This window comes from Pseudomonas sp. No.21 (assembly GCF_054558415.1).
Window position 1 is genome coordinate 491,286 of sequence record NZ_BAAJNO010000003.1, and the last position, 104,687, is coordinate 595,972.

Below are 104,687 nucleotides of genomic sequence, written 5' to 3' on the forward strand. Positions count from 1 at the left end.
TTCGTCGGGCGCTGTCACTCGTCCTCGGCGGACTCGAGCAATTGCCTCGGCACTTCGCTGCGCAGCATCAGCTGGCATTGCTGGCTGTCCGGGTCGAAGACGATCACCGCCTGCTTCTTCTCCAGGGCATGGCGGACGCGGGCGACGCGGGTTTCCAGCGGGGTTTCGTCGCCGTTGTCGGTGCCGTCGCGGGTGACGAAGTCCTCGATCAGGCGGGTCAGGGTGTCGGCTTCGAGCAGGTGGTGGGGAATCAGCATGGTGGACCTCGGGGGCAGGCGGCGATCCTAGCGCGATGATCGCCGCGACGCCATGCGCGGGCGTCGGCTCAGGCCGAGTGCTCCTGGCCCTGGCGCACCAGCAGGCGGTCGAGGGTGGCGAAGAGCAGGGCGCTGTCCAGCGGCTTGCCGAGGAAGTCGTCCATGCCGGCCTCGGCGCCGGCGTCGCGGTGTTTGTCGAGGATGTGCGCGGTCAGCGCGACGATGGGCACCGCCGGCAACTGGCGGCTGCGCTCGAACTGGCGGATGCGCCTGGTCGCCTCGAAACCGTCCATCTCCGGCATCTCGCAATCCATCAGGATCAGTTGCACGCCGGCCGGCTCGCGCTCGTATTCGTTCACCGCGGCCACGCCGTTGGCCACGGTGCGCACGCGGTAGCCGCGCTTGCGCAGGAAGCCCTGCACCACCAGCTGGTTCACCGGGTTGTCCTCGGCGACCAGGATGCAGGGCGCCGAGCCCGCGTCGCTGAAGGCCTCGCTGAGGATCGGGCGCGGCTCCTGGCGGCGTTCCTGGTAGAGGTCGGCAAGGGCTTCGCGCAGGGGCACCACGGCCAGCGGCTGGGCCATGGCGATCAGGCGCAGGCCGTTGCTCTGGGGCAGGTTCTGGCACTGCTCGGGCGGGCACAGCAGGAGGATGCGCTGCCCCGGCTCCAGGCGCGGGCGCAGGGAGTCGAGCCAGTGCGCGGCGCTGCCCGGCCAGGGCGCCACCAGCACCAGCAGCGGCGGCACGGCGAAGTCGTCGAGGTACTCGTGCAGGCGCTCGGGGGTCTGGCAGCGCTCGGTGCGCATGCCCCAGCGACCCAGCAGGCGGCTCAGGGCGTCGAGGCCGAGGCCGTCGAGGGAGGTGAGCAGGGCGGTCTTGCCCTTGAGCAGGCGCAGCAGTTCGTCGTCTTCCTCGGTGCCTTCCTGCAGGGGCATGTCGAAGGCGAAGCGGGTGCCCTGGCCTGCGGTGCTCTGCACTTCGATGCGCCCGCCCATCATTTCCACCAGCTCCTTGCTGATGGCCAGGCCCAGGCCGCTGCCGCCGTAGCGGCGGGTGGTGCTGGAGTCGCCCTGGGCGAAGGAGTCGAACAGCTGGGACAGCGCCTCGTTGCGGATGCCGATGCCGCTGTCGCTGATGGCGAAGATCAGGTGCGGCTCGCCGAGTGAGTTGGAGCGGCGGCAGACGTTCAGCGCCACATGGCCCTCGGCGGTGAACTTGAGGGCGTTACTCAAGAGGTTCATCAGCACCTGCTTGAGGCGCGTGGGGTCGCCCTTGATGCGCCGTGGCACGCCACTCTCCAGGCTGATGTAGAGGCGCAGGCGCTTGTCCAGGGCCTGGGCGGTGAACAGGCTGAGGGTGTCGGAGAGCAGTTGCTCCAGGTCGAACTCGATGTGTTCCAGGGTCAGCTTGCCGGACTCGATGCGGGCGTAGTCGAGGATGTCGTTGATCACCGCCATCAATGCGCTGCCGGAGCTGGAGATGGTGTCGACGTAGAAGCGCTGGCTGCGGTCCAGCGGGGTTTCCTTGAGCAGTTGCAGCATGCCCAGCACACCGTTGAGCGGGGTGCGGATCTCGTGGCTCATCTTGGCCAGGAAGCGGCTCTTGGCGCGGCTCTCGACATGCGCCTGCTCGGCGGCCTGGCGCGAGCGGAAGCCTTCTTCCTTGAGGGTGTTGATGCGGTCGGCGAGGCCGATGGAGAGGGTGATCAGCTCGATGGTCACGCCGATCTTCACCACCGTGGCGCCGAAGATGCCCAGCACCTCCACGCCCAGCGAGCCGGTGGTGGCCTGGATGAAGGCGAACAGCAGGATGCCCCAGGCCAGGGTGTAGTAGGAGCCGTAGCGCACGCCCCGGCGCCAGACGTAGATGCCGGCCAGCAGCAGCAGCAGCGAGACGGCCGAGACGGTGAGGCTGGCGAGGATGTTCCAGGCCTGCAGGCCGATCACCGGTGCCGAGACGAACACCGCCAGGGTCGCCAGCATCGCCACCCGCAGCGTCGTGTCCAGGCGCGGGAAGTACTGCTTGGCGTGGAGGAAGTGGCGGCTGAACTGCACGGCGGTGAGGCAGTGCAGGTACATGAGGATGTAGATGCTCACCGACTGGAAGGCCACGTGTTCGGGCAAAAGCTTGAACAGCATGCCGTCGAAGCAGGCGGCCAGCAGGCCGACGTTGAGGTTGTAGGCCAGGTACCAGAGGTAGGCCGACTCGCGCAGCGAGATGTAGAGGAACAGGTTGTAGAAGAACATGGCGAACAGCACGCCGTAGAAGGCGCCGTTGAACCCCATGAGGTTTTCCTGCGCCGCCGCGCTGGCGCCGTAGGTGCTGAAGAACAGCGGCACGAAGAGGGTGCTGGTGCTTTCCACCCGCAGCAGCAGGGTGTTGGTGCCCGGCTGCAGGTCGAGGGGGAACCAGAAGTTGCGCACCTGCACCGGGCGCTGGGCGAAGGCGAAGCTGTCGCCGCTCTCCTGCTCCTGCAGGTGGCCGTCGGGTTCGAAGAGGAAGACCTTGATGTGGTCGAGCAGCGGGTAGTTGGCTTCCAGGTAGCCCGACAGCGGGTGCTGGCGGCTGTTGACCAGGCGCACCTTGAACCACCAGACCGAGCTGTTCTTGCCCATGTTGGCGTGCTCGCCGTGCACCGGGGTGAAGGCTTCGTCCGGCAACTGGCGCAGGTCGGCGAGCTGCAGCTTGCCCTCGGGGTCTTCCAGGTAGCCCATGAAGGGGCTCAGCGACAGGCGCAGGTCCTCGCGGTCCAGGGGTGCGCTTTGCAGCGCCCAGACCTGGCCGGTGAGGCAGAACAGCAAGAGCGCCAGACAGAGGCGAGGCATCCTTTCACCCCATTGTTTTTATTCACCCGTGGCCTGGCACTTTGCCTTTATGTGAGGTGGCCTTCAAGCGTCGCTTTCGCCCTTGCCCACGAGACTTCCGACAGTCGGTACGCGGGTGTCGTTTTCCATCTGCGCGGTGTGTTCCAGCTGGTGGCTGAACGGCTCCAGGGAGTTCTGCGCGGCGTCGGCGTCGCTGGCGAACACCGGCGGGCTCATCATGTAGGCGCCCAGCAGGCGGGCCATGGCTTCCAGGCTGTCGATGTGGGTGCGCTCGTAGCCGTGGGTGGCGTCGCAGCCGAAGGCCAGCAGGGCGGCGCGGGTGTCGTGGCCGGCGGCGATCGCGGACTGGGCATCGCTGTGGTAGTAGCGGAACAGGTCGCGACGGACGGGGATGACGTTCTTCTCGGCGAGCTTCAGCAGGTGCCGCGAGAGGTGGTAGTCGTAGGGGCCGGCGGAATCCTGCAGGGCGACGCTGACGGCGTGCTCGCTGGACTGCTGGCCGGGGGCGACCGGGGCGATGTCGATGCCGACGAATTCGCTGACGTCCCACGGCAGCGCGCCGGCGGAACCGGAGCCGATCTCCTCGGTGATGGTGAACAGCGGGTGGCAGTCGATGGGCGGCACCAGCTTGGCTTCGGTGATGCCCTTGAGCGCGGTGAGCAGGGCGGCGACGCCCGCCTTGTCGTCCAGGTGGCGGGCGCTGATGTGGCCGCTCTCGGTGAACTCGGGCAGCGGGTCGAAGGCGACGAAGTCACCGATGCACACGCCGAGGGATTCGCAATCGGCGCGGGTCGAGCTGTAGGCGTCCAGGCGCAGTTCGATGTGGTCCCAACTGATGGGCATGCTGTCCACTTCGGTGTTGAAGGCGTGGCCGGAGGCCAGCAGCGGCAGCACGCTGCCACGGATCACCCCGGTGTCGGTGAACACGCTGACGCGGCTGCCCTCGGCGAAGCGGCTGGACCAGCAGCCCACCGGCGCCAGGGCCAGGCGGCCGTTGTCCTTGATCTGGCGGACGATGCCGCCAATGGTGTCCAGGTGCGCCGCCACCGCGCGGTCGGGGCTCTTCTGCCGGCCCAGCAGGGTGGCGCGGATGGTGCCGCGACGGGTCAGCTCGAATGGGATGCCCATCTCCTCCAGGCGCTCGGCGACGTAGCGCACGATGGTGTCGGTGAAGCCGGTGGGGCTGGGGATGGCGAGCATCTCCAGGAGCACCTGGCGCAGGTAGTTGATGTCGGGTTCGGGGAGTTTTCTGGCAGTCATGGCGTCTCCTTTGCGAGGTGCCGGGCCCATGGGCCCGGGACTCAGGACAGCGGCTGGCTGAGGGGGAACAGCAGGTCGATGAAGCGCTCGGCGGTGGGCTGCGGCTGGTGGTTGGCCAGGCCGACGCGCTCGTTGGCCTCGATGAACACGTAGTCGGGCTGGTCGGCGGCGGGCACCAGCAGGTCCAGGCCCACCACGGGGATGCCCAGGGCGCGGGCGGCACGGACGGCCGCCTCGCCCAGGCGCGGATGGAGGATGCCGGTGACGTCTTCCAGGGTGCCGCCGGTGTGCAGGTTGGCGGTGCGGCGCACGGCGAGGTGGGTGCCCTCGGGTAGCACGTCGTCGTAGCCGTAGCCGGCGTCCCTGAGGGTGCGTTCGGTCTCCTCGTCGAGGGGGATGCGGCTTTCGCCTCCTGTGGCGGCCTGGCGCCGGCGGCTCTGCGCCTCGATCAGCGAGCGGATGCTGCGCTGGCCGTCGCCGACGATCTCCGCCGGGCGGCGGATCGCCGCCGCGACCACCTCGTAGCCGATCACCACGATGCGCAGGTCATGGCCCTGGTGGAAGCTCTCCAGCAGCACGCGGCTGTCGAAGCGCCGGGCGTTGTCGATGGCCGCTTCCACCTCGGCGGCGCTGCGCAGGTTCACGGCCACGCCATTGCCCTGCTCGCCGTCCACCGGCTTGACCACCAGGGCGCCATGTTCGGCGAGGAAGGCGGCGTTCTCCTCCGGCGTGCCGGCCAGGCGCTGCGCCGGCAGGCTGAGGCCGGCGCGGGCCAGGGTGCTGTGGGTGAGGGTCTTGTCCTGGCACAGGGTCATGCTGACGGCGCTGGTCATGTCCGACAGCGATTCGCGGCAGCGCACGCTGCGCCCGCCCTGGCTGAGGCTGAAGAGCCCGGCGCGGGCGTCGTCGACGCGCACCTCGATGCCGCGGCGGTGGGCCTCGTCGACGATGATGCGCGCGTAGGGGTTGAGGTCCTCTTCCGGGCCGGGGCCGAGGAACAGGGTCTGGTTGATGCCGTTCTTGCGCTTGATGGCGAAGGTCGGCAGGTCGCGGAAGCCCAGCTTGGAGTAGAGCGCCTTGGCCTGGCGGTTGTCGTGCAGCACCGAGAGGTCGAGGTAGGCCAGGCCACGGCTCATGAAGTGCTCGATGAGGTGGCGCACCAGGGCCTCGCCGACGCCGGGGCGGTTGCATTGCGGGTCCACCGCCAGGCACCAGAGGCTGGAGCCGCCTTCCGGGTCGTGGAAGGCCTTGCGGTGGTTGAGGCCCATCACGCTGCCGACCACCTGGTTGCTCGTCGAGTCCTCGGCCAGCCAGTACACCGGGCCGCCCTGGTGGCGCGGGGTGATGGCGTCGTGGTCCACCGGCAGCATGCCGCGGCTGCGGTACAGCTGGCTGATGGCCTGCCAGTCCTCCTCGCTGTGGGCGCGCCGGATACGGAAGCCCCTGAAGGCCCGGCGCGCCGGGCGGTAGTCGGTGAACCACAGGCGCAGGGTGTCGGAGGGGTCGAGGAACAGCTGTTGCGGCGCCTGGGCCAGCACCTGCTGGGGGGCGGCCACATAGAGGGCGATGTCGCGCTCGCCGGGGCTTTCGGCCAGCAGCTCGCGGGCCAGGCTGGCCGGGTCCGGGTAGGTGTGGCCCAGCAGCAGGCGGCCCCAGCCGCAATGCAGCACCTGGACCTGCTCGGCCTGTTCGTCCTTGTGCTCTTCCGCCAGGCGTGCCTGCAGGCGCTCGTAGGAGGGCGCCTGGCCGCGCAGCAGACGCTGGCTCTGCACGTACTGCTGGCTGGTAAAGAATTTCATCGCGAATCTCTCCTTAGAGTCCCTGCTCGTTGAGCCAGAGGTTGAGCGCCGCCATCTGCCACAGCTTGGAGCCGCGCAGCGGGGTCAGGTCTTCGCCGGGGTTGGCCAGCAGGCGTTCGAGGGTGGCGGCGTTGAACAGGCCGCGATCCTGGCTCGGGTCCAGCAGCAGTTCGCGCACCCAGTCGCGGGTCTTGCCCTGCAGGTGCTTGAGGCCGGGCACGGGGAAGTAGCCCTTGGGCCGGTCGATCACCTCGTGGGGGATGACCTGGCGGGCGACTTCCTTGAGCACCTGCTTGCCGCCATCGCCCAGCTTGAAGCGCGAGGGGATGCGCGCGGAGAGCTCGACCACGCGGTAGTCGAGGAACGGCACCCGCGCTTCCAGGCCCCAGGCCATGGTCATGTTGTCGACGCGTTTGACCGGGTCGTCCACCAGCATGATGGTGCTGTCCAGGCGCAGGGCCTTGTCCACCGGGTCCTCGGCGCCGGGGCGGGCGAAGTGCTCGCGGACGAAGTCGCCGGCCACGTCCCCGGTGAGCCAGGCCGGCTGCACGGTGTCGCGGTAGTCGGCGTGGCTGCGGTCGAAGAACGCGGCGCGGTAGGTGGCGAAGGGGTCGGTCGTGTCGGCCAGTGGCGGGTACCAGTGGTAGCCGCCGAACAGTTCGTCGGCGCCCTGGCCGCTCTGCACCACCTTGCAGTGCTTGGAGACCTCGCGGGAGAGCAGGTAGAAGGCGATGCAGTCGTGGCTGACCATCGGCTCGCTCATGGCGCGGAAGGCCGCCGGCAATTGCTCGATGATCTCGTGCTCGCCCACCCGCAGCTGGTGGTGGCGGGTGCCGTAGCGGCGGGCGATGAGGTCGGAGTATTCGAACTCGTCGCCGCGCTCGCCGCCGGCGTCCTGGAAGCCGATGGAGAAGGTCAGCAGGTCCTCGACGCCGGCCTCGGCCAGCAGGCCCACCAGCAGGCTGGAGTCGACGCCGCCGGAGAGCAGCACGCCCACTTCGCGGGCCGCGCGCTGGCGCACGGAAACGGCGTCACGCAGGCTGCCCAGCAGCCGGTCGCGCCAGTCGGCCAGTTCCAGCCCGGCGTCCTCGGCGCCGTGGCCGTAGTCGAGGGTCCACCAGGTGCCCTGGTCGGTGTTGCCCTCGGCGTCGATCATCATCCAGCTGGCCGGCGGCAGCTTCTCGATGCCCTTGACCAGAGTGCGCGGGGCCGGCACCACGGCGTGGAAGCTGAGGTAGTGGTTGAGCGCCTCGGCATCCAGGGTGCCGTCGATGTCGCCGCCCTTGAGCAGCGCCGGCAGGCTGGAGGCGAAGCGCAGGCGGCTGGCCGTGCGCGACAGGTACAGCGGCTTGATGCCGAGGCGGTCGCGGGCCAGGAACAGGCGCTGGCTGCCCGGCTCCCAGATGCCCAGGGCGAACATGCCGTTGAGCTTGGGCAGCATGTCCTTGCCCCAGGCGTGCCAGGCCTTGGCCAGCACCTCGGTGTCGCCGCCGGAGCGGAAGCGATAACCGAGGGCCTGCAGCTCTTCACGCAGCTCGGGGAAGTTGTAGATGGCGCCGTTGAAGCTCATGGCCAGGCCCAGGTCGGGTTCGACCATCGGCTGCGCCGAGCCGTCGGACAGGTCCATGATCTTCAGCCGGCGGTGGCCCAGGGCGACGGGGCCCTGGCTATGGAACCCCCAGGCGTCGGGGCCGCGAGGGGCGAGGTGATGGGTGATGCGTTCGACCGCTGCCAGGTCGGCGGGTCGCTTGTCGAAACGTAACTCTCCAGAAATGCCGCACATAGTTCCTTACCGGTTCTGCCGTTGGGGATACCACCCGCTTTATGCAGGTAGTAAGAGTCCGACCGGTATCTTTGCGGATGGTTTAGATCAAATAGTTATGAGGGGAAGGGGCGCTTTCCGCCCCTGGGGCGCGCCTCAGGGGCGGCCGCAGGCGCGGTTGGCGGGCACGGCGATGTCCATCAGGCGCGGGTTGGGCAGGCGCAGGCTGGCCATCAGCGCGGCATAGGCCTCGGCGTCCGCCACCTGCAGGCGCGGATTGTGGGCACGTTCCTCGGCGATGCTCGAACGGGTCCAGCCCCGATAGTCGTGGCCGGGGCACACCTCGGTGTCGCCGGCCAGCGCCAGCAGGCGCTGCAGGCTGGCCCACTGGGCGCGGGCGTCGCCGTTCTGGAAGTCGGTGCGCCCGGTGCCGCGGATCAGCAGGGTATCGCCGGTGAACACCCGCGCCGGAGTGCCGTCGACGGGATTGGCGGGCAGCAGGAAGCAGTAGGAGTCCGCGGTGTGCCCGGGCGTGTACCAGGCGATCAGCTCGCGGGTGCCGAAGCGCAGGCGCGCGCCGTCGGCGAAGGTGAAGCTGGCGCAGGTGCTGCCGCTTTGGGCACCGAATCCGCTCTGGCAGCCGGTGGCCTCGCGCAGGTCGCCCAGGGCGGTGATGTGGTCGGCGTGGGTGTGGGTATCGAGCGCCAGCACCAGGCGCAGCCCGAGCTCATCGAGCAGGCGCAGGTAGGCGTCGAGCTGTTCCTTCACCGGGTCGATCAGCACCGCCTCGCCGGCGTCGGCGAGCAGGTAGGTGTAGGTGGAGCTTTGGGCATCGAAGAGTTGGCGCAGCAGCATGGTGCAATCTCCTCAGATCAGTTTCTGCAGGGCCACCGACAGGCTGGTGATCACCAGCAGCACCGCGAACAGGCGTTGCAGCGCCGGGCCGCCGAGGCGGTGGGCCAGGCGGTTGCCGACCAGCATGCCGAGCGCGCCGCCGACTGCCAGGGCACCGAGCAGCAGCGCCGGAGGCTGGGCCTGGCCCAGGTAGAGCAGGAAGCCACCGCCGGACACCACCACGACCACCGCCAGGGAGGTGGCGGTGGCGGCCAGTACCGAAAGCGGCGTGAACCAGAGTAGCGCCGGAACCACCAGGAAGCCGCCGCCGACGCCCATCAAACCCGACAACACGCCGACGCCCAGACCGATGGCCAGCAACGGCAGGTAACGCAAGGGGCCCGTGCCGGGGCGCGGCTGTTCGGCACCGTGCCACAGGCGCCACGCGGACCACAGCACCAGCAGGCAGAAGCCGGTGATCAACAGGCCCTCCGGCACCCGGTGGCCGAGCCACTGGCCCAGGGCGTTGCCGGGCAGGCCGGTGGCGGCGAGCAGCAGCACCGGGGGCCAGGCCACCAGGCCCTGGCGCAGGCGCAGCAGGGTGCCGACCAGGGCGGTGAGGGCCACCGCGCCGAGGCTCACGCCGACCGCGTCGCGCAGCGGCAGGTGCAGGCTGAGCAGCAAGGGCAGGGCCACCAGCGAGCCACCTGCGCCGGTCAGCCCGAGCAGCAGGCCGAGCAGGGTGCCGATGGCGAGGGCTTCGAGAAGCATCAGCGGTTCCAGGGCATGCGGGCGAGCACCAGGGCCAGGCCGCAGGTCCCGCTCAGCCCGGCGAAGGTGAGGCCGGCACCGACGAAGCCGCTCAGCAGGTACCAGCCGGGATGCAGCCAGGTACCGAGGACGACGCCCAGCAGCACCAGGCTGCCGGCGGTGATCTGCACCTGGCGCTGCAACTCCAGGCCGCCGCCGCTGCCTTCGCGGGGCATGCCGCAGGCCAGGCAGGCATCGGTGCCGCCCTCGATCACCTGCACGCCCGGCAGCAGGGCGCTCAAGCGCTCGGCCGCCTGCCGCGCACGCTGGCCTTTCTGGCAGATCAGGTAGAGCTCGTCGCCGGTGCCGAGGCCTTCGCCACGCAGGCGTTCGGCCAGGCGGGCGGGGTCCAGGTTGCCCAGCGGTTCGTTGCGGGCGCCGGCGATGTGCCCGGCGCGGTATTCCGCCGGGCTGCGCACGTCGACGAGGAAGCGGGCGCCTCCCCGCTGGTGGAGTTCGGCGAAGCGCGGAGCGTCGATCAGGCGGATGGCGTCGTTCATGTCTGGTACTCCCTGGGAGTATGGGTCAGGTGTACTTGGTGAAGATCGCGCGGACCCGCGCCAGGGTCTCGGCATCGTCGCGATCCGGGTCGAGCACGGTTTCCTCGACCAGGCAGGCGAGCATCTCCTGGTAGGCCTTGTCGAGCGCCTTGCGGGCGGCCGAGAACTGCTGCGCGATGGCCTCGCAGGGCTCGCCGCGGCGGATCATCGCCTGGATGCCACGCACTTGCCCCTCGACCCGGGCCAGGCGCTTGAGCATGGCGTCCTGGCGTTCCGGCGTGGGGCCGCTCATGGCGCCAGCGCCTTTGCCAGCGGCTGATGGGGTGCGATGGGCATGGTGGATACTCCCGTGGATTTATACGGGGGGGAGTATAGGATCGGCTCGACGGGTTGTCAGCTGCGGCAGGTTGCCGCCTGGCGGATAGCCCGGCGGCTAGCGCCCGCGTACCAGACGGCGCAGGGGGAAGCGGTTGGGGTGGCAGGCTTCGGCGACATCGCGGGGCACGGGCAGCGGCTCGCCCTCCAGCCAGGCGGCCAGCAGTTCGCCGGCCAGCGGCGCGGTGATCAGCCCGCGCGAGCCGTGGCCGCTGTTGACGTAGAGGCCATCGAGCCAGGGCGCGGGTACGTCCGGCACCTGGCGAGCGTCGCGGCCGAGCACCGCATAGGCCTCGGCGAAGGCATCGGCATCGCACAGCGGGCCCACCAGCGGCAGGTAGTCGGGTGTGGTGCAGCGGAAGGCGGCGCGGCCTTCGAGCACGGCGGGGTCGAGCCGGTCGGCCTGCAGGCGCGCGGCGAGGTCGGGGGAAATCTCCCGCAGCAGGTCGAGGTTGCCGGCGTGTTCGGCGGTGGTCGGGGCCAGGTCCTGGCTGTGGAAGTCGAAACTGGCACCCAGGGTGTGCTCGTCGTTGCGCACCGGCGCCACGTAGCCTTCGGCGCAGACCACGGTCGCCAGGGCGCGGCTGCCCTCGGTCGCCGGCAGGCGGGTGATCTGCCCACGGATGCGCTTGAGCTGCATCCCGGTGGCCTGGGGAAAGCGCAGGATTTCGGCGGCGCCGGCGAGCACCGCGACCGGTGCCTCGGCGATCACCCGCTCGCCATCCAGCGCCTGCCACCGGCCGTTCTCGCGACGCAATTGCAGGGCCTCGCTGTGGGGCAGCAGGCGGATGCCGGGCCGGGCGGCCAGCCAGCGGCATAGGGCCGGTGGGTGCACCCAGCCGGCCTCGGGGTAGAACAGCCCGCCGGCGGGCAGGGGAATGCCGGCGATGGCTTCGGCCTGCTCGCGGTCGAGGTGGCGCAGCAGGCCGGCGGGGAAGGCTTCGGCGAGGCGCGCCTGGCGCTCGGCTTCCTTGGCTTCGAAGGCCAGTTGCAGGACGCCGCAACCTTGCCAGTCCTGATCCGGCTGCAGGTGCTGGAGCAGGCGGCGGGTGTGGCCGAAGCCGCTTACGATCAGCCGCGACAGCGCGGTGCCGTGGGCGGAGAGCTTGAGGTACAGCACCCCCTGGGGATTGCCCGAGGCCTCTTCGGCGACGCCGGCATGGCGCTCCAGCAAGGTCACCTGCCAGCCCCGTGCGGCGAGGCTGGCGGCGCTGGCGCAGCCGGCGAGGCCGGCGCCTATCACCAGGGCCTGGCGCTCGCCGGCATGCGCGGCGGGCCGTGCGAACCAGGGCTTGGCGGCCGGCGCGGGCTCGCCCAGGAAGTGCCCCCGGCTCATGTGCCACTTGTTGCCGAAGCCCTGGGCGCGGCGGATCTGGAAGCCCGCCTCCTTGAGTGCGCGACGCACGAACCCGGCGCTGGTGAAGGTGGCCAGGGTGGCACCCGGCGCGCTGAGCCGTGCCAGTTGTGCGAAGAGTTCGGGGGACCACATCTGCGGGTTCTTGGCCGGGGCGAAGCCGTCGAGGAACCAGGCGTCGATGCGTGCGTCCAGTTCGGGCAGGCACTCCAGCGCATCGCCCACCAGCAGCGTCAGGGTCACGCGGCCGCCGGCGAGCGAGAGACGCTGGAAGCCGGGGTTGATGGCGCGGTACTGGTCCAGCAGTGCGTCGGCGAACGGCGCCAGTGGCGGCCACAGCGCCAGGGCGCGGGCCAGGTCGTCGCGGGCCAGGGGGAATTTCTCGACGCTGACGAAGTGCAGCCGCGCATCGGCCGGCGCGTGCGCCTCGAAGAGTTGCCAGGTGCAGAGGAAATTGAGCCCGGTGCCGAAGCCGGTCTCGCCCACCACCAGGCGTCCACCCGCGCCGAGTTCGGCGAAGCGGCGCGGCAGGTCGTTGCCGTCGAGGAACACGTGGCGGGTCTCGTCGATGCCCGAGGCGGGGGAGAAGTAGACGTCGTCGAACTCGCGCGACAGCGGCTGGCCCTGCTCATCCCAGTCGAGCAGTGCGTGATGGAAATCGGACATGGAGGACCCCGGCGGAACGAAGCGCGAATAGTAGCCGATCACGGTGCCGCGGCGCGTGCGACAGGGGGCCGCTCGGGGCGGCGGGCGAGCAGCTGGAGGCTTCGCGAGCCGCGCCTCGCAAAGCCGTGGCATCTTGGGCCATCTCTGCATTAGCCGTTGTGGGCTTGATGCGAAGCGCAAGCACAGTGCTTTCTGGGGGCATTCATGACTCCCTGTCCTGCCCACCGCGTGGGTTTCGCTTCGCTCTACGCCACCCTACGCAAGCCATCGCGCCCCCGCACACCGATGAAGCTGCTGGCGACACTTGGCGCAGACAGAGTCGAATCTTTCACCCCGCAGCGGTGCGTCTTCCGCTATTTTTTCTCCACCAACCAGGGAGAGTCGCATGTTCGAATCTGCGGAAATCGGTCATTCCATCGACAAGGAAACCTACGATAAAGCCGTGCTGGAATTGCGCGAGGCGTTGCTGGAGGCGCAGTTCGAGCTCAAGCAGCAGGCGCGTTTCCCGGTGATCATCCTGATCAACGGTGTGGAAGGAGCGGGCAAGGGCGAGACGGTGAAGCTGCTCAATGAGTGGATGGACCCGCGCCTGATCCATGTCGAGAGCTTCCTCATGCCCACCGACGAGGAGCTGTCGCGCCCGCCGCAGTGGCGCTTCTGGCGCAAGCTGCCGCCCAAGGGGCAGACCGGCATCTTCTTCGGCAACTGGTACAGCCAGATGCTCCATGCGCGGGTCGAGGGCGACATCAAGGACGCGCGCTTCGACCAGGCCATCGAATCCGCCGAGCGCTTCGAGCGCATGCTCTGCGACGAGGGCGCGCTGATCTTCAAGTTCTGGTTCCACCTGTCCAAGAAGCAGCTCAAGCAGCGCCTCAAGGACCTGGAGAAGGACCCGCAGCGCAGCTGGAAGCTCAACCCGCTGGACTGGAAGCAGAGCCAGACCTACGACCGCTTCGTGCGCTTCGGCGAGCGCATGCTGCGCCGCACCAGCCGCGACTACGCGCCCTGGTACGTGGTCGAGGGCATCGACGAGAACTACCGCAGCCTCAGCGTCGGCCGCATCATCCTCGAAGGCCTGCAGGCCGCGCTCAAGCGCAAGGACCGCCCGGTGCCGCAGCCCCACGCGGCGCCCCTGGTCTCCAGCCTGGACCACCTCAGCCTGCTCGACAGCCTCGACCTCAGCCTGAAGCTCGACAAGGACGACTACAAGGAACAGCTGGCCACCGAGCAGGCGCGCCTGGCCGGGCTGATGCGCGACAAGCGCATGCGCGGACACGCGCTGATGGCGGTGTTCGAGGGCAACGACGCGGCCGGCAAGGGCGGGGCCATCCGCCGCGTCACCGGCGCCCTGGACCCGCGCCAGTACCGCACCGTGCCCATCGCCGCGCCCACCGAGGAAGAGCGCGCCCAGCCCTACCTGTGGCGCTTTTGGCGGCACGTGCCGCCGCGCCGGCAGTTCACCATCTTCGACCGCTCCTGGTACGGCCGCGTGCTGGTGGAGCGGGTCGAGGGCTTCTGCTCGGAGGCCGACTGGCTGCGTGCCTACAGCGAGATCAACGACTTCGAGGAGCAGCTGCACGACCACGGCATAGTCGTGGTGAAGTTCTGGCTGTCGATCGACAAGGACGAGCAGATGGCGCGCTTCAAGGAGCGCGAGGAAACCTCGTTCAAGCGCTACAAGATCACCGAAGAGGACTGGCGCAACCGCGACAAGTGGGACCTCTACGTCGACGCGGTGGGCGACATGGTGGACCGCACCAGCACCGAGCTGGCGCCCTGGACCCTGGTGGAGGCCAACGACAAGCGCTACGCCCGGGTGAAGGTGCTGCGCACCATCAACGAGGCGCTGGAGCAGGCGTTCAGGAAGGGCTGAACCGGTGGGCGATGGCCGCGCATACGCAGGATGAATGATCGTCGCCCACAGACATTGGGTGGATTTATCCTCGCCCTCATCGTCAATGGACACCCGTCCTCAAACCGACAAGAAAGAGGTGCGTCATGCGTGAAGTGGTGATAGTCGACAGCGTTCGGACCGGCCTGGCCAAGTCCTTCCGTGGCAAGTTCAACATGACCCGGCCGGACGACATGGCCGCCCACTGCGTGAACGCCCTCCTGGCGCGCAACGACCTGGACCCGGCGCTGGTGGACGACTGCGTCGTCGGTGCCGGCTCCAACGAAGGCGCCCAGGGCCACAACATCGGCCGCAACGTGGCCGTGCTGTCCGGCCTGGGCATCGGTGTCGCCGGCATGACCCTGAACCGCTACTGCTCCTCGGGCCTGCAGGCCATCGCCATCGCCGCCAACCAGATCGCCTCCGGCTGCAGCGACGTGATGGTCGCCGGCGGCGTCGAGTCCATCACCCTGACGCTGAAAAGCATCAACCAGGATAACTTCGTCAACCCGCGCCTGAAGCTGGAACACCCCGGCATCTACTACCCGATGGGGCAGACCGCCGAGATCGTCGCGCGCCGCTACAACGTCAGCCGCGAGGCCCAGGACCTGTACGCCCTGCAGAGCCAGCAGCGCACCGCTCGCGCCCAGGCCGCCGGCCTGTTCGACGACGAGATCGTGCCGATGAACGTGAAGTACGGCGTCGAGGACAAGGCCACCGGCGAGAAGAAGATCCTCGAGGGCGTGGTCGACCGCGACGACTGCAACCGCGCCGATACCACCCTGGAAGGCCTGGCTTCGCTGAAGCCGGTGTTCTCCGAGGACGGTTCGGTCACCGCCGGCAACTCTTCGCAGCTCTCCGACGGCGCCTCCATGACCCTGCTGATGAGCCTGGACAAGGCCATCGAGCTGGGCCTCAAGCCGCGCGCATTCTTCCGCGGCTTCACCGTGGCCGGCTGCGAGCCGGACGAGATGGGCATCGGCCCTGTGTACTCGGTGCCCAAGCTGCTCAAGGCACGCGGCCTGTCGGTGGACGACATCGACCTGTGGGAACTGAACGAAGCCTTCGCCTCGCAGTGCCTGTATGCCCGCGACCACCTGGGCATCGACAACGAGAAGTACAACGTCAACGGCGGCTCGATCTCCATCGGCCACCCCTTCGGCATGACCGGTTCGCGCCAGGTCGGCCACCTGGTGCGCGAGCTGCAGCGCCAGGGCAAGCGCTACGGCATCGTCACCATGTGCGTGGGCGGCGGCATGGGCGCCACCGGGCTGTTCGAAGCGGTGCGCTGATCCGCTCCACGGACGCCGCAATGACAAAACCCGCAACGGCCTGGCTGCTGCGGGTTTTTATTTGGGCGCTGCGTACCCTGGGGCGGCGGCGTTTTTTGTAGGGGCGACTTCAGTCGCCAAGCGGCGCACAGCGCCGCCCTGCGGGAGCGAATTCATTGGCTCTGTCGGCGTTAGCTGTTGTGGTTTTAATGCAAGCGCTCAAGCACGGCTATTTTCGGGCACCCAAGGGTTCGTTCCCCCCCACCGCATGGGTTTCGCTTCGCTCTACACCATCCTACGAAAGCCCGTGCGCACCACATGGCGATGCGCTGGACGAAGAAAGGTGGGGCAGCCGCCAACGCCCCTCCAGGAGGCCGAACGCAGTCGTTGCGCCGGGGGACGAGCGGCATGGATGCCGCGAGAGGCGCGCCAGGCCATGGATGGCCCATCGCGCCGGCCCCCAGAGCAACGATGGAGTGAGGGAACCCCGGCGAAGCCGGGGCCGGATGATGGGGCAAGCCCTTTTGGTTTCTTTTGGGTGGTTCGGCACCCCGACGACTGCCAAAAGAGACTCGCCCGGGGGGGCGAAACCAGAAACATCACCAGAGCTCGGCAATCAGCTGGACTCAAATCCTCTAGCAACACTTAACGCAGACAGAGCCAATTCATTCGCGATGAGAAGCCGCCGGGGCTGCGCTTGCGGTCGTATGTGCGGCGCTCAGAGGCGGCTGGCGATGATGTCGTCGGCCTGCATCATGCGGCGGATGTAGAAGGCGATCTCGCGCTCGGCGTCGGCGCGGGTGAAGTAGGGGCCTTCCAGGGTGCCTTCGCGGGTGGCGAAGAAGTACTGCCCATTCACCGCGCTGACGCGGTCGCTGCGGTAATGGGTGCTGGCTGCGGCGTCCACGGTGCGTTGCCCGAACATGCTGATTACTCCGGGGTGAATGGGTCGGATGATTGTTGAGTCTAATCCGCGTCCCGGTGCCTGCGCGCTCAGGCGATAGGCGGTACGAATCGGCGCCTGATCGCGACCGTTCGCTGCATTTCCATAAAAATGGCGCTGGAAACCTGACGCTTGGCGGCGGTGCGACCGGTACAGTTAGGCGTCGCTCGCGCAGGTAATTGTCGCTGTGTGCGTCGCAGGGCAGGTTCTAGAATGAGCGGCCCGCCGCCTTGCCGGCCGGGTCCCTTCCGCTTCGAGGTCTTCATGCACATTTCTTCCGGCCGTTGGCTCTACGGCCTGTTCCTCGCTCTGGTCACCGCCGTGCTCTGGGGCATCCTGCCGATCAAGCTCAAGGAAGTACTGAAGGTGATGGACCCGGTCACCGTGACCTGGTTTCGCCTGCTGGTCTCCGGCTCGCTGCTGTTCGTCTGGCTCGCCGCGACCCGCCGGCTGCCGCGCTTCCGCCCGTTGGGGCGCAAGGGGGGCGGGCTGGTGGCGCTGGCCATCGCCGGGCTGCTGGGCAACTACGTGCTCTACCTGATCGGCCTGAAGATGCTCAGCCCCGGCACCACGCAGCTGGTGATCCAGGTGGCGCCGATCCTGTTCCTGATCGGCAGCCTGTTCATCTTCAAGGAGAGTTTCAGCCTCGGCCAGGCGCTCGGGCTGGCGGTGCTGGTGCTGGGCTTCGGGCTGTTCTTCAACCAGCGCCTGGATGAGCTGCTCACCTCCCTCGGCACCTACACCACCGGGGTGCTCATCGTGCTGGCGGCGGCCTTCGTCTGGACCTTCTACGGGCTGGCGCAGAAGCAACTGCTGACGGTGTGGAATTCCATGCAGGTGATGATGGTGATCTACCTCGGCTGCGCCGCGTTGCTGACGCCCTGGGTGGCGCCGCTGGAGGCGCTGCAACTGTCGCCGCTACAGGGCTGGCTGTTGCTGGCCTGCTGCCTGAACACCCTGGTGGCCTATGGCGCCTTCGCCGAGGCCCTGGCCCACTGGGAGGCTTCGCGGGTCAGCGCGACCCTGGCCATCACCCCGCTGGTGACCTTCGCCTCGGTGGCCCTGGCCGCCAGCCTTTGGCCCGATCACGTGGTGCCCGAGCAGCTCAATGGCATCGCCTACGGTGGCGCGCTGCTGGTGGTGCTGGGCTCCGCGCTGACCGCCCTCGCGCCCTCGCTGGTGCGCAGCTGGAGGGCGCGCCAGGTTCGCGCGCTGTAGAGGGGGCTTGCGGGGGCGCTCCGTGCCGCCGCTTTCCCGGGCTGAAGCCCGGGCTACGTTGGAATCCTTAAGACACCCCTCGCTGGGCCTCGCTGCGCTCGGTGCCAACCTACGCCGGTTGGCGCCGGGCTAGTTGCGGGTGCCCAGGGTTTCCGCCTTGCGCAGCCAGGCCTGGCGCTGTTCCTCGGAGGAGGTGCGCACCGGGGCGAATTCGGCCAGGCGGCGGGTCTTGATGCCGCAGAAGCCGAGGATGGTGCGGGTCATCTGCCGGTGCCCGGGAGCGCCGTAGATCCAGCGGAAGTACCAGGGCGGCGTGTCCAGGGTCACCAGCAGGTCGGCGGTGCGGCCTTCCAGCAACTTTTCCCAGGAGCGCGCGCCGCGGTAGCGGAAGGCGAAGCCGGGGAGGAACACCCGGTCGAAGAAACCCTTGAGCAGGGCCGGCACGCCGCCCCACCAGACCGGGTAGACGAACACCAGGTGCTCGGCCCAGTGGATCTGCCGCTGGGCCTCCAGCAGGTCGGGCTCCAGGGCCTGGCTCTGGTCGTAGCCCTGGTGCAGCACCGGGTCGAACGCCATCTCGCCGAGCTTGAGCAGGCGCACCACGTGGCCTTCGCTGCGGGCGCCCTGGGCATAGGCTTCGCCGAGGGCGTTGCACAGGCTGTTGTCCTTGGGCGAGCCGAAGATCATGAGGATGCGCTTGCCGTCGCCTTCCAGGGGCGTGGCGCCGTGCTTGGTGGCTTCAACCATGCTGGCCGGCCTCCAGCATGGTTTCCGGGCGGACCCAGGCGTCGAAGTCCTCGGCGCTGACGAAGCCCAGCGCCAGCGCCGCCTCGCGCAGGGTGGTGCCCTCGCCGTAGGCCTTCTTGGCGATCTGCGCGGCCTTGTCGTAGCCGATGTGGGGGTTGAGCGCGGTGACCAGCATCAGCCCGCGCTCCAGGTGCTCGGCCATGCGCGCCGCATCGGGTTCCATGCCGGCCACGCAGTGGCGCTGGAAGTTGCGCGAGCCGTCGGCCAGCAGGCGGATGGATTGCAGCAGGTTGTGGGCGATCACCGGCTTGAACACGTTGAGCTGCAGGTGGCCCTGGCTCGCGGCGAGGCTGATGGTGGTGTCGTTGCCGATCACCTGGCAGGCGAGCATCGACAGCGCCTCGCACTGGGTCGGGTTGACCTTGCCGGGCATGATCGAGCTGCCCGGCTCGTTGGCCGGCAGCCTCACTTCGGCCAGGCCGCCACGGGGGCCGGAGCCCAGCAGGCGCAGGTCGTTGGCGATCTTCATCAGCGCCACGGCGAGGGTCTTCAGCGCGCCGGAGAGCGCCACCAGCGGTTCGTGCCCGGCGAGGGCGGCGAACTTGTTGGGCGCGGAGACGAAGGGCAGCCCGGCCAGTGCCGCCAGCTCGGCCGCCATGGCCTCGGCGAAGCCGTGGGGCGCGTTGAGCCCGGTGCCGACGGCGGTGCCGCCCTGGGCCAGTTGGTAGACCGCCGGCAGGGCGTTGCGGATGGCGCGCTCGGCGTAGTCGAGCTGGGCGACGAAGGCGGAGAGCTCCTGGCCGAAGGTGATGGGCGTGGCGTCCATCATGTGGGTGCGCCCGGTCTTCACCAGGTGGGCATGCCGCGCGGCCTGCTCGGCGAGGCCGCCGGTGAGTTCGGCGAGGGCCGGCAGCAGCTCGTCGTTCACCGCCCGGGCCACGGCGATGTGCATGGCGGTGGGGAAGCTGTCGTTGGAACTCTGCGCATGGTTGACGTGGTCGTTCGGGTGCACCGGGCTCTTGCCGCCGCGCTGGCCGCCGGCCAGTTCGTTGGCGCGGCCGGCGATGACCTCGTTGACGTTCATGTTGCTCTGGGTGCCGCTGCCGGTCTGCCACACCACCAGGGGGAACTGGTCGTCGTGGCGGTGGGCGAGCACTTCGTCCGCCGCCTGTTCGATGAGCCGGGCGATGTCCGGGGCGACGGTGCCGTTGCGGCCGTTGACCCGTGCGGCGGCCTTCTTGATCAGGGCCAGGCCGTGCACCACCGCCAGCGGCATGCGTTCGACGCCGATGGCGAAGTTCTCCAGGGAGCGCTGGGTCTGGGCGCCCCAGTAGGCGTCTTCGGCGACTTCGACCGGCCCCAGGCTGTCTGTTTCGGTACGGCTCATTTGCACATGCTCCAGAAAGGATTTTCCGCAGTTTAGGCCGCGGATGGAGCATGGGGTTCCGCCGGGGCGTTATTACCAGCGTGCGTGGGTGGTGCCGAGCCAGCCCAGGGCGTTGTCCACCGGCACGCGTTCGCCGGTGGGGCCGCGCAGCACGCCGTCGAAGCGGCCGAACCACTGGCGGGTGTCGGCGTAGAGCGGCCCGAGGCGGGGGTTGGCCTGGTGCAGCTGGCGCGGGGTGAAGGTGAGCTGCACGCGGTTGCACTCGGTGCCCAGCTGCCAGGGCGCGAGAGGGTTGCTCGGGGCCTGCTCGATGCGTACCGGGCGGTCCAGCTTGGACAGCTCGCCGCCGAACCACAGGGCGTTCTCGGTCAGGCCGCTGGCGTCGGTCCAGCCGGCGCCGAAGTTGCCGGCGATGCCGCCGCTGGTGGCGAAGGCGGCGCGGGTCCACTGGCTGTGCAGGGGCCAGACGCCACGGCCGAAGTCGAGGGCGGCGAAGCTCTGCCCCGCCTGGCAGTCGAAGTGGCGGTTGCCCAGCTGCACGCTGCCGCTGGCGGGGAGGCCGAGCTGGCGGCTGCTGGCGTGGAAGCCGTGGCCGGGGAAGGGGGCGACGAGGTTCACCGAATCCAGGTGCAGGGGGCGCAGCACGTCGAGCGCGGCCTGCAGCGGCTGGCCGCCGATATCGGGCACGGCGACGGTGATGCGCGCCCGCCCCGGGTGCTCGTCCACTTTCAGGTGCAGGCGCGGGTGCTGGAATTCGTAGCTTTCCAGGGGCGTGTCGGGCAGGCGGCAGCCCCGGCCGAACAGGCGCAGCTGGGAGTGATTCACTGCGAGGCCGGTTTCCATGTCGAGGAAATAGGCCGCGCAATAACCGATGTAGTCGAGGTCGGCGAGGGTCAGCGACAGCACCCATTGCGGGGTGGTGATGCACCAGTGGTTCCAGCGTTTGCGCCGGCCGACGTTGCCGGGCATCGCGCAGTCCAGGCGCGGGCGGTTCGACCAGCCGATGGCGGACGGGTCCAGCCGTCCCTGGGGGTCGCACAGCGTAGCCGAACCGTGCGGCACCAGTGCGGAGATGTGGCTAGTCATCGGACACGTCCATGTAGGGATGCAGCTTTCCAGTTTCGGGGGGCGAGGGAACAATGCGCGCGACAGGTGGCCCAATGGGGCGATGTGTCGGTGGGCTGACAGCGTTTTATTGACGCGCAAGGATGCCCAGAGGCCGCTAGCATGAGCAAGTGATGGCATTTTGACAATAGATCGTTGGAGTGCACCGATCCACAGTTCGGCCGTGATCCGGCACACGTCCTCGTCGCTTGAGCTCCCCATGGGCTCGGGCGCAGAATGACCCGCCCTCGGGTAACCCCCGTAACCGCTCAGACAAAGGAATACCGATGACCAAGCTTCGCGTACTTTGCACCGCCGTCCTGATCGCCTGCGCCAGTGGCCAGGCGCTGGCCGATGCCGCCAGTCATGCCGCCAACGCTGAGCGCTTCCTCAAGCTCGCCCACGCCGACAAGCTCACCGTGCCGGTCTACGGCCAGGTGCAGCAGATGTTCGCCCAGCGCTTCGAGCAGAGCGGCGCCCCGGCGGACAAGAAAGCCGCGCTGGAGAGCTACCAGGCCAAGGCCAACACCGCCCTCGACAAGGCCGTGGGTTGGGACAAGCTCAAGCCCGAGCTGGTGAAGATCTACACCACCAACTTCACCGAGCCCGAACTGAAGGACCTGATCGCCTTCTACGAATCGCCCCTGGGCAAGAAGGTCCTGGAAAAGATGCCGACCCTGACCGCGCAGTCCGCCCAGCTGACCCAGTCGCGCCTGGAAGCGGCCGTGCCGGAAGTGAACAAGCTGCTGGCCGACATGACCAGCGAACTGGCCCCCAAGGACCAGAAGAAGAAGTAAGCGGAGCCCTGCATGAGCATGCGTGATCGAATCCTCGCCGCGTTCGCGGCCCTCGAGCCCCAGCACCTGGAGGTGCTGGACGAGAGCCACATGCACAGCCGCGGCCTGGAGACCCACTACAAGGCGGTGATCGTCAGCCCGGTGTTCGCCGGGCTCAACGCGGTCAAGCGGCACCAGAAGGCCTATGGCTCGCTGGGTGAGCTGATGGGGCAGTTCCATGCCCTGGCCCTGCACACCTACACCCCCGAGGAGTGGGCCGCGCAGGGCGCCGCGCCGGATTCGCCCACCTGCAAGGGTGGCAGCAAGCACGATCTCTGATCGGTGCTTATCCGGGCACGGCTTCGTGCCCGGTTGCCTTTCTTCAGCCCACCGCCCTCCCGGTTTGAGCCCCGCTTGAAGCTGCCTGGTTCGGTGCGTGCACCCTGCGCGGCACACCCCCTGGCATGAGCGCGTGCCTCGCTCGACTCCGCCTGGTGGAGGTAAAGAGCGACCTCCACCCTACAGGTCATGTCCAGCCGGAGGCTTGGCGGGACTCGTGCCTTCCGTGAAGTCTCTCTCCCCTGGCTGAAGACGCCGTCCCGCACCACAAGTCGCCTGAGACCTTTTCACGCAGCCGTCCGGTTGCGCTTTTTGCTAGAATCCGCCCCCAGCGCCGGCCCAGCCGGCGCTGTCGTTTCTGTCACCCGGTCCGCCCTTTGCGTGGGCGACCACTGGAGGAAGTCCCCATGTCCCGGATCGTCGTCGCGGCGCTCTACAAGTTCGTCTCCCTGAAAGATTACGTCGCCCTGCGCGAACCCCTGCTCAAGACCCTGGTCGAGAACGACATCAAGGGCACGCTGCTGCTGGCGGAGGAGGGCATCAACGGCACCGTCTCCGGCACGCGCGAGGGCATCGATGCGCTGCTGGCCTGGCTCAAGGTCGACCCGCGCTTCGCCGATCTCGACCACAAGGAGTCCTACTGCGACGAGCAGCCGTTCTACCGCACCAAGGTCAAGCTGAAGAAGGAGATCGTCACCCTGGGCGTGCCCGGCGTCGATCCCAACCAGCGCGTCGGCACCTACGTCGAGCCGCAGGACTGGAATGCCCTGATCAGCGACCCCGAGGTGCTGCTGATCGACACCCGCAACGACTATGAAGTGGCCATCGGCACCTTCGAGGGTGCGGTCGATCCGAAGACCAAGTCCTTCCGCGAGTTCCCCGACTACATCCGCGAGCACTACGACCCGGCGGTGCACAAGAAGGTCGCGATGTTCTGCACCGGCGGCATCCGTTGCGAGAAAGCCTCGGCCTACATGCTGGGCGAAGGCTTCGAGGAGGTCTTCCACCTCAAGGGCGGCATCCTCAAGTACCTGGAAGAGGTGCCCGAGGCCGAGACCCTCTGGCGCGGCGACTGCTTCGTCTTCGACAACCGCGTCACCGTGCGCCACGATCTTTCCGAGGGCGACTTCGACCAGTGCCACGCCTGCCGCAACCCGATCTCGGTCGAGGACCGCCAATCACCCCATTACGCCCCCGGCATCAGCTGCCCGCATTGCTGGGACAGCCTGAGCGAGAAGACCCGCGCCGGCGCCCGTGAGCGCCAGAAGCAGATCGAACTGGCCAGGCAGCGCAACCTGCCGCACCCGATCGGTCGCAACCCGCGCCAGCCCCTGGAGAGTTGAGAGAAACGATGGCCAGGACCCGCCTGCTCTACGTGATGGACCCGATGTGCTCCTGGTGCTGGGGGTTCGCCCCGGTCGCCGATGCCCTCGCCGAGCAGGCCCGTGCGGCCGGCGTACCCATGCACCTGGTGGCCGGTGGCCTACGGACCGGGCAGGGCGCCTCGCTCGATCCCAACACCCGGCGCTACATCCTCGAGCACTGGCACGCGGTGCATGACGCCACCGGCCAGCCCTTCCGTTTCGACGGGGCGCTGCCGGACGGCTTCGTCTACGACACCGAGCCGGTGTGCCGGGCGCTGGTGGCCGCTCGCAGCCTGCACGAGGAGGCGACCTGGCCGCTGGTCAAGCTGATCCAGCACGCCTTCTACGCCGAGGGCCGCGATGTGACCCAGGCGGCGGTGCTGGTGGCGCTGGCCGAGACGGCCGGCATCCCGCGCATCGAGTTCGCCGAGGCCTTCGATGGCGCCGCCGCGCACCAGGCCACCGCCGAGGACTTCACCTGGGTGCAGGACCTGGGCATCGCCGGCTTCCCCACGCTGCTCGCCGAGCGTGACGGCCAGCTGGCGCTGCTGACCAACGGCTACCAGGGCCTGGATGCGCTCGCGCCGCTGCTGGCCCGTTGGCTGGAGCGTGCGACCCATGCCTGACCGCCTCAGCTGGGCGGAGATCCGCCGCCTCGCCCTGCGTCACAGGAAGGCCCTGTGGCTGGCCAACCTGGTGGCCGTCTTCGCCACCCTGTGCAGCGTGCCCATCCCGCTGCTGCTGCCGCTGCTGGTGGACGAGGTGCTGCTCAAGCAGGGCGACGCCGCGCTGAAATTCATGGACCGCTTCCTGCCCGACGGCTGGCAGGTGGCCGCCGGCTACATCGGCCTGATGCTGGTCACCACCCTGCTGCTGCGCAGCCTGGCGCTGGTGTTCAACGTGTTGCAGGCGCGGCTGTTCGCGCGGTTGTCGAAGGACATCGTCTACCGCCTGCGCATCCGCCTGATCGAACGCCTCAAGCGCATCTCCCTGGGCGAGTACGAGAGCCTGGGCGGTGGCACCGTCTCCGCCCACCTGGTCACCGACCTGGACACCCTCGACAAATTCATCGGCGAGACCCTCAGCCGCTTCCTCGTGGCCATGCTCACCCTGGCCGGCACCGCCGGCATCCTGGTGTGGATGCACTGGAAGCTGGCGCTGCTGATCCTGCTGTTCAACCCGCTGGTGATCTGGTCCACGGTGCAGCTGGGCAAGCGCGTGAAGCACCTGAAGAAGCTGGAGAACGACAGCACCTCGCGCTTCACCCAGGCGCTGACCGAAACCCTGGAGGCCATCCAGGAGGTGCGTGCCGGCAACCGCCAGGGCTTCTTCCTCGGCCGCCTCGGCCTGCGCGCGAAGGAGGTGCGCGACTACGCCGTCGCCTCGCAGTGGAAGAGCGACGCCGCCGGGCGCACCAGCGGCCTGCTGTTCCAGTTCGGCATCGACGTGTTCCGCGCCGCGGCCATGCTCACCGTGCTGTTCTCGGACCTGTCCATCGGCCAGATGCTGGCGGTGTTCAGCTACCTCTGGTTCATGATCGGCCCGGTGGAGCAGTTGCTCGGCCTGCAGTATTCCTACTACGCCGCCGGTGGTGCCCTGGCGCGCATCAACGAGCTGCTGGCGCGTGCCGACGAGCCGCAGTACGCCGGGCGCATCGACCCCTTCGCCGGGCGCGACACGGTGGGCGTGCAGGTGGAAGGGCTGCGCTTCGGCTATGGCCGCGACGAGCCGGTGCTCGATGGCCTCGACCTGTCCATCGCCCCGGGCGAGAAGGTCGCCATCGTCGGCGCCAGCGGTGGCGGCAAGAGCACCCTGGTGCAGCTGCTGCTGGGCCTCTACACCGCCCAGGCCGGGACCATCCGCTTCGGCGGCGCCAGCCTGGAGGAGATCGGCCTGGAGCGCGTGCGCGAGCACGTCGCGGTGGTGCTGCAGCACCCGGCGCTGTTCAACGACAGCGTGCGCGCCAACCTCACCCTGGGCCGCGAGCGCAGCGACGAGGCCTGCTGGCATGCGCTGGAGATCGCCCAGCTGGCCGACACCATCCGCGCGCTGCCGCAGGGGCTGGACAGCGTTGTCGGCCGTTCCGGCGTGCGCCTTTCCGGCGGCCAGCGCCAGCGCCTGGCGATCGCGCGCATGGTGCTGGCCGACCCGCGCGTGGTGATCCTCGACGAAGCCACCTCGGCCCTCGACGCCGCCACCGAGTACGCCCTGCACCAGGCCCTGGCGCGCTTCCTCGAAGGGCGCACCACGCTGATCATCGCCCACCGCCTGTCTGCGGTTAAGCAGGCTGACCGGGTGCTGGTGTTCGACGGCGGGCACATCGCCGAGGATGGCGACCACCAGCGCCTGATCGCCGACGGCGGGCTCTACGCCAAGCTCTACGGCCACCTGCAGCACTGAGCCCCCGGTGCCGCCGCGTCAAGCCGGCGCACCGCGCTGTCAACAATTCATTACGCCAGCGCCCGCCGGCTCCGCGCCGGCCGTGGGGAGGCCGCAGGCGTAAGGAAAAGCTTCCGCCGCCCAGCTCGGCCCACACAGTTTCGGCACGCAACTGTGCCTTGTCTCGGGGCGCCCGGGCGGGTGTGATGGCCCCGCCACGCGTGCCGGCCATCGAGCACGCCCATGACAACAACACCCGGAGGTCCTCGATGACCCCAGCCTTGCAACCCGGCGCCCGTGCGCCCGGCCTCCCCGTATCCGCCATCGCCTGTGACCTGCCGGCCCCGGCGTGCATCCCTGTCAACGCGACGCGTCGCGCCCATCCCCCCCGTTCCCCTGGGGAGGTGCCGCCCGACGCCCGCTGAAAGGTCCACCCGCCTTGCCATTCCGTCGCGCCACAAGCGCTGCGGGTCCGATTTCCGTCACGAAAACAACAAAAGGTGACGCCATGCACGACACGCAATCCCAGGGCACGCTCCAGCGCGGCCTGAAGAATCGCCACATCCAGCTGATCGCCCTCGGGGGCGCCATCGGCACCGGGCTCTTCCTCGGCTCGGCCGGGGTGCTCAAGTCCGCCGGCCCCTCGATGATCCTCGGCTACGCCATTTGCGGCTTCATCGCCTTCCTGATCATGCGCCAGCTCGGCGAGATGATCGTCGCCGAGCCGGTCGCCGGCTCCTTCAGCCATTTCGCCCACAGGTACTGGGGCGGCTTCGCCGGCTTCCTCTCGGGCTGGAACTGCTGGGTGCTGTACATCCTGGTCGGCATGTCCGAACTCACCGCTGTGGGCAAGTACATCCACTTCTGGTGGCCCGAGGTGCCCACCTGGGCCACGGCGGCGGCCTTCTTCGTGCTGGTCAACGCCATCAACCTGGCCAACGTGAAGCTGTTCGGCGAGGCCGAGTTCTGGTTCGCCATGATCAAGGTGGTGGCCATCGTCGGGATGATCGTGCTCGGCTGCTGGCTGCTGTTCAGCGGCTCCGGTGGCGAGCAGGCGACCGTGTCCAACCTCTGGGCCCATGGCGGCTTCTTCCCCAACGGCGTCGGCGGGCTGGTGATGGCCATGGCCTTCATCATGTTCTCCTTCGGTGGGCTGGAGATGCTCGGCTTCACCGCCGCCGAGGCCGAGAAGCCCGGCCAGGTGATCCCCAAGGCGATCAACCAGGTGATCTGGCGCATCCTCATCTTCTATGTCGGTGCCCTGGTGGTGCTGCTTTCGCTGAGCCCGTGGGACGCGCTGCTGGCCAGCATCAACAGTGCCGGCGATCCCTACAGCGGCAGCCCGTTCGTGAAGATCTTCGCGCTGATCGGCAGCGACGCCGCGGCCCACCTGCTGAACTTCGTGGTGCTCACCGCCGCGCTCTCGGTCTACAACAGCGGCACCTACTGCAACGGCCGCATGCTGGTCGGCCTGGCGGAGCAGGGCGATGCGCCGAAATCCCTGGCGCGGGTCGACACGCGCGGCGTGCCGGTGCGTGCCCTGGTGGTCTCGGCGCTGGTGACCTTCCTCGCCGTGGTGGTGAACTACGTGGTGCCGCACAACGCGCTGGAGCTGTTGATGTCGCTGGTGGTGGCGGCACTGGTGATCAACTGGGCGATGATCAGCTACTCGCACCTCAAGTTCCGCCAGCACATGGACCGTGAAGGCACCCGCACCGCCTTCCGCGCCCTCTGGTCGCCCTTCGGCAACTGGCTGTGCCTGGCCTTCGTGGTCTTCATCCTCGGCGTGATGCTGCTGATCCCCGGTATCCAGGTGTCGGTCTACGCCATTCCGGTGTGGCTGCTGGTGATGGCGGGCTGCTACCGCCTGAAGCTGTCCAGCGCCGCGCGGGCCAAGCAGGCCTACGCCGCCGGCTGACCTCGCCACGCCTCACCCGGGCCCGGCCTTCGCGCCGGGCCTTTTCATGGGCGGCGTGCACCGAGCGTGGCGCGCTGCCGGGCGATCTGCGAGCATGTCGCGCCGCCTGTCCATGGAGGGTGCATCCGCAATGATCTTCGGCCCCGATCCCACCTTCATCCTGATCTTCGGCATCGCCGTGCTGCTGGCCGTGCTGTCCGTGCCCGGCCTGCTGGCCCTGTCGCTGGCGCTGGCGTTGCCGCGCTCGCGTCGTCACGTCCTGGCGCGGCCCTGGCGCTATGGCGTGCTGGGCGTGCTGCTGCTGTGTTTCGCCGCGCTGGGCGTGCTGATTCTCTGGCAGGAGCGGCAGATGGAAGCCGAGATGCAGGCCGAGCACGACGCCCTCAACCCGCGCCTGGAGCAGGACCTGCAACTGGGTGAGCTGCTGTTCCCCGCCGGCAGCCAGGTGCGCCTGGATACCTTCGAGCCCCTGGACTGGCAGGACCAGCCGCAGCCCCATGGGCTGGACAGCCTGATCGAGGCCTGGCTGCCCAGGCCGCAGCGCGTGCTGGGCCTGGAGGTGGACGCCCTGGAGCTGCCGCTGCACCACTATTTCTCGCGCATGCGCCTGGTGCACGACAGCGTCGTCGAGGGCTGGCCCTGCGCGGGCAACGACTGGGTGGAGTACCGCCGCGAGGTCGAGGAGCGCTTGCAGCCGTCGCGCTGGCGCTTCGACCGCTGCCCGCTGGTGCCCGGCAGCCGGCTGTTCGGGCTGGAGTGGCCGCTGGGCAGCCTGGTCTACGGCAACGGTTACGGCTGGACCCTGCGGGTTTCCGACAGCGCCGGGCCGCTGTCGCTGGAGGGCATGAGCCTGCTGGAGCTGAACCTGATGCTCGATGGCGAGCGCAACCTGCTGCGCTGGGATGGGCGATTGGCCGCGCCCTACTCGCTGGGCGACTGGGACTACCCCGCCGGCACCCGCGTGCGCCACCTCGACGAGCAGCGCCTGTTGCTCAGCCCGACCCGCGACGCCCCGGCCCACAACCGCGTGAATGGCGAACAGGTGGCCTTCGGACAGTCGCTGGTGCAGGCACGCGATGGGCGTGAGCTGGGGCGTGAAAGCAACGAGCGGATGGGGGTGAACGACGTCTGGGAGTGACGGCCTACGGCGATCGCCCCTGTGGATGTCGGCAATCTCCGAATCCCCGCTCGCATCCCGGGCATCCCCTGGCCTTGCCCTGACGGGGACGGACGTTATGGTTGTCCGTCGCCCCGAGGAGGAAGCCAGAAGGAGTCCCCAGATGAAGCTTGCTCTGCAATTCGACGCATCCGTCGGTATCAACGTCCTGCGCCAGGTCATCCAGGCGGCGGGCGAGAACACCACCATCGCCTTCAACGCCGCCCACGGCCTGGACATCGGTGACCTGCTCTCGGTGGTCAGCGCCGCCGGCAGCGACAAGCAGCTGGTGCTGGGCTTCGACGGTGCCCGGCTGACCCCGCGCAACCTGCAACAGGCCACCAGCTTCGCGGGCGAGCGCACCGCGATCGAGATCGGCAAGGCCCAGAACGTCAACACCAGCGCGCTGCTCGCGGTCATCAACGCCGCCGGCCACGGCAAGCAGGTGAAGGTCAGCTTCAACGGCGCGCAGGCCGACGACGAGGCGCTGCGCCAACTGGTCGACGCCGCCGGGCGCCAGGTCGGCATCGACATCAATGCGGGCCACGCGGTGCCCATCGAACGCCTGCTCGGCATCATCGATGCCGCGTCCAGGGAGGGTGGGCTGGGCCTGGAGTTCAACGGCGCGCAACTGCTGGAGGCCAATATCCTCCAGGCCGTGGAGCGAGCCGCCGGCAGCACCGCCATCGGCATCAACTCCGCCCACGCCGTCAAGCAGGAGACCCTGCAGGCGGTCATGCAGGCCGCAGGCGACGGCACCCACCTGGGGCTGTCCTTCCATGGCGGCCAGCTCGACGACAAGGGCCTGCTCGCCGCCATCGAGGCCGCGGGCACCAATACCCAGATCAAGGTCAACACCGCCCAGGCGATGGGCGCCGGGGCGTTGCTGCTGAGCATCAACGCAACCGCCAACACCAAGCGCTTCAGCGTCGAGTTCAACGGCGCCGAGCTGCCGTTCGGCAACCTGCAGCAGGCGGTGGAGGCGGCCGGTATCAACACCGCCATCAGCGTCAACACCGCCCAGGCGATGGACCCCCAGGCGCTGCACTCGGCCATCGAGGCGGCGGGTGACCTGAAGCGGCTGGATGCACAGTTCAATGCCACGCAGATGGCCGCGGAAAGCCTCGGCCAGTGGGTCGGCGCCGCCGGCAGCCGCGTGGGCCTGACCATCGCGGCCGCCCAGGCGCTGCCGCTGCCGACGTTGCTGGAGGCGGTGCAGGCCGCCGGTTGAGCCCCGGCACTGCGCGGCACCCTGAAACGACCAGGCCGCCTTCGGGCGGCCTGGTCGTTTTTCGTCTGGGGTCATGCGTCGCGGGTCGCATCGAGGATCGCGGGTTACACCCGCCCTACGGAGGCGCGCTCACACCTGGAAGCGCGCCACGGAGGTCTGCATCGCCTCGGCCACGTTGTCGAGGCGTTGCGCGGCGTCGGCCAACTCGTGCATCGCCTCGGTGTTCTGCCGCGACATGCGGGCGATGGTCTCCACCCGCTGGGCCACCTCGCTGCTGGCCCGGGATTGCTCGTCGATGGTCTGGGAGATCTCCTCGACCACCTCGGCGGCACGGTGGGCGCCGTTGCGGATCTCGCTGATGGAGGTGCCGGCCTGGGTGGCCAGGGAGACGCCGTCGTTCACCCGCGTCACCCCCGTCTGCATGCTGCTGACCGCCTGTTCGGTGCTCTCGCGGATGCGTTCGATCATGCCGGTGATCTCCTGGGTGGACTGCGCCGTGCGTGCCGCGAGGTTGCGCACTTCGTCGGCCACCACGGCGAAGCCGCGACCCGCCTCGCCGGCCCGCGCGGCTTCGATGGCAGCGTTGAGCGCCAGCAGGTTGGTCTGCTCGGCGATGCTCTTGATCACCTGGATGATCGAGTGGATTTCCTCCGAGGAGCGGCCCAGCGCGGTGATGGTGCTGGACGAGCTGTTCACCGCGTCGGCGATGCGGTTCATGCCGTCGACGACGCCGAGGATCACCTGTCCGCCGTTGCTGGCCAGGCCTTCGGAGTGCGCGGAGATGCCCTGGGCGTTGCGCGCGTGCTCGGCGATCTGGGCGATGTTGGCGATCATCTCCTCCATCGCCGCGGCCATGCTGGTGGCGCTGTCGGCCTGCTCGCTGGCGCCATCGACGATACCGCGCGAGGTGTCGCTGAGGGTGTGCGCGGTGCCCCGCAGCTCCTCACTCTCCTGGCGGATGTCGGCGATCATCTGGCGCAGGTTGTTCTGCATGTCCGCCAGCGCCTGCTGCAACTGGCCGGCCTCGTCGTTGCTGTCGACGCTGATGGTGTTGCGCAGGTTGCCCTGGGCGATCGCACGGGCAGCGGCGACGGTCTTCTCCAGCGGGCGCAGCACGGTGCGCATCAGTTGGCCGGTGGCCAGGCACAGCGCCAGGCAGACGACGAGGATGCCGCCGACCAGCCACATGGCCGCCTGGTTCACGGCGGCCTCGCTGGCGTTGCGCGCCTCGGCGGCGTGCTCCTCGATCAGGCTGCTGAGGGCTTCGTTGCGCTCCTCCAGCTCGCCGAAGGTGGTGTTGAAGGCCGGCAGCTCGGCGCGCGCTGCAGCCGGGTCGCGCAGGGCATGGTCGATGATCTTCTCGGCAGCGGTGATGTAGGACTCCAGCGCGGGCTGCGAATCGCCGATGGCGCGCTTGATGTTGGCGCTCAGGGGCAGGCTGGCGTTCTCGCTCATGGCCTTGCGGAACCAGTCGCTGTGCTCCTTGAGGTCCTGGCGCACCTGGTCGGCGGCGGCGCTGTCGCCAGGTTCGGCGACGAAGGCGGCAAGCACGTCCGCCCGCAGGGCGTCGTGCATCATGTCGCCCTCCAGGTGGTTGCGCAGGGCGCTGACGCTCAGTTCGTTCTCGGCCAGCGCGTCGGCGAGGCGGGTCTGGCCCCAGAAGCCGATGCCGCCGAGCAGGGCGGCGGCGATGACGCTGATGGCCCCTGAAGCGACCATTTTCTGGCGAATGTTCATGCCGTTCCTCCCTAGGCGCAGACTGGCTGCTAAAGCGTAGCCCAGCGGCGCGAGAAGGCATCAGGGTACGCGTTGCAGCCCGGCGCCCCAGTCTGCCAGCGGCACGCTGGCGTCCTGGTTCCAGATGCGCCGCCAGATCAGCCCCAACTGCTGCAGGTCGCCTCGCACGGCGGGCAGGCGCTCGGTCACGGCCGGCAGCACCCAGGTGTCGCCCCTGCGCGTGGCGAGGACGAAGCGGAACGGGTGGTAGCCGGTGAAGCCCAGGCGCAGGTCGGTCACCACCAGGGCGTCGCCCAGTTGGTCGAAGCGCAGTACGCCGTCGGTGAACCACGCCAGCCGTGCGTATTGCGGCGATGCCTTGAGGTGTTCGGCCAGGGCGGTGCCACGTGGCAGGGTCACCAGGGCGGGCGGTGCCGTGTCGAACCCGCTCACCAGGGCCTCGTGGTAGCGCTCGCCGTCCAGCACCGTGACCCGCCAGAGCAGGCTGTTGAAGGGCGTCGGCGAGGCGAACAACGCCTGCGCCCGGACGCCCTGGCGGGCGAGCTCGGCCTCGACCCGCTGCTCGGCCATCCATTTGCCGGCGACCGTGAAGGCCAGGTAGAGGCTGGACAGGGCCAGCGCCAGCAAGGGGCCGCGCGGTGCCTTGCCCCCTGGGCTTGCAGCCAGCCCGGCGAGCACGGCCAGCAGCAGGGGCAAGGTGTAGAGCGGGTCGATGATGAAGATGCTGGACCAGGCCGTCGGCGGCGGGGTGAAGGGCCAGAGCAGCTGCGTGCCGTAGCTGGTGAAGGCGTCGAGCAAGGGGTGGGTGATCAGCACCAGCCAGAGGGCGAGGAACAGCCGTCGCCCCGAATAGCCGGGGTTGGGTCGCCAGCGCCGCAGGAGCAGGGTCAGCACCAGCGCCAGCAGGGTGAGCACCGGCAGCGAATGGCTGAAGCCGCGATGGCGGGTCATCACGTCCACCTCATCCTGGTAGCGGATCAGCACGTCGAGGTCCGGCAAGGTCCCCAGCGCCGCGCCGTAGAGCAATGCCTTGCGTCCCTGCCAGCGGCCCAGTACCGCCGTCTGCACCGTCGCGCCCAATACCGCCTGGGTGATCGAATCCATTGCCGCGCCCCCTGGAGACAAGGCGCCTAAATTAGGGGCTCGGCGGGAGCGCGGGAAGTGGCGGGGCAGGGCGATTGGTAAGTTTGTATGAACGAGGCGAGGGTACAGGCCGCGAGATTTAAGTGGGCTGCGGCGCTATCCTGTCGCTCTTTCCGCTATCCGGCCCGTGCCATGTTGCTGATCTCCAACAGCGTCCACCTGCCCGACGATGAAATCGAGCTGACCGCCATCCGCGCCCAGGGCGCCGGCGGGCAGAACGTCAACAAGGTGTCCAGCGCGATGCACCTGCGCTTCGACATCCACGCCTCGTCGCTGCCGCCGTTCTACAAGGAGCGCCTGCTTGAGCTGCGCGACAGTCGCATCACCGGCGAGGGCGTGATCATCATCAAGGCCCAGCAATACCGCACCCAGGAGCAGAACCGCGCCGATGCCCTGGAGCGCCTGGCGGAACTGATCCGCAGCGCCGGCAAGGTGGAGAAGAAGCGCCGCCCGACGCGGCCGACCCTGGGCTCGAAGACCCGCCGCCTGGATGGCAAGTCCAAGCGCGGTGCGATCAAGGCCGGTCGCGGCAAGGTGGACTACTAGCCCGCCAGGACCCGGGTGGCGAAGCCGGGCGATTATCGGCGGGTTTCGCCACTGGGCACCGCGCCTGGCGGGGCCCGCTGACGGATACTGGCGCCACTTCACCGCGATCGCCCCGAGGCCGCCGTTGCTCGACGTCATCACCATCACCGCCCCCGTTTTCCTGATCATCGGCCTGGGCTTCGCCGCCTCCCTGGGCGGGCTGGTCAGCCGTGAGCAGGTGCGTGGCATCGGCGCGTTCGTGCTCAACTTCGCGCTGCCCGCGCTGGTGATCAAGGCACTGGCCGAGCGCCCCATCGGCGAGGTGTTCAACCCTTGGTACCTGCTGGCCTACGGGCTGGGCTCGCTGGCCGTGTTCGGCCTCGGCCTGGCGTACTTCCGCCTGGTGCGCGGGCGTGGCCTGGCCGATGCCGCCATCGCCGGGCTGGGCATGTCGGCCTCCAACAGCGGCTTCGTCGGCTACCCGGTGGTGGTGATGGTGGCGGGGCCCACGGCGGTGCTCGGCCTGGCGTTGAACATGGTGGTGGAAAACCTGCTGATGATTCCCCTGGCGCTGGCCCTGGCCGAATCGGCTCAGCAGCGCGGCGAGGGGGGCTGGCACACCCTGCGCGGGACCTTCGGGCGTCTGGCGCGCAACCCGCTGATCATCGCCATGCTGGTGGGCGTCGGCCTCTCGCTGCTGGGGCTGCGCCTGCCGGCCGTGCCCGCGCGGGTGGTGGAGATGCTGGCGTCGGCCTCGGCACCGGCCGCGCTCTTCGTCATCGGCGGCACCCTGCATGGCGTGCGCCTCGGTGGCCTGCTGCCGGACATGGCGGCCATCAGCCTCGGCAAGCTGGCCTTGCACCCGCTGGCGGTGGCGGGGCTGTTCTGGTTGCTGCCGCCGGTGGAGCCCGCGCTGATGGCAGCGGGCATTCTCTTCGCCTGCGCGCCGATGATGAGCATCTACCCGCTGGTGGGCATGCGCTTCGGCCTGGAGGCGCGCTGCGCGGCGACCCTGGTGATGGCCACGGTGCTGTCGTTCTTCGGCCTCAGCCTGGCCATCGCGCTGTTGCAGCACTGAGCCACCGGCGCCAGGCCGCGCCGCCGCCCCGTCGGGTACGAGGGGCGGGGAGGGAAGGGCGCCTCAGCACACCCGTGCGATCGCCTGCGCCAGGTCGCCCAGGCGCGAGGCGTCCACCCCGGCGATGTTGGCGCGGCCGCTGCTGACCATGTAGACGCTGGACTCGCTGCGCAGCCGGGCCACCTGTTCGGCACTCAGGCCGGTGTAGGAGAACATGCCGCGCTGGCGGGCGATGTGGGCGAAGCGCTCGGCCAGGCCGTGGGGCGCGAGGGCCTCCACCAGGCCGGCACGCAGTTCGGCGACGCGGCGGCGCATGGCGTCCAGCTCCTCCAGCCACACGGCCTTCAGCTCGGCATCGCCGAGGATGGTGGCGACCACCGCCGCGCCATGGTCCGGCGGGGTGGACCAGAGGTTGCGGGCGATGAAGGCCAGCTGGCTGCGCACGTCGATGAGCTGGTCGGGGCTGGCGGCGCAGACGACCAGGGCGCCGGTGCGCTCGCAGTAGAGGCCGAAGTTCTTCGAGCAGGAGCTGGTGATCAGCACCTCCGGCAGCGATTCGGCGAACAGGCGCACGGCCCAGGCGTCCTGCTCCAGGCCGTCGCCGAAGCCCTGGTAGGCGAAGTCCAGCAGCGGCAGCAGGCGGCGCGCGCGGACGATCTCCAGCACCCGTTGCCAGTCGTGGCGGCCCAGGTCGAAACCGGTGGGGTTGTGGCAGCAGGCGTGCAGCAGCACCACGTCGCCTTCGGGCACCTGTTCCAGGGCGGCGAGCATGGCTTCCAGGTCGAGGCGGTTGTCGGCGCCGACGTAGGGGTAGTGGTGCACGGCCAGGCCGCTGGCGGCGAACAGGGTCTCGTGGATCGGCCAGGTCGGGTCGCTGACCCAGATGCCCCGGCCCGGCAGGCAGCGGGCGATGAACTCGGCCGCCAGGCGCAGGGCACCGGTGCCGCCCGGGGCCTGGGTCACGCCGGCGCGCTGGCCGGTCAGCAGCGGCGAGCCCGCGCCCAGCACCAGCTCGCCCAGCAGGCGGCCGAAGGCGGCGTCACCGTGGCCGCCGATGTAGGTCTTGGTGCGCTGCACCTCCACCAGGCGCTGCTCGGCGAGCTTCACCGCACGGGGGATGGGGGTCAGGCCCTGGCTGTCCTTGTAGACGCCCACGCCGAGGTCGATCTTGGCCGGGTTGGGGTCCGCGCGGTGGGCCTCGATCAGGCCGAGGATGGGGTCGCCGGGCACGCGCCCGACCGGGGCGAAATGGCTCATTTGCGGCCCTCGGCGCGTTCGGCCACCTCGTCGGTGCGGGCGGCCATGATGAAGTCGTTGCGGTGCAGGCCCTTGGCCTCGTGGCTCCACCAGGTGACGGTGACCTTGCCCCACTCGGTGAGCAGGCCCGGGTGGTGGCCTTCTTCCTCGGCGATGGCGCCCACCGCATTGGTGAAGGCCAGGGCATGGCGGAAGTTCTTGAAGCGGTAGACCTTCTCCAGCTGCATGATTGCGTCGCGGACTTCGATGTTCCAGTCGGGGATCTGCTTGAGCAGCTCGGCCAGTTCGGCCTCGGAGACCTTGGGCGCGTCGGCGCGGCAGGCTTCGCAATGGGCTTGGGACAGTGCGGTCATGGGGTTCTCCAGGTAGAGGGCTGGCCGGTTGGCGCGGCTCGTGGCGCCAACCGGCGGGAAAGGGTTTCAGGCCGCCTTGGGCTTGGGCGGGAACTTCGGCGCGTGCAGGCCGAGGGCCATGGCCTGGTGCACCAGCGCCATGATGTCCTCGTGGGCCAGTTCGAACAGGCGCTTGAGCTCCGGCAACACGAAGTAGAGCGGCTGCAGGATATCGATGCGGTACGGGGTGCGCATGCATTCCAGCGGGTCGAAGGCCTGGTGCTCGGGCTCGCCGGAAAGACTGTAGACGGTCTCCTTCGGCGAGGAGAGGATGCCGCCGCCGTAGATGCGTCGGCCCTGGGCGGTTTCCACCAGGCCGAACTCGATGGTCATCCAGTACAGGCGGGCGAGGTAGACGCGCTCCTCCTTGGTGGCCTTGAGGCCGAGCTTGCCGTAGGTGTGGGTGAATTCGGCGAACCAGGGGTTGGTCAGCAGGGGGCAGTGGCCGAAGATCTCGTGGAAGATGTCCGGCTCCTGCAGGTAGTCCAGCTCTTCCGGCGTGCGGATGAAGGTGGCCACCGGGAATTGCTGGCTGGCCAGCAGCTCGAAGAAGGTCTGGAAGGGGATCAGTGCCGGGACGCGGGCGACGCGCCAGCCGGTGGCGGCCTGCAGCACCCGGTTGATCTCGCCCAGCTGGGGGATGCGGTCATGGGGGAGGGCGAGGCGCTCGATGCCGTCCAGGTACTCCTGGCAGGCGCGCCCTTCGATCACCTTGAGCTGGCGGGTGATCAGGGTGTTCCACACCTGGTGCTCGCTGTCCGGGTAGTGGATGAAGTCGTTCTCGTCCGGCTCGCGGGCCACGTATTGCGTGGTTTTCATTCGGCCTCCTGGGGCGGGGCTTCGTTGTTGTGTTGAGCCATGGATAACCCCTAACCCTGCGTCGCGCAGCCCGCTGGCGGCTACAGCGACCGGGATGAAGGCGGAATTTGCGTAAAGAAATGTTTACGTATTGGTCGGGATCAGGCGGAGTCGCCTTGCTGGTGGGGCAAGTCGTCACATATTCTTGACGGAAAAATCGGGCAGGACGCTGATTTTCAGCCCCGCGCCCCAGACAAGAACCCGTTCCGGGGTGCCGCATGCGTATCAAAGTCCATTGCCAGAACCGCGTAGGCATCCTGCGCGACATCCTCAACCTGCTCGTCGACTACGGCATCAACGTCAACCGCGGCGAAGTCGGCGGCGACCAGGGCAACGCGATCTACCTGCTCTGCCCGAACCTGATCAACCTGCAGCTGCAATCGCTGCGGCCGAAGCTCGAGGGCATCCCCGGTGTCTTCGGCGTCAAGCGCGTGGGGCTGATGCCCAGCGAGCGTCGCCACCTGGAGCTCAACGCGCTGCTCGGGGCGCTGGAGTTCCCGGTGCTGTCCATCGACATGGGCGGCTCCATCGTCGCCGCCAACCGCGCCGCCGCGCAGCTGCTGGGCGTGCGCGTGGACGAGGTGCCGGGCATCCCGCTGTCGCGCTACACCGAGGATTTCGACCTGCCGGAGCTGGTGCGGGCCAACAAGGCGCGCATCAACGGCCTGCGGGTGAAGGTCAAGGGCGATGTGTTCCTCGCCGATATCGCGCCGCTGCAATCCGAGCACGACGAGAGCGAGGCCCTGGCTGGTGCGGTGCTCACCCTGCACCGCGCGGACCGCGTGGGCGAGCGCATCTACCACGTGCGCAAGCAGGAGCTGCGCGGCTTCGACAGCATCTTCCAGAGTTCGCGGGTGATGGCCGCCGTGGTGCGCGAGGCCCGGCGCATGGCGCCCCTGGATGCGCCGCTGCTGATCGAGGGCGAGACCGGCACCGGCAAGGAGCTGCTGGCCCGCGCCTGTCACCTGGCGAGCCCGCGCGGGCAATCGCCCTTCATGGCGCTGAACTGCGCCGGCCTGCCTGAGTCCATGGCCGAGACCGAGCTGTTCGGCTACGGCCCCGGCGCCTTCGAGGGCGCGCGCCCGGAAGGCAAGCTCGGCCTGCTGGAGCTGACCGCCGGCGGCACGCTGTTCCTCGATGGCGTCGGCGAGATGAGCCCGCGCCTGCAGGCCAAGTTGCTGCGTTTCCTCCAGGACGGCTGCTTCCGCCGCGTGGGCAGCGACGAGGAGGTGTACCTGGACGTGCGGGTGATCTGCGCGACCCAGGTGGACCTCTCGGAGCTTTGCGCCCGGGGCGAGTTCCGCCAGGACCTCTATCACCGCCTCAACGTGCTGTCGCTGCACATTCCGCCGCTGCGCGAGTGCCTGGACGGGCTGGGGCCGCTGGTGGAGCACTTCCTCGACTCGGCCAGCCGGCAGATCGGCTGTGCCTTGCCCCGCCTGGCGCCCCAGGCGCTGGAGCGCCTTGGCCATTACCACTGGCCGGGCAACGTGCGGCAGTTGGAGAACGTGCTGTTCCAGGCCGTTTCCCTGTGCGAGGGGGGCACGGTGAAGGCCGAGCACATCCGCCTGCCGGACTACGGCGCACCCCAGCCGCTGGGGGACTTCTCCCTGGAGGGCGGGCTGGAGGCGATCCTCGGGCGCTTCGAGAAGGCCGTGCTGGAACGCCTGTTCGCCGACCATCCGAGCAGCCGCCAGTTGGGCAAGCGCCTGGGGGTGTCGCACACCACCATCGCTAACAAGCTGCGCCAGCACGGGCTGGGGCGCGAGGAGGCCTAGCGGGCTGTTGAAAAACCGATCGCGTTGCGGCTGCGGCATTGAAAGCGCCCGCAGGATGCCTGCGTACCCTGCGCTCCCGGCCGGTCCTGCCGTCCAGGTTTCAACGGCCTGTTAGACCTTGGTGCAATGGCCGGTGGGCAGGCGGGTGGGTAAAAAGGGCGCTGTCTGAATCTTGCGTGATGCGGACACTAGCGTTTCTACATTCCTCTCCCGGAATGATTGAGCGGGCGACCCGAGGGTCGCCCATTTTTTTGCCTGCGATCTGCCCTTCCGCACAGGGCGGGTCACGCCAGTTTCAGCAGGCCCATCCCCAGCACCAGCATGACCAGGCCGAGCCAGCCCTTCCACGCCAGGCGCTGGCCGAACAGTGCCCAGCCCATGGCGACCGTGGCGAGGATGCCGAAGCCGCCCCAGATGGCATACGCCAGTGACAGCTCGATGCCGCGCACCGCCTGGGCCAGTGCGGTGAAGGCCGCCAGGATGCAGAGGATGGAGACGGCGCCGAGCACGCGGCGACGGAAGCCGTCGGAGTACTTGAGCAGGACGTTGGCCAGCACTTCCAGGGCGATGGCCACGCCCAGCCAGGCGAAGTGGATCCAGGTCACGCCGCTCATGCCGCCACCTCCTGGCCGCGGGCCACGGGCTCGGCGCGGGTGCCGAACTTGATCAGCAGGATGCCGACGATCATCACGGCCAGGCCCAGCGCCTTGGCCAGGCCGAGGCTCTCGCCCAGCCAGGCGACGCTGACGGCGGTGATCAGGACGATGCCGATGCCTTCCCACAGCGCATAGGCGACGCCAACCGGGACGCGCTTCACCGCCAGGGCGAGGAAGAAGTAGGACAGGCCGATCAGCACGTACATCGCGAGGTAGCCGAGCAGGGGTGCGTATTCGGTGGCGAATTTCATCGAGGTGGTGCCGACGACTTCGAAGAAGATCGCCGTGAGCAGATAGAACCAGGAACGCATGGTGCCCTCCCATGGGCATGCAGGGGCGTCGTCATGGGTGACGGACGCCAGGGGGTCTCGGTGGTTGGCGAGCGCAGGGTCATTCCCGGGGAATCCCGGCGCGGCCAGGGGTGGACGAGGGGGAGGGCGCTAGAGGTCGCCGGTCCAGTGTCCTTCGCGGGACACCAGGCGGGAGAAGTGCAGGGAGTAAGGTTTTGTGTTCGACATAATGAACACAAAATTACCATTTGGAATCGAATAAAGCCAATCGATAGGTTTTGGCTAAATGTTTCGGCCTGTATTCGGGGGTTATAGAGATCTGATGGCGTGCCCAGGAAATCGCCCGTTCGTTTTTATGTTCATTTTCTTGGGGCAGGCCGCTGCCCCGTGAGGCCGGCGGTGGCGTGCCCTCGACCCTTGCGCCCGTCTGCGCAGGGCCCGCCGCGAGGGCTCTGGGGCGGCCTTAGACCATAGTCCGTATGCGGTAAGACCATGGTCGAATGGCCCCACAGGGAGGCGGGGGATACAAAAGGCGGCATACAAAAACAACTGCCCGTCGAGGTATGAACATGAGTGCTGCTTCACTGTATCCGGTGCGTCCCGAGGTGGCTGAGAAGTCGCTGACCAACGAGGCGACCTACAAGGCCATGTACCAGCAGTCGGTGATCAACCCCGACGGCTTCTGGCGCGAGCAGGCTCAGCGCATCGACTGGATCAAGCCGTTCACCAAGGTCAAGCAGACCTCCTTCGACGACCACCACGTCGACATCAAGTGGTTCGCCGACGGCACCCTCAACCTGTCCGCCAACTGCCTGGACCGTCACCTCGCCGAGCGTGGCGACCAGCTGGCGATCATCTGGGAAGGCGACGACCCGTCCGAGCACCGCAACATCACCTACCGCGAGCTGCACGAAGAAGTGTGCAAGTTCGCCAACGCCCTGCGCGGCCAGGATGTGCACCGCGGTGACGTGGTCACCCTCTACATGCCGATGATCCCCGAGGCGGTGGTGGCCATGCTGGCCTGTACCCGTATCGGCGCCATCCACTCCGTGGTCTTCGGCGGCTTCTCCCCCGAGGCCCTGGCCGGTCGCATCATCGACTGCAAGTCCAAGGTGGTGATCACCGCCGACGAAGGCCTGCGCGGCGGCAAGAAGACCCCGCTGAAAGCCAATGTCGACGACGCCCTGACCAACCCCGAGACCAGCAGCGTGCAGAAGCTGATCGTGGTCAAGCGCACCGGTTCGGACATCAAGTGGAACCCGCATCGCGACGTCTGGTACGAGGATCTGATGAAGGTCGCCTCCAGCCAGTGCCTGCCGAAGGAAATGGGCGCCGAGGACCCGCTGTTCATCCTCTACACCTCCGGCTCCACCGGTAAGCCCAAGGGCGTGCTGCACACCACCGGCGGCTACCTGGTCTACGCCTCGCTGACCCATGAGCGCGTGTTCGACTACCGTCCGGGCGAAGTCTTCTGGTGCACCGCCGACATCGGCTGGGTTACCGGCCACACCTACCTGGTGTACGGGCCGCTCTCCAATGGCGCCACCACCCTGATGTTCGAGGGCGTGCCGAACTATCCGGACGTCAGCCGTGTCGCCAAGATCATCGACAAGCACAAGGTCAACATCCTCTACACCGCCCCCACCGCCATCCGCGCGATGATGGCCGAGGGCAAGGCCGCCGTGGCCGGTGCCGATGGCTCCAGCCTGCGCCTGCTGGGTTCGGTGGGCGAGCCGATCAACCCGGAAGCCTGGCACTGGTACTACGAGAACGTCGGCCAGTCCCGCTGCCCGATCGTCGACACCTGGTGGCAGACCGAGACCGGCGCCTGCCTGATGACCCCGCTGCCGGGTGCCCACGCCCTCAAGCCGGGCTCCGCCGCGCGGCCCTTCTTCGGCGTGCAGCCTGCCCTGGTGGACAACCTGGGCAACCTGATCGAGGGCGCCGCCGAAGGCAACCTGGTGATCATCGACTCCTGGCCGGGACAGGCCCGTACCCTGTACGGCGATCACGACCGTTTCGTCGACACCTACTTCAAGACCTTCAAGGGCATGTACTTCACCGGTGACGGTGCCCGTCGCGACGAGGACGGCTACTACTGGATCACCGGTCGCGTCGACGACGTGCTCAACGTCTCCGGCCACCGCATGGGCACCGCCGAGATCGAGAGCGCGATGGTCGCCCACCCGAAAGTCGCCGAGGCGGCCGTGGTCGGCGTCCCCCACGACATCAAGGGGCAGGGCATCTACGTCTACGTCACCCTCAATGCGGGCGTGGAGTCCTCCGAGGCGCTGCGCCAGGAGCTCAAGCAATGGGTGCGCCGCGAGATCGGCCCCATCGCCACGCCGGACGTCATCCAGTGGGCACCGGGCCTGCCCAAGACCCGCTCGGGCAAGATCATGCGCCGCATCCTGCGCAAGATCGCCGTGGCCGAGTACGACAGCCTCGGCGACATCTCCACGCTGGCCGATCCTGGCGTGGTGCAGCACCTCATCGACACCCACCGCACCATGCAGGCCGCCTGACCCGGCGCCTGCGCGCAACACCCACGCCCCGCCCCGGCCACAAGCCGCGGCGGGGCGTTTTCGTTGGCGATGCCGGCCTGAGCTGTTGTGGTTCTTTAGGAAGCGCTCTGGCGCGGTATTTTTCGGGGGTATGGCTTCTTCTTCCTCCACCGCGTGGGTTTCGCTCCGCTCTACACCACCCTACGAAAAGCCCGTGCGCACCATGTGGTCATGCGCTGGGCGAGAAACGTTGGGGCAGCCGTCAAATGCCCCTCCAGGAGGTCGAGCGCAACTTGCACGCAGACAGAGCGCTTTCGTTCCTGGAAGGGCAGGTGAGGGCGCCGCGGGTTTTTGGTCGTGCCAGGGACGACGCCAAGCGACTGATTTATATCGGCGAAACGACTTTGTGCGGGAAGGGGCGGGACCGACCGGTCAGGGTAACGCCGGGGTTGTTACGCGCCGCGCCGAAACGGGGCGGGTGGAAACACTTCGCCTCGAAATGGTGCGCGGAAATGGCTGGTCAGAAAATTAGAAGTAAGATGTAAGCCTTGTACTGCAAGGGTTGGCGGATTTGTGGCGCGGTAATTGCTTTTTCCATGGGTTTACTGTCTTTCTGATCCCTGCATATTCATGAGGGGCTGTCAACCTTCCTCCCCGGGCCGTCCTGGCCTTTTGTAATTTGTTGTCGCATTGAAGAAATATCGACTTTAGGGCTGTCGCTAGAATGCCGCTCACCCGGCCACGGCCATTTTCCCTGAGATCGATCAAGGTAAACCCGGCGCCTCTTTCTACAATTCATCAGAAGGCCTGGGCATATCCTCACTCTGCCAGCAGAAGCCATACCCATTCGTAGGAGTCAAAAGATGAAGAAGATCGCACTTCTCGGCGCCATGGCGCTTTCCCTGTTGTCGCCGCTGGCTGCTGTGGCCGATGAAGCCAAACCCCTGCGCATCGGTATCGAAGCGGCCTATCCGCCCTTCGCCTACAAGACTCCGGACGGCAAGATCACCGGCTTCGACTACGACATCGGCAATGCCCTGTGCGCCGAGATGAAGGTCGAGTGCAAGTGGATCGAGCAGGAGTTCGACGGCCTGATCCCGGCCCTCAAGGTGCGCAAGTTCGACGCCATCCTGTCGTCGATGACCATCACCGATGAGCGCAAGAAGTCCGTGGACTTCACCGGCAAGTACTACCAGACCCCGATCAAGCTGGCGATGAAGGCCGGCACCGTGATCAACGATCCGCTGGTGGACCTGAAGGGCAAGAAGGTCGGTGTGCAGCGCGCCAGCACCTACGACCGCTTCGCCACCGAGGTGTATGCACCGGCCGGTATCGAAGTGGTGCGCTACAGCTCGCAGAACGAAGTGTTCCTCGACATGACCTCCGGCCGCCTCGACGCGACCCTGGCCGATGCCGTGAACATCGACGACGGTTTCCTCAAGACCGAGGCTGGCAAGGGCTTCGCCCTGGTGGGCCCGGACTACACCGATCCGAAGTACTTCGGTGAGGGTGCCGGCATCGCCGTGCGCAAGGGCGACAAGGCCCTGGCCGACAAGATCACCGCTGCCATCACCGCCATCCGCGCCAACGGCAAGTACAAGGAAGTGCAGGACAAGTACTTCCAGTTCGACGTGTACGGCAACTGATCAAGCCGCCAAAAACCGACTGCGTTGCCAGCGCAGCGTTGAAGACAGGCTCAAGATGCTCATTTACAGCTCGTAAACGCCGCTCTTTCGCCTGTTCTTGCCTCGCGCTGCCTGCCTCGCCTGCGTTTTTGGTGCTTCGATAGGTTGTCTGGCCATTCCCGGAAGTGGCACAACCAGGACGTTGAGGTCGCCAGCGAGCGGCCGCAGCGCCGCGACGCCAGGCTCCATGGTTCGCGGCTAACCTGCAGGTTGTGCCACTTTTTCGTTGCAGCGGTGCTGTCCGGTTCCATTCGGGGCGCTGCATGAGGACCTGAACATGCTCAACGGCTACGGCTCGACCATTCTCGATGGTGCCTGGCTCACCCTTCTGCTGGCCCTGTCGTCCATGTCCATGGCCATCGTCCTGGGCCTGGTCGGCGCGGCGTTCCGCCTGTCGCCGGTGCGCTGGCTGGCGCTGCTGGGCGAGACCTATGCCACGGTGATCCGCGGCATTCCCGACCTGGTGCTGATCCTGCTGATCTTCTACGGCGGCCAGCAGGTGGTGAACATGGTCGCGCCCATGGTCGGCTACGAGGACTACATCGACCTCGACCCGTTCTGGTCCGGGGTCTTCACCCTGGGCTTCATCTTCGGTGCCTACCTGTCCGAGACCTTCCGTGGCGCCTTCATGGCGATCCCCAAGGGCCAGGGCGAGGCCGGCTTCGCCTACGGCATGAGCGGTCGCCAGGTGTTCTTCCGCGTGCTGGTGCCGCAGATGATCCGCCTGGCCATCCCCGGCTTCACCAACAACTGGCTGGTACTGACCAAGGCCACCGCGCTGGTCTCGGTGGTCGGCCTGCAGGACATGATGTTCAAGGCCAAGAGCGCCGCGGACGCGACCCGCGAGCCCTTCACCTTCTACCTGGCCGTGGCTGCGCTCTACCTGGTGCTGACCAGCGTTTCCCTGCTGGCCCTGCGCTTCCTGGAAAAACGCTATTCCGCCGGCATCAAGGCCGCCGAGCTGTGATCAAGAGGGCGCACGCGTGATCTTCGACTACAACGTCATCCTGGAAAACCTGCCGCTCTACTTCGGTGGTGTGCTGGTCACCCTCAAGCTCCTGGCGATCTCCCTCGCCCTGGGCCTGCTGGCGGCCGTGCCCCTGGCGCTGATGCGGGTCTCCAAGCAGCCGGCGATCAACTTCCCGGCCTGGCTCTACACCTACGTCATCCGCGGCACCCCGATGCTGGTGCAGCTGTTCCTCATCTACTACGGGCTGGCGCAGTTCGCCTGGGTGCGCGAGAGCGCCCTGTGGCCCTACCTGTCCAACGCGACCTTCTGCGCCTGCCTGGCGTTTGCCATCAACACCAGCGCCTACACCGCCGAGATCCTCGCCGGCAGCATCCGCGCCACGCCCCACGGCGAGATCGAGGCGGCCAAGGCCATCGGCATGTCGCGGGCCAAGCTGTACCGTCGCATCCTGCTGCCCTCGGCCCTGCGCCGTGCGCTGCCGCAGTACAGCAACGAGGTGATCATGATGCTGCACACCACCAGCCTCGCCTCCATCGTCACCCTGATCGACATCACCGGCGCGGCGCGCACCGTGAACTCGCAGTACTACCTGCCGTTCGAGGCGTTCATCACCGCCGGCCTGTTCTACCTGTGCCTGACCTTCATCCTGGTGCGCCTGTTCAAGCTGGCCGAGCGCCGCTGGCTGGCCTACCTGGCCCCGCGCAAGGCCTGATCCCATGCAGCGCATCGACCACCTCCTGCCCTGGGGCATCCCCGGCACCCGCCGCGAGCTGACGGTCTTCCGTTTCGGCTCGGGCGAGCGCAAGGCCTATATCCAGGCCTCGTTGCATGCCGACGAGCTGCCGGGCATGCGCGTGGCGGTGGAGCTGAAGAAGCGCCTGGCCGAGCTGGAGGCCGAAGGGCGCCTGGCCGGTGTGATCGAGCTGGTGCCGGTGGCCAACCCCATCGGCCTCGGGCAGATGCTCCAGGCCAACCACCTGGGGCGTTTCGAGCTCGCCAGCGGCAGGAACTTCAACCGTGGCTTCGCCGACCTGGCCGAGCTTGTGGCGCCGATGCTGGAGGGCCGCCTGGGCAGTGACGTGGCGGCCAACGTGCGCTCGATCCGCAGCGCCATGCAGGTCGCCCTGGACGGCCTGGCGCCGGCCGCCTCCGAACTCGAGGGCCTGCAGCGCCTGCTGCTGCGCCACGCCTGCGACGCCGACCTGGTGCTCGACCTGCATTGCGACTTCGATGCGGTGGTGCACCTCTACATGATTCCCCAGCAGGCGGACGCCTTCCGCCCGCTGGCCGCGCGCCTGGGTGCCGGCGCCATGCTGGTGGCCGAGGATTCCGGCGGCAGCTCGTTCGACGAGGCCTGCTCCATGGCCTGGCTGCGCCTGCAGCGTCGCTTCCCCGATTGCGCCATTGCGCTGGCCTGTGTGGCGGCGACCGTGGAGCTGGGCGGCATGGCCGACACCGGGCGTGAGCGCGCCGAGGCCAGTTGCGAGGCCATCCTCGCCTTCCTCGCCGGGCAGGGACTGATCAGCGGCGACTGGCCGCCGGCCCCTGCGTCCAGTTGCGAGGTGACGCCCTTCGAGGGCGCCGAATACGCCTGTGCCCCCCATGCCGGGGTGGTGAGTTTCCTGCAGCCGGTGGGCGCGCTGGTCGAGGCGGGTGATCCGCTTTTCGAGGTGATCGACCCCTTGAGCGACCGCCACAGCGTGGTGCGTGCCTCCACCCGCGGCGTGCTGTATGTGCGCGAACGCCTGCGTTTCGCGCAGCCCGGACTGTGGCTGGCCAAGGTGGCCGGCCATGTACCCATTCGTCAGGGACGCTTGTTGAGCGACTGATCCATTCGCATCGAGACCGAGACCATGTACAAACTGGAAGTCCAAGACCTGCACAAGCGCTATGGCAGCCATGAAGTCCTCAAGGGCGTTTCCCTGGCGGCCAAGGCGGGCGATGTGATCAGCATCATCGGCTCGAGCGGCTCGGGCAAGAGCACCTTCCTGCGCTGCATCAACATGCTCGAGCAGCCCCATGGCGGCAAGATCCTGCTCAATGGCGAGGAGCTGAAGCTGGTGGCCAACCGCGATGGCGGCCTCAAGGCGGCCGAGCCCAAGCAGCTGCAGCGCATGCGCTCGCGCCTGGCGATGGTGTTCCAGCACTTCAACCTGTGGTCGCACATGAGCGCCCTGGAGAACGTCATCGAGGCGCCCGTGCACGTGCTCGGCGTGCCGAAGAAGGAAGCCATCGAGAAGGCCGAGCACTACCTGGCCAAGGTGGGCGTGGCGCACCGCAAGGACGCCTACCCGGCGCACATGTCCGGCGGCGAGCAGCAGCGCGTGGCCATCGCCCGTGCGCTGGCGGTGGAACCCGAGGTGATGCTGTTCGACGAGCCCACTTCCGCGCTCGACCCCGAGCTGGTGGGCGAGGTGCTCAAGGTGATGAAGGACCTGGCCACCGAAGGCCGCACCATGGTGGTGGTGACCCACGAGATGGGCTTCGCCCGCGAGGTCTCCAACCAGCTGATCTTCCTGCACAAGGGTGTGGTCGAGGAGACCGGTTGCCCGCGCGAAGTGTTGGCCAATCCGCAATCCGAGCGCCTCAAGCAGTTCCTCTCGGGGAGCCTGAAGTAATTAATGCCAACTGCGGCTAAGCTGCCTGCCATGACTGCCCATCGAATCGGTTTTCTCCTCTGGCCCGGCACCAAGGCCATGACCCTGGCGCTGGCCGAGGAAGCACTTCGTGTCGCCCAGCGGCTGCACCCCGAAGTGGTCTACGAGCTGCACTTCCTCCAGGCCGAGGCGCCCTCCGAGGGGGCCTGGCGCCTGCCCGGCGAGGCCTGGACCGGCCGGCTCGAAGGGCTCACCCGCCTGTTCCTGCTGGCTGACGAGCCGCCCGCGCCGATGTCCGCCGCGCTGTCGGCGGCGATCAAGCAACTGGTGCGTGCCGGCTGCGTGATCGGCGGCCTGTCGGCGGGGGTCTACCCGCTGGCCCAGCTCGGCCTGCTCGACGGTTACCGCGCGGCGGTGCACTGGCGCTGGCAGGACGACTTCACCGAGCGCTTCCCCAAGGTCATCGCCACCAGCCACCTGTTCGACTGGGACCGTGATCGCCTCAGCGCCTGTGGCGGTCTTTCGGTCCTCGACCTGCTGCTGGCGGTGCTGGCCCGCGACCACGGCGCCGAGCTGGCGGGCGCGGTTTCCGAGGAGCTGGTGGTGGAGCGCATCCGCGAGGGCGGCGAGCGCCAGCGCATTCCGCTGCAGAACCGCCTCGGCTCCAGCCACCCGAAGCTCACCCAGGCGGTGCTGCTGATGGAGGCCAACATCGAGGAGCCGCTGACCACCGACGAGATCGCCCAGCACGTGTGCGTGTCGCGTCGCCAGCTGGAGCGCATCTTCAAGCAGTACCTCAACCGCGTGCCCAGCCAGTACTACCTGGAACTGCGCCTGAACAAGGCCCGGCAGATGCTGATGCAGACCAGCAAGTCGATCATCCAGATCGGCCTGTCCTGCGGCTTCTCCTCCGGCCCGCACTTCTCCAGCGCCTACCGCAACTTCTTCGGCGTTACCCCCCGCGAAGACCGCAACCAGCGGCGCAGCGGCGGCCCCTTCGACAACCAGCCGGCACTCGCCGAGCGCGGTTGACCGCCCGCGCCGGGTGGGCGTCGAGCCTGCCCGGTGTCTGGCCTGTCCCTTTCCTTCACTTGAACCTGAGAAGTTACGTCCTCAGGGCGTGGTCATGAGTCATCGGCGCTGCCTGTGAAGGTTTGAATTGAGCGCTCAGCAGGATGAACTCGTGCCGTAGGGTGTGCCGTGCGCACCGCCGCACGGTGTTTCCGGCAGGCTCCCCAGGTGCGCGCGGCACACCCTACGTCCAAGCTCCGAAGTCTGCCTGCGCACCCCTTATGGGGACCAAAGCAAGTCTCCGTTCTATGAGCGTGGATTTACGTCCATACACCGCCCGCTGGGCCGCGCTGCGCTTGGCGCCAACCTACGGAGCCCGTCTCCTGCTGGCCGCGTCCAGGCAGCGTTCCAGCGTGGCGACCGCGCGCGTGAGCTCTTCGGGGGTGTAGGCGGCGAAGCCCATGAGAAAGCCCGGTTGCGCAGGGCGCTCGACATACAGCCCGCTCAGCCCGAGCAGCTCGATGCCCGCATTGCGCGCGGCGGCGACGGCGTTGCTTTCAGGCAGGTCTCCGGTCAGCAGGCAGGGCATCTGCAGTCCGCCGGCTGGAACGCGGGGTTCGATCACCGTGCCCAGCCTCGTCTCCAGCAGCTCCGCGAGGAGCGCCAGGCGTTCGGCATAGAGGGTGCGCATGGCGCGGACGTACGCGCCGAAGTGCCCGCCGCTGATGAAGCGCGCCAGGGTCAGCTGGGCGATGGAGGCGGTATGGCCGTCCTGCAGGGAGCGGGCGATGGTCATGGGCTCCACCAGTGCCGGCGGCAGCACCAGGTAGCCGATGCGCAGCCCCGGGAACAGCGACTTGGTGAAGGTGCCGATGTAGAGCGTCCGCTCGTGCGCGTCCAGGCCCTGGACGCAGGCGGTGGGGCGGCCCGCGTAGTGGAACTCGCTGTCGTAGTCGTCCTCGATGATCCAGGCCTGCTCCCGCTGGGCCCATTCGATCAGCGCCAGGCGTCGTTCCAGGGAAAGCGTCGCGCCGGACGGAAACTGGTGGGACGGCGTCAGGTACACGGCCCTGGCGGGGTGCGGATGGGCCAGGAGCTGGTCGACCTGCAGGCCGTCCGTGTCGACCGGGATGGCCTGGCAAACCAGGCCCGCCGCCTCGAAGGCCTTGCGCGCACCGTAGTACACCGGGTCTTCGACGAAGATCCGCTCGCCCGCATCCAGCAGCACGTTGGCGCACAGCCCCAGCGCCTGCTGCGAGCTGGTGAGCACCAGCACCTGATCCGCGGTGGTGCGGGCGCCGCGTTCCAGGTTGACGTAGTCGGCGATGGCGCGGCGCAGCGGTTCCAGGCCCTGGGGGTCGCCATGCAGCAAGGCCTTCGCGCCGTATTCCTTGAGCGTCTGGCGTTGCAGGCGCTCCCAGGTTTGCAGCGGAAAGGTGCGCGTTTCGGGCACGCCATGGGCGAAGGGGCGGGGTGCGAGGTGCTCGCGCACGCCGCCCTGGCGCAGCATGGTCTCCCCACGCTTGCTCAGGCCGACTCCGTTCGCGACCGCCTTGCGTGTACGGCGGGCGGGCCTGCCGGGTGACAGGCGGGTGGCCTCGGCGACGAAACTGCCACTGCCGACGCGGCGCTCGATGAAGCCTTCGGCATGCAGCTGGCCGTAGGCGGCCTCGATCGTGTCGCGGGAAACGCCGAGGGAGGTGGCCAGCAGGCGGGAGGCGGGCAGCGGCGTGCCCGTCGCCAGGGCGCCGTCCAGGATCAGTTGGCGGAGGGTGCGCTGGATCCGCGCGTGCAGCGGCAGGGGGCGGAGTTCCGGATGGGCCAGCCGGGCCTTGACCGATTCCAGCAGGGCGTTCTTGAACAATTGGTCTGCTCTTGATGCGCTTATTGGTGGGGATAATCCGGCCAATGGGGCGCTATAAAACCGTCCTGGTCAAGCCTGGCAAGGCCGGCGCAGAGAGCGAAGGCCCGGTGCTTGACCGGCAGTTCCGGGGGAGAGGCCCGCCGGATGCGAGACAGGAGCATTTCCATGACAGCTGTGCAGCAACTCATATCGGTGCGCCCCGTGGTGGCGGAGGACTTCGATAAATGGGCCGAGTACTGGGGCAAGTACCAGGAGTTCTACGCCGTGGACCTGAGTGCGGAGACCACCCGGGCGACCTGGGCGCGGTTCTTCGATGGCGGCGAGCCGGTCCATTGCGCCGTCGCCACGGACGGTGAGCGCATTTATGGCTTCGTCCATTTCGTCTTCCACCGCTCGACCTGGGCCTTGAACGACTTCTGCTACCTGGAGGACCTCTACGTATCGCCCAGCGTGCGTGGCCAGAAGATCGGCAAGGCGCTCATCGAGTACGTGCAGGGGCAGGCCCGGGAAAAACAGTGCGACAGGCTCTACTGGCACACCCAGGAAACCAACAGGACCGCCCAGCGGCTGTATGACTGGATCGCCGAGCGGCCGGGCGTGATCGAGTACCGGATGCCGCTTTAGCGAGGCGGGGGCCTGTCGCGGAGCCCGCTCGGGCGCTGCGACAGGGAGCTGCGCAGGCAGCCCCTGCAAGGAAGCCGGAACCGCCCGGTTCCGGCCGTTGCCGATCGCCATTCGCGTCGCCATCCAGGCCTCGCCGGTCATCCACTGACCGATGCGCTGCGCCTCGTGCGTCCCGTGGCGATCCGCGTTTAAACTGCGCCTTCCCGAAGCTTTCTGTCGCATTTCCGAAAGCCTCGGATTTTCGCGGGTTGGCGCTGTAAGAAGTTGTCGCTTGGCGGCAATGCCAACCCCGAATCTGTCCCTACAATCCTTTCATCACTAGCCGTCCATGGCAGGAGAAACTGATGTCCGTTGAGCATGCGCAGGTCGAGCGCGCCGATTTCGATCAGGTGATGGTTCCCAACTACGCCCCCGCCGCCTTCATTCCGGTACGCGGTGAGGGTTCGCGAGTCTGGGACCAGAGTGGCCGCGAACTGATCGATTTCGCCGGCGGTATCGCCGTGAACTCCCTCGGCCATGCTCACCCGGCGCTGGTCAAGGCACTGACCGACCAGGCCAACAAGATCTGGCACGTCTCCAACGTCTTCACCAACGAGCCGGCCCTGCGCCTGGCCAAGAAGCTGGTGGCCGCCACCTTCGCCGAGCGCGTGTTCCTCGCCAACTCCGGCGCCGAGGCCAACGAGGCCGCGTTCAAGCTGGCCCGCCGCTACGCCCATGACGTCTACGGCCCGCAGAAGCACGAGATCATCTCGGCCACCAACAGCTTCCATGGCCGCACCCTGTTCACCGTGACCGTCGGTGGCCAGCCCAAGTATTCCGACGGCTTCGGCCCCAAGGTGGAGGGCATCACCCATGTGCCCTTCAATGACCTGGACGCGCTGAAGGCGGCCATCTCCGACAAGACCTGCGCCGTGGTGCTCGAGCCCGTGCAGGGCGAGGGCGGCGTGCTGCCGGCCACCCAGGCCTACCTGGAAGGCGCGCGCAAGCTGTGCGACGAGCACAACGCGCTGCTGGTGTTCGACGAAGTGCAGAGCGGCATGGGCCGCAGCGGCAAGCTGTTCGCCTACCAGAACTATGGCGTCACCCCGGACATCCTCTCCAGCGCCAAGAGCCTGGGTGGCGGTTTCCCCATCGGCGCCATGCTGACCACCACCGAGATCGCCAAGCACCTGGTGGTGGGCACCCACGGCACCACCTACGGCGGCAACCCGCTGGCCAGCGCCGTGGCGGAAGCCGTGCTGGACGTGGTCAACACCCCGGACGTGCTCAGCGGCATCAACGCCAAGCACGACCGCTTCAAGACCCGCCTGCAGGCGATCGGCGAGAAGTACGGCATCTTCACCGAAGTGCGTGGCCTCGGCCTGCTGATCGGCGCCGCCCTGTCCGATGCCTGGAAGGGCAAGGCCAAGGACGTGCTCAACGCCGCCGAGAAGGAAGCGGTGATGGTGCTGCAGGCCGGCCCGGACGTGGTGCGCTTCGCGCCCAGCCTGGTGATCCCGGATGCCGACATCGACGAGGGCCTGGACCGCTTCGAGCGCGCCGTGGCCAAGCTGACCCAGGCCTGAGGCCGGGTGAAACGCGGCACAGGGCTGTGCCGCGGTTCCGATTCCAGGGATGAGCGTTTTCATGCGTGATCGGCGGCCGTTGGCCGCCGTTTTCTCCGGCCGACCGTGCATGGGTTGTCCGGAGCCTTTATTGAAGGAGTGACACCATGCTGGTGATGCGCCCCGCGCAAATGGCCGACCTTGCCGATGTTCAGCGCCTGGCTGCGGACAGCCCCGTTGGTGTCACTTCGCTGCCGGACGACGCCGAGCGCCTTGGCGAGAAGATCGCCGCCTCGGAAGCCTCGTTCGCCGCCGAAGTCAGCTTCAACGGCGAGGAGAGCTATTTCTTCGTCCTCGAGGACACCGAGACCGGTCGCCTGGTCGGGTGCTCGGCCATCGTCGCCTCGGCGGGCTTCTCCGAGCCCTTCTACAGCTTCCGCAACGAGACCTTCGTCCACGCCTCGCGCGAGTTGAAGATCCACAACAAGATCCATGTCCTCTCGCTGTGCCACGACCTCACCGGCAACAGCCTGCTGACCAGCTTCTACGTGCAGCGCGAGTTGGTGGGCACCGCCAGCGCGGAGCTCAACTCCCGGGCGCGCCTGATGTTCATGGCCAGCCACCCGGAGCGCTTCGCCGATGCGGTGGTGGTGGAGATCGTCGGCTACAGCGACGACGAGGGCGAGTCGCCGTTCTGGAACGCCGTGGGCCGTAATTTCTTCGACCTGAACTACATCGAGGCGGAGCGCCTGTCCGGCCTGAAGAGCCGCACCTTCCTCGCCGAGCTGATGCCCAACTATCCCATCTACGTGCCGCTGCTGCCCGACGAGGCCCAGGAATCCATGGGCCAGGTGCACCCGCGCGCGCAGATCACCTTCGACATCCTGATGCGCGAAGGCTTCGAGACCGACAACTACATCGACATCTTCGATGGCGGCCCGACCCTGCACGCGCGCACCTCCGGCATCCGCTCCATCGCCCAGAGCCGCGTCGTGCCGGTGCGCATCGGCGAGCAGCAGAAGGGGGGCCGCCAGTACCTGGTGAGCAACGGCCTGCTGCAGGACTTCCGCGCCCTGGTGGCCGACCTCGACTGGGTGCCCGGCAAGCCGGTGGAACTCAGCCTGGAGATCGCCGAAGCCCTCGGTGTGGGTGAAGGCGCCAGCGTGCGCCTGGTAGCGATTTAAACCCAAGCGCCAAGCGGGGGCCCTGCCGCCCGGTTTGCAGCTTGCCGCTCGAAGCTTGCAGCTCTAACGGAGTCACTATGATCGTTCGTCCCGTACGCAGCGCCGACCTGCCTGCCCTGATCGACCTGGCGCGCAGTACCGGTGCCGGCCTCACCACCCTCCCGGCCAATGAGGAGCGCCTGGCGCATCGCGTGGGCTGGGCGGAGAAGGCCTTCACCGGCCAAGCCGAACGGGGCGATGCGGACTACCTGTTCGTGCTCGAGGACGACGACGGCAAGGTGGTGGGCATCTCCGCCGTGGCCGGCGCCGTCGGCCTGCGCGAGCCCTGGTACAACTACCGCGTCGGGCTCACCGTCAGCGCCTCGCAGGAGCTGAACATCCACCGGCAGATCCCCACGCTGTTCCTGGCCAACGACCTGACCGGCAACTCCGAGCTGTGCTCGCTGTTCCTGCACGCCGGCTACCGCACCGGCCTCAACGGTCGCCTGCTGTCCAAGGCGCGCTTCCTGTTCATCGCCGAGTTCCCCGAACTGTTCGGCGACAAGGTGATCGCCGAGATGCGCGGCATGTCCGACGAGCACGGCGTCTCGCCGTTCTGGGAGAGCCTGGGCCGGCATTTCTTCAAGATGGAATTCTCCCGCGCGGACTACCTCACCGGCGTCGGCAACAAGGCCTTCATCGCCGAGCTGATGCCCAAGTTCCCGCTCTACACCTGCTTCCTCTCCGAGGCGGCGCGCGATGTCATCGGCCGCGTGCACGCCGACACCGAGCCGGCGCTGGCCATGCTCAAGGGCGAGGGCTTCAGCTTCCAGGGCTATGTCGACATCTTCGACGCCGGCCCGGCCATCGAATGCCAGACCGCGAAGATCCGCGCCGTGCAGGACAGCCAGGCGCTGGTGCTGGCCGTGGGCACGCCGGGCGACGATGCCACGCCGTACCTGATCCACAACCGCAAGCGCGAGGATTGCCGCATCACCGCCGCCCCGGCCCGCCTGGCCGCCGGCACCCTGGTGGTCGATGCCGACACCGCCAAGCGCCTGAAACTCTCGGCTGGCGCTTCGGTCCGCGCCGTGCCGCTGTCGGCCAAGGAGTCCGTCAAATGAGCACCCATTACATCGCAGGCGCCTGGCAGGCCGGGCAGGGCGAGGCCTTCGACTCGCTGAACCCCGTCACCCAGGAGTCCGTATGGAGCGGCCAGGGCGCCAGCGCCGAGCAGGTCGAGGCCGCCGTGGCCGCCGCCCGCGCCGCCTTCCCGGCCTGGGCCCGACTGAGCCTGGAGGCACGCATCGCCGTTCTCGAGCGCTTCGCCGCCACCCTCAAGACCCGCGCCGACGAACTGGCCCGCTGCATCGGCGAGGAGACCGGCAAGCCCTTGTGGGAGTCGGCCACCGAGGTGACCACCATGGTCAACAAGGTCGCCATCTCCATCCAGAGCTACCGCGAACGCACCGGCGAGAAGAGCGGCCCGCTGGCCGACGCCACGGCCGTGCTGCGCCACAAGCCCCACGGCGTGGTCGCCGTGTTCGGCCCCTACAACTTCCCCGGCCACCTGCCCAACGGCCACATCGTGCCCGCGCTGCTGGCCGGCAACGCGGTGGTGTTCAAGCCCAGCGAGCTGACCCCCAAGGTGGCCGAGCTGACGGTCAAGTGCTGGATCGAGGCGGGCCTGCCCGCCGGCGTGCTCAGCCTGGTGCAGGGCGGCCGCGAGACCGGCATCGCCCTGGCCGCGAGTGCCGGCATCGACGGCCTGTTCTTCACCGGCTCCAGCCGCACCGGCAACCTGCTGCATCAGCAGTTCGCCGGCCGCCCGGACAAGATCCTGGCGCTGGAGATGGGCGGCAACAACCCGCTGGTGGTGGACGAGGTGGCCGATGTGGATGCCGCCGTCTACACCATCATCCAGTCCGCCTTCATCTCCGCCGGCCAGCGCTGCACCTGCGCCCGCCGCCTGCTGGTGCCGGTCGGCGCCTGGGGCGACGCGCTGCTGGCGCGCCTGGTGGCGGTGGCGGCGAGCATCCAGGTCGGCGCCTTCGACGCCCAGCCGGCACCCTTCATGGGCTCGGTGATCTCCCTGGACGCCGCGCGCCACCTGCTCAAGGCCCAGGAGCACCTGATCGCCCAGGGCGCCACGCCGCTGCTGGCCATGTCCCAGCCGCTGGAGACCGCCGCGCTGCTGACCCCCGGCATCCTCGACGTCACCGCTGTGGCCGAGCGCCCGGACGAGGAGTTCTTCGGTCCGCTGCTGCAGGTGATCCGCTACGCCGATTTCGACGCCGCCATGGCCGAGGCCAACGCCACCCAGTACGGGCTGGCCGCCGGCCTGCTCTCGGATTCCCGCGAGCTGTACCAGCGCTTCTTCATCGAGAGCCGCGCCGGCATCGTCAACTGGAACAAACAACTGACCGGGGCCGCGAGCAGCGCGCCCTTCGGGGGCATCGGCGCATCGGGCAACCACCGCGCCAGCGCCTACTACGCCGCTGACTACTGCGCCTACCCGGTCGCCTCGCTGGAAAGCGAAACCCTTGCCCTGCCTGCAACCCTGACGCCTGGAGTCAGCCTATGAGCGCCCATGAAGTGAACTTCGACGGTCTGGTCGGCCCGACCCACAACTACGGCGGCCTGTCGTACGGCAACGTGGCGTCGCAGAGCAACAGCCAGGCCGTCTCCAGCCCGAAGGAGGCCGCCCTGCAGGGGCTGGCGAAGATGAAGGCGCTGATGGAGATGGGCTTCAAGCAGGGCGTGCTCGCCCCGCAGGAGCGCCCCAACGTCGCCGCGCTGCGCAGCCTCGGTTTCGCCGGGAGCGACGCCCAGGTGATCGAGAAGGCCGCCCGTGACGCCATGCCGCTGCTGGCCGCCTGCAGTTCGGCATCGAGCATGTGGACCGCCAACGCCTGCACCGTCAGCCCCAGCGCCGACACTGCCGATGGCCGCGTGCACTTCACCGCTGCCAACCTCAACTGCAAGTTCCACCGCAGCATCGAGCACCCCACCACCAGCCGCGTGCTGGGGGCGATGTTCGCCGACGAGCGCCACTTCGCCCACCACGCGGCGCTGCCGGCGGTGGCGCAGTTCGGTGACGAAGGCGCGGCCAACCACACCCGTTTCTGCAAGGGCTACGGCGAGGCCGGCGTGGAGTTCTTCGTGTTCGGCCGCAGCGCCTTCGACAGCCGCTTCCCGGCGCCCTCGCGCTACCCGGCGCGGCAGACCCTGGAGGCCAGCCAGGCCGTCGCGCGCCTGCACGGGCTGAGCGAGGCCGGTGTGGTCTACGCCCAGCAGAACCCGGCGGTGATCGACCAGGGCGTGTTCCACAACGACGTGATCGCGGTGGGCAACGGCGAGGTGCTGTTCCACCACGAGGACGCCTTCCTCGACACCGACAAGGTGCTGGCCGAGTTGCACGACAAGCTGGGCCGCGTCGGTGGCCGTTTCCAGGCCGTGTGCGTACCGCGTGTGGCGGTGACGGTGGAGGACGCCGTGCGTTCCTACCTGTTCAACAGCCAACTGCTCAGCCGCGCCGATGGCAGCATGCTGCTGATCGTCCCGGAGGAGTGCCGCAACAACGCGCGGGTGTGGAGCTACCTGCAGACCCTGACCGCCGAGGACGGCCCGATCCGCGAGGTGAAGGTCTTCGACCTCAAGCAGAGCATGCAGAACGGCGGCGGCCCGGCGTGCCTGCGCCTGCGCGTGGCGCTGAAGGACGACGAGCTGGCGGCGGTGAACCAGGGCGTGATCCTCACCCCTTCGCTCTACGACACCCTGACCGGGTGGGTGGAGAAGCACTACCGCGACCGCCTGAGCGAAACCGACCTGGCTGATCCACAATTGCTCACTGAATGCCGCACGGCATTGGATGAGCTGACGCAGATCCTTAAACTGGGCGCCGTTTATCCGTTTCAACTGAATTGAGCGGCAAGCGCCAAGCGACACGCTTCAAGTAGAAGCCGCCGCCTACACTTGCCGCTTGTCGCTTACGACTTGGAGCTCTAGTAAATGTCCGACGCCCTGCAACTCATCCTCGAAGACACCGACGGTACCCAGCTCGAAACCTCCTGCACGCGCTTTGCGGTGATGTGGCAGGGCAAGGAGGTCTGGATCCAGACCGCCGGCAACGGCCAGCTGCTGATCGGCGTGGATGTCGAGGAAGGCGATACCGAGTACGCCAACCTGTTGCTGCGCCCGCTGGCGACCAACCTGGTCAGCCTGCAGCTGGAGATGGAGCCGGCCGACGCCGGTGATGACGACGAGGACGGCCACGTGCATGGCCCGGACTGCAACCACGATCATTGAGGACGCGCGGATGTTGGCCCTTGGCAAACTGCTTGAACTGACCCTGGCCGGCCGCGAGCCGACCGAGAAGATTCAACTGACCGCCGAGGGCGCCCGCCTGCACTGGCTGGGCGAGGGGGCCCTGGAAGTCACCCCGCCCGTCCATGCCGACAATGGCATGGACCTGCTGCTCTCCGCCGGCATCCACGGCAACGAGACGGCGCCGATCGAACTGCTCGACCGCCTGCTGCAGGGTGTCGCCCGGGGCGAGCTCAAGCCCCGCTCGCGCGTTCTCTTCCTGCTCGGCAACCCCGAGGCCATGCGTCGCGGCGAACGCTATGTCGAACAGGACATCAACCGCCTGTTCAATGGCCGCCACGAGCAGACCAGCGGCTTCGAGGCGATGCGTGCCAACGAGCTGGAGCGCCTGGCCGCGGCGTTCTTCATCAAGCCGGGCCGTACCCGCCTGCATTACGACCTGCACACCGCCATCCGTGGCTCGAAGATCGAGCAGTTCGCCCTCTACCCCTACAAGGAAGGGCGCGAGCACTCCCGCCGCGAGCTGGCGCGCCTGGGGGCCGCCGGCATCGAGGCGGTGCTGCTGCAGAACAAGACCGGCATCACCTTCAGCTCCTACACCTATGCCAGCCTGGACGCCGAGGCCTTCACCCTGGAGCTGGGCAAGGCGCGCCCGTTCGGCCAGAACTGCCAGGTCAACCTCGAGCTGCTGGAGGCGCGTCTGCGCCTGCTGGTGGAAGGCGCGGAACCCGAAGACGAGGGCGAGGACCTCGGTCCATTGCAGCTGTTCTCCGTGTCCCGCGAGGTGATCAAGCACAGCGATGCCTTCCAGCTGCACCTGCCGGCGGACATCGAGAACTTCAGCGAGCTGCCCATCGGCTACCTGCTGGCCGACGACATCGCCGGCACCCGCTGGGTGATCGAGGAGGAGGGCGCGCGCATCATCTTCCCCAATCCGAAGGTGAAGAACGGCCTGCGCGCCGGCATCCTCATCGTTCCCGCCGAAGTCGACTGACGGGCGCCTGCCTCCTTCCCGGGCTGATGCCCGGGCTACCTCTTCGCCGGCTCTTCCCGGGCTTCGACATTTGCCCACTTGCTCGCCTCGCCGTGCTCCTTTAGGGTCGTTCCCTCACCCAGCCAAGGAGCCCGAGATGGCCGTCATAGACCTGCGCAGCGATACCGTCACCCAACCCACCCCCGGCATGCGCGACGCCATGCAGGCGGCCCCGCTGGGTGATGACGTCTATGGCGAAGACCCCACCGTCAACCTGCTGGAAACCACGCTCGCCGGGCGCCTGGGCTTCGAGGCCGCGCTGTTCGTGCCCACCGGCACCATGAGCAACCTGCTGGGGCTGATGGCCCATTGCGAACGCGGCGACGAATACATCGTCGGCCAGCAGGCCCACACCTATAAGTACGAGGGCGGTGGTGCGGCGGTGCTCGGTTCGATCCAGCCGCAGCCCATCGATGGCGAAGCGGATGGCTCCCTCGACCTGGCGAAGGTCGAGGCGGCGATCAAGCAGGACGATTTCCACTTCGCCCGCACCCGCCTGCTGGCGCTGGAGAACACCATGCAGGGCAAGGTCCTGCCCCTGGAATACCTGGCGGCGGCGCGCGAGCTGACCCGCCGTCGCGGCCTGGCGCTGCACCTGGACGGCGCGCGGCTGTACAACGCGGCGGTGAAGCAGGGCGTGGACGCCCGCGAGATCACCCGTCACTTCGATTCGGTTTCGGTGTGCCTGTCCAAGGGCCTGGGCGCCCCGGTGGGCTCGGTGCTGTGCGGCAGCGCGGCGCTGATCGCCAAGGCCCGGCGCTTGCGCAAGATGGTCGGCGGCGGCATGCGCCAGGCCGGCCTGCTGGCGGCCGCTGGGTTGTACGCCCTGGATCACCAGGTGCAGCGCCTGGCGGACGACCATGCCAACGCCGCGCGCCTGGGTGCCGGGCTGGCCGAACTGGGCTATGGCGTGGAGCCGGTGCAGAGCAACATGGTCTATGTTGATCTGGGCTCGCAGGCGCCGGCGCTCAAGGCGTTCATGGCCGAGCGGGGGATCGTCCTGAGTGCGGCGCCGCGCCTGCGCATGGTCACCCACCTGGACGTCGACGCCGCCGGCATCGAGCGAGTGATCGAGGCGTTCGCCGAGTTTCGTCGCAGCTGATCACCCGATAGCGTTCGATAGTCGCTTTCTATCGCATAAAGGCACTATCCCGCAGGCACAGGGCCTATATAATGCGGCCCTTTGCCGGCGATTCGTGGCCGCAGTTTCCGTGGAAGAACCTATGAAAAGCGCTCAAATCCGTGAAGCCTTCCTGAGCTTCTTCGAAGAGAAGGGGCACACCCGTGTGGCCTCCAGCTCCCTGATCCCGGGCAACGACCCGACCCTGCTGTTCACCAACGCCGGGATGAACCAGTTCAAGGACTGTTTCCTCGGCCTGGAAAAGCGCGCCTACACCCGTGCCACCACCAGCCAGAAGTGCGTACGCGCCGGCGGCAAGCACAACGACCTGGACAATGTCGGCTACACCGCGCGCCACCACACCTTCTTCGAGATGCTGGGCAACTTCAGCTTCGGCGACTATTTCAAGCGTGACGCCATCACCTACGCCTGGGAATTCCTCACCTCGGAAAAATGGCTGAACCTGCCCAAGGAGAAGCTCTGGGTCACGGTCTACGCCAGCGATGACGAGGCCTACGACATCTGGACCAAGGAAGTCGGCATCCCCGCCGAGCGCATGGTCCGCATCGGCGACAACAAGGGCGCGCCTTACGCCTCCGACAACTTCTGGGCGATGGGCGACACCGGCCCGTGCGGCCCTTGCACCGAGATCTTCTACGACCACGGCCCGGACATCTGGGGCGGCCCGCCCGGATCCCCGGAAGAGGACGGCGACCGCTACATCGAGATCTGGAACAACGTCTTCATGCAGTTCAACCGCACGGCGGACGGCGTGATGCACCCGCTGCCGGCACCGAGCGTGGACACCGGCATGGGCCTGGAGCGCGTCAGCGCCGTGCTGCAGCACGTGAACTCGAACTACGAGATCGACCTGTTCCAGAGCCTGCTGAACGCCGCGGCCAAGGCCATCGGTTGTGCCAACGAAGGCCAGGCGTCGCTGAAGGTGGTCGCCGACCACATCCGCTCCTGCTCCTTCCTGATCGCCGACGGCGTGCTGCCGTCCAACGAAGGCCGTGGCTACGTGCTGCGCCGCATCATTCGCCGCGCCTGCCGCCACGGCAACAAGCTGGGTGCCAAGGGCACCTTCTTCCACCAGATCGTCGCCGCGCTGGTCGGCGAGATGGGCGACGCCTTCCCCGAGCTCAAGCAGCAGCAGGCACACATCGAGCGCGTGCTGAAGACCGAGGAAGAGCAGTTCGCCAAGACCCTGGAGAACGGCCTGAAGATCCTCGAGCAGGACCTGGCCGGCCTTTCCGGCAGCGTCATCCCGGGCAACGTGGTGTTCAAGCTGTACGACACCTACGGCTTCCCTGCAGACCTCACCGCCGATATCGCCCGTGAGCGCGAGCTGACCATCGACGAGGAGGGCTTCGAGCGCGAGATGGAGGCCCAGCGCCAGCGCGCCCGAGAGTCCAGTTCTTTCGGCATGGATTACAACAGCCTGGTCAAGGTCGACGGTGAGACCCGCTTCCTCGGCTACCAGGGCCACTCCGGTGCCGGCCAGATCGTCGCGCTGTTCAAGGACGGCCAGGCGGTCGACAGCCTCAAGGAAGGCGAGGAGGGCGTCGTCGTCCTCGACCAGACCCCGTTCTACGCCGAATCCGGCGGCCAGGTGGGTGACTGCGGTTACCTGGAAGGCGCCGGGGTGCGTTTCGACGTGCGCGACACCACCAAGGCCGGCGGTGCCTTCCTGCACCATGGCGTGGTCGCCCAGGGCAGCCTGAGCACCGGTGCTTCGGTCAAGGCGGAAGTGGCAGGTGACGTACGCCAGGCCACCGCGCTCAACCACTCGGCCACCCACCTGCTGCACGCTGCGCTGCGCCAGGTTCTGGGCGAGCACGTACAACAGAAGGGCTCCCTGGTGGACAGCCAGCGCCTGCGTTTCGACTTCAGCCACTTCGAGGCGATCAAGCCTGAGCAACTGAAGGCGCTGGAAGACATCGTCAACGCCGAGATCCGCAAGAACAGCGCGGTCGATACCGAGGAAACCGATATCGAGACCGCCAAGGCCAAGGGCGCCATGGCGCTGTTCGGCGAGAAGTACGGTGACCAGGTGCGTGTGCTGAGCATGGGCGATGGCTTCTCCGTCGAGCTCTGCGGTGGTACCCACGTGTCCCGCACCGGCGACATCGGCCTGTTCAAGATCACCAGCGAAGGCGGCGTGGCCGCCGGCGTGCGTCGCATCGAGGCGGTGACCGGCGCAGCGGCGCTGGCCTACCTGAACGGCGCCGAGGAACAGCTCAAGGAAGCGGCCGGCCTGGTCAAGGGCAGCCGCGACAACCTGCTGGACAAGCTCTCCGCTCTGCTGGAGCGCAACCGCCAGCTGGAGAAGGAGCTGGACCAGCTCAAGGCCAAGGCGGCAAGTGCTGCCGGCAACGACCTCGCGGCTTCTGCCGTCGACGTCAAGGGTGTGAAGGTCCTGGCCGCGCGCCTGGACCTGGACGGCGATGCGCTGCTGGCGCTGGTCGACCAACTGAAGAACAAGCTCGGCCGCGCAGTGATCCTGCTCGGCGGCGCGCTGGAGGGCAAGGTGACACTGGTCGCCGGTGTCACCCAGGACCTGACCGGCCAACTCAAGGCCGGCGATCTGATGAAGCAGGCCGCGGCTGCGGTCGGCGGCAAGGGCGGTGGTCGTCCTGACATGGCCCGTGGCGGCGGTACCGACGCCGTGGCCCTGGAGCAGGCCCTGGCCCTGGCCGTACCGTTCGTCGAGCAGGGTCTGTAAGACCCCGCCGCCAACGGCCCGCCCCACGCCCGGCGGGCCTTGGCAGTGTTCTGCGTTGATTGTTTAATGGGCGCCCTTCACGGGATTAGGCGGCTTTTGAAATGGCTTTGATCGTACAGAAGTTTGGGGGGACCTCGGTCGGCACCGTCGAGCGCATCGAGCAGGTGGCCGAGAAGGTCAAGAAATTCCGCGAAGGCGGCGACGACATCGTGGTGGTGGTTTCCGCCATGAGCGGCGAAACCAACCGTCTCATCGACCTGGCCAAGCAGATCAGCGATAAGCCGGTGCCGCGCGAGCTGGACGTGATGGTTTCCACCGGCGAGCAGGTGACCATCGCCCTGCTGGCCATGGCGCTGATCAAGCGCGGCGTGCCGGCGGTTTCCTATACCGGCAACCAGGTGCGCATCCTCACCGACAGCGCGCACAACAAGGCGCGCATCCTGCAGATCGACGACCAGAAGATCCGCAGCGACCTCAAGGCGGGTCGCGTGGTGGTGGTCGCCGGCTTCCAGGGCGTGGACGAGCACGGCAACATCACCACCCTCGGCCGTGGCGGCTCCGACACCACCGGCGTGGCCCTGGCGGCGGCGCTGAAGGCCGATGAGTGCCAGATCTATACCGATGTAGATGGCGTCTACACCACCGATCCGCGCGTCGTGCCCCAGGCCAAGCGCCTGGACAAGATCACCTTCGAGGAGATGCTGGAAATGGCCAGCCTCGGCTCCAAGGTGCTGCAGATCCGCTCGGTGGAGTTCGCCGGCAAGTACAACGTCCCGCTGCGCGTGCTGCACAGCTTCCAGGAGGGTCCGGGCACCCTCATTACCCTTGATGAAGAGGAATCCATGGAACAGCCGATCATCTCCGGCATCGCCTTCAATCGCGACGAAGCCAAGCTGACCATCCGTGGCGTACCGGATACTCCCGGCGTTGCCTTCAAGATCCTCGGGCCGATCAGCGCCGCCAATATCGAAGTGGACATGATCGTGCAGAACGTCGCGCACGATAACACCACCGACTTCACCTTCACCGTGCACCGCAACGACTACCAGAACGCGCTGCAGGTGCTGGAGCAGACCGCTCGCGAGATCGGCGCCCGTGAAGTCAGCGGCGACACCAAGATCGCCAAGGTCTCCATCGTCGGTGTCGGCATGCGCTCCCACGCGGGCGTCGCCAGCCGCATGTTCGAGGCCCTGGCCAAGGAAACCATCAATATCCAGATGATCTCCACCTCCGAGATTAAGGTGTCCGTGGTGATCGAGGAGAAGTACCTCGAGCTGGCCGTGCGTGCCCTCCATACCGCCTTCGAGCTCGACGCACCCGCCCGACAGGGCGAGTGAGGCATATAACGAAAGGCGCGGCTCACCCCGCGCCTTTTGTCGTTTTTGGTCGGCACTGTTGGAACTTTCCTTTTGCCAGTGCTGGTCAATACTTGGGTGGAGGCCCCTTGATAACGCATGGGGTCGATACCATTTCTTTTTTGCAGACTGTTTTGTCCCTGAACATTAAATCCGTGAGGAGAAAGGAATGCTGATTCTGACTCGCCGGGTCGGAGAGACCCTGATGGTGGGTGACGACGTCACTGTCACCGTGTTAGGCGTGAAAGGTAATCAGGTGCGCATCGGCGTCAACGCCCCGAAGGAGGTAGCCGTGCACCGTGAAGAGATTTACCAGCGCATACAGAAAGAGAAAGACCAGGAACCAAGCCACTAATTTTTCTGCATTTTTTGCTTTGCAAACGGGGAAAACATGGATATCATGCGCCCCGTGTTGCGGAGAGGTGGCCGAGTGGCCGAAGGCGCTCCCCTGCTAAGGGAGTACACCTCAAAAGGGTGTCGGGGGTTCGAATCCCCCCTTCTCCGCCATTATTAAGCGTTATAGAGATGTCAGCGGTTAGTTCGGTAAGTTGTTGAAAATTATCGAAAAAGCAGTTGACGAAGGTTTGAGATTCTCTATAATGCGCGCCCTACACGCACTCATAGCTCAGCTGGATAGAGTACCCGGCTACGAACCGGGCGGTCGGAGGTTCGAATCCTCCTGAGTGCGCCATACAGGATGCGGCGATCAAGGTCGGCGCATCGGGCAGTAACCAGTGGTGATCTGGTCTAAAACCACCGAAACGCACTCATAGCTCAGCTGGATAGAGTACCCGGCTACGAACCGGGCGGTCGGAGGTTCGAATCCTCCTGAGTGCGCCATACAAGAGAAGGGCCTGCAGCAATGCAGGCCCTTTTTCTTTGCGTCTGAAAAGTGATACGGCAGCGGCAAGCTTCAAGCCTCAAGCTGCACGCACAAGCCATCATGTCTTCGCCTCCCTTCTGCGCTGCCACTGCTGCGTGGCGAGCTGTGGTTGGGGAGGGTGGTGAGGCGGTAATGAAAAAGCCCGGCAATGGGCCGGGCTTCGCGTGAGGCGCGTGGGCTCAGAGCAGGACGGAGTACCAGAACACCCGGCCGATGATATTGATGTGCTCGTTGGCTTCGCTGGCCTCGTAGCGTTCGTCGGGGTGTTCGTCGCTGTTGAAGCTGCGCACGCGCAGGCCGCCCCCGGGCAGGCGGTAGAGCAGCTTCACGCGCAGCTGGCCGTCATGGTCGAAGGCGTACATGTCGCCATCCTTGATGGTACGTGAGCTGGTGTCGACGCCCACGGTGCTGCCGTCGGGCAGGACGGGCTCCATGCTGTTGCCGTTCACCGTCACGCAAGCTGCGCTGGCGGCATCGATGTTCTTCTTGCGCAGCGAGTATTTGCCGAAGCGCAGCTTGCGGCCGGTGGTCTGCAGCACGACCGTGCTGCCCTTGCCGCCGGACAGCTCCACCTCCTTGTAGAAGGGCAGCTCGATCTCGTCGGCGTCCAGTGGCGTGTCGTCGTCCCAGGGCTCCACGCCGCCGAACCAGTCGGCATTGCCAGGTTGTCGATTCATCCGGCCTTCCAGCATCTCTCCACGGCCTTCCGCGAGCCAGCGTGGGCTGACGCCGCAGATGGTGGCGATCTGGGTGGCGAAGCTGGTCGCGCGCGATTTGCCGCGCTCCAGGTCGGATATAGAGGTTTGTGTCATGCCGGCTGCGCTTGCGAGCTGTACCTGGCTCAGGTTGGCGTGCTTGCGGGCGGCCTTGATGCGGTCTTTGAGTTCCATGGGCGCAGAATAAGGGCGGACCTATGTCAATGCAAGTGCATAAATATAGATACTCCTATATAATTGGCACCAGAATTCGGCTGTCCCGCTGCGCCGCATCGAGTCCCAAGGCGACTCGGGAGAGCGGCGGAGCGGGGCGGCTTTCATCGTTCAGCCGGCCAGGGGGTCGGCCCATGGGAAGGGAAAACACAATGTTCCAGACGACAGAACAGGCGCTTGCGGTTGCTTACTGGATGGCTGAGCACAAGGCCGGCCCGCGTTCGTCGACGGCGATGGCCATCGACGTGTTGCGCGAACGTTTCGATACCAGCTTCGTCAGCAAGCTGCCCAGCGGCTTGAGCCCGCACGAATGGCAGGCGCAGTCGGTGATGACCATCCGCTTCGCCCAGCGCCTGCTGGCCGATCACCCGCTGGAGCTTGCAGTGGTGCAGGCCGAGTACGCTCATGGCCGTGATTTCGTGGTGGCTATTGCAGCCCTGCGTGACTGGCTTCGCCCGCAGGCGGACTCGGCCGAACAGCGTGCGGCGCTTGCACTATTGATGCGCATGTTCCGCCGCCCGCCGCACAGCATCCGCGAGGTCGAGCGGCTCACCGGCCTGTCCAAGAGCACCCTGCATCGCTGGGACCAGGATTGGCGCACCAAGGTCGCCGGCAAGCTGCGCGATGCCGTGGCGCGCCTGGAGGCGCCCATGTCCAGCGCGGGGATCGTGGTTGCGCATTGATGAGGAAAAATTTCTTTTAAAAAATGGCTTTTCCCATATTGACGATATGGGACGATAAAGGTAAGATAGCTCCAAGATCGAAATCAAACCAACTGAAGCCCGCACATCGCGGGCTTCGGCGTTTCTGGGCCTGGTGAAAACCGCACGGCCTTCAAGAAAGGAGTCTCCCATGACCGAGCCAAGTATTGCGGTCGCCATGGCAGGCGGGGTGGCTGGCGCCGGTGTCGCGATGATCGTGCCCGGTGTCGATGGCAATGCACTGATCGGCGGCTTCGGCGGCGCGATCTTCTTCGTAGTGTTCGCCCGTGACTATCAACCGCTTACCCGTGTGGGCTACCTGCTGGTGTCCTGGGTCGGCGGTTACTACACCGCCGTCGAGGCGGTCAGTCGCGGTATTTCGCAGACCAGCGGGGCGGTCGCCTTCGTCGCCGCGACGCTCTGCGTGACGGCGGGCGTCGGCCTGCTGGAATGGATGCGTGGCGGTCAGCTGCCATCCTGGTTGCGGACGATCCTGCGGCGCGGAGCGGGAGGCAAGGATGGATGATCCATTGGCCACCGGCACCCTCGTGGTCTGCGCGGCGATCTGCCTGCGACTGCTGACCTACCGGCGGCGTGGCTCACGCTTTCGCCCCGGCGTTTCACTCTGCGCCTACCTGTTGGCGCTCTGCACGGGCTGCCAGGCGCTGACCATCGCCCTCGGGCGCTACCAGGGCGAACACCTCTCGCCCTGGATGCTCGGCGTCCTGCTGATCCTGTTGTTCCTGGTGCTCCGGGCCCGCGGCAATCTCGCGCGGATCCTGCACCTGGGCTGATCGCCCCTTAGTTTCCAACCTACCCACCGCGACCCGAGAGGCAGCGGCGCGCACTCCTGCGCGCCGCTTGCCTGGCCGCACCTATTTACCAGGAGGACTCAATGACCATCACCGCCACGCGGCTGGATGTCGCCGCCCTGCGCGAGGCATTGCGCGGCCTGCTCGAACTGCCGGTCGGCGCGCTGATCGCGGCGGACCAGGCAGCCGCGCCGCCGTCCGGACTCTACGCCAGCCTGCGTGAAACGCAGTCGGCGGAGCAGGGCAAGTCCCGCCGCGAGTTCAACGGCAACAACGAACGGGAAACCGTCGTCACCAGCTGCGAGACCACCTTCGGCCTCGTCGGCTTCGGTACCGGTGCCCTCGACCTGATCCACGACGCGCGCTCGGTGCTGCAGTCGAGCCTCGCCCAGGACCGCTTGCGGCGCCTCGGCGTCGCGCTGCTGCGCCTGGCACCGATCGAAAACCTGTCCAGCGTCGAGGCGGGCGTTGCCCGGGAGCAAGCGCGCCTCGACCTCGTCCTCGGCCACGACCACCGCGTGACCCTGGAACAGAAACACATCGCTTCCTCGGTGGTGAGCGCCCACACCGATACGGGCCTCACCGCCACCCTCACAGTGAATCCAACGGAGACCTGATATGTCCCTTCCGCTTTCGCAGATCGTAAACGTACAACTCAACGTGCAGCCGGTATCCACCCCGCGCCGCGACTTCGGCCAACTGGCCCTGTTCACCCCCGAGGCCGGCAACGTCTTCATCGACGCGTCGACCCTGTACATCAGCTGCGCCAGCCAGGCCGAAGTCGAGGCCGCCTTCGGCAGCTCCTCGCAAACCGCCATCGCCGCCAGCGCCTTCTTCGCCCAGAGCCCGCGACCCAAGCAGTTGCTGGTGGCGCGCTGGCTGAAGTCGACCCGCAACGTGCCGGCGGTCAAGGCCGCCATCAATGGCACCCCGTTGCTGGCCACCCTCGACCAGTTGAAGGCGGTGAGCGCCGGCCAGCTGTCCATCACCGTCGACGGTGTGCGCCAGGACGTCACCGGCCTGAACTTCAGCGCCGCTGCCGATTTCGCCGCCATCGCCGCGCTGATCGACGCCAAGCTGACCGCCCAGGCCGTCAGCTGCCGTTATGACGCCGTCGCCAACCGCTTCATCCTCGACGCCGATGTCGCCGGCGCCGCCAAGGCCATCGGCTTCGCCCAGGACCTGGGCGCCACCGGCACCTACCTGGGTGGCCTGCTGCGCCTGGAGAACGGCATGGCGCAGAAGGTCGCCGGTGCCGATGCCCTGGTGCTTTCCGCGCAGACCCTGCCGCAGGCCTTCGCCGCGCTGCTGGACGTCAACGCCGGCTGGTACGCCGCCACCGTCGCCGCGTCCCTGACCGACGACGAGATCGAGCAGGCCTCCGCCTGGGTGCTGGCCGCCGACAAGAAGGTGTTCGGCGTCACCACCCAGAACCCGAGCCACCTGGAGAACGTCGCCAGCAACCCCTTCAAGCGGCTGGTGGATCGCCAGAGCCATCGCACCGTGGCGGTCTTCGACAAGAACGACCCCTATGCGGTGAACAGCTGGCTGGCCCGTGCGCTGTCGGTGAACTTCGCCGCCAACAACTCCACCCTGACCATGAAGTTCAAGCAGCTGCCCGGCATCAGCGCGGACAACCTGACCCTCACCGAGGCCGACAAGTGCCGCAAGCTGGGCCTGAACTTCTACACCTACTTCGACGAGTCGGCGATGGTCGCCGAAGGCACCGTCATCGGCGGTCGCTTCTTCGATGAAGTGCACATCCTCGACTGGTACGTCGACGCCGTGCAGAAGGAAGTCTTCGCCACCCTGTACCGCTCCCCGGGCAAGGTGCCGCTGACCGACGCGGGCGTCGCCCGTCTGCTGGCATCCGTACGCAAGGTCTGCCGCGAAGGCGTGAACAACGGCGCCTTCGCTCCCGGCGTATGGAACGGCGATCCCTTCGGCAACCTCGTCAGCGGCGAGCGCCTCGACGAGGGCTTCTACGTCTGGGCCGACAGCGTCGACAACCTGTCCACCTCCGATCGTGAGCAGCGCAAGGCGCCGCCGATCCAGGTGGCCCTGAAGATGGCCGGCGCCGTGCACTCGGTGGACGTGCTGGTCAACTTCGATCGCTGATCCCATCGCCAACCCATTTTTCGGCCCCTTCGATGGGGCCTTTTCTTTTCCGGAGATTTTCCATGGCTATCTATGACCAGAACCAACTGTCCGTCCTGATCAACGGCTACGAGATCCGCGACTGGGCCAGTGGCGCCGACGCCCTCAAACTGGCCTTCAACAACGCCGCCGGCACCCTGAAGATGGGCAGCAACGGCAGCGGCGTCTTCGTCGCCAACAACGACCGTTCCGCGACCCTGACCCTGAAGCTCAAGCAGCACTCGGCGGACAACAAGTACCTCAACGGCCTGCGCGCCCTGCAGGACGGCAACCTCAAGGCCTTCGTGCCGCTGACCCTGGAAGTGCGTGACCTGCTCAACGAAGACCTGATCAGCGCCACCAAGGGCTACTTCACCACGCGCCCCGAAGTGACCCGTGGCAGCGAGGCCAACGACATCCAGTGGGTCATCGTCTTCGAACGCGCCAACGTCAGCCTGGAACAAGGGGTCGCCTGAACATGAACGCCGAACATCGCATCAACCTGGATGGCATCTCCTACGTCATGCGCCCGGCCAATGCCATGCCGGCCTGGAACGCCCTGAAGAAGGCCGCGCGCCTGCTGCAGGGCGTAAAGATCGAGCGCGGCGAGGGCAGTGAGTCCCTGGCCATCGGCGCCATCCTCGCCAACCTGGGCGATCCGGTGGTGGCGGAGATCGAGACGCTCGTGCTCCAGCACGTCAATGCGCAACCGGAGGACGGCGCGGCTTTCCGCCTGGCCGACCGTGCCGACGCGCACTTCAACCAGCATCGCGGCCACCTGCTGCCGTTGCTGATCGAGGGGGTGAAATACCAGTTCGGTGATTTTTTCGCCGCCGCCATGCCCGCCCTGTCGGCGATTCTGCCGGGGCAGGCCAAGGCGGAGTAACCGACTGGTTCCTCTTCACCCCTGTCATGCGCCAGCTCTGCACCCTGCATGAGCTGCGCGCGCTCTACACCCTGGCTGACCTGTGCGACTTCCACGACGCGATAGCGGAGTGGGACGACGCACAGCGTCAGGCCCATGAGAGGCAGGCCAATGGCAGCAATTGAAATCGACAAACTCGGTATTGGCGTCGGCCTTTCGCTCGGCCTGGCGCGGATCACCAATAGCGTGAAGCAGGAGTTGAGCATCACCGACAACTCCCTCACGCAGAACATCACCAACCTCTACAGCTATGTAGACACCCTCAACGAGGTGCAGGAAACCGCCGCCAAGGCGAGCGACTCGCTGCTTTCCGTCGCCTCCGGAATCGGCGGCTTCGTCAGCACGATCGCCGGCTATATCGGCTCTGCCCTGGAGAGCCTGGATGGGCTCAAGAGTGGGCAGGACTCCCTCGGCGTGGTCAGCGAAAGCGACGTCACCGAAGCCCAGCGCTACGAGAAGGCCATGGACGGCCTCGACAAGATGCTGGAGGCGGTGAAGGTACGTGTCGCCCTCGGCATCGCGCCGCAGCTGAGTTATCTGGCCGAGGGCTTCCTGAGCCTGCTCGATGCCAACAAGGAGCTGATCGCGGCGGGCCTCTCCCGAACCATGGAGATCGTGGGGGAGGGCCTGGACGCCCTGGTCAACTTCGGCCGCGCGGTGGACGCCGTCGTGCAGTCCACCGTCGGCTGGGAGGCGACCCTGATGATGCTCGGCGCCGCCCTGGCCTGGGTCGGCCAGGCCACCATCCTGGCCTTCGCCGCCAACCCGGTGACCTGGATAGTCGCCGCCCTGATCGGCCTCATCGTGCTGGTCGACGACTTCATGACCTACCTGGATGGTGGCGAGTCGGCGCTCGGTGAGTTCTGGGCGCCGTTCAAGACCGGTCTGGAAGGCATCAATGAAACGCTGGCCGCCTTCAAGGCGGTGTTCGCAGCGTTCTGGGCGGAAAACGGCGAGACCGTGACGGCCTTCGGCAATGATCTGTTCACCATCATCGGCGCCAGCGTCATGCAGCTGGTCGCCATCTTCCAGATGTTCTTCGCCGCGATAAACGGCGACTTCGAAGGCGTCAAGGCAGCCTTCAGCAGCTGGTTCGAAGCGCTCAAGGCGCAGTTCGAAATCATCGGGGGCTTTATATCCAAAGCCGCTTCCTACATCGGTTTGGGAGGCGAAGAGGAGGGCGAGGCTGGAGCAACACCTCAGCCTGGTCCTGGGCGCGCGATGAAGGGGCCTGGCACGGGTGGCCTGTCCGCACTGATGGCCAACGGGCCCGGCCTCGTGGACGGAGCCAGCCAGTTGTCCGCTGGTGTGCAGGGCGCTCAGAGCCAGGCTGCGGCGGGTGTCGGCGTCCTGGTGATGCCGGCTCAGCCGGTCAGTAACAGCTACAGCCAGACGGTGACCGTAAGCGTGGCGGGGGACAACCCGCGCGAGATCGGACGCGAAGTGGCCGAGCAGGTCGCACGCAACCAGCAACGCCTGACCACTCACAACAACAGCAGCGAAATTAGGCAGTGAGGTGAATCAATGGTCATGCTGATCAACCGCCGTATCGGAACCTTGAGGCTCGATGCGGTGATAAGCGAAACACACAAATCCGACCTCAAGATCACCGAGAACCCAGTGGAAAGCGGTGCCAACATCGCCGACCACGCCTACGTGCAACCGCGCTCCCTGATTATCAAGGGCACCGTGGTGGAGCACTACGACCCTCTAGCCAACCTGCCCATCGACAGCATGCCGGGAGTGCGCAGCGGGCGAGGGTTCCTCGACAACATCCTGCCTGGCCTGCTCTCACCCCGCACTTCGCAGGGCGAGAGCCGTGCCAAGCGCGAACTGAAGAGCTGGCTGGAGCCCCTGGCGGACGGCACCAAGGCCCGTCCCCTGGCGCCCTGGATGCTGGAGTCCCAGCCGCTGTCGCGCTTCGACAGCTCGCCCAGCCAGTCACGCCTGCAGCAGATCTACCAATGCCTGCTGGATACCCAGAAGGCTGGCGAATTGCTGCAGGTACAGACCGGCTTCTACCTGTACAAGAACATGCTGCTGAGCACCATTGCAGCCACACAGACACTCGACGGCTCCATCGATCTGGACCTGACCCTGCGTGAGGTCCTGGTGGTGGAAACCCGCGTCATCAATGGCGTGGTCACCCCGGCCGCCGGTACCGAACGTTCCGGTCGCAGCGATACCCAGGCGGCGGCGAAGAAGCCCCAGGGCAAGACCACGCCCAAGGCGGACAAGCGCAATGAAAGCCTGATGCATGCCGTATTGGGGGTTGTCAGATGAAACGAATCCCCATCAGCAGCGAACCGCTGCAGGAGCAGAGCTTCGATTTCGCCGGGCGGCGCCTGCGCCTGACCCTGCGCTACAACAGCATCGGCGATCACTGGGCCTTCGACCTGCTGGACGAGTCCGACAACACCTGGCTGGCCCAGGGCCTGACCCTGGTGGTCGGCGTGCCGATGCTCTGGCGCAGCACCCTGCCGTTCTTCCTCTGGCTCGACGACCTCAGTGGCGTCGGGCTCGACCCCATGGGCGGTAAGGACATGGGCAGCCGTTGCCTGCTCTACATCGGCGAGAAGTCGGAGGTGCAGCCATGAGGCAGTTCGGCCGGCAATACCGCCTGGTGCTGGGCAGCGAGGAAAACGGCCTGGTGATCGACAGCCTGCGGGTGACGTTCGAGTTCACCAAGAGCATCGACAACACCCCCAACAAGGCCGAGATCCGCATCTGGAACCTCAACCGCGAGCACCGCGAATGGCTCTACGGCAGCGATTTCCGCAAGGTCTGGCTGTGGGCCGGCTACAGCGAGCTGCGCCTGCTCTACGCCGGTGACATTACCGCCGTGGCGCTGGAGCGCAAGGAGCTGGACAACATCATCGTGCTCACCTGCAACACCGGTGACACGGACATGCGCCAGGCGCGGGTGAGTACCACCCTGGCCGCCGGCAGTACCGCGGACGATCACGTGAAGGTCGCGGTGGCCAGCATGACCGGCACCGCGCCCGGGCAGGTCGTCCTACCCAGGCAGCGCCCGCTGCCCCGGGGCAAGGTGCTGTCCGGCTTGAGCCGCGACGTGCTGAGCGAAGTGGCGGCGGAGCAGGGGGCCGACTGGTCGATCCAGGATGGCGACCTGCTGCTGCTTCCCGCCGGCTACGTGCTCGACGACCAGGCGGTGTTCCTGTCCCAGGAAACCGGGTTGATCGGTGCGCCCAAGGAGATCAAGGGCGGCGGGCTGGAACTGACCTGCCTGATCGACCCGGCCCCCCGGGTTGGCGGCACGGTGCGGCTGAAATCCATCGAGCCGCGCTACGACGGCGACTACAAGATCGTCGCCATCAACAGCAAGGGCGATGTGATGGAAAAGGACTGGTACTGCGTGCTGTCGGTGATCGGCGGCGAGTTCCAGAAAAAGGAAGGCGACAAGGGAGGCAAGGGCAATGGGTAACTACGACTGGCAGACCCCGTCGATGGACAAGGCCAACCGCTCCACCATCGACGCCCGCCTCAAGCGCCTGCACACCGCGCTGCCCGGCCGCATCGTCGCCTTCGACGCCGCGCGCCAGGTGGCCAGCGTGCAACCGATGATCGAGCAGCAGCTCATGGATGGCTCGCGCCAGGCCCTGCCGCTGCTGCCGGACGTGCCGGTGCAATTTCCCCGGGGCGGCGGCTTCGTGCTGACCTTCCCGGTCAAGCCGGGCGATGAATGCCTGCTGGTGTTCAACGAACGCTGTATCGACGGTTGGTGGCAGTCGGGCGGCTCCTCGGAGCCGCTGGACTATCGCCAGCACGACCTGTCCGACGCCGTGGCGATCATGGGCATCAGCTCGTTGCCCCAGGTCGTCCCGGCCTTCGCCACCGACGCGGTGGAACTGCGCCGGCTGGACGGCTCGGCCTACGTGCGCCTGGACGAAGGCGGCACCCTGACGCTCGACGGCGCCAAGGTGCTGATCAAGTGCCCGGTGGTGTTCGAGGCCGGCATGACCGGCAAGGGCGACGTGGTCTCCAACGGCATCAGCCTGGAGCACCACCTGCACGGCCAGGTCATGGCCGGCCCCGGCGTCACAGGCGTGCCGCAATGAGGACATGACAATGAGAGTGAGACGAATAGACAAGGACGGCGACTGGACCTTCGGCCAGGGCCGCAACAACTACGCCGACGGCAGTGAGGGCGTGGCGCAGCGCGTGTGTACGCGCTTGCGTTCCTTCAACGGCGACTGGTTCCTCGACCTGGAACACGGCCTGCCCTGGCTGCCCCGCATGGAGCGGCCGGCGGACCTGGCGCAGATCGAGGTCGACATTAAGCGCTGCATCCTGACCACCGAGGGCGTGAGCGAGATCCTGGACTTCCAGATCAGCGAAAGCCCCGACGACAGGCGCCTGAGCATCGGCGTGACCCTGCGTGACAGCCTGGGCACCAGCCTGAGCACCAGCGTGCAGCGCTGAACGGCCGCAACCGCCGTTATACCGAAGCCCCACCTCGCGTGGGGCTTTTTCTTTGGAGAACCAACATGGGACAACTGACCAACAAGGGCTATGTCGGTGAACGCCTGGACAGCATCCTTGCGGATCTGGACCAGGGTTTCCGTGCCATCTACGGCAACGACATCGACCTTGCCCCCGACAGCCCGGACGGCCAGATGCTCGGGCTCATCGCCCAGATCCGCGCCGACCTGGAGGAGCTGGGCGAGGTCACCTACCGCGCCCTGGACCCGGACCACGCCAGCGGTGCCTGGCTGGAACAGCGGGTCGCCTACGCCGGCCTGACCCGGCGCCAGGCGCGCTACAGCTACCTGCGCGGCGCCGCCCTTACCGGCCGCGCCGGCACCCTCATTCCCGCCGGCTCCGTGCTGCGGGACATCAACCGCGGCCGCTGGCTGCTGGTCGCCGACACCACCCTCGGCACCGATGGCTCGGCTCGCGCCGACCTGCGCAGTGAGCTGCTCGGTGCCTTCAACCTGCCCGCCAACAGCGTGCTCACCATCGAGACGCTGGTGCTGGGCTGGGACACCGCCACCAGCCTGGCCGCCGCCGAAGTGGGCGCGGAAGAGGAGACCGACCCGGAACTGCGGGCGCGCTTCTACCGCAGCCGCTCCCGCCCGGCGCAGAACAGCCTCGACGGCCTGGTGGCGGCGCTGCTGCAACTGGCCGACGTGCGCCAGGTGGTCGGGCTGGAAAACACCGGCTCCACCGTGGATGCCGACGGCGTGCCGGGCCACAGCCTCAACCTCATCGTCGATGGCGGCGAGGAGCAGGCCATCGCCCAGGCGATCTTCCTGCGCAAGCCCGCCGGCACCGGCCTCATGGGCCAGCAGTCGCGCACCGTGGTGGACGGGCAGGGCGTGAGCCGCCTGATCCGCTTCGACCGCCCGGCGATGGTCGACTGCAAGGCCTTCGTCCAGCTGCGCCGGGATGCCGAATTCACCGCCATCGACGTTGCCGCGATCAAGGCCCAGCTGGCTCAGCTGGACTTCCGCATCGGCCAGGACGTGCAGCTCTCCCGGCTCTACAGCCCGATCAACACGGTGCAGGGCTTCTGGGTCGAGCAGCTGAAGATCGGCCGCCGCAGCGGCGCCCTGGCGGCGGACAACATCGTCATCGGCGTCCGTGAACGGGCCCGCTTCGCCCAGGCCGACATCGAAGTGGTGGTGCTATGAGCTACGACCGCCTGCTGATCTGGCAGTACCAGGGCAAGCCCCGGGCCGCCGCCACCGCCGAACTGCTCTCGCGACAGTTCGGCGATACCTGGCAAGGGCTGGCGGCGCTCCCCGAGGCACTGGACATCGACAACGCCGAAGGCGTGAACCTCGACCTGGTCGGCAAGCATGTCGGCCAGGGCCGGGTGCTGCCCGGCCTGGCGCCGCGCAGCCTGTTCGGCTTCTTTGAAGTGGCCGGCGCCAAAGGCTTCGGCCAGGGCAAGTGGTACCGCATGGGCGACCCGCTGGGTGAGTCGGCGGTGCTCGATGACGACGACTACCGCTTTCTCATCCGCTGCCGCATCGCCCGCAACTACCAGCTCGGCACCATCGAGGACATCAGCGCGGCGCTGCGCTTCATCTTCAACAGCGAAACAGTGGTCTTCGACCAGTACGACATGAGCCTGACGGTGGTCATCCGCACCGACCAGGTCAGCGACTTCAAGCGCTATGCGCTGAACACCCTGGACATCCTGCCGCGCCCGGCCGGTGTCCGCATCCAGTTCTACGTCGCAGTGCCCCAGCGGGCATTCGGCTTCCGTGGCGCCCCCGGCGCCCTCGGCTTCAACCAAGGAAAATTCGCGAGGTTCCTATGACGCAATACACCCGTCCCGACGAACTGGTCTTCGCTTCCGGCGCCAAGCCGGGCGAGCTCCAGAGCTTCCCCGACATCCCCCGCGGCTGGGGGGTGACCTTCGACCAGACCACCGGTGTTCCGCCGATGGAATGGTTCAACGCCCTGTTCAAGCGCAGCGATGAAGCCGTGCGCTACCTGCTGCAACGCGGCATCGGCGAGTGGTCCACCAGCGAGGACTACCCGACCGGCGCCCATGTGCAGGAGGGCGGCAAGGTGTGGAAGGCGAAGGTGGCGAACGTTGGTAAACGGCCGTCGATCAACCCCACCGAGTGGGTGGAGACGGCGCTGACCCGTGATGCCCTGAAGACACTGATTCAGGAGCAGCTAGGGGGCGGGACCCTCAACTTCGGCCAATGGCTCTGGAGCGCCGCAACGTCTGGCGCGCCGGCCAACGGCTACCTCGCATTGAATAATTCAACACCGGCCAATGCCACTGCGCTGCTGATCGCCAAGTCCAGCATCGAAGGGCTGGACTACAGCCGGGGCCTCAGCATCTTGCGGGCTGGGGACACCATCTGCTTCCAAAGCCGCGATGGCGGTGCCGTGGTTCATCGTTTCCGCGTTACCGGGGACCTGGTGGACAGCGGGACCTATCGTTCGGTGCCGGTGGTGTATGTCGGTGGGGCGGGTGGCGTGCCGGCGGCGAATGCTTCGCTGCAGGTGTTGCTGACGCCGGCGGGGGCTTCGGATGCGGCCCAGCCGCTGTTCTCCGTCATGTGGTGGCCCTATCGCTCGTCCGTTCCTGCAGGTTGGGTGCCCGCTGATGGTCAAGCACTGTCCCGGGCGACCTACCCCGACGCCTGGGCAGGCATCGTGGCGGTTCAAGTTCCGATAGTTGCGGAGTCGGCTTGGCTATCGACGCCAACAGAGCGTGGTCGTTATACCGCCGGCGACAACACTGCAACTTTCCGCGTACCGGACTACAACGGCAAGTCTGCTGGGACGCTGGGCGCTTTGTTCCTGCGTGGTGACGGCGCGCTCTCGATGGGTACACATGGCACGATCCAGGCGGATGCCCTGCAGGGACATTGGCATGCAATGGACATCGGTGGCCAGGCTGGCACTACCGCAATCAGTGCCTCGTCCATTGGTGTTTCAAACGGCACGCTTCCGTCGACCGGGGCAATCCGAAATCCGACAACTGACAACGTGAACGGTGTGCCTCGTACTGCATCTGAAACGCGCCCACTGAACGTGACGGGCTGCTGGATCATCAAGCTGGCGGGCAGCGTGACTAATGCCGGCAGTGTTGATGCATTGGCTCTGGCCTCAGCTTACGCAGCGCTGGTTACGCGTGTGGAGGCTCTCGAGGCGCGCCCGCGCACTTTGGGCGATGGCCAAACTTGGCAGAACCTGACTGCCAGCCGAGTCTCGGGCACGACTTACACAAACACGACCGGGAGACCCATCTTTGTGCAGGCGAGCATTACTACGGGCAGCGTAACTGCATATTGCAACGGCATATCGATAGTTCCGAACGGAATTTATGCGGCTTTTGTTGTGCCCAATGGGGGCACCTATTCAATTGCTTGGACTAATAACTTGAACGCAGTTTGGGCGGAGCTTCGCTAATGAAATTCTTTCGAAATACTCAAAGTGGCGAAGTGTTCGCCTACGAAAAAGACGGTTCCCAGGATCACCTGATCAGCAAGGAACTGGTACCCATGACTGCCGCTGAAGTCGAGCTGCACATCAACTCGGTCAGGCAACCGACTGCAGCCGATGTAGATATCGAGCGCGACCGGCGAATGGCTGCTGGCATGGAGTTCCAGGGAACGTGGTTCCAGTCCAGACCGAGTGATCACGAGAACATTCTCGGGGCCGCCCAGTTGGCTTTCATGGCCTTGGCTGGTGGCGCCAAACCGAGCAACCTGCGCTGGCTGGATGCTGACCAGGACTTCGCCTGGATCGCGGCCGACAACAGTCTGGTGACGATGGATGCACCCACCGTCGTGGAGCTTGGCAAGGCGGTGATTGCTCGCAAGCAGTCACTTATCTACGCGGGCCGTCAGCTGAAAGATATGCAGGCGATTCCCAGCGACTATGCCGACGACAAATGGTGGTCGTGATGGAGTCATCTAGTTGAAGTAACACTTATTTGCGGCCCGCACTTTGCGGGCCGTTTCTTTTCCGACTGACTCGTTATCGGTTTGTACTGAAGACTTGGCGTTCGTTGATTCGTTTTCGGTGGGGCACCTGACCACCTTTATTTCCGGGCGGTAGACCGAACCTGCAAAAGGGGAGGCGCCGTTCAACCACCTGGTAATCGCCAGTGGTTTTCTAGCAAACGAATCGAACGAGGTTTTATCCATGACTCAATACAATCGCCCCAATGAGACGGTCTTTGCTTCGGGTGCCAAACCCGGAGAACTGGAAAGCTTCCCTGACATCACTCGAGGTTGGGGGGTGACTTTCGACCAGACCACCGGCATCCCGCCAATGGAGTGGTTCAACGCCTTGTTCAAGCGCAGTGACGAAGCTGTGCGCTATCTGTTGCAGCGGGGTATCGGCGAGTGGTCCAGCACGGAGGACTACCCGATCGACGCCCATGTGCAGGAGGGCGGCAAGATCTGGAAGGCGAAGGTGGGCAGTGTTGGAAAGCGGCCGTCCCTCAACCCGACCGAGTGGGTCGAGACGGCGCTGACTCGAGAGGCTCTGAAAACGCTGATCCAGGAGCAACTGGGTGGCGGCACCATCAACTTCGGCCAGTGGCAGTGGAGCAGTGCCACCTCGGGTGGCGTAGCCAACGGTTACCTGGCGCTGAACACCACCAACCCGGCCGACGCCACATCGTTGCTGATCGCCAAGTCCAGCGCCGAAGGCCTGGACTACAGCCGCATTGTGGCCCTCTTGCGGGCTGGCGACACCCTCTGCGTCCAGAGCCGTTCAGGCGGCACGGTCGCTCACCGCTTCCGCGTCACCGGGGATCTGGTGGACAGCGGGACCTATCGCTCGGTGCCGGTGGTTTACGTCAGTGGCGCCGGAGGTGTGCCGACGGCCAATGCGCAGCTTCAGGTACTGATGACGCCGGCTGGTGGTACTGTTCCAGCGGCCAGCACGACGGACTCGCAAACCGATTTCAACGCAGTACTTGAACCGGGTTGGTATCCCCGGCTGCTCGGGGGGGCTGCTGGCTCGAGGAACGCTAATCATCCTGATGGCCAGGTAGCCATGCAAAAGGGCAGTGGTACGACCAATTACTACTGGTTACTGGTTGTTCGCTACTCCTCAAACCTAATCCAGGTTGCACTGCCCTATGTGAGTAGTGCCGACACTACGTTGGTGACGATGAAGTTTCGTCTTCTGGGGGGCGGTACCTGGTCTCCCTGGCGTTCGATTCTGCATGCAGACAACACACAGGGAACGGGTTTTCCCGCCGCTTCGGTGATGTGGTGGTCCCTCCGCAGCTCCATTCCTGCCGGCTGGGCGCCGGCAGATGGCCAACTGCTGAGTCGGGCTCTGTATCCCGATGTCTGGGTGACGGTGAGCGAAGGAAAAGTGCCTAAAACAACCGAAGCACTCTGGAGCAGTGATCCATCGCAACGTGGCATGTTCACGGAGGGCGATGGCAGTACAACGTTCCGGATGCCGGACTACAACGGCAAGGCGGCGGGGTCGCTCGGTGCTCTGTTTATGCGCGGTGATGGGGCACTATCCAGCGGTGCGTCTGGTTCGATTCAGGGAGACGCTATTCGGAACATAACGGGGGCGGGAGCGAAAATCATCGGTTCAGCCCCGACCGGCGCTTTTGGTTTTGAGAGTATCGGTAGTTCACCAACTGGAACCTCTAGCGGGACACTCCTGAGTTTTGACGCATCCCGTGTTGTGCCTACTGCCTCTGAAAACCGCCCTCTGAACGTTACTGGCTGCTGGATCGTTAGAATGGGTGGCGGTATTGCGAATCCAGGTAGCATCGATGCGGCTGCACTTTCCACAACCTATGCAACTCTGGTTACACGCGTAGAGGCTCTTGAAGCTCGCCCGCGCACCCTCGGAGAGGGCCAGGCTTGGCAGGATCTAAAGGCATCTCGTGCCACCAACACAACTTATACGAACACCACCGGGCGTTCGATAGCAGTGAGTGTCGCCCTATACGACAACGGCTCTTACGCCTCCTCCATATACGTCAATGGTGTGGTGATCGGTTGGTGGGATCAACCTACCGCTATCACGTACACCCAGACGTTCCTTGTCCCTCCGGGAGCGACCTACATGGTGAGTGGCAATGCTGGGTCGCCGAGCGGCAATACTCTTCAATACTGGGCGGAGCTTCGCTAATGAAATATTTTCGACATATACAAAGCGGGACGGTTTTCGCTTATGAGCAAGATGGTTCCCAGGATCAACTGATCGCTCGGGAACTTGTTCATATGAGTGCCGTTGAGATCGAGGCCCACCTGAACCCGATTCGGCGACCGAGACCGGTCGATGTAGACGTCGAGCGCGATCGCCGTATTGAGGATGGCATTGAGTTCGAGGGCTATTTGTTCCAGTCCCGGTCATCCGATCACTCGAACATCATCGAGGCAGCTCAACTGGCGTTTATGGCGATGGCCAATGGTATCTCGCCTGGTGATTTGCGCTGGTCAGACCCGGAAAGGGATTTTGTCTGGATCGCGGCAGACAATAGTCGGGTTCCCATGGACGCCCCAACGGTTGTGGCGCTCGCTAAGGTGGTTGTTGAGCGTAAGCAATCCCTGATTTACGCGGGGCGCCGATTAAAGGATATGGAGGTTATCCCGAGCGATTACACCGACGATAAATGGTGGGTGTAGTGGGCATGAACACTTAGCAATTTTTCGATTAAGGTACTGCTTGTTTCCGGCCCGCACTCTGCGGGCCGTTTTCATTACTGAACTGGCCGATTCGTTGTCGGCTTGTATCGAAGGCTTGGAATTCGTCGATTCGTTTTCGGTGGGGTGACTGACCACCTTTATTTCCGGGCGGCAGACCGAACCCGCAAGAGGGGAGGCACCGCTCAACCACCTGGCCTATTGCCGGTGGTTTTCTAGCAAACGAATCGAACGAGGTTTTATCCATGACTCAATACAATCGCCCCAACGAGACGGTCTTCGCCTCGGGGGCCAAACCCGGGGAGCTTGAAAGCTTCCCTGATATCCCCCGTGGTTGGGGCATTGCTTTCGACCAGACCGACGGCATTCCGCCGATGGAGTGGTTCAACGCGCTGTTCAAACGCAATGATGAAGCTGTTCGTTATCTATTGCAGAGGGGGATTTCCGAATGGTCGGCAACAGAGGACTACTCGGTAGGAGCCCATGTGCAAGAGAGTGGCAAGGTGTGGAAAGCCAGGGTTGCAAGTTTTGGGAAGCGACCATCTCTAACGCCTTCGGAGTGGGTTGAAACTGCATTGACCAGAGACTCTTTGATTACTTTGGTCCAAGAGCAACTTGGAGGCATTGGAATCAAGGTCCGAGTACGAGCGGCCAGCACCGAAAATCTCACCTTGAGCGGCCTGCAGACTATCGATGGAGTTAGTTTGTTAGATGGCGACCGTGTTCTAGTGAAGAATCAGAATTTGGAGGCGAATAACGGGATTTATGTAGCATCTCCTACCGCCTGGGTTCGCTCCAGCGACGCTGATAGTAGCGCCAAAGTACAGCCAGGGTTGCTGGTTCATATCGAAAGTGGAAGCTCCCAACTCAACAGCTTCTGGCAATTGATAACTGATGGCCCAATTACGCTGGGTTCTACGGGGATTGTGTTCGAGATGGTAGCGGGCTACACCGGTGTTTCTCCTGGCACCTATCGATCCCTTACCGTGGATCGTTATGGCCGGATAACTGGCGGTAGCAATCCAAGCACGTTGGCTGATTACAGCATCAGCGTTGCTACTCAGGCTGAGGCGGAGTCCGGCTCTGATAACTCTAAGGCGATGACTCCTTTACGAGTCGCTCAAGCAATCTATCTTAGGCTTGTTCAGGCGACTGAATCGGTTCTTGGTGTCGCTAAGACTGCGACTCAGGCCCAGACCAATGCCGGCACCGATGACACAACCATCGTTACGCCAAAAAAACTCCGAGCGGGGTTCTCTACGAGCCTTGGCGTTAACGGTTATATCGCTTTACCTACTTGGCTTGGGGGCGTGATATTCCAGTGGGGTTACTACAGCGGCTCCCTTGACGATCTGACCGCACTCATTACATTCCCAGTTCCCTTCCCCAACTTGAATATGAGTGTTTCCGTAACCGCCGATGGTGGGCAGTCGGGCGTGGGTTATTTTGTTACTGCGGGTGCGCAAAAAGTGAGTGCTGCACAATTTCGGTTGAATGGTTATGGAACAAACATGCCCACCAATGGATATCACTGGTTTGCAATCGGCTACTGATTTCTTGGGTCGATAATTTATTGATATGGGAGTGGGTTGGGGCTTTCAAAGGCAGTTGTTAATACATGAGCAAAATCGAAAATCTTTTACTACTGATATTTCCAAACGCCCGCCCCGAAGCGGGCGTTTTCATTTCCGCCCTTACCCCAGCAATGTCCCGCTTCTCCATCACCACCCCCGCCCGCCAATCCGCCTTCCTGGCCCAGTGCGCCCATGAGTCCGCTGGCTTCTCCCGTCTCGCGGAGAACCTCAACTACAGCGCTTCGGGTTTGGCGGCTACCTGGCCAGGTCGGTTCCGTGGAGTGGATGGGCAGCCCAATGCGTTGGCGCTGGCCTACCAGCGGCGGCCGGCTGTAATCGCCAACCATGTCTATGCCAATCGCATGGGCAATGGCGATGAGGAGTCTGGTGATGGCTGGCGCTTCCGTGGGCGAGGTCTGTTGCAGATCACCGGGCGCGGGATGTATCAGCGTTGCGGTGATGCTTTGGGGCTGCCGCTGCTGGAGCAACCGGATCTGCTGCTGCAGCCGGAGCCGGCGGTGTTGTCCGCCGCCTGGTTCTGGCAATCCAATGGTTTGAATGCTCTGGCCGATGCGGGAGATTTCGAAGCCATTACCCGCCGTATCAACGGTGGGCTGAATGGCCTGGCAGAGCGCAAGGCGCTCTGGCTGAAGGCTCGGGAGGCGCTGGAATGAACCTGCTTGCTTCCTGGAAGTGGCTGGCGTTGCCGTTGATGGCGGCGCTATTGATCGGGCTGGGCGCCTGGTGTTCTGCCCGCGTTTACCGCCCGCAACTGGACGCACTGAGGCAACAGCTGGCCGAGTCTCGTCATGGCGCCGAAGTCAGTCTGCTGGCGCTGCAAAAGCAGAATGCTGTCGTGATCGATCTGGAGGCCCGTGCTGCGGAGAGAGCCCACCAGGGTGAGTTGCTCCAGGCGCGGGCCAACCAGGCGGCGCGACAGGACTACACGGCAGCGGCCCGGGTGATGCTGGAGCCGCCACCGGAGGGCGTCGATGCCTGCGAGGCGGCGCGCCAGGCGTTTGCCGAAGAGCTTCGCCGGGAGCGTGCGCCATGAGAGTCGCCTGGCTGCTGCCATTTGCGCTGTTATCCGGCTGCTCCACCGGGGTGCAGCCTGCCCCTGAACTGGTCGAGGTCAAGGTGCCGGTGCCGGTCCCCTGCAAGGCGGTCGCCCCTGCGGTACCGGCGTTTGCAGTCGACTCGCTGGCGCTGGATGCGCCGATCGACCAACAGATGAAAGTCCTGCGTGCCGAGCGCTTGCAGCGCATCGGCTATGAGCGCGAGCTAATGGCCGCGCTCGAGGCCTGTCGCTGAGTACGACGGGCCTCTTCCTTCCTTTCGGGCGCTGTTTCAGCGCCCGCCTTTTACGCAGCCATGCTCGTCGAATGTAACGAGCTGGCTGCGTCCTTTTCCCTTCTTTGCAATGTATTGGTAGCGGGTCTGGCCGTTGGTACTGCTGACCTTGTCCGGCTTGCCGAGCATGCTTTCCACATCGCTCCGGGTCATCCCCGTTCTTACCTGTTTCTGCAGCATCGCCTGGCGCCGCTCCTGGCCGACGATCCGATTGCCGCAGCCATCCTGTCTTTCCCCAACTACTTCTATTTCCCGGGGCTTCTCGGCCTGTTCCTTCCGTGTGCTTCGCGTGATCCGTTCCACCTTCGCCGGTGGCAAAAGCGCCTGGCTGTCCTGCATGGACTCGACTCGTTCCCGTACTTCCACCAGTTCGTCATCGGGGCAGCCCAACTGGGTGAAGGTGACGTGCCCGTGTGCGTCCTCGCAGCGGTAGATGGAGGCCTCCAGCGGCGGGCTTTCGAGAGCGATATAAAGCAGAAGCGGCAGTGTGCAGAGCGGGGTGCGCATGGCGATGTCCTCCGTGACGGTAGCCTCCGAAGGTATCTGCTTTAATTTCCTCCTAACGGTGTCTCCATAGCGGGCACCGGCGTCGTACGGAAGGTGAAAGCGATCTCAGCTTTGTATCGCAAGCGATTGTTCTAGCCACGATTTTGTAACGCGCAAAATGACCGTCCGGTGTTATCATTGCGCAGTCAGCCTCGCCGAGGCTTTTGGACACCCCTCATGGACTTACCCAGTAGTTACTCAACACCGCATTTGCACGATCGCGTATTGACTGATTGACCCTCCTTGGCGTGCGCCGCCACTGGGGGTGGAGCGCGCTATGACCGAAGTAGAAGTAAGAAAGTCGCAAGAAAGCCTGCAGGACCGCCTCGCTCAGGTGGTCGATCTGCTGCATCGACACAAGCTGGTCGAAGACCTGACCCATCGTCAGGAGGGCCAGCACCAGGATCTCGTCGAGAACCTGGTCCATCGCCAGAATCTCGCCGAGCTGCAACGCAAGCTCGATGAGCTGCACCCCGCCGACATCGCCCACATTCTCGAAGCCCTGCCGCTTGGCGATCGCCTGACCGTCTGGCAACTGGTGAAGGCCGAGCGCGACGGCGACATCCTCCTCGAAGTCTCCGACTCGGTTCGTGAAACCCTGATCGCCGACATGGACGATCACGAGCTGCTCGCCGCCGCCAAGGAAATGGACGCGGACGAGCTGGCCGATCTCGCGCCCGAGCTGCCCCGTGATGTGATCCACGAGCTGATGGAGACGCTCGACGCCCAGCAGCGTGAGCGCGTGCGTTCCGCCCTGTCCTACGAAGAGGACCAGGTCGGTGCGCTGATGGACTTCGAGATGGTCACCATCCGCGAGGACGTGACCCTGGAAGTGGTGCTGCGCTACCTGCGTCGCCTCAAGGAGCTGCCGGGCCATACCGACAAGCTCTTCGTGGTCGACTACGACGGCATCCTCAAGGGCGTGCTGCCGATCAAGCGCCTGCTGGTGAACGATCCGGACAAGCAGGTGGCCGAGGTGATGGCCAGCGATCCCGTGAGCTTCCATCCGGACGAGGATGCCTATGACGCCGCTCAGGCGTTCGAGCGTTACGACCTTATTTCCGCGCCGGTGGTGGACAAGAACGGCAAGCTGATCGGCCGCCTGACCATCGACGAGATCGTCGACCTGATCCGTGAGGAGAGCGAGACCGAAGTCCTCAACATGGCCGGCCTGCGCGAGGAGGAAGACATTTTCGCCTCGGTGTGGAAGTCGGTCGGCAACCGCTGGGCCTGGCTGGCCGTCAACCTGGTCACTGCCTTCATCGCCTCGCGGGTGATCGGCCTGTTCGAAGGCTCTATCGAGAAGCTGGTGGCATTGGCGGCACTGATGCCCATTGTGGCGGGCATCGGCGGCAACTCCGGCAACCAGACCATCACCATGATCGTCCGCGCCATGGCGCTGGATCAGGTCGGCACTGGCAATACCAGCCGCCTGATGCGCAAGGAACTGGGGGTGGCGCTGGTCAACGGCCTGGTGTGGGGCGGGGTGATCGGCCTGGTTGCCTATTACCTCTATGACAGTTGGTCCCTGGGCGCGGTGATGACCGGAGCGATGACGCTCAACCTGCTGCTGGCCGCCCTGATGGGCGTGCTGATTCCGATGACCCTGGTGCGCCTGGGGCGGGACCCTGCCATGGGTTCCAGCGTGATGATCACCGCCATGACCGACAGCGGCGGCTTCTTCATCTTCCTGGGGCTTGCGACCGTCTTCCTGCTCTAGAAATCGTTGTCATGCAAAAGGCCCCGCATCTGCGGGGCCTTTTGCTGTGTGGCGCGTGAAAGCCAAATCACGGGCAAGAAAAAGCCGCCTCAAGGGGCGGCTCTCAATCGACGTGCTGCGAACTCAGGCTTCTTCGGCGGCGAGTTCGGCATCGTGGGCGATCAACGCAACCAGCGCATTTTGCTGGCGGCGGGAAAGCTGGCGGAAGCGTTGCAGCAGTTCGCGCTCGTGCAAAGACAGCTCAGGGCTGTCCAAGCGCATGGACAAACCTTCGTCCAGAGCGCCTTCCTGGAGCATGCTCTGCTCGAGGCGGGCGATGATCTCGGAGTTCATGCTGCGGTGATGGTTACGCGCCACATCGGCGATGCGCTCGCGCATGCCTTCTGGCAGACGGACGACGAACTTGTCAGCTGTGCGGCTGGAGTAAATAGCCTGTTTCATAGGGCGCATACATTTAAACCGGTTAGTTCAGGGAGCGATGCTGGCAATGAGCTATGTGATTGTCACCGGTTTGACCATCTTTAGCATCAGTCGTTCAACCATTCATCGCGATTGGCGTCATTATGACCTTGCAGTCACCTAAACGGTTCCTTGACGTCAAATCTGTGTCGCATTGTGCGCTGGGTAGCGGCTTTTTGCCAGCACCAGTTGTCCGAAATGCGAGTGAATATGCAAAAGGCTCCCATATGAATGCGGTAGGAGAGAAAAATTCCCCGCTCCGTTGCAGAAGGTTGCCGATTTCGTGCGCGACGGCACATCCAGCGCTCTGGGGCGGGCTTCCTGCATGTCAGAACCCGTTGCGTAAAGCGTAGCGCGCCTCCATAAAGCCAGCACTGGCAATTAGCTACTGTGCGACGTCCGGTATGAGCTGCCGGTGCATTCGGATGCTCCAAACTGCAATGCTTTCCGGGTAATGTGGCGTCCGCCGTGTGAGACGCGGTGATCGCAGCGGATGAACTTCCAGGTAAGCAGATGAATGGCAGGCTGTTCTATCTCATCGGACCCTCAGGCTCAGGCAAGGACAGCCTGCTCGATGCCGCCCGCGGGCCGCTCTCGCGCAGTGGCTGCCATATCGTGCGGCGCGTGATTACCCGCTCGGCCGAGGCGGTGGGCGAGGCGGCCGAGGCGGTTAGCCCCGAGCGTTTCGCGGAGATGGAGCGGAGCGGTGCCTTCGCCATGAGCTGGCACGCCAACGGCCTGTCGTATGGCATCCCGGTGCAGATGGATGAATGGCTGGCGGCGGGGGAGGATGTGCTGGTCAATGGCTCCAGGGGTTACCTGGGTGAGGCCCTGAAGCGCTATCCGGACCTCAAGCCCATCCTGCTGACAGTGGAGATGGACGTCCTGCGCCGGCGCCTGCAGGCCCGTGGTCGTGAGCCCGCCGAGGAGATAGAGGCGCGCCTGGCACGCAACGCCCGCTTCACCGAGTCCCTGCGGGAGGAGGGCGGTGGCGCCCTGTCGATCCTCGACAACTCCGGCCCCCTGGAGCAGACCCTGCAACGCCTGCTACAGCTGCTCGACCGGCCTCGGTCCTGAATCAGCGCAATACCGGGTCGAACTTCACCCGCTTGCCCACCATCAGCGCCACCAGCAGCAGCATCCCGCTGGCGCCCAGTGCCACCTTCACGGCTGCAGCCGGCCATGCGGCCTGCCAGGGTTCCAGCCAAAGGGTCAGGGTGAGCAGCAGGCTGATGATCAGGAACAGCACGGCTGACTTCGACATCTCGATCTCCTTGCCGACATAGGGATGCTTAAAAGAAAGGGTCGTAGTAATTGGCGATGCGCTCATCCCGATCACGCTCGGCTTTCTGTTCTTCCGCCAGACCCTGATCGGTGATGCGATCGATCACCCAGAGCGCTCCGCAGGTCCCTGCCGCCAGCAGCAGGATCAATCCCGGAAACACCATCCCCCACGCGGTCATGTCCATGCCGGTTGCTCAGAACGACAGGCGTTGGGCGGGACGAGGTTGCCACTCGCTGCTCTGCAGCTGGCGCACCTTCGGCTTCTGATCGCCCGACTGGGTGGCGTATTCGAATTGCACTGGCGTCGGGTTGATTCGCTCGACCAGATGTTTCACGGCCTGTTGCTGCTGGTTGCTCTGCAGCGCGGCGAAGGCGCTGGCGGCCAGGAGCGTCAATACGGTTGCTGCGAGGAGCGTGATGACACTGTTCATGATCGGGGCTCGCATCCAGAATTCTCATGACTGGAATAGAGCAGGTGTCATGCCAAGCTCGAATATTTAAAAAATCCTTTAAAATCAATTGTTTGTATGTGTTCGGCAAGGTGCTTTCCGTGCACTTTGCAAGGCGCCCGATTTTTGTCCATTGCAAATTGCACGGGTGCAGGCCGGCAGGGCTACGCCGCTTCGCTTGTTCCGGCACCAAGCGCTCTGGAATGGGGGCCACGAGCGTTCAGTCCAGCGGCAGCTCGGTCGTGCGCTTCACCTCGCTCATGGCGATGTTCGAATGCGCTTCCAGTACATGTGGGCGCTGCAGCAACTGGTCACGCAGGAAGCGCTCGTAGCTGCCGATATCCCGCGCCACCACTTTCAGCAGGTAATCCGAACCGCCGGCCATCGTGTAGCACTCCAGCACCTCCGGGTAGCCGACGATGGCCTCCTCGAACTCGGTCAGGTTGTTGCGCCCGTGGGCCGAGAGCTTGATGTTGACGAACACCGTGATGGAGAAACCCAGCAACCTGGGGTTGAGCAGGGCGACCTTGCGCTCGATCAGCCCCTCTTCCTGCATGCGGTTGATGCGGCGCCAGCAGGGCGACTGGGACAGCTCCACCTTCTCGGCCACTTCGGCAGCCGACAGATCGGCATTGTGTTGCAGCAGGCGGAGGATCTTGCGATCGATAGGGCTCAGAGAGTTGTGCATGAATAAGTCCGCAATCTTGTTTTTGTTGGAAGGATCATGCGCAGTATTGGCATTCTGGCCCGAAAATAGAAAGAAAAAAGCAGAACCCTTCAGTCAGATTATTGAGCATGCGTCCCGGGCGGTGATCCTGCCGCGGGACAGGAGGATGGCGCTAACCGTAGCCATCCTGGTCGCCATAAAAATAAAAGGAGCGCCCGCATGTCTCTGGCCGAGATCCGCCTGGATGACAAATACCGGCTTGCAACCGGTCATCTGTACCTCACCGGCACCCAGGCGCTCACCCGCCTGCCGATGCTGCAGAAGCAACGCGATGCGGCCCATGGCCTGAACACCGCCTGCTTCATCTCCGGCTATCGGGGTTCGCCCCTCGGCAACCTCGACAAGAGCCTCTGGGAGGCCAAGTCCTTCCTCCAGGAAAACCACATCCACTTCCAGCCGGGTGTCAACGAAGAGCTCGCCGCCACCGCCGTATGGGGCAGCCAGCAGACCAGCCTGTTCCCCGGCGCGCGCTACGACGGCGTGTTCTCCATGTGGTACGGCAAGGGCCCGGGCGTAGACCGCTGCGGCGACGTCTTCAAGCATGGCAACTCCGCCGGCGTCGCGCCCCATGGCGGCGTGCTGTTGCTGGCCGGTGACGACCACGGCTGCAAGTCTTCCAGCATCGCCAACCAGAGCGAGCACGCCTTCATCGCCGCCTCCATCCCGGTGCTCAACCCGGCCAACGTCCAGGAGATCCTCGACTACGGCATCATCGGCTGGGAGCTCTCGCGCTACAGCGGCTGCTGGGTGGCACTCAAGACCATCGCCGAGAACGTCGACTCCTCCGCCGTGGTGGACGTCGACCCGCTGCGCATCGACGTGAAGATCCCCAGCGACTTCGTCCTCCCCGAGGACGGCGTGCACATCCGCTGGCCCGACCCGCCGCTCGCCCAGGAAAAACGCCTCAACACCTACAAGATCTACGCCGCCCGCGCCTTCGCCCTGGCCAACGACCTCAACCAGGTCAAGCTCGACTCGCCCAACCCGCGCCTGGGCATCATCACCACCGGCAAGTCCTACCTCGACGTGCGCCAGGCCCTGGTGGACCTCGGCCTGGACGACGAACTCTGCGCCAGGGTCGGCCTGCGTGTGCTGAAGATCGGCATGAGCTGGCCGCTGGAGCCGGTCTCCGTGCACCAGTTCGCCGAAGGCCTGGACGAAATCCTCGTGGTCGAGGAGAAGCGCAGCATCATTGAGGACCAGCTCACCGGCCAGCTCTACAACTGGCCGGTGGACAAGCGCCCACGCGTGGTCGGCGAGTTCGACGAGCACGGCAACTCCCTGCTGCCCAACCTCAGCGAGCTGACCCCCGCGATGATCGCCCGCGTCATCGCCAGGCGCCTGGCGCCCATCTACTCCAGCGAGCAGATCGAATCGCGCCTGGCCTTCCTCGCCGCCAAGGAAAAGGCCCTCGCCGAGCCCAAGCACACCACCGTGCGCACCCCGCATTTCTGCTCCGGCTGCCCGCACAACACCTCCACCAAGCTGCCCGAAGGCAGCCGCGCCCAGGGCGGCATCGGCTGCCACTACATGACCCAGTGGATGGACCGCAACACCGACACCTTCACCCAGATGGGCGGGGAGGGCGCCACCTGGATCGGCCAGGCCCCCTTCACCGACACGCCGCACATCTTCCAGAACCTCGGCGACGGCACCTACTTCCACTCCGGCCAGCTGGCCCTGCGCGCCGCCGTGGCCGCTGGGGTCAACATCACCTACAAGATCCTCTACAACGACGCCGTGGCCATGACCGGCGGCCAGCCCATCGACGGCGAACTGCGCGTCGACCAGCTCAGCCAGCAGGTCTTCGCCGAGGGCGTCAAACGCATCGCCCTGGTCACCGACGAACCCGAGAAGTACCCCACCCGCGCCACCTTCGCGCCCATCGTCACCTTCCACCACCGCCGCGAGCTGGACGCCGTGCAGCGCGAGCTGCGCGAGTTCAAGGGCGTCTCGGTGATCATCTACGACCAGACCTGCGCCACCGAGAAACGCCGCCGCCGCAAGCGCGGCAAGCTCGTCGACCCGGCCAAGCGTGCCTTCATCAACCCCGCCGTGTGCGAGGGTTGCGGCGACTGCAGCGTCAAGTCCAACTGCCTCTCCGTGCTGCCGCTGGAGACCGAGCTGGGGCGCAAGCGCGAGATCGACCAGAACGCCTGCAACAAGGACTTCTCCTGCCTCGAAGGCTTCTGCCCCAGCTTCGTCACCGTCCACGGCGGCGAGCTGCGCAAGCCCGAGGCGGTCGGCAGCGGCGCCCTGTTCGCCGTGCTGCCCGAGCCGCGCCAGCCGAGCCTGGAGCGCCCCTGGAACATCCTCCTGCCCGGCGTTGGTGGCAGCGGCGTGACCACCGTCGGTGCCCTGCTGGGCATGGCCGCCCACATCGAAGGCAAGGGCTGCAGCGTGCTCGACCAGGCCGGCCTGGCGCAGAAGTTCGGCCCGGTCATCACCCACATCCGCATCGCCGCCAGGCAGGACGACATCTACGCCGTGCGCATCGCCGCCGGCGAGACCGACCTGCTGCTCGGCTGCGACCTGGTGGTCGCTGCCAGCGAAGAGGCCCTGGCCAAGCTCAACGAGCGCATCGCCACCGCCGTGGTCAACAGCCACGAGGCCGCCACCGCCGAGTTCACCCGCAACCCGGATGCCCAGGTCCCCGGCCAGGCCATGCAACAGGCGCTGATCGAGGCCGTCGGCGCGGAGAAAACCCACTTCATCGACGCCACCCGCCTGGCCACCCGCCTGCTCGGCGACAGCATCGCCACCAACCTGTTCATGCTCGGCTACGCCTACCAGCGCGGGCTGGTGCCGGTCTCCGCCGAAGCCATCGAGAAGGCCATCCAGCTCAACGGCGTGGCGGTGAAGCTCAACTGCGAAGCCTTCCTCTGGGGGCGCCGCGCCGCCCACGACCTGGCGGCGGTAGAGAAGCTCGCCGCACCGGAAGTGGCCGAAGCCAAGCCCTGCGAGAGCCTCGAGGACATCATCCGCTTGCGCGTCGACTTCCTCACCGCCTACCAGGACGCCGGCTACGCCAAGCGCTACAGCGACCTGGTCGAGCGTGTGCGCCGGGTCGATGAAAGCGCCGGCAAGGAACTCACCGAAGCCGTCGCCCGCTACTACTTCAAGGTCCTCGCCTACAAGGACGAGTACGAAGTGGCGCGCCTGTACAGCGATGGTGAATTCCGCAAGCGCCTGCGCGCCCAGTTCAGCGGCGACTACCGCCTGCAGTTCCACCTGGCGCCGTCCTGGCTGGCCAAGCGCGACCCCGCCACCGGGCAACCGCGCAAGCGCAGCTTCGGCCCGTGGATGCTCAAGGCCTTCGGCCTGCTGGCCACGTTCAGGTTCCTGCGTGGCAGCGCGCTGGACCCCTTCGCCTACAGCGAGGAGCGGCGCCTGGAGCGCGAGCTGATCGTCCGCTACGAAGACAACGTCGAAGCCGTGCTCGCCCACCTGCGCGGCGACAACTACCGCGTCGCCGTGGCCATCGCCGAACTGCCGGAACAGATCCGTGGCTACGGCCACGTCAAGGAGAAGGCCCTGGCCAAGGTCCGCGAGCACGAGGCGCAATTGCGCGCCCAGCTGCTGGCTACCGAGATCAAGGTCGTGCGCCTGTTCGACTCCGCCGCCTGACGCCTTCCCATCACCGGCCTTCCCACGGGGGAAGGCCGGCGTTCACCCAGACAATCGCATGCAGAGGTAAACCATGTCCGTCTTCTCCCACGTCGAATTCGATGGCCACGAACAGGTCGTCTTCGGTCACGACAAGGCATCCGGCCTCAAGGCCATCATCGCCATCCACAACACCCAACTCGGCCCCGCCCTCGGCGGCTGCCGCATGTGGAACTACTTCAACGACGAGCAGGCCCTGCGCGACGTGCTGCGCCTGTCCCGCGGCATGACCTACAAATCCGCCCTCGCCAACCTGCCCCTGGGCGGGGGCAAGGCCGTGATCATCGGCGACCCGCACAAGGGCAAGAGCGAAGCGCTGTTCCAGGCCATGGGCGATTTCGTCGACAGCCTCGGCGGGCGCTACATCACTGCCGCCGACTCCGGCACCGGCCCGGCCGAGATGCAGATCATGGCCGAGCGCAGCCGCCACGTGGCCGGCGCCAACCAGCGCGAAGCCTTCGACGGCGGCGTGCGCAGCGGCGACCCGTCGCCGTCCACCGCCTATGGCGTGTTCATCGGCATCCAGGTGGCGGTCAAGCATCGCCTGCGCCGCGACGACCTCAAGGGCCTGCGCGTCGCCATCCAGGGCGTCGGCCAGGTCGGCTTCCACCTCGCCAGCCTGCTACGCCAGGCCGGCGCCGAACTGTGGGTGACCGACATCGTCGAAGCCAACGTGCGTCGTGCCGTCGAGCAACTGGGGGCCAAGGCCGTCGGGCAGCACGAGATCTATGGGCTGGACGTCGACGTCTTCGCGCCCTGCGCCATGGGCGGCATCATCAACCCGCAGAGCCTGGAAGCGCTGCGCGTGCCGATCATCGCCGGCGCCGCCAACAACCAGCTGGCCGACGCGCAACTGGCCGAGGAACTCAAGCGCAACGGCTGCCTCTATGCGCCGGACTACGCCATCAACGCCGGCGGCATCATCGACGTCTACTTCGAGCGCAGCGGCGGCAGCGCGGCCGAACTCAAGGCGCACATCGAAGGCATCGGCAACACCCTGCGGCAGATCTTCATCCGCGCCGACGAGGAAGGTCGTACGACCACCGAGGTCGCCGACCGCCTCGCCGAAGAGCGCTTCGGTCGCGCCTGACCAGGCGGCGGGAAGGGCGGCCGAAACACGCCGCCATTCCCGTGGGCGGTGTCAGATATCCAGGTACAGGCTGATCCCGTGGGGCTTGTAGCCCAGCGACTCATAGAAGCGATGGGCCGCCTCGCGGCTCTGCCCGCTGGACAGCACCAGCTTGTAGCACCCCCAGGCACGGCCGCGCTCGGCGGCCTTGTCCATCAGCGCCTGGCCAATGCCCAGGCCGCGCGCGTCCTTGTCCACCACCACGTCCTCGACTATCGCCGAGCGCGCGAAGTTGTGCGCCAGGTGCTCAACCAGGATCACCGTGCAGGTGCCCAGCAGTCGCCCGTCACGCTCCGCCACCACCACCTCGCGGCCACTGGGCAGCTCCGCGAGGCGCAAGGCCAGCAGCGCATGGTCGGGGCGCGACTCATCCTCGCCCAGCTGGTGCAGCAGGGCGGCCAGCGCCGGTGCATCCGCCGAGCTGGCGGCGCGCAGGGTCACGGTGGTGAAGGGAGAGTCGGGCAGGTGCTGCGGGAGTGGCTGGGGCATGGCGGCGGTCCCTCTGATTTTTGCGGAAGTATGGTGCAGTGCCGTGGCAGTGGCATGACAAAACGCGCAGGCGCCGTTAACATGCCGCCCGTTCGCACCGACAGACCGTCGTGCGTGCCGTCTCAGTAGCTCAATTGGATAGAGCATCCCCCTCCTAAGGGGAAGGTTGGTGGTTCGAGCCCACTCTGGGACACCATGAATACCCAAGCCCCGCACAGCGCAAGCTGGCGGGGCTTTTTCATGGCCGCGGGGCTCAGGCCTCGCCGCCGTCATTGGGCAGCGTCAGGTAGATCAGCACCGCCAGCAGGGTGATGAAGAAGCGAAAGGCGTCCGGCACGCCGTTCCACTGCTCCGACATCCACATGCCGAACCATTCCCCGCCCACCGACATGAACGCCACCTGCCAGGTGAGGAAGCCCAGCGTCAGCCCGGCGATGGCCCAGCGCTTGGCCGCGCGGAAGCCGGCGGCGTCGGCCTTGCGCGCCCGCAGCAGGTGCAGGCCGCCGACCCAGCAGAGCAGGGCGGTGGTGGTTTCCAGGGCGATGATGCCCAGGTAGCCGGCGTGGTGGACCCAGGGCGTCTCGATGGCGCGGTACATCAGCTGGTTGCCGGGGAAGGTGGTGTCCATGAGGAACACGTGGTGGACGAAGGCGAAGTTGGTGCCGTAGTCGGTCACGTTGTTGAAGGCCACCAGCGAGGCGAAGAAGGCCATGGCCAGCACCATGAGGGCTTTGGAAAGGCGGATCGTGATCATCATTGTGTTTCCTGCAATGGCGAACCGGATCGCGCGCGCAGCCGTCCCGCCCGGCATGCGGCGGGCAGGGCGAGGCCGGGTCGCGCGCGGCGACGGGCTCGGGTCGGGGTCGTATGCCTGGGCGGGCCAGGCGAAGGGGCGCAGGGGGCGCCAAGGTGCGGAGATCGGGACTGGAGGACCTGAGGCCGGCGCCGTACCGGGAAGCACGGCAACCCGGCTGGATGGAACGCCGCACGGGAAGGAGCGCGGATTCTCGACGCATCCGCATGCCGCGGTCAATCGCTCGGGGGCGGTTCGGCTGAACGAAAGAACCATTGCCGTGAGGGCCGGTCTTGAGGATGCTGAGCGAAACTTTCCATGGTGCCCGGATGACGCCCGTTCCCGACCCCGCCAGCCGTTCCCTGCTCCTCGACAACGGCCTCGCCGTGCAGCTGCGCCACGTGCCCGGCGCGCAGCGGGCGGCGGCGGCGCTGCGGGTGGCCGCCGGCAGCCATGACGAGCCGCGCGACTGGCCCGGGCTTGCGCATTTTCTCGAACACCTGCTGTTCCTCGGTGGCCTGCGTTACCCCGACCAGCAGCGGCTCATGCCCTTCGTCCAGGCCTGCGGCGGGCGCCTCAATGCCAGCACCCAGGCCCGCTACACCGACTTCTTCTTCGAGCTGCCGCCCGCGCGCCTGGAAGCCGGCCTGGCGCGGCTGCTGGACATGCTCGGCGCGCCGCAGCTGGTGATCGACGCGCAGCTGCGCGAGCGCGAGGTGCTGCAGGCCGAATACCTGGCGCGCGCCCGCGACACCTGGACCCAGGCCCAGTCTGCGCTCGCGGCGGCGCTGGCGCCGGGGCACCCGCTGGCCGACTTCCATGCCGGCAACCGCGACAGCCTGGCGGTGGAGGACCCGGCGTTCCAGGCCGGACTGACCGCCTTCCACCAGGCCCACTACCAGGGCGCGCGCATGCGCCTGGTGCTGCTCGGGCCGCAATCGCTGGACGAACTCGCCGGGCTCGCGCAGTACCTTGCGGGTTCGCTGCCCGGCGGTGCGCCCGCCGCCCCGCGCCCGGCGCCCGCATTGCTGCCGCTGGTCAGCCACAGCCTGCGCATGTGCCTGCCCGGCGCGGCGCGCAGCTGGCTGGCTTTCGCCCTGGAGGGCCAGCCGGCCGCCTTGCCCCAGGCGCTGGAGGTGTTGCGCGAACTGCTGCAGGACGAGGCCGAGGGCAGCCTGCAGGCCTGGCTCGCCGAGCAGGGCCTGTGCGATGGATTGCAACTGCTCGTGCCCCATCTCGACCAGGACCAGGCGCTGCTGGTGCTGGACCTGGCTCTCGCCGACGCCCGCCCCGAAAGCCGCGCGCGCCTCGAGGCGGCGCTGTTCCACTGGCTCGCCGCCCTGCGCGAGCAGGAGCCCTGGCGCGATCTCCTGGCCCGCCACCAGGCCCGCGCCGGTCATGCCCATCCGGCGCCGCTGGAGCAGGCGCGCAGCCTGCTGGAACGTGGCGGGGACCCACCAGCGCCCCTGGAGGCGCGCGATTTCGCCCGCCTGCTCGCGCAGCTCACGCCGCCCCGGCTGATCCGCCTGTTCGCCAGCGAGGCGGCGGTCGCCGGCCGCGTGCAGGTCGCCGGCTTCCCGCTGGAACTGGAAGAGGAGGGCATCCCGCCCTGGCCTGCCGTCGACGTGCGATGGCGCTTCTCCGGCGTCCCCATGTTCAGCCCCTTCGAGGTCACGGCTGCGCGGGGGGTGGACGACATGCCGCTGTTGCACCACTGGGGGGATGCCGAGCGCGCGGCGGTGTTCCTGCGCTGGCGTTTGCCGACCGAGCCTGTCGATGGCGGCTTCTTCCAGGCATTGCAGCGCGCGTTGCGGGCGACCCAGAGCCGCGCCCAGCAGCAGGGCGTCGCCATCGATTTCAGCGAACAGGGCCGCGATTGGCGGCTGAGCCTGCGGGGTGCCGCCGGATTGCTGCCGCCGGTGCTCGACGCGGTGCTCAAGACCCTGTTCGAACCGCCCCTGGCCGCCTGCGAACAGGGACGGCGCCTGCACCGCGCCTGGCTCAACCGCGAGGCCGGCGAGCTGCCGATCCGCCAGCTGTTGCGCGGGTTGCCGGGTCGCCTGGATGCCGTCGCGGCGCCCCGTCCGGATGACGAACCGGTCTCACCCGCGCGCCTGGGCCGCATTTGGGCGCGCACCGCCTGGGAGGTCATGGCCGTAGGCCTCGACGAGCGCTCGCGCAAGGGCCTGGCCGGCGTCTTGCGCGGTGTGCCCGGGTGGCACCTCGACGGCCATGCCCCGGCGGCCCCCACCGCCACGCGGCGTTGGCACCCGGTGGCGGTGCAGGGCGATGCCGCCCTGCTGCTGTTCTGCCCGCTGCCCGATCGCCAGGCAGAGACCGAAGCCACCTGGCAGTGGCTGGCGCGTTGCCTGGAGGCGGGCTTCTACCAGCGCCTGCGCAGCGAGCTGCAACTGGGCTACGCCGTGTTCTCCGGCTTCCGCCTGATCAACGGCCACGCCGGCCTGCTGTTCGGCGTGCAGTCACCCAGCGCCACGGTGGCGCAGGTCCTCGGGCACATCGAGGCCTTTCTCGCCGGCCTGGACGAGGCGCTGACGGACGGCGAGGCCCCGCGCCAGGCCCTGCTGGCGCAGCTGCGCAGCGGCGATGAGGACGCGGCCGAGCGTGCCTGGAACCTGCACCTGGCCGGTCGCGCCCCCGACTGGCCCGACCGCGTCGCCGATGCCCTCGAACAGGCCGGCCGCGATGACCTGCTCGCCGCCCTGGAGGCCCTGCAGCAGGCCCGTGGCGGCTGGCTGGCGCTCGCCAACGCTGCACGCCCCGACTCCCGCTGGCACTGATACCTCCTCCTTTCGCGCCCTCGCCAGCCGCCCAATCCCCTACCAAGGCAGCGGTACGACCCCCTTCCCAGGTCGTGCCGCCGGCCTCGTCCGTCCGTTGCGACTTGCGCCCCGCTACCGCCGAGGGGGGCGGCCCGCACCTTCCCGCCAGGGCCGTACAGGGCCCGCCAAAGCACCGGCGAAACAGCCACAAGGCCGCATATGGCGGGCGTTCCGGCGTTTCGATAATCGCCTCCGTCACGGCTCGAGCGAGTCGTCCCACCCAGCGGAGAGCGCCATGTACAACAACAAGAACGTCACCATCGGATTCCTGCCCCTCGCCCTCACCACCGGCCTGGCCCTGGCTGTCATGGAACAGGCCAAGGCCGAGATCGTCCTCTACGACAAGGACGACACCACCTTCTCCACCGACGGCTACGTCAACGCCTTCTACGTCAACAGCGACGTCGACCGCGAGGGCGAGCAGTTCGACCGTCGCCAGTCGCGGGTGAAGATGGGCTTTTTGCCCAACTGGATCGGCTTCAACATGGGCAAGCAGGTGGATGACCTCAAGCTCGGTGCCCGCGCCTCCTTCTGGGTGACCATCAACGACAGCGAAACCAACGGCACCGACACCGCCATCGACGTCCGCCAGTTCTATGGCACCGTCGCCAGCGACTGGGGCGAGGTGCTGGTGGGCAAGGACTTCGGCCTGTTCGCCCGCTCCAACATCCTCCTCGACGAGATGCTCGCCGGTTACGGCCAGGTCAGCGACACCCTGGGCCTGGTGGACGGCGGTGGCGTCTCCTTCGGCAACATCGGCAGCGGCTACCCCTATCCGTTCCCCACCTCGCAGATCACCTACCGCAGCCCCAAGAGCGACGGCCTGCGCCTGGCCGTGGGCATCATGGACCCGGTGGACACCAACGACGACAGCCCCACCGGCAAGGCCTACCAGGAAAACCCGCGCTTCGAATCCGAGCTCACCTACGAGTTCGAGCTGGGCGGCGCGCAGATCTACTCCTGGGTCAACGGCGGCTACCAGACCTCCGACAACACCGACCCGGCCGTGGACAGCGTCACCTCCAAGGGGCTGGGCTACGGCGTGCAGGCGAAGATGGGCGCCTTCTCGGTGGTGGGCTCCGGCTTCCAGGCCAAGGGCATCAACCCCTTCTTCACCAACAACGCCGGCGAGGCGACCCTGCGTGAAGTCGACAGCGACGGCTACCTGCTGCAGGGCTCCTACCGCTTCGGCAAGAACCGCCTGGCGCTCTCCTACGGCAAGACCAAGGACGACGGCAACGGTGCGGTGAACACCGGGGCCGACTACGAGACCCGCGGCATCGCCCTGTTCCATGACGTCAACGACAACCTCAAGCTGGTCGCCGAATACAACCAGTTCGAAATCGACGGCCACGCCGGCTCCGCGCAGAACGAAGACACCGACACCGTCGCCCTCGGCCTGGTGCTCAACTGGTAAGGCTCCACCCTGCAATGCTCCCTTGTGTTTTGGCGGGATGGCGCATGCCTCCCGCCTTTTTTGCGTTCTATGGGGAGTGGTTTCGCCAATGAATTCGTTCCTACCCTGGTGGGCTACAGAAAGCGTCATGCCACCGATGGACGCGACCGCTGCGTAGGGTGGAGGTCGCTTTTTACCTCCACCAGGCGGAGCCGGGCCGTGGCACATCGTGATGCCTGATGCCCCTATCGAAGGCGCCCATCCTGCGAAGAGCTCGCAGCCCCGCGTAGGTGTGCCGCGCGCACCTCGAAGATCACGCGCACACCCATCCAGGACCGAATGAGCACGGTTGGGGCGGCTCCACGAGGCCGAACGCAATCGTCAGTGCCGCCTCATCCCTTCGAACGAGCCCGCCACTACCCAAGAAGGATGGGGCGGCCCCGGGTCGCTCCGTAGAATCCACAGCAACTGCAGGCCCATTTGCGAGAGGCGCCCCATGCAACAGCACCAGGACGAGGGCGTGGTCACCGCCATGTCCAGCGCCACCGAGGCCGAGGCCGTGGCCCAGGACCTGGCGCGCCAGCTGATCCACCCGCACCTGGGCTTCGTGCTGTTCTTCTGCTCGGCGGAATACGACCTGCCGGCCCTGGGCGCAGCCCTGGAGCAGTACTTCGGCGGCATCGAGCTGGTGGGCTGCACCAGCGCCGGCGAAATCACCCCCAATGGCTACGGGCGCGGCTGCGTCAGCGCGGTGGGCTTCGACTACCGCAGCTTCTCCATCGGCTGCGCGCTGATCGACGAGATGGAGCGCTTCAGCCTGATCGACGCCCAGCAACTGGTGGAACGCCTGGTCGGTGACTGCCGCAGCAACTCCCTGGCGCCGATCAAGGACCACAGCTTCGCCCTGACCCTGCTCGACGGCCTCTCCAGCCGCGAAGAAGTGGTGCTCGCCGCCCTCAGCGCCGCCTTCGGCAGCATCCCGCATTTCGGCGGCTCGGCCGGCGACGACAACCATCTCACCCACACCCACGTCTACCACGGTGGCCAGTTCCACACCGGCGCGGCGGTGGTGGTGCTGGTCAATACCCAGCTGGATTTCGAAGTCTTCAGCACCCACCACATCCTGCCCAGCGACGAGAAGCTGGTGGTCACCCGCGCCGACAGCGCCAGCCGCCGCGTCTTCGAACTCAACGCCGAGCCCGCCGCCCAGGAATACGCCCAGTGGATCGGCGTGCCGCTGGCGGCACTGGACCACCGCCTGTTCGCCGCCCACCCGCTGGCGGTGCGGGTCAACGACCAGTACTACGTGCGCTCCATCCAGCGGGTCAACGACGACCTCAGCCTCAGCTTCTACTGCGCCGTGGAGAACGGCATCGTCCTCACCGGCATGCGCCCGGGGCCGCTGCTACCCAACCTGCAGGCCCTGTTCCAGCGCCTGGAGCAGCGCCTCGGCCCGCCACTGCTGACCATCGGCTGCGACTGCTTCCTGCGCCGCCTGGAAATCGAGAGCGACGGCGGCGTCGAGCAGACCGGCGAATTCCTCCGTCGCCAGCGCGTCATCGGCTTCAACACCTACGGGGAACAGTTCAATGGCATGCACATCAACCAGACCTTCACCGGTGTCGCCATCGGACGCCGCCCCGGCGATGCAGGCCGCTGACTACGAAGCGCGCATCGCTCGGCTGGAGGGTGAGAACCACAAGCTCAAGCGCATCAACGCCGCGCTGATCGAGCGGGTCGAATCCAGCGCCGCCCGCCGCGACGACGCCTACGCCGCCTTCCAGCACTCGGTGGTGCTGGCCGAGCAGGTGCGCGAACGCACCGACGCGCTGAACCAGGCCATGTCCGAACTCAAGGCCAGCAACCAGCTGCTCAGCGACGCCCGGCTGCGCGCCGAGACGGCCCACCAGCACCTGGTGGACGCCATCGAAAGCATCTCCGACGCCTTCGTGCTGTTCGACAAGGAGCAGCGCATCGTCCTGTTCAACAGCCGCTTCAAGTCCTTCTGGGCCAACAGCCGCGCGCGCATCATCAGCGGCACCCGGCTCTCGGAGATCAAGCGCCTGGCCGAAAGCACCGGGCTGATCGTCGAAGAGCAGCGCAGCAGCGACAACGAACACAGCCTCTACCGCCTGCAGGACGGGCGCTGGGTGCAGGTCAGCGAGCGGCCCACCCGCGAGGGCGGGCTGGTGATCCTCTACACCGACATCACCGACCTGAAGATCAGCGAAACCATGCGCCGCGAGCAGGCCCTGGCGCAGAAATCGCGCCTGCTGCAGCGCGCCGTGGACAACCTCTCCCAAGGCATGGCCATGGTCGGCGCCGAAGGCACCCTGGAGCTGTGGAACCACCGCTTCCTCGAACTCTGCGGCCTGGCGCCGATCCAGGCGCACCGGCCCTTCGCCGAGGTCATGGCCGACAGCGAGCTGGCGCTGCTCACCCCGCAGACCCGCGACGCCAACGGTCGCCCGGTGCGCGAGCTGGAGCAGCGCCTGTTCGACGGCCGCATGCTGGAGGTGCGCACCCACGCGCTGCCCACCGGCGGCTTCGTCAACACCTTCACCGACATCACCGAGCGCTACCGCCACGCCGAGGCCCTGGCCGAAAGCGAACGCTGGATCCGCCTGATCACCGACCACGTGCCGGCGCTGATCGCCTACCTCAACGCCGAGCTGGTCTACGAATTCACCAACAAGGTCTACGAGGAGTGGTACCGCTGGCCCCGTGGCGGCATGCTCGGCCAACGCCTGCGCGAGGTGCACAGCGAGGAGCACTGGCGGCGCCTGGAACCCTATGTGGAGCGGGCGCTGTCCGGCGAGAGCGTCACCTTCGAGGTGGCCGAAACCAACCTCAACGGCCAGGAGCGCTACATGCTGCGCTCCTACGTGCCCAACCGCCTGGCCAACGGCGAGGTGGTCGGCATCTTCGTGCTGATCCGCGACATCACCGAGCGCCGCCGCACGGCCGAAGCCCTGCACCTGGCCTACCAGAACCTGGAGCAGCGGGTGCGCGAACGCACCGCCGAGCTCACCCAGCTCAACGACCAGCTGCTGCGCGAGATTGGCGAGCGCAGCCAGGTGGAACTGCGCCTGCGCGAAGCCAAGCGCGAGGCCGAGCAAGCCAACCTGTCGAAGACCAAGTTCCTCGCCGCCGTCAGCCACGACCTGCTGCAACCCTTGAACGCCGCGCGATTGTTCACCAGTGCCTTGCAAGAGCAGCGCGAGCAGGCGGTGAGCACGGCGCTGGTGCGCAACATCAGCAACTCGCTGGATGACGTGGAAAGCCTGCTGGGCACCCTGGTGGACATCTCCAAGCTCGACGCCGGGGTGATCAAGCCCGACATCGCGCCCTTCGCCGTCAGCGAGCTGCTCGACAACCTCGCCGTGGAGTTCCGCCAGGCGGCCGCCAGCGAAGGGCTCAGCCTGCATTTCGTGCCCAGCTCGGCGCTGGTGCGCAGCGACATCCAGCTGCTGGCGCGCATCCTGCGCAACCTGCTCAGCAACGCCATCCGCTACACCCCCAGCGGCCGCGTGCTGCTGGGCTGCCGGCGGCACCGGCAGAGCCTGTCCATCGAAGTCTGGGACAGCGGCATCGGCATCGCCGAGGACAAGCTCAAGGAGATCTTCCAGGAGTTCAAGCGCGGCGACTCGCAGCGGCCCAAGCAGGACCGTGGCCTGGGTCTGGGCCTGGCCATCGTCGACAAGATCGCCGGCATGCTCGGCCACCGCATCCAGGTGCGCTCGCGCCTCGGCCAGGGCTCGCGCTTCTGCGTCGAGGTGCCCCTGGCCAAGCGCGCACCCCGGGCACGGGTCGAGGCGAGCACGCCGGACATGCTGGTGGAGCGCCTGCACGGCTCGCGGGTCTGGGTGCTGGACAACGACGCGGCCATCTGCGCCGGCATGCGCACCCTGCTCGAAGGCTGGGGCTGCCAGGTGGTCACCGCGCTCTCGGAAGAAGACCTCGCCCGCCAGGTGGACAACTACCACGCCGACGCCGACCTGCTGATCGCCGACTACCACCTGGACAACGGCCACAACGGCGTCGACGCCGTCGCCAGCATCAACGCCCGCCGCGGCACCGCCTTGCCCGCCCTGATGATCACCGCCAACTACAGCAACGAACTGCGCCAGCAGATGCGCGAGCTCGGCCACACCCTGATGCACAAACCCGTCCGCCCGATGAAGCTCAAGGCCGCGATGAACCACCTGATCGAACGGGGCGGGTGAAGGGCGCACGGCAAGCCCCGTGCGCCGATGTGCTCTTGCAGGCTGTGCTGCGCGCACCGGTCCCGCGCTCGGCCCGTCCGGCGCACTCCGACAGCCTCCGTGCCGCTCCCACCTTTTGAGGTGCGCACG

At 66.6% G+C, this 104,687-nt stretch carries 95 protein-coding genes, 4 tRNA genes and 1 pseudogene; 68 read left to right on the top strand and 32 right to left on the bottom strand.

What is annotated here, in order from left to right:
- Window positions 1–14 precede the first annotated feature (14 nt).
- The 10 genes from ACYJSS_RS08165 to mnmC all read right to left on the bottom strand — a co-directional run bounded on the left by ACYJSS_RS08165 (window position 15) and on the right by mnmC (window position 12,442).
- A complete protein-coding gene (locus tag ACYJSS_RS08165) occupies window positions 15–257 on the bottom strand; it encodes a YheU family protein (RefSeq protein ID WP_236204431.1) in 243 nt (80 codons plus the stop codon).
- Window positions 258–325: 68 nt separating this feature from the next.
- Window positions 326–3,082, bottom strand: coding sequence for a hybrid sensor histidine kinase/response regulator (locus ACYJSS_RS08170; RefSeq protein WP_459479598.1), 2,757 nt, complete (start codon window positions 3,080–3,082; stop codon window positions 326–328).
- Between the two features lie 63 nt (window positions 3,083–3,145).
- Window positions 3,146–4,342, bottom strand: a complete 1,197-nt coding sequence (locus tag ACYJSS_RS08175) for an osmoprotectant NAGGN system M42 family peptidase (RefSeq protein ID WP_111263355.1) — start codon at window positions 4,340–4,342, stop codon at window positions 3,146–3,148.
- A 41-nt stretch (window positions 4,343–4,383) separates the two neighbouring features.
- Window positions 4,384–6,141 carry an N-acetylglutaminylglutamine synthetase gene (gene ngg / locus ACYJSS_RS08180; RefSeq protein WP_236204429.1) on the bottom strand — a complete coding sequence of 586 codons (1,758 nt, stop codon included), beginning with the start codon at window positions 6,139–6,141 and terminating at the stop codon, window positions 4,384–4,386.
- A gap of 13 nt (window positions 6,142–6,154) precedes the next feature.
- Window positions 6,155–7,924: an N-acetylglutaminylglutamine amidotransferase gene (locus tag ACYJSS_RS08185; RefSeq protein ID WP_111263353.1), complete on the bottom strand. Its 1,770-nt coding sequence runs from the start codon at window positions 7,922–7,924 to the stop codon at window positions 6,155–6,157.
- A gap of 135 nt (window positions 7,925–8,059) precedes the next feature.
- Window positions 8,060–8,758: an MBL fold metallo-hydrolase gene (locus ACYJSS_RS08190; protein WP_236204428.1), complete on the bottom strand. Its 699-nt coding sequence runs from the start codon at window positions 8,756–8,758 to the stop codon at window positions 8,060–8,062.
- Between the two features lie 12 nt (window positions 8,759–8,770).
- Window positions 8,771–9,508 carry a sulfite exporter TauE/SafE family protein gene (locus ACYJSS_RS08195; protein ID WP_111263351.1) on the bottom strand — a complete coding sequence of 246 codons (738 nt, stop codon included), beginning with the start codon at window positions 9,506–9,508 and terminating at the stop codon, window positions 8,771–8,773.
- A complete protein-coding gene (locus tag ACYJSS_RS08200) occupies window positions 9,508–10,047 on the bottom strand; it encodes a rhodanese-like domain-containing protein (protein ID WP_236204427.1) in 540 nt (179 codons plus the stop codon). Before ACYJSS_RS08200 ends, ACYJSS_RS08195 begins: the two co-directional genes overlap by 1 nt.
- A gap of 25 nt (window positions 10,048–10,072) precedes the next feature.
- Complete coding sequence (locus ACYJSS_RS08205; RefSeq protein WP_111263349.1) at window positions 10,073–10,339, bottom strand: metal-sensing transcriptional repressor; 267 nt, start codon at window positions 10,337–10,339, stop codon at window positions 10,073–10,075.
- Between the two features lie 141 nt (window positions 10,340–10,480).
- Window positions 10,481–12,442: a bifunctional tRNA (5-methylaminomethyl-2-thiouridine)(34)-methyltransferase MnmD/FAD-dependent 5-carboxymethylaminomethyl-2-thiouridine(34) oxidoreductase MnmC gene (gene mnmC, locus ACYJSS_RS08210; RefSeq protein ID WP_236204426.1), complete on the bottom strand. Its 1,962-nt coding sequence runs from the start codon at window positions 12,440–12,442 to the stop codon at window positions 10,481–10,483.
- Between the two features lie 385 nt (window positions 12,443–12,827).
- Between mnmC and pap the strand changes: the two genes are divergently transcribed.
- Window positions 12,828–14,315, top strand: coding sequence for a polyphosphate:AMP phosphotransferase (gene pap, locus ACYJSS_RS08215; protein WP_111263348.1), 1,488 nt, complete (start codon window positions 12,828–12,830; stop codon window positions 14,313–14,315).
- Window positions 14,316–14,440: 125 nt separating this feature from the next.
- Window positions 14,441–15,625, top strand: a complete 1,185-nt coding sequence (locus ACYJSS_RS08220) for a thiolase family protein (protein ID WP_043247020.1) — start codon at window positions 14,441–14,443, stop codon at window positions 15,623–15,625.
- A gap of 697 nt (window positions 15,626–16,322) precedes the next feature.
- On the opposite strand, the gene ACYJSS_RS08225 is transcribed toward ACYJSS_RS08220, so the two are convergent.
- Entirely contained in the window at window positions 16,323–16,529 is a 207-nt protein-coding gene (locus ACYJSS_RS08225) for a DUF6316 family protein (RefSeq protein WP_021218429.1), read from the bottom strand.
- A gap of 282 nt (window positions 16,530–16,811) precedes the next feature.
- Between ACYJSS_RS08225 and ACYJSS_RS08230 the strand changes: the two genes are divergently transcribed.
- Window positions 16,812–17,765 carry a DMT family transporter gene (locus tag ACYJSS_RS08230; RefSeq protein WP_236206172.1) on the top strand — a complete coding sequence of 318 codons (954 nt, stop codon included), beginning with the start codon at window positions 16,812–16,814 and terminating at the stop codon, window positions 17,763–17,765.
- 129 nt (window positions 17,766–17,894) lie between these two features.
- Here ACYJSS_RS08230 and ACYJSS_RS08235 read toward each other — a convergent pair whose 3' ends face one another.
- The 3 genes from ACYJSS_RS08235 to ACYJSS_RS08245 all read right to left on the bottom strand — a co-directional run bounded on the left by ACYJSS_RS08235 (window position 17,895) and on the right by ACYJSS_RS08245 (window position 20,985).
- Window positions 17,895–18,512, bottom strand: coding sequence for an NAD(P)H-dependent oxidoreductase (locus tag ACYJSS_RS08235; protein WP_236206173.1), 618 nt, complete (start codon window positions 18,510–18,512; stop codon window positions 17,895–17,897).
- Entirely contained in the window at window positions 18,505–19,899 is a 1,395-nt protein-coding gene (locus tag ACYJSS_RS08240; protein ID WP_236206174.1) for a class II fumarate hydratase, read from the bottom strand. The genes ACYJSS_RS08235 and ACYJSS_RS08240 overlap by 8 nt, the downstream gene beginning before the upstream one ends.
- Window positions 19,900–19,971: 72 nt before the next feature.
- The gene (locus ACYJSS_RS08245) at window positions 19,972–20,985 is read right to left on the bottom strand and encodes a DUF2804 domain-containing protein (protein ID WP_111263344.1); all 1,014 of its coding nucleotides are present in this window, start codon (window positions 20,983–20,985) and stop codon (window positions 19,972–19,974) included.
- 305 nt (window positions 20,986–21,290) lie between these two features.
- Here ACYJSS_RS08245 and ACYJSS_RS08250 point away from each other — a divergent pair, with 305 nt between their 5' ends.
- The 8 genes from ACYJSS_RS08250 (at window position 21,291) to ACYJSS_RS08285 (ending at window position 30,166) form a co-directional block, all read left to right on the top strand.
- Window positions 21,291–21,800 (top strand): DUF2059 domain-containing protein, encoded by a 510-nt coding sequence (locus ACYJSS_RS08250; protein WP_043247034.1) that lies wholly within the window; start codon window positions 21,291–21,293, stop codon window positions 21,798–21,800.
- Window positions 21,801–21,812: 12 nt separating this feature from the next.
- Complete coding sequence (locus ACYJSS_RS08255) at window positions 21,813–22,118, top strand: BolA family protein (protein WP_236206175.1); 306 nt, start codon at window positions 21,813–21,815, stop codon at window positions 22,116–22,118.
- Window positions 22,119–22,525: 407 nt separating this feature from the next.
- Window positions 22,526–23,461: an oxygen-dependent tRNA uridine(34) hydroxylase TrhO gene (gene trhO, locus ACYJSS_RS08260; RefSeq protein WP_111263342.1), complete on the top strand. Its 936-nt coding sequence runs from the start codon at window positions 22,526–22,528 to the stop codon at window positions 23,459–23,461.
- A 44-nt stretch (window positions 23,462–23,505) separates the two neighbouring features.
- Window positions 23,506–24,108, top strand: a complete 603-nt coding sequence (locus ACYJSS_RS08265; protein ID WP_178083002.1) for a DsbA family protein — start codon at window positions 23,506–23,508, stop codon at window positions 24,106–24,108.
- Window positions 24,101–25,882 carry an ABC transporter ATP-binding protein gene (locus ACYJSS_RS08270; protein ID WP_236206176.1) on the top strand — a complete coding sequence of 594 codons (1,782 nt, stop codon included), beginning with the start codon at window positions 24,101–24,103 and terminating at the stop codon, window positions 25,880–25,882. Before ACYJSS_RS08265 ends, ACYJSS_RS08270 begins: the two co-directional genes overlap by 8 nt.
- Before the next feature lie 487 nt (window positions 25,883–26,369).
- The gene (locus ACYJSS_RS08275) at window positions 26,370–27,779 is read left to right on the top strand and encodes an amino acid permease (RefSeq protein ID WP_236206177.1); all 1,410 of its coding nucleotides are present in this window, start codon (window positions 26,370–26,372) and stop codon (window positions 27,777–27,779) included.
- Window positions 27,780–27,873: 94 nt separating this feature from the next.
- A complete protein-coding gene (locus ACYJSS_RS08280; protein WP_146603052.1) occupies window positions 27,874–28,917 on the top strand; it encodes a hypothetical protein in 1,044 nt (347 codons plus the stop codon).
- A 142-nt stretch (window positions 28,918–29,059) separates the two neighbouring features.
- A complete protein-coding gene (locus ACYJSS_RS08285) occupies window positions 29,060–30,166 on the top strand; it encodes a hypothetical protein (protein WP_236206178.1) in 1,107 nt (368 codons plus the stop codon).
- A gap of 129 nt (window positions 30,167–30,295) precedes the next feature.
- Here ACYJSS_RS08285 and ACYJSS_RS08290 read toward each other — a convergent pair whose 3' ends face one another.
- From ACYJSS_RS08290 to ACYJSS_RS08300, 3 genes and pseudogenes are all read right to left on the bottom strand, one after another.
- The gene (locus ACYJSS_RS08290; RefSeq protein ID WP_371921696.1) at window positions 30,296–31,159 is read right to left on the bottom strand and encodes a methyl-accepting chemotaxis protein; all 864 of its coding nucleotides are present in this window, start codon (window positions 31,157–31,159) and stop codon (window positions 30,296–30,298) included.
- Window positions 31,151–31,903: pseudogene (locus tag ACYJSS_RS08295) on the bottom strand (HAMP domain-containing protein); the annotation flags it as partial. The pseudogene ACYJSS_RS08295 and the gene ACYJSS_RS08290, both read right to left, overlap by 9 nt.
- 60 nt (window positions 31,904–31,963) lie before the next feature.
- Complete coding sequence (locus ACYJSS_RS08300) at window positions 31,964–33,007, bottom strand: metal-dependent hydrolase (RefSeq protein WP_236206179.1); 1,044 nt, start codon at window positions 33,005–33,007, stop codon at window positions 31,964–31,966.
- A gap of 171 nt (window positions 33,008–33,178) precedes the next feature.
- Here ACYJSS_RS08300 and arfB point away from each other — a divergent pair, with 171 nt between their 5' ends.
- Both arfB and ACYJSS_RS08310 read left to right on the top strand, forming a co-directional pair.
- Entirely contained in the window at window positions 33,179–33,592 is a 414-nt protein-coding gene (gene arfB, locus ACYJSS_RS08305; RefSeq protein ID WP_111261862.1) for an alternative ribosome rescue aminoacyl-tRNA hydrolase ArfB, read from the top strand.
- A 124-nt stretch (window positions 33,593–33,716) separates the two neighbouring features.
- Complete coding sequence (locus ACYJSS_RS08310) at window positions 33,717–34,649, top strand: AEC family transporter (protein ID WP_236206180.1); 933 nt, start codon at window positions 33,717–33,719, stop codon at window positions 34,647–34,649.
- Between the two features lie 63 nt (window positions 34,650–34,712).
- Here the strand turns inward: ACYJSS_RS08310 and ACYJSS_RS08315 are convergent, their stop codons facing one another.
- From ACYJSS_RS08315 to phhA, 3 genes are all read right to left on the bottom strand, one after another.
- Entirely contained in the window at window positions 34,713–35,906 is a 1,194-nt protein-coding gene (locus tag ACYJSS_RS08315) for an amino acid aminotransferase (RefSeq protein WP_236206181.1), read from the bottom strand.
- Entirely contained in the window at window positions 35,903–36,259 is a 357-nt protein-coding gene (locus tag ACYJSS_RS08320) for a 4a-hydroxytetrahydrobiopterin dehydratase (RefSeq protein WP_111261865.1), read from the bottom strand. The genes ACYJSS_RS08315 and ACYJSS_RS08320 overlap by 4 nt, the downstream gene beginning before the upstream one ends.
- A 66-nt stretch (window positions 36,260–36,325) precedes the next feature.
- On the bottom strand, window positions 36,326–37,117 hold the full coding sequence (gene phhA / locus ACYJSS_RS08325; protein WP_111261866.1) for a phenylalanine 4-monooxygenase: 792 nt from the start codon (window positions 37,115–37,117) through the stop codon (window positions 36,326–36,328).
- Window positions 37,118–37,374: 257 nt separating this feature from the next.
- Here phhA and ACYJSS_RS08330 point away from each other — a divergent pair, with 257 nt between their 5' ends.
- Window positions 37,375–38,934, top strand: coding sequence for a sigma-54-dependent transcriptional regulator (locus ACYJSS_RS08330; RefSeq protein ID WP_111261867.1), 1,560 nt, complete (start codon window positions 37,375–37,377; stop codon window positions 38,932–38,934).
- 284 nt (window positions 38,935–39,218) lie between these two features.
- Here ACYJSS_RS08330 and mdtI read toward each other — a convergent pair whose 3' ends face one another.
- Together mdtI and ACYJSS_RS08340 are read right to left on the bottom strand one after the other, a co-directional pair.
- On the bottom strand, window positions 39,219–39,548 hold the full coding sequence (mdtI, locus tag ACYJSS_RS08335; protein WP_111261868.1) for a multidrug/spermidine efflux SMR transporter subunit MdtI: 330 nt from the start codon (window positions 39,546–39,548) through the stop codon (window positions 39,219–39,221).
- On the bottom strand, window positions 39,545–39,901 hold the full coding sequence (locus ACYJSS_RS08340; protein ID WP_111261869.1) for an SMR family transporter: 357 nt from the start codon (window positions 39,899–39,901) through the stop codon (window positions 39,545–39,547). The genes mdtI and ACYJSS_RS08340 overlap by 4 nt, the downstream gene beginning before the upstream one ends.
- A gap of 548 nt (window positions 39,902–40,449) precedes the next feature.
- Here ACYJSS_RS08340 and acs point away from each other — a divergent pair.
- From acs to argR, 7 genes are all read left to right on the top strand, one after another.
- Window positions 40,450–42,405, top strand: a complete 1,956-nt coding sequence (acs, locus tag ACYJSS_RS08345; protein ID WP_111261918.1) for an acetate--CoA ligase — start codon at window positions 40,450–40,452, stop codon at window positions 42,403–42,405.
- Window positions 42,406–43,247: 842 nt separating this feature from the next.
- Window positions 43,248–44,030, top strand: a complete 783-nt coding sequence (locus tag ACYJSS_RS08350) for an ABC transporter substrate-binding protein (protein ID WP_111261871.1) — start codon at window positions 43,248–43,250, stop codon at window positions 44,028–44,030.
- A 316-nt stretch (window positions 44,031–44,346) separates the two neighbouring features.
- Window positions 44,347–45,036, top strand: coding sequence for an ABC transporter permease (locus ACYJSS_RS08355; protein WP_111261872.1), 690 nt, complete (start codon window positions 44,347–44,349; stop codon window positions 45,034–45,036).
- A 16-nt stretch (window positions 45,037–45,052) separates the two neighbouring features.
- Entirely contained in the window at window positions 45,053–45,751 is a 699-nt protein-coding gene (locus ACYJSS_RS08360; protein WP_111261873.1) for an ABC transporter permease, read from the top strand.
- A 4-nt stretch (window positions 45,752–45,755) separates the two neighbouring features.
- Window positions 45,756–46,868, top strand: a complete 1,113-nt coding sequence (locus tag ACYJSS_RS08365; protein WP_236206182.1) for a succinylglutamate desuccinylase/aspartoacylase family protein — start codon at window positions 45,756–45,758, stop codon at window positions 46,866–46,868.
- A 24-nt stretch (window positions 46,869–46,892) separates the two neighbouring features.
- Window positions 46,893–47,657, top strand: a complete 765-nt coding sequence (locus ACYJSS_RS08370) for an ABC transporter ATP-binding protein (RefSeq protein WP_021218464.1) — start codon at window positions 46,893–46,895, stop codon at window positions 47,655–47,657.
- Between the two features lie 30 nt (window positions 47,658–47,687).
- Complete coding sequence (argR, locus tag ACYJSS_RS08375) at window positions 47,688–48,668, top strand: transcriptional regulator ArgR (RefSeq protein WP_178082961.1); 981 nt, start codon at window positions 47,688–47,690, stop codon at window positions 48,666–48,668.
- 346 nt (window positions 48,669–49,014) lie between these two features.
- On the opposite strand, the gene pdxR is transcribed toward argR, so the two are convergent.
- A complete protein-coding gene (gene pdxR / locus ACYJSS_RS08380; RefSeq protein ID WP_236206183.1) occupies window positions 49,015–50,511 on the bottom strand; it encodes a MocR-like pyridoxine biosynthesis transcription factor PdxR in 1,497 nt (498 codons plus the stop codon).
- 165 nt (window positions 50,512–50,676) lie between these two features.
- Between pdxR and ACYJSS_RS08385 the strand changes: the two genes are divergently transcribed.
- From ACYJSS_RS08385 to ACYJSS_RS08455, 15 genes are all read left to right on the top strand, one after another.
- The gene (locus tag ACYJSS_RS08385; protein ID WP_236206184.1) at window positions 50,677–51,135 is read left to right on the top strand and encodes a GNAT family N-acetyltransferase; all 459 of its coding nucleotides are present in this window, start codon (window positions 50,677–50,679) and stop codon (window positions 51,133–51,135) included.
- 344 nt (window positions 51,136–51,479) lie between these two features.
- Window positions 51,480–52,700: an aspartate aminotransferase family protein gene (locus ACYJSS_RS08390; protein WP_111261878.1), complete on the top strand. Its 1,221-nt coding sequence runs from the start codon at window positions 51,480–51,482 to the stop codon at window positions 52,698–52,700.
- Window positions 52,701–52,846: 146 nt separating this feature from the next.
- On the top strand, window positions 52,847–53,863 hold the full coding sequence (gene aruF, locus ACYJSS_RS08395) for an arginine/ornithine succinyltransferase subunit alpha (protein WP_111261879.1): 1,017 nt from the start codon (window positions 52,847–52,849) through the stop codon (window positions 53,861–53,863).
- A gap of 77 nt (window positions 53,864–53,940) precedes the next feature.
- On the top strand, window positions 53,941–54,966 hold the full coding sequence (astA, locus tag ACYJSS_RS08400; RefSeq protein ID WP_111261880.1) for an arginine N-succinyltransferase: 1,026 nt from the start codon (window positions 53,941–53,943) through the stop codon (window positions 54,964–54,966).
- Window positions 54,963–56,426, top strand: a complete 1,464-nt coding sequence (astD, locus tag ACYJSS_RS08405; RefSeq protein ID WP_111261881.1) for a succinylglutamate-semialdehyde dehydrogenase — start codon at window positions 54,963–54,965, stop codon at window positions 56,424–56,426. The genes astA and astD overlap by 4 nt, the downstream gene beginning before the upstream one ends.
- Window positions 56,423–57,769, top strand: a complete 1,347-nt coding sequence (gene astB / locus ACYJSS_RS08410) for an N-succinylarginine dihydrolase (protein WP_111261882.1) — start codon at window positions 56,423–56,425, stop codon at window positions 57,767–57,769. Before astD ends, astB begins: the two co-directional genes overlap by 4 nt.
- Before the next feature lie 84 nt (window positions 57,770–57,853).
- Window positions 57,854–58,150 carry a hypothetical protein gene (locus ACYJSS_RS08415; RefSeq protein WP_021218473.1) on the top strand — a complete coding sequence of 99 codons (297 nt, stop codon included), beginning with the start codon at window positions 57,854–57,856 and terminating at the stop codon, window positions 58,148–58,150.
- Window positions 58,151–58,160: 10 nt separating this feature from the next.
- Window positions 58,161–59,162 (top strand): succinylglutamate desuccinylase, encoded by a 1,002-nt coding sequence (gene astE / locus ACYJSS_RS08420; RefSeq protein ID WP_111261883.1) that lies wholly within the window; start codon window positions 58,161–58,163, stop codon window positions 59,160–59,162.
- A gap of 136 nt (window positions 59,163–59,298) precedes the next feature.
- On the top strand, window positions 59,299–60,303 hold the full coding sequence (gene ltaE / locus ACYJSS_RS08425) for a low-specificity L-threonine aldolase (protein WP_111261884.1): 1,005 nt from the start codon (window positions 59,299–59,301) through the stop codon (window positions 60,301–60,303).
- Window positions 60,304–60,424: 121 nt separating this feature from the next.
- A complete protein-coding gene (gene alaS / locus ACYJSS_RS08430; RefSeq protein ID WP_111261885.1) occupies window positions 60,425–63,046 on the top strand; it encodes an alanine--tRNA ligase in 2,622 nt (873 codons plus the stop codon).
- Window positions 63,047–63,147: 101 nt separating this feature from the next.
- Window positions 63,148–64,383, top strand: a complete 1,236-nt coding sequence (locus ACYJSS_RS08435; RefSeq protein ID WP_111261886.1) for an aspartate kinase — start codon at window positions 63,148–63,150, stop codon at window positions 64,381–64,383.
- Window positions 64,384–64,570: 187 nt separating this feature from the next.
- Window positions 64,571–64,756, top strand: coding sequence for a carbon storage regulator CsrA (gene csrA, locus ACYJSS_RS08440; protein WP_003283978.1), 186 nt, complete (start codon window positions 64,571–64,573; stop codon window positions 64,754–64,756).
- Window positions 64,757–64,817: 61 nt separating this feature from the next.
- Window positions 64,818–64,908: transfer RNA gene (locus ACYJSS_RS08445), tRNA-Ser, on the top strand.
- Window positions 64,909–65,015: 107 nt separating this feature from the next.
- Window positions 65,016–65,092: transfer RNA gene (locus tag ACYJSS_RS08450), tRNA-Arg, on the top strand.
- A 72-nt stretch (window positions 65,093–65,164) separates the two neighbouring features.
- Window positions 65,165–65,241 (top strand) — tRNA-Arg (locus ACYJSS_RS08455).
- Between the two features lie 222 nt (window positions 65,242–65,463).
- Here ACYJSS_RS08455 and ACYJSS_RS08460 read toward each other — a convergent pair.
- Window positions 65,464–66,174 carry an XRE family transcriptional regulator gene (locus tag ACYJSS_RS08460; protein ID WP_111261887.1) on the bottom strand — a complete coding sequence of 237 codons (711 nt, stop codon included), beginning with the start codon at window positions 66,172–66,174 and terminating at the stop codon, window positions 65,464–65,466.
- Window positions 66,175–66,365: 191 nt separating this feature from the next.
- Here ACYJSS_RS08460 and ACYJSS_RS08465 point away from each other — a divergent pair, with 191 nt between their 5' ends.
- The 23 genes from ACYJSS_RS08465 to ACYJSS_RS08575 all read left to right on the top strand — a co-directional run bounded on the left by ACYJSS_RS08465 (window position 66,366) and on the right by ACYJSS_RS08575 (window position 84,795).
- A complete protein-coding gene (locus tag ACYJSS_RS08465; protein WP_111261888.1) occupies window positions 66,366–66,896 on the top strand; it encodes a hypothetical protein in 531 nt (176 codons plus the stop codon).
- 169 nt (window positions 66,897–67,065) lie between these two features.
- Window positions 67,066–67,440, top strand: coding sequence for a putative holin (locus ACYJSS_RS08470; protein WP_111261889.1), 375 nt, complete (start codon window positions 67,066–67,068; stop codon window positions 67,438–67,440).
- Window positions 67,433–67,708, top strand: coding sequence for a phage holin family protein (locus tag ACYJSS_RS08475; protein WP_111261890.1), 276 nt, complete (start codon window positions 67,433–67,435; stop codon window positions 67,706–67,708). Before ACYJSS_RS08470 ends, ACYJSS_RS08475 begins: the two co-directional genes overlap by 8 nt.
- Before the next feature lie 101 nt (window positions 67,709–67,809).
- Window positions 67,810–68,343 carry a phage neck terminator protein gene (locus tag ACYJSS_RS08480; protein ID WP_178082962.1) on the top strand — a complete coding sequence of 178 codons (534 nt, stop codon included), beginning with the start codon at window positions 67,810–67,812 and terminating at the stop codon, window positions 68,341–68,343.
- Window position 68,344: 1 nt separating this feature from the next.
- On the top strand, window positions 68,345–69,844 hold the full coding sequence (locus ACYJSS_RS08485) for a DUF3383 domain-containing protein (RefSeq protein WP_111261891.1): 1,500 nt from the start codon (window positions 68,345–68,347) through the stop codon (window positions 69,842–69,844).
- A gap of 62 nt (window positions 69,845–69,906) precedes the next feature.
- Window positions 69,907–70,338 carry a phage structural protein gene (locus tag ACYJSS_RS08490; protein ID WP_021218484.1) on the top strand — a complete coding sequence of 144 codons (432 nt, stop codon included), beginning with the start codon at window positions 69,907–69,909 and terminating at the stop codon, window positions 70,336–70,338.
- Window positions 70,339–70,340: 2 nt separating this feature from the next.
- Complete coding sequence (locus ACYJSS_RS08495) at window positions 70,341–70,748, top strand: phage tail assembly chaperone (protein WP_021218485.1); 408 nt, start codon at window positions 70,341–70,343, stop codon at window positions 70,746–70,748.
- Between the two features lie 150 nt (window positions 70,749–70,898).
- Window positions 70,899–72,302, top strand: a complete 1,404-nt coding sequence (locus ACYJSS_RS08500) for a hypothetical protein (protein WP_111261893.1) — start codon at window positions 70,899–70,901, stop codon at window positions 72,300–72,302.
- Window positions 72,303–72,311: 9 nt separating this feature from the next.
- Window positions 72,312–73,070, top strand: a complete 759-nt coding sequence (locus ACYJSS_RS08505) for a phage baseplate protein (RefSeq protein ID WP_111261894.1) — start codon at window positions 72,312–72,314, stop codon at window positions 73,068–73,070.
- Window positions 73,067–73,384 carry a phage baseplate plug family protein gene (locus ACYJSS_RS08510; RefSeq protein WP_111261895.1) on the top strand — a complete coding sequence of 106 codons (318 nt, stop codon included), beginning with the start codon at window positions 73,067–73,069 and terminating at the stop codon, window positions 73,382–73,384. Before ACYJSS_RS08505 ends, ACYJSS_RS08510 begins: the two co-directional genes overlap by 4 nt.
- Window positions 73,381–74,232 (top strand): phage protein, encoded by an 852-nt coding sequence (locus ACYJSS_RS08515; RefSeq protein WP_236206185.1) that lies wholly within the window; start codon window positions 73,381–73,383, stop codon window positions 74,230–74,232. The genes ACYJSS_RS08510 and ACYJSS_RS08515 overlap by 4 nt, the downstream gene beginning before the upstream one ends.
- A complete protein-coding gene (locus ACYJSS_RS08520; protein ID WP_236206186.1) occupies window positions 74,225–74,866 on the top strand; it encodes a Gp138 family membrane-puncturing spike protein in 642 nt (213 codons plus the stop codon). Before ACYJSS_RS08515 ends, ACYJSS_RS08520 begins: the two co-directional genes overlap by 8 nt.
- A 10-nt stretch (window positions 74,867–74,876) precedes the next feature.
- On the top strand, window positions 74,877–75,230 hold the full coding sequence (locus tag ACYJSS_RS08525) for a hypothetical protein (protein ID WP_236206187.1): 354 nt from the start codon (window positions 74,877–74,879) through the stop codon (window positions 75,228–75,230).
- A 65-nt stretch (window positions 75,231–75,295) separates the two neighbouring features.
- Window positions 75,296–76,441, top strand: a complete 1,146-nt coding sequence (locus ACYJSS_RS08530) for a baseplate J/gp47 family protein (protein ID WP_236206188.1) — start codon at window positions 75,296–75,298, stop codon at window positions 76,439–76,441.
- Entirely contained in the window at window positions 76,438–77,076 is a 639-nt protein-coding gene (locus ACYJSS_RS08535) for a DUF2612 domain-containing protein (RefSeq protein WP_111261899.1), read from the top strand. Before ACYJSS_RS08530 ends, ACYJSS_RS08535 begins: the two co-directional genes overlap by 4 nt.
- Window positions 77,073–78,689 carry a phage tail protein gene (locus ACYJSS_RS08540; RefSeq protein WP_021218495.1) on the top strand — a complete coding sequence of 539 codons (1,617 nt, stop codon included), beginning with the start codon at window positions 77,073–77,075 and terminating at the stop codon, window positions 78,687–78,689. The genes ACYJSS_RS08535 and ACYJSS_RS08540 overlap by 4 nt, the downstream gene beginning before the upstream one ends.
- A complete protein-coding gene (locus ACYJSS_RS08545) occupies window positions 78,689–79,186 on the top strand; it encodes a DUF4376 domain-containing protein (protein ID WP_111261900.1) in 498 nt (165 codons plus the stop codon). The genes ACYJSS_RS08540 and ACYJSS_RS08545 overlap by 1 nt, the downstream gene beginning before the upstream one ends.
- A gap of 241 nt (window positions 79,187–79,427) precedes the next feature.
- A complete protein-coding gene (locus ACYJSS_RS08550) occupies window positions 79,428–81,395 on the top strand; it encodes a tail fiber protein (protein ID WP_111261901.1) in 1,968 nt (655 codons plus the stop codon).
- Window positions 81,395–81,892: a DUF4376 domain-containing protein gene (locus ACYJSS_RS08555; RefSeq protein WP_021218498.1), complete on the top strand. Its 498-nt coding sequence runs from the start codon at window positions 81,395–81,397 to the stop codon at window positions 81,890–81,892. Before ACYJSS_RS08550 ends, ACYJSS_RS08555 begins: the two co-directional genes overlap by 1 nt.
- 263 nt (window positions 81,893–82,155) lie before the next feature.
- Window positions 82,156–83,463 (top strand): gp53-like domain-containing protein, encoded by a 1,308-nt coding sequence (locus ACYJSS_RS08560; protein WP_146603017.1) that lies wholly within the window; start codon window positions 82,156–82,158, stop codon window positions 83,461–83,463.
- Window positions 83,464–83,528: 65 nt separating this feature from the next.
- Complete coding sequence (locus ACYJSS_RS08565; RefSeq protein ID WP_111261902.1) at window positions 83,529–84,158, top strand: glycoside hydrolase family 19 protein; 630 nt, start codon at window positions 83,529–83,531, stop codon at window positions 84,156–84,158.
- Complete coding sequence (locus ACYJSS_RS08570; protein ID WP_111261903.1) at window positions 84,155–84,538, top strand: hypothetical protein; 384 nt, start codon at window positions 84,155–84,157, stop codon at window positions 84,536–84,538. Before ACYJSS_RS08565 ends, ACYJSS_RS08570 begins: the two co-directional genes overlap by 4 nt.
- Window positions 84,535–84,795, top strand: coding sequence for a hypothetical protein (locus ACYJSS_RS08575; RefSeq protein ID WP_111261904.1), 261 nt, complete (start codon window positions 84,535–84,537; stop codon window positions 84,793–84,795). The genes ACYJSS_RS08570 and ACYJSS_RS08575 overlap by 4 nt, the downstream gene beginning before the upstream one ends.
- 36 nt (window positions 84,796–84,831) lie before the next feature.
- On the opposite strand, the gene bamE is transcribed toward ACYJSS_RS08575, so the two are convergent.
- Complete coding sequence (gene bamE, locus ACYJSS_RS08580) at window positions 84,832–85,341, bottom strand: outer membrane protein assembly factor BamE domain-containing protein (RefSeq protein ID WP_111261905.1); 510 nt, start codon at window positions 85,339–85,341, stop codon at window positions 84,832–84,834.
- A gap of 316 nt (window positions 85,342–85,657) precedes the next feature.
- Here bamE and mgtE point away from each other — a divergent pair, with 316 nt between their 5' ends.
- The gene (gene mgtE, locus ACYJSS_RS08585) at window positions 85,658–87,100 is read left to right on the top strand and encodes a magnesium transporter (protein ID WP_111261906.1); all 1,443 of its coding nucleotides are present in this window, start codon (window positions 85,658–85,660) and stop codon (window positions 87,098–87,100) included.
- 123 nt (window positions 87,101–87,223) lie between these two features.
- Here mgtE and ACYJSS_RS08590 read toward each other — a convergent pair whose 3' ends face one another.
- Window positions 87,224–87,550 carry an Arc family DNA-binding protein gene (locus ACYJSS_RS08590; protein WP_031287390.1) on the bottom strand — a complete coding sequence of 109 codons (327 nt, stop codon included), beginning with the start codon at window positions 87,548–87,550 and terminating at the stop codon, window positions 87,224–87,226.
- Window positions 87,551–88,072: 522 nt separating this feature from the next.
- On the opposite strand from ACYJSS_RS08590, the gene phnN reads away from it, so the two are divergent.
- Window positions 88,073–88,636: a phosphonate metabolism protein/1,5-bisphosphokinase (PRPP-forming) PhnN gene (phnN, locus tag ACYJSS_RS08595; protein ID WP_111261907.1), complete on the top strand. Its 564-nt coding sequence runs from the start codon at window positions 88,073–88,075 to the stop codon at window positions 88,634–88,636.
- 1 nt (window position 88,637) lies between these two features.
- Here the strand turns inward: phnN and ACYJSS_RS08600 are convergent, their stop codons facing one another.
- From ACYJSS_RS08600 to ACYJSS_RS08615, 4 genes are all read right to left on the bottom strand, one after another.
- Window positions 88,638–88,823 carry a PA3371 family protein gene (locus ACYJSS_RS08600; protein WP_111261908.1) on the bottom strand — a complete coding sequence of 62 codons (186 nt, stop codon included), beginning with the start codon at window positions 88,821–88,823 and terminating at the stop codon, window positions 88,638–88,640.
- Between the two features lie 28 nt (window positions 88,824–88,851).
- On the bottom strand, window positions 88,852–89,028 hold the full coding sequence (locus ACYJSS_RS08605; protein WP_158545606.1) for a hypothetical protein: 177 nt from the start codon (window positions 89,026–89,028) through the stop codon (window positions 88,852–88,854).
- 9 nt (window positions 89,029–89,037) lie between these two features.
- Window positions 89,038–89,274: a hypothetical protein gene (locus tag ACYJSS_RS08610; RefSeq protein ID WP_146603018.1), complete on the bottom strand. Its 237-nt coding sequence runs from the start codon at window positions 89,272–89,274 to the stop codon at window positions 89,038–89,040.
- A gap of 238 nt (window positions 89,275–89,512) precedes the next feature.
- Complete coding sequence (locus tag ACYJSS_RS08615; protein ID WP_236206189.1) at window positions 89,513–89,980, bottom strand: Lrp/AsnC family transcriptional regulator; 468 nt, start codon at window positions 89,978–89,980, stop codon at window positions 89,513–89,515.
- A 198-nt stretch (window positions 89,981–90,178) separates the two neighbouring features.
- On the opposite strand from ACYJSS_RS08615, the gene ACYJSS_RS08620 reads away from it, so the two are divergent.
- Both ACYJSS_RS08620 and ACYJSS_RS08625 read left to right on the top strand, forming a co-directional pair.
- Window positions 90,179–93,646: an indolepyruvate ferredoxin oxidoreductase family protein gene (locus ACYJSS_RS08620; protein WP_111261911.1), complete on the top strand. Its 3,468-nt coding sequence runs from the start codon at window positions 90,179–90,181 to the stop codon at window positions 93,644–93,646.
- 73 nt (window positions 93,647–93,719) lie between these two features.
- The gene (locus tag ACYJSS_RS08625) at window positions 93,720–94,775 is read left to right on the top strand and encodes a Glu/Leu/Phe/Val family dehydrogenase (RefSeq protein WP_236206190.1); all 1,056 of its coding nucleotides are present in this window, start codon (window positions 93,720–93,722) and stop codon (window positions 94,773–94,775) included.
- A 51-nt stretch (window positions 94,776–94,826) separates the two neighbouring features.
- On the opposite strand, the gene ACYJSS_RS08630 is transcribed toward ACYJSS_RS08625, so the two are convergent.
- Complete coding sequence (locus ACYJSS_RS08630) at window positions 94,827–95,321, bottom strand: GNAT family N-acetyltransferase (RefSeq protein ID WP_373875149.1); 495 nt, start codon at window positions 95,319–95,321, stop codon at window positions 94,827–94,829.
- Window positions 95,322–95,422: 101 nt separating this feature from the next.
- On the opposite strand from ACYJSS_RS08630, the gene ACYJSS_RS08635 reads away from it, so the two are divergent.
- Window positions 95,423–95,499: transfer RNA gene (locus ACYJSS_RS08635), tRNA-Arg, on the top strand.
- Between the two features lie 57 nt (window positions 95,500–95,556).
- Here the strand turns inward: ACYJSS_RS08635 and ACYJSS_RS08640 are convergent.
- Entirely contained in the window at window positions 95,557–96,054 is a 498-nt protein-coding gene (locus ACYJSS_RS08640; protein WP_236206195.1) for a DUF2165 family protein, read from the bottom strand.
- A 371-nt stretch (window positions 96,055–96,425) separates the two neighbouring features.
- On the opposite strand from ACYJSS_RS08640, the gene pqqF reads away from it, so the two are divergent.
- The 4 genes from pqqF to nahK all read left to right on the top strand — a co-directional run bounded on the left by pqqF (window position 96,426) and on the right by nahK (window position 104,558).
- Window positions 96,426–98,894 (top strand): pyrroloquinoline quinone biosynthesis protein PqqF, encoded by a 2,469-nt coding sequence (pqqF, locus tag ACYJSS_RS08645; protein ID WP_236206192.1) that lies wholly within the window; start codon window positions 96,426–96,428, stop codon window positions 98,892–98,894.
- A 277-nt stretch (window positions 98,895–99,171) separates the two neighbouring features.
- A complete protein-coding gene (locus ACYJSS_RS08650; protein WP_111261915.1) occupies window positions 99,172–100,353 on the top strand; it encodes a porin in 1,182 nt (393 codons plus the stop codon).
- 475 nt (window positions 100,354–100,828) lie between these two features.
- Window positions 100,829–101,992 carry a nitric oxide-sensing protein NosP gene (gene nosP / locus ACYJSS_RS08655; protein ID WP_111261916.1) on the top strand — a complete coding sequence of 388 codons (1,164 nt, stop codon included), beginning with the start codon at window positions 100,829–100,831 and terminating at the stop codon, window positions 101,990–101,992.
- Window positions 101,922–104,558, top strand: coding sequence for a hybrid sensor histidine kinase/response regulator NahK/ErcS' (gene nahK, locus ACYJSS_RS08660; protein WP_111261917.1), 2,637 nt, complete (start codon window positions 101,922–101,924; stop codon window positions 104,556–104,558). Before nosP ends, nahK begins: the two co-directional genes overlap by 71 nt.
- Window positions 104,559–104,687: the final 129 nt, after the last annotated feature.

Bases quoted from the DNA above. Each gene is read 5' to 3' on its own strand.
- ACYJSS_RS08165 (WP_236204431.1), bottom strand. From the start codon at position 257: ATGCTGATTCCCCACCACCTGCTCGAAGCCGACACCCTGACCCGCCTG.
- ACYJSS_RS08170 (WP_459479598.1), bottom strand. From the start codon at position 3,082: ATGCCTCGCCTCTGTCTGGCGCTCTTGCTGTTCTGCCTCACCGGCCAG.
- ACYJSS_RS08175 (WP_111263355.1), bottom strand. From the start codon at position 4,342: ATGACTGCCAGAAAACTCCCCGAACCCGACATCAACTACCTGCGCCAG.
- ngg (WP_236204429.1), bottom strand. From the start codon at position 6,141: ATGAAATTCTTTACCAGCCAGCAGTACGTGCAGAGCCAGCGTCTGCTG.
- ACYJSS_RS08185 (WP_111263353.1), bottom strand. From the start codon at position 7,924: ATGTGCGGCATTTCTGGAGAGTTACGTTTCGACAAGCGACCCGCCGAC.
- ACYJSS_RS08190 (WP_236204428.1), bottom strand. From the start codon at position 8,758: ATGCTGCTGCGCCAACTCTTCGATGCCCAAAGCTCCACCTACACCTAC.
- ACYJSS_RS08195 (WP_111263351.1), bottom strand. From the start codon at position 9,508: ATGCTTCTCGAAGCCCTCGCCATCGGCACCCTGCTCGGCCTGCTGCTC.
- ACYJSS_RS08200 (WP_236204427.1), bottom strand. From the start codon at position 10,047: ATGAACGACGCCATCCGCCTGATCGACGCTCCGCGCTTCGCCGAACTC.
- ACYJSS_RS08205 (WP_111263349.1), bottom strand. From the start codon at position 10,339: ATGAGCGGCCCCACGCCGGAACGCCAGGACGCCATGCTCAAGCGCCTG.
- mnmC (WP_236204426.1), bottom strand. From the start codon at position 12,442: ATGTCCGATTTCCATCACGCACTGCTCGACTGGGATGAGCAGGGCCAG.
- pap (WP_111263348.1), top strand. From the start codon at position 12,828: ATGTTCGAATCTGCGGAAATCGGTCATTCCATCGACAAGGAAACCTAC.
- ACYJSS_RS08220 (WP_043247020.1), top strand. From the start codon at position 14,441: ATGCGTGAAGTGGTGATAGTCGACAGCGTTCGGACCGGCCTGGCCAAG.
- ACYJSS_RS08225 (WP_021218429.1), bottom strand. From the start codon at position 16,529: ATGTTCGGGCAACGCACCGTGGACGCCGCAGCCAGCACCCATTACCGC.
- ACYJSS_RS08230 (WP_236206172.1), top strand. From the start codon at position 16,812: ATGCACATTTCTTCCGGCCGTTGGCTCTACGGCCTGTTCCTCGCTCTG.
- ACYJSS_RS08235 (WP_236206173.1), bottom strand. From the start codon at position 18,512: ATGGTTGAAGCCACCAAGCACGGCGCCACGCCCCTGGAAGGCGACGGC.
- ACYJSS_RS08240 (WP_236206174.1), bottom strand. From the start codon at position 19,899: ATGAGCCGTACCGAAACAGACAGCCTGGGGCCGGTCGAAGTCGCCGAA.
- ACYJSS_RS08245 (WP_111263344.1), bottom strand. From the start codon at position 20,985: ATGACTAGCCACATCTCCGCACTGGTGCCGCACGGTTCGGCTACGCTG.
- ACYJSS_RS08250 (WP_043247034.1), top strand. From the start codon at position 21,291: ATGACCAAGCTTCGCGTACTTTGCACCGCCGTCCTGATCGCCTGCGCC.
- ACYJSS_RS08255 (WP_236206175.1), top strand. From the start codon at position 21,813: ATGAGCATGCGTGATCGAATCCTCGCCGCGTTCGCGGCCCTCGAGCCC.
- trhO (WP_111263342.1), top strand. From the start codon at position 22,526: ATGTCCCGGATCGTCGTCGCGGCGCTCTACAAGTTCGTCTCCCTGAAA.
- ACYJSS_RS08265 (WP_178083002.1), top strand. From the start codon at position 23,506: ATGTGCTCCTGGTGCTGGGGGTTCGCCCCGGTCGCCGATGCCCTCGCC.
- ACYJSS_RS08270 (WP_236206176.1), top strand. From the start codon at position 24,101: ATGCCTGACCGCCTCAGCTGGGCGGAGATCCGCCGCCTCGCCCTGCGT.
- ACYJSS_RS08275 (WP_236206177.1), top strand. From the start codon at position 26,370: ATGCACGACACGCAATCCCAGGGCACGCTCCAGCGCGGCCTGAAGAAT.
- ACYJSS_RS08280 (WP_146603052.1), top strand. From the start codon at position 27,874: ATGTCGCGCCGCCTGTCCATGGAGGGTGCATCCGCAATGATCTTCGGC.
- ACYJSS_RS08285 (WP_236206178.1), top strand. From the start codon at position 29,060: ATGAAGCTTGCTCTGCAATTCGACGCATCCGTCGGTATCAACGTCCTG.
- ACYJSS_RS08290 (WP_371921696.1), bottom strand. From the start codon at position 31,159: ATGCAGAACAACCTGCGCCAGATGATCGCCGACATCCGCCAGGAGAGT.
- ACYJSS_RS08300 (WP_236206179.1), bottom strand. From the start codon at position 33,007: ATGGATTCGATCACCCAGGCGGTATTGGGCGCGACGGTGCAGACGGCG.
- arfB (WP_111261862.1), top strand. From the start codon at position 33,179: ATGTTGCTGATCTCCAACAGCGTCCACCTGCCCGACGATGAAATCGAG.
- ACYJSS_RS08315 (WP_236206181.1), bottom strand. From the start codon at position 35,906: ATGAGCCATTTCGCCCCGGTCGGGCGCGTGCCCGGCGACCCCATCCTC.
- ACYJSS_RS08320 (WP_111261865.1), bottom strand. From the start codon at position 36,259: ATGACCGCACTGTCCCAAGCCCATTGCGAAGCCTGCCGCGCCGACGCG.
- phhA (WP_111261866.1), bottom strand. From the start codon at position 37,117: ATGAAAACCACGCAATACGTGGCCCGCGAGCCGGACGAGAACGACTTC.
- ACYJSS_RS08330 (WP_111261867.1), top strand. From the start codon at position 37,375: ATGCGTATCAAAGTCCATTGCCAGAACCGCGTAGGCATCCTGCGCGAC.
- mdtI (WP_111261868.1), bottom strand. From the start codon at position 39,548: ATGAGCGGCGTGACCTGGATCCACTTCGCCTGGCTGGGCGTGGCCATC.
- ACYJSS_RS08340 (WP_111261869.1), bottom strand. From the start codon at position 39,901: ATGCGTTCCTGGTTCTATCTGCTCACGGCGATCTTCTTCGAAGTCGTC.
- acs (WP_111261918.1), top strand. From the start codon at position 40,450: ATGAGTGCTGCTTCACTGTATCCGGTGCGTCCCGAGGTGGCTGAGAAG.
- ACYJSS_RS08350 (WP_111261871.1), top strand. From the start codon at position 43,248: ATGAAGAAGATCGCACTTCTCGGCGCCATGGCGCTTTCCCTGTTGTCG.
- ACYJSS_RS08355 (WP_111261872.1), top strand. From the start codon at position 44,347: ATGCTCAACGGCTACGGCTCGACCATTCTCGATGGTGCCTGGCTCACC.
- ACYJSS_RS08365 (WP_236206182.1), top strand. From the start codon at position 45,756: ATGCAGCGCATCGACCACCTCCTGCCCTGGGGCATCCCCGGCACCCGC.
- ACYJSS_RS08370 (WP_021218464.1), top strand. From the start codon at position 46,893: ATGTACAAACTGGAAGTCCAAGACCTGCACAAGCGCTATGGCAGCCAT.
- argR (WP_178082961.1), top strand. From the start codon at position 47,688: ATGACTGCCCATCGAATCGGTTTTCTCCTCTGGCCCGGCACCAAGGCC.
- ACYJSS_RS08385 (WP_236206184.1), top strand. From the start codon at position 50,677: ATGACAGCTGTGCAGCAACTCATATCGGTGCGCCCCGTGGTGGCGGAG.
- ACYJSS_RS08390 (WP_111261878.1), top strand. From the start codon at position 51,480: ATGTCCGTTGAGCATGCGCAGGTCGAGCGCGCCGATTTCGATCAGGTG.
- aruF (WP_111261879.1), top strand. From the start codon at position 52,847: ATGCTGGTGATGCGCCCCGCGCAAATGGCCGACCTTGCCGATGTTCAG.
- astA (WP_111261880.1), top strand. From the start codon at position 53,941: ATGATCGTTCGTCCCGTACGCAGCGCCGACCTGCCTGCCCTGATCGAC.
- astD (WP_111261881.1), top strand. From the start codon at position 54,963: ATGAGCACCCATTACATCGCAGGCGCCTGGCAGGCCGGGCAGGGCGAG.
- astB (WP_111261882.1), top strand. From the start codon at position 56,423: ATGAGCGCCCATGAAGTGAACTTCGACGGTCTGGTCGGCCCGACCCAC.
- ACYJSS_RS08415 (WP_021218473.1), top strand. From the start codon at position 57,854: ATGTCCGACGCCCTGCAACTCATCCTCGAAGACACCGACGGTACCCAG.
- astE (WP_111261883.1), top strand. From the start codon at position 58,161: ATGTTGGCCCTTGGCAAACTGCTTGAACTGACCCTGGCCGGCCGCGAG.
- ltaE (WP_111261884.1), top strand. From the start codon at position 59,299: ATGGCCGTCATAGACCTGCGCAGCGATACCGTCACCCAACCCACCCCC.
- alaS (WP_111261885.1), top strand. From the start codon at position 60,425: ATGAAAAGCGCTCAAATCCGTGAAGCCTTCCTGAGCTTCTTCGAAGAG.
- ACYJSS_RS08435 (WP_111261886.1), top strand. From the start codon at position 63,148: ATGGCTTTGATCGTACAGAAGTTTGGGGGGACCTCGGTCGGCACCGTC.
- csrA (WP_003283978.1), top strand. From the start codon at position 64,571: ATGCTGATTCTGACTCGCCGGGTCGGAGAGACCCTGATGGTGGGTGAC.
- ACYJSS_RS08460 (WP_111261887.1), bottom strand. From the start codon at position 66,174: ATGGAACTCAAAGACCGCATCAAGGCCGCCCGCAAGCACGCCAACCTG.
- ACYJSS_RS08465 (WP_111261888.1), top strand. From the start codon at position 66,366: ATGTTCCAGACGACAGAACAGGCGCTTGCGGTTGCTTACTGGATGGCT.
- ACYJSS_RS08470 (WP_111261889.1), top strand. From the start codon at position 67,066: ATGACCGAGCCAAGTATTGCGGTCGCCATGGCAGGCGGGGTGGCTGGC.
- ACYJSS_RS08475 (WP_111261890.1), top strand. From the start codon at position 67,433: ATGGATGATCCATTGGCCACCGGCACCCTCGTGGTCTGCGCGGCGATC.
- ACYJSS_RS08480 (WP_178082962.1), top strand. From the start codon at position 67,810: ATGACCATCACCGCCACGCGGCTGGATGTCGCCGCCCTGCGCGAGGCA.
- ACYJSS_RS08485 (WP_111261891.1), top strand. From the start codon at position 68,345: ATGTCCCTTCCGCTTTCGCAGATCGTAAACGTACAACTCAACGTGCAG.
- ACYJSS_RS08490 (WP_021218484.1), top strand. From the start codon at position 69,907: ATGGCTATCTATGACCAGAACCAACTGTCCGTCCTGATCAACGGCTAC.
- ACYJSS_RS08495 (WP_021218485.1), top strand. From the start codon at position 70,341: ATGAACGCCGAACATCGCATCAACCTGGATGGCATCTCCTACGTCATG.
- ACYJSS_RS08500 (WP_111261893.1), top strand. From the start codon at position 70,899: ATGGCAGCAATTGAAATCGACAAACTCGGTATTGGCGTCGGCCTTTCG.
- ACYJSS_RS08505 (WP_111261894.1), top strand. From the start codon at position 72,312: ATGGTCATGCTGATCAACCGCCGTATCGGAACCTTGAGGCTCGATGCG.
- ACYJSS_RS08510 (WP_111261895.1), top strand. From the start codon at position 73,067: ATGAAACGAATCCCCATCAGCAGCGAACCGCTGCAGGAGCAGAGCTTC.
- ACYJSS_RS08515 (WP_236206185.1), top strand. From the start codon at position 73,381: ATGAGGCAGTTCGGCCGGCAATACCGCCTGGTGCTGGGCAGCGAGGAA.
- ACYJSS_RS08520 (WP_236206186.1), top strand. From the start codon at position 74,225: ATGGGTAACTACGACTGGCAGACCCCGTCGATGGACAAGGCCAACCGC.
- ACYJSS_RS08525 (WP_236206187.1), top strand. From the start codon at position 74,877: ATGAGAGTGAGACGAATAGACAAGGACGGCGACTGGACCTTCGGCCAG.
- ACYJSS_RS08530 (WP_236206188.1), top strand. From the start codon at position 75,296: ATGGGACAACTGACCAACAAGGGCTATGTCGGTGAACGCCTGGACAGC.
- ACYJSS_RS08535 (WP_111261899.1), top strand. From the start codon at position 76,438: ATGAGCTACGACCGCCTGCTGATCTGGCAGTACCAGGGCAAGCCCCGG.
- ACYJSS_RS08540 (WP_021218495.1), top strand. From the start codon at position 77,073: ATGACGCAATACACCCGTCCCGACGAACTGGTCTTCGCTTCCGGCGCC.
- ACYJSS_RS08545 (WP_111261900.1), top strand. From the start codon at position 78,689: ATGAAATTCTTTCGAAATACTCAAAGTGGCGAAGTGTTCGCCTACGAA.
- ACYJSS_RS08550 (WP_111261901.1), top strand. From the start codon at position 79,428: ATGACTCAATACAATCGCCCCAATGAGACGGTCTTTGCTTCGGGTGCC.
- ACYJSS_RS08555 (WP_021218498.1), top strand. From the start codon at position 81,395: ATGAAATATTTTCGACATATACAAAGCGGGACGGTTTTCGCTTATGAG.
- ACYJSS_RS08560 (WP_146603017.1), top strand. From the start codon at position 82,156: ATGACTCAATACAATCGCCCCAACGAGACGGTCTTCGCCTCGGGGGCC.
- ACYJSS_RS08565 (WP_111261902.1), top strand. From the start codon at position 83,529: ATGAGCAAAATCGAAAATCTTTTACTACTGATATTTCCAAACGCCCGC.
- ACYJSS_RS08570 (WP_111261903.1), top strand. From the start codon at position 84,155: ATGAACCTGCTTGCTTCCTGGAAGTGGCTGGCGTTGCCGTTGATGGCG.
- ACYJSS_RS08575 (WP_111261904.1), top strand. From the start codon at position 84,535: ATGAGAGTCGCCTGGCTGCTGCCATTTGCGCTGTTATCCGGCTGCTCC.
- bamE (WP_111261905.1), bottom strand. From the start codon at position 85,341: ATGCGCACCCCGCTCTGCACACTGCCGCTTCTGCTTTATATCGCTCTC.
- mgtE (WP_111261906.1), top strand. From the start codon at position 85,658: ATGACCGAAGTAGAAGTAAGAAAGTCGCAAGAAAGCCTGCAGGACCGC.
- ACYJSS_RS08590 (WP_031287390.1), bottom strand. From the start codon at position 87,550: ATGCGCCCTATGAAACAGGCTATTTACTCCAGCCGCACAGCTGACAAG.
- phnN (WP_111261907.1), top strand. From the start codon at position 88,073: ATGAATGGCAGGCTGTTCTATCTCATCGGACCCTCAGGCTCAGGCAAG.
- ACYJSS_RS08600 (WP_111261908.1), bottom strand. From the start codon at position 88,823: ATGTCGAAGTCAGCCGTGCTGTTCCTGATCATCAGCCTGCTGCTCACC.
- ACYJSS_RS08605 (WP_158545606.1), bottom strand. From the start codon at position 89,028: ATGGACATGACCGCGTGGGGGATGGTGTTTCCGGGATTGATCCTGCTG.
- ACYJSS_RS08610 (WP_146603018.1), bottom strand. From the start codon at position 89,274: ATGAACAGTGTCATCACGCTCCTCGCAGCAACCGTATTGACGCTCCTG.
- ACYJSS_RS08615 (WP_236206189.1), bottom strand. From the start codon at position 89,980: ATGCACAACTCTCTGAGCCCTATCGATCGCAAGATCCTCCGCCTGCTG.
- ACYJSS_RS08620 (WP_111261911.1), top strand. From the start codon at position 90,179: ATGTCTCTGGCCGAGATCCGCCTGGATGACAAATACCGGCTTGCAACC.
- ACYJSS_RS08625 (WP_236206190.1), top strand. From the start codon at position 93,720: ATGTCCGTCTTCTCCCACGTCGAATTCGATGGCCACGAACAGGTCGTC.
- pqqF (WP_236206192.1), top strand. From the start codon at position 96,426: ATGACGCCCGTTCCCGACCCCGCCAGCCGTTCCCTGCTCCTCGACAAC.
- ACYJSS_RS08650 (WP_111261915.1), top strand. From the start codon at position 99,172: ATGTACAACAACAAGAACGTCACCATCGGATTCCTGCCCCTCGCCCTC.
- nosP (WP_111261916.1), top strand. From the start codon at position 100,829: ATGCAACAGCACCAGGACGAGGGCGTGGTCACCGCCATGTCCAGCGCC.
- nahK (WP_111261917.1), top strand. From the start codon at position 101,922: ATGGCATGCACATCAACCAGACCTTCACCGGTGTCGCCATCGGACGCC.